Source organism: Pseudomonas sp. AG1028 (genome assembly GCF_007993955.1).
Classification (GTDB): domain Bacteria; phylum Pseudomonadota; class Gammaproteobacteria; order Pseudomonadales; family Pseudomonadaceae; genus Aquipseudomonas; species Aquipseudomonas straminea.
In genome coordinates, this window is record NZ_VIVP01000002.1 from 1 (window position 1) to 113147 (window position 113147).

Here is a 113147-nt window from a genome sequence, read left to right on the forward strand (position 1 = left end):
ACCGAGTACGGGCCTTCAGCGAGAGGCTGAGTCAGCTCGACGCTGTAGGTGCCACCCGCCAGAACCGGTGTGGTCACGGTAAAGGTGTTGGCACCTTGAGTGATGGTCAGCGTGACGGTGCTGCCCGCCGGCGCATCGGTAGTACCGACGATGGTCGGGGTGGTGTCGTTGGTGATGGCTGGAGCATCGACAGTGATCAGCGGAGCTGTGGTGTCGATAGCACCGGTGTCAGTGGCCGAGCCAGTGTTGCCGGCCGGATCAGTGACTTTTGCATCGACCGAGTACGGGCCTTCAGCAAGAGGCTGAGTCAGCTCGACGCTGTAGGTGCTGCCAGCCAGAACCGGTGTGGTGACGGTAAAGGTGTTGGCACCCTGAGTGATGGTCAGCGTCACGATGCTGCCGACCGGAGCATCGGTGGTGCCGACGATGGTCGGGGTGGTGTCGTTGGTGATGGCTGGAGCATCGACAGTGATCACGGGTGCAGTGGTGTCGACGCTATAAGGACGACTTGCCGTCGCAGTACCGACATTGCCCGCCGCGTCAGCACTGCTGATCGTTGCGCTGATACTGCTGAAACTGCCGAGGTCCGCGCTACTGACCGGAATGCTGAAACCGAGCGCTCCGTTGCCAAGTGCTATCACTGTCCCGCTGTAGAGGTTGCCACCCAGGTTTAGGGTAATCGAATCGCCAACTTTTGCCTCTCCGCCCACAGTGCCGGTGATGGTGACTGTTGCCGCGCCAAGCTCAGCGCTGTTGATCACGTCGTCGCCGGTGACCGGGTCGATGCCGATGGTCAAGACCGGAGGCGTTGTATCCGGTGTCGTCGTGCCCGTAGCGGCTGCGCCTGCCGTCGAGAAAATAGCGGGATCATTGTTTTCAATCAGATTGAAACCTGGCGTACCTAGACCGTTCGTCTGAAAGCCGATTGTCGGATCTACGCGCTGGGCTGTCTCACTGAGCATGACTGCGCTGTGACCGCCACCGGCAGCACCGCCGCCGCCACCTGCACCAGGGCCTGCCGCGGTGGGGTCAAGGTCGACAGTCGGGTCCATTCCCGCAGCCAGCGCCTGCTCGAATTCGCTGCCGGGCGCTTGGGTCGCGCTATCCGCCACTTCCTGGGTTTGTGGGTTACCCGCCTGCCATGAGGCGTTCGCACCGAGCTCTAGAGTCTCGCCATTCGCCATCTCCAGAGTCACGGAACCACCATCGGCCGTGGTGACCTGTTCTCCTGCGAAGATGCGATCTCCCTCAAATACCTGGCGCCGAATTCCGTCAACCGAGGTGACGAATACTTGGCCAATCAAGGACTTGATGACGGCGGCGAAATTACTCATAAACAGCTCCATGCGCGTGCGCGAGAGGTAAAACCTGTGAAATGTGTCTATACCGGTTTATAGCGGATGCTGCTGAAAATACGTCGTCATATAATTGGCGGAAATTTATTATTGCAAGCTAGCCGCCAGAGTATTGACCCTTCGGGTCCGATCATAAACAATCAGACTCGTTGATGTCACTTTGATATTTTCAGCTGTTTTGTCTTCCATGAGACTCTGAAGTTCAGGTGGCAATGATAGTCTTCGGCCGGTTGCTCAGCGACTTGATCTATACCGATAAAACATGTCGGCGTTTACAGGGAATTTACTGACCATGCGCTTCATTGCCACGCTTCCACTCGTCCTTGCCATTTCCGCCTCGGCTCAAGCGCAGACCTTGACCGAGGCGATGCAGAGTGCCCTGAGCGTGCACCCTGAAATCCAGTCCGGCATCAATGCACGGCTGGCGTCGGAAGAGGACATGAAAGCGGCGCGGGCGGGCTACCTGCCACGCGTCGACGTGCAGGCCGGTTATGGCCGTGAAGGTACGGAAAACAACAGCACTCGCGCGAGCAACGACCGCGGCTATCGCACACTCAACCGTTCGGAATCCAGCCTGAGCGTCCAGCAGATGCTGTTCGACGGTTTCGCGACTCGTAACGAGGTCGCGCGTCAACGCGCCACCGTCAACGCCCGCGCCTACGCACTGCTGGCCAACTCCGAACGCACCGCACTGGAAGTCGCCCAGGTCTACCTGGATGTACTGCAGCGCCAGGAGCTGGCGCGCCTGGCCGAAGAGAACCTGCGTAGCCACGAGCGTATCTACGATCAGATTTCCCTGCGCAGCGAACGCGGTGTGGGCCGTATGGCCGACCTGGATCAGGCCGAGGCGCGCCTGGCCCAGGCACGCAACAACCTGTTGACCGAGCAGACCAACCTAGCTGATGCCCAGGTTACCTTCCTGAGTGTGGTAGGCCGCGAGCCGGCCGACCTGAGCATGCCGGACAGCATGGGCGTACACCTGCCCGAGAGCCTTACGGCTGCCCGTGATGAACTGCTGGCCAACAACCCCAACATCAGTTCGGCCGAAGCTGACGTCAAGGCGACCGAGGCGCAGTACGCCGCGGCGAAGAGTACTTACTATCCACGTTTCGATGCAGAAGTGTCCACAGGCCTGAATAACAACGTCGATGGTGTGGAGGGTGAGAACAAGGAATGGCAGGCCATGCTGCGCATGCGCTACAACCTATACGCAGGTGGCAGCGACAGCGCCAACGTGCGCTCCAAGGCTTACCTGAGCAACCAGGCCATGGACATTCGCAACAACGCGTTGCGCGTGCTCAACGAAGAAGTCGGCCTGGCCTGGAATGCGCTGCAGAACGCCCGTGCGCAATTGCCGATCGCCCAGCAGTACGTCGACCACAGTTCACGTGTGCGTGATTCCTACCAGAAGCAGTTCGGCCTCGGCGAGCGCACCTTGCTGGATCTGCTGGACAGTGAAAACGAGTACTTCACTGCCGCCCGACGTCTGCAGGAAGTGCGCTTCACTGAGCTGTTCACCCATTACCGCATCAAGGCGACCACCGGCACGCTGCTCAAGAGCCAGGGAATCGCCGCGCCGATGGCCTCCGTGCCGCTGGATACCGTGAAGACTAATGTGCAACTGCCCAACATGAACTAGAGTTCGGTTTTTTAGGTAAGGGTAAATGTGCAGTGGCAGTAGAACCGGATCCATCCCAGCCCCGTAATGATCCACGTGACCGTTACGACGACCCTCTGCTGGATAGTTTGCTGTCGTTGTGCAGTCTGCATCAGAAGTCCGTCAGCCGAGCCATGCTCACCGCCGGGCTGCCGCTGCCCAAGCAGCGTCTGAGTGCCGAATTGCTGCCGCGGGCAGCCGCTCGCGCCGGTCTGCAAGGGCGCTGGCTGCGCCGCAATCTGGAAAAGATCCCCGAACTGGCTTTGCCTGCGCTATTGCTGTTACGTGATGGGCGCAGCGCCTTGTTGCTTGGCTGGGAGGCCGGTGGGCAGGCGCGCATCATGCCCAGCGAAACCGAAGGCGGCGAGGTGCGGGTTAGCATCGAGACCCTGGCCGAGGATTACAGCGGCCGGGTGTTCTTCGCCCAGCCCCAGCACAAATTCGATTTCACCCGCGGCGAACTGGTCCCCCGGGCCAGTTCCTGGTTCCGTGACACCCTCAAACGCTCGCGCTGGCTGTATGTCGATGCCGTCGCGGCGAGTCTGCTGATCAACCTGATCGGTCTGGTCACGCCGCTATTCGTGATGAACGTCTACGATCGCGTGGTCCCCAACCAGGCTGAGGCCACGCTCTGGGTGCTGGCCATCGGCATCAGCGGGGTGTTCATCTTCGATCTGCTGCTGAAAACATTGCGCGGTCTTTGCCTAGATCTGGCAGGCAAGAAGACCGACATGATCATTTCGGCCACCCTGTTCGAGCGCATCGTCGGCATGGCGATGAAGCATCGCCCGGCACGCGTTGGCAGCTTCGCCCAGAACATCCATGAGTTTCAGAGCCTGCGCGACTTCCTCGCCTCGCTGACGCTGGCCAGCGTCATCGACCTGCCGTTCACCATCCTGATTCTGGCGGTCATCGCCTACCTGGGCGGGCATCTGGTGTGGATTCCCATCCTGGCCTTCCCGCTGGTCGCGCTGATCGGCTGGGCGCTGCAGAAACCCCTGGCCAAGACCATGGAACGCAGCATGGCTCTGGCGTCCGAGCGCCAGTCCGGGCTGATCGAGAGCCTGGCTGGGTTGGATGCGGTCAAGGTCAACAATGCGGAAAGCGAGCGCCAGTACATCTGGGAGCAGACCATCGGCACCCTGGGCCGCTTCGAGCTCAAAGCACGCATGCTGTCGAGTCTGGCGATGAACTCGACGCTGCTGCTGCAGCAGCTCGCCGGTGTGGTGATCATCGTGCTGGGTGTGTACCAGATCATCGCCGGTAACCTGAGCATGGGCGGCCTGATTGCCTGTTATATGCTCAGCTCCCGGGCGCTGGGCCCGCTGGCGCAGGTATCCGGTTTGCTGATCCGCTATCAGCAGGCGCGTGTGACCCTGGATTCGGTCAACCAGATGATGGAGTTGCCCCAGGAACGCCAGGCCGACGAACGCCCGCTCAAGCGCCAGACGCTGCAGGGCGGTATCGAATTCCGTCAGCTGGACTTCCACTACCCGGACCAGCAGCAGGCAGCGCTGCAAAGTATCAACATGGTGATCCGCCCTGGCGAGAAGGTCGGCATCATCGGCCGTAGCGGCTCGGGCAAAAGCTCGTTGGCCAAGCTGATCGTCGGGCTCTATCAGGCCGACGCCGGCAGCCTCCTGGTCGACGGTATCGACGTGCGTCAGCTGGATGTCAGCGACGTACGCTACAACATCGGCTATGTGCCCCAGGATATTCAGCTGTTCGCCGGCACCCTGCGCGACAATCTGTTGTCGGGCGCGCGCTATGTCGAAGACGAACTGGTGCTGCAGGCCGCCGAGCTGGCCGGTGTGCACGAGTTCGCCCGGCTGCACCCCAATGGCTACGAACTGCAGGTGGGTGAGCGAGGCCAGAATCTGTCCGGCGGTCAGCGCCAGAACGTGGCCCTGGCCCGTGCGCTGTTGCTTGACCCTCCGATCCTGCTGCTCGACGAGCCCACCAGTGCGATGGACAACACCGGTGAGGAGCGCCTCAAGCAGCGCCTGGCTGCCATCAGCAAGAACAAGACGCTGTTGCTGGTTACCCACCGCGCTTCGATGTTGAGCCTGGTGGAACGCCTGGTTATCGTCGACCGGGGCCGGATCATTGCCGATGGCCCGAAAGAGAGCGTCATGGAGGCGTTGAAGAAGGGGCAGATCAGTGTCAGTTAAGGATTCCTTCCAGCGTTTCTATCGCGCTGCCGCCTCGTATTTCGGCCCCCGTGACGAAGTGGGCGACGAGCCGCTGCCCGAGGTGCGCAAGGCGCTCATCGAGGATGCGCCACGGGTCATGCGCCTCACGCTCTGGGGCATCATCGCCTTCGTAGTGTTCTGTCTGTTGTGGGCCAACTTCGCCGAGGTCGATGAAGTGACCCGCGGTGATGGCAAAGCCATTCCGTCCTCGCGGGTGCAGAAGATTCAGAATCTGGAAGGCGGTATCGTTTCCGAATTGTTCGTCAATGAAGGGCAGGTGGTCGAGGCGGGTACGCCATTGCTGCGCCTGGATGACACGCGCTTTGCGTCGAACGTGGGCGAGACCGAGGCTGATCGCCTGTCTCTGGCCATGCGTGTCGAACGCCTGAGCGCCGAGGTGGAAGGGCGCGAGCTTGCCATTCCCGAGGATATCGCTGCCAAAGCGCCGGGCCTGGCGCAAAGCGAACGGGCCTTGTTTCTCAGCCGTCAGCAGCAGCTGCAGGACGAAATTGCCGGGCTGCAGGAGCAGCTGACCCAGCGTCGCCAGGAAGTGCGTGAGTACGCATCCAAGCAGGGCCAGTTCCGCAATAGTCTGGAACTGCTGCGCCAGGAAATTCGCATGTCCGAGCCGCTGGTGGCCGAAGGCGCCGTATCGCCGGTCGAGGTGCTGCGCCTCAAGCGTGCCGAGGTGGAGGCCCGCGGTCAGCTGGAGGCCACCGGACTGGCCATCCCGCGTGCCGAGGCAGCGATCAAGGAAGTGGAGCGCAAGATCGACGAGACCCGCGGGCGCTTTCGCAGCGAGGCGCTGACTCAGTTGAATGAAGCGCGTACCGACCTAAGCAAGATCGAATCCACCGGTAAGGCGCTCGAAGATCGGGTCAACCGCACCATGGTCACTTCGCCGGTGCGCGGTATCGTCAAGCAACTGCTGGTCAATACCATCGGCGGGGTGATCCAGCCGGGTAGCGACATGGTGGAGATCGTACCCATCGATGACACCATTCTGGTCGAGGCGCGCATTCGTCCGCAGGACATCGCCTTCCTGCACCCGGGTCAGGAAGCGGTGGTCAAGTTCACCGCCTACGACTACACGATTTACGGCGGCCTGAAAGCCAAGCTTGAGCAGATCGGCGCCGACACCGTGACCGACGAAGAAGGCAACAGCTTCTATGTGATCAAGCTGCGCACCGAGAAAAGCCACCTCGGCACCGAGGAGCACCCGCTGCTGATCATTCCCGGGATGGTCACTTCGGTGGATATCATCACTGGCAAGAAGAGCGTGCTCAGTTACCTGCTCAAGCCGATCATTCGCGCTCGCGCCGAGGCGCTGCGCGAGCGCTGATCGGTCAGGCCAGATCAGCCAAGGGGTGATCGTCGAGCGTTGCGAAATGTGCGGCGATCACCTGATCCGGCACTTGGTTCACGTCCGGCCAATGCCAGTGCGGGGCGTGATCCTTGTCGATCAGCCGGGCACGCACGCCCTCGGCGAACTCCGGGTGGCGGCAGCAGCTAAGGCTCATGCCGTATTCCATCTGAAAAACCTGCGCCAATGACAGGTGCCGCGCGCGTCTGATCTGTTCCCACACCAAGTGACCGGTCAACGGGCTGCCGCCGAGCAGGGTCTTGGCCGCTTTGGCCAGCAGGGTGTCTTCGTCGTTCTCCAGGCTGGCCAGGGCCTGCCAGCTCAGCGGCAGGGTGGCCTGATCGAGCAACGCGTCGAGTCGCTCGCGGCGCGGCAACCACTGTGCAGCGGGTAGCTCGCCGCGGGCCTGCTGTTCCAGCGCCTTGAGCAGGCTGTGCAGTTGCAGATCCGGCTGGTCGCGCCAGTTCAGCTGTATCAGCCCGTCGATCAGCGCGTCCTGCTGGGTGTCGAGCAGGAAGCGATCGGCCAGGTTCAAATCCAGGGCATCACGGGCGTTCAACGGGCTGGCGGTCAGCCCGAAGAACAGCCCCAGCTTGCCCGGCAGGCGCGACAGGAAGTGGCTGCCGCCCACATCCGGAAACAGACCGATGCTGATCTCGGGCATGGCCAGGCGGCTGCTCTGCGTGACGATGCGAATTCCCGCGCCCTGCAGCAAGCCCATACCGCCGCCCAGCACGTGGCCATGGGCCCAGCAGATCAGCGGCTTGGGGTAAGTGTGCAGGTAGTGATCGAGGCGATATTCGCGGGCAAAGAAGCGCCCGGCAAGCCCGGGCGCTTCGCCGGGGCTGGCCAGACACTTCTTGGCCAGTTGCACCACATCGCCGCCGGCGCAGAACGCCTTGCTGCCGTTGCCGCGCAGCAGCACGCAGGCGACATCGGCGTCTTCAGCCCAGGCGCGCAGGCGATCCTGCAGGGCGTCGATCATCGGCAGCGACAGGGCATTGAGGCTCGCTGGCGCGTCCAGGCTGGCGATACCGATGCGATAGCCGTGCAGGCTGGCCCGTTCTTCAAAGGTGACATTCATGTGCAGTTCCAAAGGCAGGTGCCGGTAAGGATCACTGGTTGCGCCAGTGGGCCGTACGTTTTTCCAGGAAGGCGTTGACCCCTTCGCGCGTATCGGCGGCGTCGAACAGGTCGACGAAACGCTCGCGCTCTGCAGGCAGCCAGGTGGACGGGGTGCGTTCGCGGGCGCCCTGGATCAGCGGCTTGATGGCGCGTACTGCCACCGGGCTCTGGTTGGCGACCTTGGCGGCCAGTAGCAGCGCGTGGCCACGTGCTTCGCCGCTATCGACCACCTGCTCCACCAGGCCGATGCGCAGTGCGGTGTCGGCATCGACCCGTTCACCGCAGAGAATCATGCGCTTGGCCCAGCCTTCGCCGACCAGCCAGGGCAGGTTCTGGGTGCCACCGGCGCAGGGCAGCAGACCCACGCTGGCTTCCGGCAGGGCCATCAAGGCCTGGCGTTCGGCGATGCGGATGTCGCAGGCCAGGGCGCATTCCAGGCCGCCGCCCATGGCGTAGCCGTTGATGGCGGCGATGGATACACCGCGAAAGGCGCTGAGCCGCTCGAAGGCCTCGCCAAAGCGGCTGGCCATTTCCCGGGCGCGAGCCTTGTCGCCGTCGGCGAACAGTTTGAGATCCGCGCCGGCAGAGAAGAACTTGCCGCCCTGGCCGGTGATCACCAGGGCGTAGATGTCGTCGTCACGGTCCAGGTGGTCGATCAGCTGTTTGAGGCCGATCAGCGATTCCCGGTCCCAGGTGTTGGCCGGTGGATTGTTGATGGTGATCAGCGCGGTGTGCCCGTGCTTTTCCACGGTGAGCTTGTGGGTCAGATCGAAGATCCCGGGTTTGTAGGGTTCCAGTGCCGTACTCATGGGCTGTCCTCTTCAGCTGTGGTGTCTTTTACTGTAGCGCCAAAGGCTGCCCCGCGTTGCGCCGCTCGGCCTGCCAGGTGGCCAGGTCGGGCAGGGCGGTGCTGCCATCCAGGCGTTCGACGATCTCGAAATAATCCTGCTTGAGTGGGTCCTTGAGTACCTCGGCGCGCGGTTTCACCTTCACGGCGTAGACCGTCTGCAGATTCTGGTGATCGAAGCTGCGCCATTGCTGGCGATCCTTGAGCAGGGTGTAGCTGTGGCCTTCGAGCGCCTTGATCAGCGCTTCGCTGTCCAGGCTGTTAGCTCGTTTGGTCGCATCCGCCCATTGCTGGACGATGCTGTAGGCCGAGGCGGCGGAGCTGGAGGGGTACATGGCGTAGCGTTCGCTGTAGGTCTTGACGAAGGCCTTGCCGGCTTCCGAGTTTTCCAGTTCGGGCACGCGCCAAGTCCAGGGTTCGGTGCCGACCACGCCTTCCATCAGACCAGGACCGGCCTGTTCGATGATGCTCTGGGTCAGGTTGGGTGCGACGATCTGCATGCGCGAAGTGAGGCCCAGGTCCTTGGCGATGCGCATCGCCCGCACCAGGTCCTCACCGAACAGCACCAGGGCCAATACGTCGGCATCGCTGGCGGCGGCCTGGGTCAGGGCGTTGTGGTAGTCGGCCAGGCTTGCGCCGGGGAACGGTACCTTGAGGCCGGCGTGCTGGGCGGCGTCCTGGGTATTGGTGGTCTGGCGCAGCGAACTCTCGGTGGTATGGCCCCAGGTGTAGTCGGCCGTGACGTAGAAATAGCGTTTACCCGGCAACTGTTTGTTGAGGTACTGGCCCAGAACCTGGGCGCTCATCCACGCGTTGTTGCACTCGCGGAACATGTGCCGGTGGCCATCCTTGCCAGTGGTGTCGTTGGAGTAGGTGAGGGTGCCGAAGTACAGCAGGTCGAACTGCGCCGCACGCTTGCCAGCGGCGATGGCCACTGCGCTGGAGGCGCCGCCGAACAGCATGGCTGCACCTTCCTTGGCCAGCTTTTCGACGTTGTGCACTGCTTTGTCCGGCTTCGAGGCGTCGTCCAGGCTGGACAGGCGTAGGCTGCGGCCCAGCACGCCGCCCTGGGCGTTGATTTCATCGATGGCGAGCAGGGCGCCGCGCATCTGCGCCAGGCCTTCTTCCTTGTAGCTGCCGGTGCGCGGGTAGCTGAGGCCCAGGGTGATGGGATCGGCGGCTTGTACATAGGCGCTGGCGGCCGTGCACAGGGCGAGAAACGCGAAGATTCGCTTCATGGTGCAGTCCTTGTTTTTATTATTCGGTTGGCCGCTCCGTTTTACGCTTTTCTAAGCGGTTGGTGTGATTCACTTTTGGTCTAAGAAGGCGGCGCTGCCAACCATTTCGCATAATCCCCATCAGCCGCTGCCTTGACTTGATAGGGGCGCTTCTCTAGCGTGCCGACTTCACTGATTACCGGGAGCAGGCATGTCCGCCGCAGACAAGGTCAAGCTGGAGGCCAGCTGGAAGCAGGCGCTTCACGACGAGTTCGACAAGCCCTACATGATCGCCCTGGGCGATTTCCTGCGTCAGGAAAAGGCCGCCGGCAAGGAAATCTATCCGCCGGGTCCGCTGATCTTCAATGCCCTGGATTCCACGCCGCTGGATCAGGTCAAGGTCGTGATCATCGGTCAGGATCCTTACCACGGCCCCGGCCAGGCCCACGGCCTATGTTTCTCGGTGCAGCCGGGCGTGGCGACGCCGCCGTCGCTGGTGAATATCTATAAAGAACTCAAACGCGACCTGAATATCGACATTCCCGACCACGGTTACCTGCAGTCCTGGGCGGAGCAGGGCGTGCTGCTGCTCAACACCTCGCTCACCGTCGAGCGCGCCAACGCCGGCTCCCACGCCGCCAAGGGTTGGCAGCCGTTCACCGATCGGATCATCTCGGTGGTCAGCGAGCAACGCCCGCATCTGGTGTTCTTGCTGTGGGGCGCCCATGCGCAGAGCAAGGAGCGCCTGATCGACACCAGCAAGCACCTGGTGCTGCGCTCGCCGCACCCTTCGCCGCTGTCGGCGCATCGGGGCTTTATCGGCAACGGTCATTTCAGCCGCACCAACAAGTTCCTCGAGCAGAACGGGCTGCCGCCCATCGACTGGCGTCTACCACCAGTTCAGAGCTGATCAGCCGGTACAGATCTCTGCGGCCAGGTCGGTGCGTATAGAAGCCAGGCGCTGGTTTACCCGATCTCGCTGGCTGTCGTCGGCTGCAGCCAGCAGATCGCTGAGCAGTGTGGCCATGGCCTGGCGCGACTGTTCGTAGGCCTGGGTGGTCTGCTCGTCATGGCTGCCACGGCGGTTCTCCAGCACATCGCTCATGCGCTGAGCGAAATCCGGAGCGTTGCGGTCATCCAGCACGCGGCGAAACTCGCCCTGCCAGCGTGCGCGGTTCTCCATCCATAGCTGGTTCTGATCGCGGCGCTCGCTGGCCCACTGGGTGACGCGCGCCCGCTGCGCCTCGTTGAGGCTGCCGAACCAGGGTTTCAGGCGTTTTTCCAGACGTTCGGCGCGCTCGCGGATCTGGGTTTCCAGCGGCGGTTCGAGAAACTTCTGACGGTCTTCGTGATTGTCCTTTTCCATACGGGCGTAGAGCCGGTCGACCTGTTTGTGGCGCAGGTTGGCAAGCAGGGCGACGGTCGTCGGGGTGGTTTGCTGGACGATGGCGTTGAAGGCCTGCTCGGCCTCGAGCATCTGCGCTTCCAGTTGCCGGGCACTGGGCTCTGGCGTCTGGACCAGCTGCTCGGTGCGTTGCAGCCAGTCCACGTAGCGTGGCAATTCGCTGCTGCAGTGCCAGGCCAGGTGTTCCTGTAGTCTGGGCTTGAACCAGGCCTTCTGCTGCGAATCGAGATCCAGATACTGATTCACCCGCCAGGAAACCACCCAGTCCAGGTTGCGGTAGGCCATACCGGCCTTGCCGCAGGCGCTGAGCAACAGGCCGAGTGATAGCAGCAGACACAGGCTTTTCAGATAACCGGACATGTCGCCTCCTTTTGGTACGCGCGCCTGGGGAGAGTACGCCAGCCATATCGACCGCAGGTGCACGGACATATCCGCTAAAAAAAGCCCGACGCAGAGTCGGGCTTGAGAGCTCAGGGCAGTGGCGCGTGCCGTTGCCACAGGCGGAACAGAGGCTCGGCTAGAAACATCACCAGAAACAGGCGCAGCGCCTGCAACGCGGTGACCAGAGCCACCGATAACTGCAGGGCTTCTGCGGTCAGGCACAGTTCGGTGATGCCGCCGGGCATCATGCCTAGCATCAGCGAGACTGAGTCGATACCGCTCAGCCAGCCGATGGCCGAGCCGAGCCCGACCGTCGCCATCATGGCCAGCAAGGTAAATAGCACCACGCGTGCCAGAAAGCTTGGTGCGCTCCGAAAGAATGCCCGGTCGAAATGACAACCCAGGGCGCAGCCGATTAGCCATTGCCCGGCCTGGCCGAGCCAGCCGGGCATGCCGATATGCAGGTCGAAGGTCACGCTAGCCGCGGCGCACAGCGTCAACGGGCCAAGCATCCACGGGTTGGGTTGCCTGAGTCGCCGCCACAGCAGAGCCAGCAAGGCACCGGCTGGCAGTAAAATTGCCAGCCAGAACCAGTCCGCCGGCATCGACGGCGCGGGATCAACGGGCGGTAAACCCCAGGTGAACAACGCGGGAATCAGCAGGATAACCATCAGCAGCCGCACGCTGTGCGCGGCGGCGATGCGTGCCGGTTGGGCGCCGTGGCGCCTGGACAGATTGACCATCTCGCTGGCCCCGCCCGGCATGCTGGCGAAGAACGCGGTGGCGCGATCCACACCGGCGCGGCGCAGGCCGGCGATGCCGATGGCGCTGAGTGCCAGGGTGGCGAAGGCGCCGAACAGAATGATGGTCAGGTTGCCAAGCACCTGCTCGAGCACTTCGCTGGTGAAATGCAGGCCGATGCCAGCGGCCACCAGCCACTGGCCGACCTGACGGCCGCCAGGCATTTCCTGACTGAGCACGCCGCTGCAGCGCAGCAGGATGACTGCCAGCAGGGAGCCGATCACCCAAGGCAAAGGCCAGCCGATAAGGCTGGCCAGGTAACCACCCACTGCGCCAACCAGTGGCGTGAGCCACCAGTTGCGTAGGTGTTTGGGGTTGCCTTGCGGGTTGCCGCTATCAGGCATTGGCCGCTTCGGCTTTACGCAGGCTGCGCTTGCGCCAGGTGCGATAGAAGGGAAGGGCGATCATTGCCACGATCAAGGCCCAGACGCCCCAGGTGATCGGGCTAGAGAACAGGATGCTCAGCTCACCATTGGAGATCGACAGTGCGCGGCGCAGGTTCTGCTCCATCAGCCCACCGAGGATGAAGCCCAGCAGAATCGCCGACAACGGGAAGTCCATCTTACGCAGGATGTAACCCGCGACACCGATACCGATCATCAGGTACAGGTCGAACGCGGTGGCGTGCACGGCGTAGACGCCAATGGACGTGATGATGGCAATGGCCGGCACCAATGCCCAGTAAGGCACGGCGAGGATCTTGGTAAAGATCTTGATCATCGGCACGTTCATCACGATGAGCATGATGTTGGCCACGAACAGCGAGGCGATCAGGCCCCAGACGATATCTGGCTGGTCACGGAACAGCAGCGGGCCCGGGGTGATGTTGTACAGCGTCAGGGCGCCGAGCATCACTGCGGTGGTGCCGGAGCCGGGAACGCCGAGGGTCAGCATGGGCACCATGGAACCGCAGGCCGAGGCGCTGTTGGCAGTTTCCGGCGCAGCCAGGCCGCGCAGGTCACCTTCACCGAACTTGTTGTCCTTGGTGGCCAGGCGCTTTTCGCTCATGTACGCCACGGCGCTTGCCAGGGTCGCACCGGCGCCCGGCAGGATGCCGAGGCCGAAGCCGACCGCGCCGCTGCGCAGGTTGGTGGCCAGCACCGACAGGCCTTCCTTCAGGTTGAACAGCATGCGGCCTTTGGCTTCGATGGCCTTCTGGCCGTGGTGCGTACGCTCCAGCAACACCAGGATCTCGCTGACCGAGAACAGGCCGAGTACCAGCACGACGAACTGGATGCCGTCGGCCAGGCCCAGGCTGCCAAAGGTGAAGCGGTACACGCCACTGTTGGAGTCGATGCCGACACACGACAGGAACAAGCCAATACAGGCCGCGATGGCGGTCTTCATTGGTTTGTTGCCGGCCATGCCTGCCAGACAGACGATGGCGAACACCATCAGCACGAAGTATTCGGCCGGGCCGAAGGCCACCGCCCATTTGGCCAGTAGCGGAGCGAAGATCACCACACCACAGGTCGCCATCAGGCCGCCGACGAACGAGCTCCAGGCGGAGATCGACAGGGCCACACCGGCCTTGCCCTGACGGGCCAGCGGGTAGCCGTCCAGGGTGGTCATCACGGCCGAGGCTTCGCCCGGGATGTTCAGCAGAATCGACGAGATACGACCGCCGTATTCGCAGCCCAGGTAAACGGCGGCGAGCAGGATCAGCGCGGTTTCCGGCGGCAGGCCGAGGGCGAAGGCGATGGGGATCAGCAGCGCCACGCCGTTGATCGGGCCCAGGCCCGGCAGCAGGCCGACGATGGTGCCGATCAGGGTGCCGCACAGGGCGGTGAACAGGTTGTAGGGGCTCAGGGCAACGCCGAAGCCCTGACCCAGGTAGCTAAAAGTTTCCACGGATCAGATCTCCAGGGAGGACAGGATGCCAAGCGGCAACGGTACATCGAGGATTTTGTCGAACAGCACGTACAGACCGATGGCCAGCACAACGCCGGAAATCAAGCTGGCCAACCAGGTGCCTTCGTACAGTCGGGCCATGGCGATACCGAAGATCAGGCTGGCCGGCACGAAACCCAGAGGCTCGAACAGCGCGGCGTAGATGGTGAGGATCACCACGCAGCCGACCACCTTGCTGAGTACGTGACGGTCCAGCGGCGGCTCGTCGCTGTGCGAGGCGGTGCTCGGCTTCTTGATCAGCAGGTAGATGGCGCCCAGACCCATGAGGATCAGCAGCAGCATCGGGTAGGCACGCGGGCCCACTGGCTCATAGGAGAAGGGCGCGTGATAGCCCCAGGCAACGACGCCTAGCCCGACACAGGCGAGCAGCAGGACGACGCCGAAAATGCGTTGTGACATTGAGGAAGTCCTCATTCGAGCATGGCAAAAGGCAGCCCCTGGGCACTGCCCAGAGGATGACGGTTTACAGGAAATTGAGCGGGCGTTACTGCTGGATCAGGCCGAATTCCTGGGCCAGTTCCTTGTACTGCGCGACTTGCTTCTTGACGTAAGCGTCCAGCTCGTCACCGGTCATGGCGAACGGGTACAGCTCGCGGCTTTCACGCAGTTTGGCGAAGTCTTCGGAGGCCAGCAGTTGGTCGAAGGAGTTCTTCCACCAGGTGTAGGCTTCGTCGCTGACTTTCGGGCCAACGTAGAAACCGCGGATTACCGGCCATACCACGTCATAGCCCTGTTCCTTGGCGGTGGGGATTTCCGCTACGTTGGCACCTGGCAGACGCTCTTCGGAGAACACGGCGAGGATGCGCATGTCGCCGCTTTCGATGTGCGGAACGGAGTCGGAGATGTCGGTACTGGCGACCTGGATGTGGCCGCCGAGCAGTGCGGTAGCCAGCTCGCCGCCGCCTTCCATCGCCACGTAGCGCAGTTCGCGCGGATCGATACCGGCAGCGCGGGCGATCAGTGCGGTCTGCATCCAGTCCTGGCTGCCGACGGTGCCGCCGGAGCCGATCACCACTTTGCCCGGGTTTTCCTTGAGGGCCTTGACCAGGTCATCGAGGGTCTTGAACGGCGAATCCTTGCGTACTGCCAGGGCGCCGTAGCTGGTGCCGACGCCGGCCAGCCACTTCACGGCGTTCTCGTCGAAACGGCCGAATTTGCCCTGGGCGAGGTTGAGCAACGAGCCGCTGGAGAAGGCGGTGATGGTGCCGGCTTCGGACGGGCGCTGGGCGACTACCGCGTTATAGGCTACCGCACCAACGCCGCCAGGCATGTAGGTCACGCGCATCGGCGACTTGAGCAGCTTGCTTTCCACCAATGCGCTCTGCGCCAGTTTACAGGTCAGGTCGAAGCCGCCGCCGGGCGCTGCCGGCGCGATGCACTCGGGGCGGCGCGGCTCATCGGCAAGGGCCTGACCGGCCAACATCAGGCAGGAAGCGGTCAGCAAAAGGGTACGCATGGATGTCTTCATCGGGTCTTCTCCATTGGAGTCTTTATTGTTAACAGCGATGCACCTGCCATCGCAGGGGGCGATACGAGTGCGCTACGCACAGCGGCGCGAGCCCTCGGCTGATCGAGTCTAGGCGTCAGCTCGCAAGGCCGGCTTGCAAGCGGCTGCTTGCGGGCCAGACAAGGTCGCTGAGTGCCACGTACTTCAATTCGACGTTGCGTTCCCTGCGCCATTCGCCAGCGACATCCGTTACTGCAGTGCGAGCTCTGGGTATGCCGTGGTGGGTGTAGCGCAAGCTGGGAACGCCGAGCGCTTTGAAGTCGTAACGCGCCTGCCGCCAGCCCGTTGGAGGCTCGGCAAGATCGATGATCGGAGAAAGATTTGAGACGGCGCGGCTATCGTCGTGGGCTGCGCCAGGACCTGCTTCGCCGGGAGTCGGGCGCAGCAGGCGGGCGGGAGAAAGTTTATTGGCCTGGGGCGAGCTGAACGCGGGGCGTGAAGAAGGCTCGCTGGCGGTATTGGGATATCCAACAGCGGCCGGCTGTTCGGTGTGATCTTCAATCACGGCTGGATCAGATTCGGCTGTTGTCGCTGAAGCCTGTTCGGTATTTTTCTGGCCAGCATCAGGGCGAGCTTGAAGATGCAAGCTGCCTTCCCTGCTGTCATTGGCGGCGGGGCGGACGCTTTGCCGGGCGACGCGGCTGGCAGGAGCTATGCGTTCTTCCAGGCTGGTAACGGAATCTTCAGGAATGTTCGCCTGGGCGAGGGAGGCGAAAAGGGCAGCCGGCAGGGCGAGGCTCAAAAGGCTCGTACACGAGATGGCCTGGCGCGCGGCAATCGGCATGCGGATACTCCGTTGTTATTGTTGTAACGGCCGCATAGGTGTCGGTCGTTCTGAGGGTGGATCTAGCCACTCGTGCGGCGATCCTAAAAGCACAACCTTTCGCCAACCTTTCAGTGTTGAAAGTTGTTACGCAGGCTGGCCTGTACACGCCGTCACTGCCAAGTCTTCGCGCGAACGGTAAACTCTCGTCCCACAGGGCGGTCAAGTCCATGGTTGTTGTGGAGGTTGCAGTGCGAATTCTGCTGGTCGAGGATCATCCGCAATTGGCGGCGAGTGTCAGTCAGGCGCTCAAGAATGCTGGCTGGACAGTGGATCTTCTGCATGATGGCGTGGCTGCGGATCTCGCCCTCGGCAGCGAGGATTACGCCCTGGCGATTCTGGACGTAGGGCTGCCACGCATGGACGGTTTCGAGGTGCTCGCCCGTTTGCGCGCCCGCGGCAAGACCGTGCCGGTGCTGATGCTCACCGCCCGTGGCGAGGTGAAGGATCGGGTGCACGGGCTCAACCTGGGGGCCGACGATTATCTGGCCAAGCCCTTCGAACTCAGCGAGCTGGAGGCGCGGGTCAAGGCGCTGCTGCGCCGCAGTGTGCTGGGCGGCGAACAGCAGTTGCGCTGCGGCGATCTGGTCTATGACCTGGATACCCGGCGTTTCACGCTGCTCGACGAAAATCTCAATCTCACCTCCCGCGAGCAGGCGGTGCTCGAGGCGATGATCGCCCGCCCCGGCCGCGTGATGAGCAAGGAGCAACTGGCCTCCCAGGTGTTCGGGTTGGACGAGGAGGCGAGCGCCGACTCCATCGAAATCTACGTTCACCGGCTGCGCAAGAAGCTCGAGCGCGGCTCGGTGCGCATCGTCACTTTCCGCGGCCTGGGCTATCTCTTGGAAGCCACGAGTGGATAGCCCCGGCAGCCTGCGTGGCCGGCTGATCCGCCGGCTGGCGGTGCTGTTCACGGTCATTCTGCTGGTCAGCAGCGTAACGGCCTACTGGAGCGCGCGCCACGCCGCCGATACCGCCTACGACCGCACCCTGCTGGCCTCCGCACGCGCCATTTCCGATGGGCTCTACGCCGTCGAGGGAATGCTCAGCGCCAACGTGCCTTATATCGCTCTGGACACCTTCGCCTACGACAATGCCGGACGCATCTATTATCAGGTGCTGGGGCCCAAGGGTGAGCTGGTTTCCGGCTATGAAGATCTGCCTGCGGCTCCACCGAATACGCCGCGCACCAATGATTACCCAGCTTTGGCCAAGTTCTACGACGGTGAATACCGTGGCCAGGGCGTGCGCTTGGTGAGCTTTCTGCAGCCAGTCAGCGAGCCCGGTTACAGCGGAGTGGCCGAGATTCGTGTAGCGGAAACCCAGGGCGCGCGCGAGCGCATGACCCGCGAATTGCTGCTCGGCACGCTGTGGCGCATGGGCCTGCTGTCGCTGAGCGCGCTGTTGTTGGTCTGGCTGGCGGTGAGTGCCGGGCTGCAGCCGCTCGAAAGCCTGCGCCGAGCGGTGGCTGTGCGCAGCAGCGATGATCTGAGCCCGCTGCCAGATGCGGACATGCCCCGCGAGTTGCGGCCGCTGGTCAATGCTCTGAATCAGTTCAACGACCGCTTGCGCAGCCTGTTCGAACGTCAGTCGCAGTTCATCGCCGATGCGTCCCACGAGCTGCGTACGCCCCTGGCGGCGCTTAAGGCGCGAGTGGAGCTAGGGCTGCGTGACCAGGATCCGCGGATCTGGCACGCGACTCTGGAGGATGCCGCGCTCAATGCCGATCGCCTGACCCATCTGGCCAACCAGCTGCTATCACTGGCGCGGATTGAAAGCGGGGCACGGGCGATTGCCGAGGGTGGCGCGTTGCGTCTGGATCTCAGTCAGTTGGCTCGTGAACTGGGTATGGCACTGGCGCCCCTGGCCCATTCCCGAGGTGTCGCGCTCGCACTGGAAGCCGAGCAGCCGGTGTGGATTCGCGGCGAACCGACCTTGCTCAATGAGTTGCTCTGCAACCTGGTCGACAATGCCATGGCCTATACGGAAGTCGGCGGCAACGTGATCCTGCGGGTTCTGGAGTCCGGCGTGCTGGAGGTCGAAGACGACGGCCCGGGAATTCCCGAGGAAGACTGGGAACGGGTGTTCGAGCGTTTCTATCGGCGTCAGCCCCAAGGGCTGGGCGCAGGCCTGGGCTTGGCTATCGTCGGTGAGATATGCCGTGCGCACCGCGCGGACATCAGCCTGCACCAGGCCAGCCCCCATGGGCTTCTAGTGCGTGTGGTCTTTCCTGGCGAGCCGGACTGAAAAAACTGACGGGGCGAAGCAGGCTTCGCCCCGATTGAGCAATTACTGCAGCATGGTCATGGCAGCGTCCATGGCCGCCGACAGATCTTCATCGGCGTGGATGTCCAGATCCGGCTTGATACCGAGCTTGGCGAACGCCGGGATCTGGCTCCAGTCCAACTGCGTATAGGGGTGCGGCGTGCCAAGCATGCTCTGCAGCGTGGCCACCTGCACGATGTCGACGTAGTCTACCTTGCCGCTGTCGCGGCTGAAGTTCAGGTACTGACTGGGGATGCAGGCGATCATCTCCGGGAATTCCCAGGTGCGCAGGATCTTGTCGCCGATGATCGGGTGGATCTGCTCGATCACGTGGTTGAGGCTGATCGAGTCGGACAGCAACTCGCTGTGTTCTTCGGCGTAGGTGAGAATCGGCAGTACGCCGATCTGATGAACCAGGCCGGCAAGGGTGGCCTGGTCCGGCATCAGACGGGTGTAGTGGCGGCACAGCACGTGGCAGATGCCGGCGATCTCGGTGCTTTTGGTCCACACTTCGCGCATCTTGCGGTCGACCACATCGGTGGTCGCCTGGAACATCTGCTCCATGGCCAGGCCCGTAGCGAGGTTGCAGGTGTAGTTGATGCCCAGGCGGCCGATAGCCATTTGCAGGTCGGTGATTTCCCGGTTGGTGCGCAGCAGCGGGCTGTTGACCACCTTGATGATGCGGGCGGTCAGCGCGGCGTCGTTACCGATCACTTTGGTCATCTCGGGAATACCCACGTTGGGGTCTTCCGCTGCCTCGCGAACTTTCAGGGCGACCTCCGGCAGGGTGGGTAGCACCAGTTCATCGTTGTCGATGGCCCGGGTCAGATCCAGCAGAACTTTCTCGGCGAGTTTGCTCATGAAATTCTCGTTATTGGCAGAGTGATGACAGGCGAAGCGCAGTGTACGTCAGCGCTGGATCTCGCGGTTGCTGTCCAGCGTATACGGCAACTCGAGCAGCTCGAGCGGTAACCCTTCCAGGCTGCCCAGGTGGATATGGCCGTCGAGTGCGGCATCTTCCTGCAGCACTGCCAAGAGCTCGACACCCTCGGTGCTCTCGGCCGCCAGCACCACTTCGCCCACCGCGCTGCGGTGCACCGGCGAAAACAGTTCGCTGCCTGGCGCGGGCAGTTGATCACCGGTCATGCGCAGGCGATACAGGCGCCGCTTGAGCTTGCCCAGGTACTGCATGCGGGCAACGATTTCCTGGCCGGTGTAACAGCCCTTCTTGAAACTCACCCCCCCAACTGCCTGGAGGTTGATCATTTGCGGGATGAATAGCTCGCGGGTGCTACCGGTTACCTGGCCGATACCGGCGCGGATCTGCGCCAGCAGCCAGTCATTTAGGCTGGCTTCAGGAAGCGCTTCGCTCAGGCGTGAATGCAGGGCTTCGGCTTGCTCGGCTGGCGCCCACAGTTCGGCGCGGCCATCGCTGAGGCGAATGGCGATCAGCGTACCCGTACTGGCAACGCCGTCAGCCTCGGCTGCGAGTTCGAGCCCAAGGGCTTGCAGAGCAGCATCGGCGCCGCGCAGCCCGAAGCGAATCCAGGCAGCGCTTTCGTCGCCGAGCTTGGCCTTGGAGAACACCGCGTATTTCTGCAGCTCGGCGAGTTGCGGCTCGAGCAGTTCGCGGCTCATGGCCAGGAGAAAACCGTCGGCTACGCTAACGATACGAAAGCTCGACAGCATACGGCCCTTGGGTGTGCAGCGTGCGCCAAGACTGGAGCCGCTGGTGCCGAGGTAATTGATGTTGCAGGTGATCTGGCCCTGCAGGAACTTACCCGCATCGGGGCCGCGCACGGCAAGGATGCCTTCGTGGGTGAGCGGGCAAAAGAAAGCGCTGTCGGCCATGGTCAGGACAATCGTGGGTAAAGAATGAGGAGGCCATGATAAGAGCAGCGGCAAGCGTCTAGCTACAGGCAAAAAAGCGCCGCCGGTCAATTACCGCGGCGACGCTGATCCGCTCGGTTGCTGTTGGTATACTGCCGGCCTTTTTTCCGAGGAGCACTGCCATGGTCGACGCCGTTGAACTCAATCGCCTTTTCTGGCACAGCCGGCGCGGCATGCTGGAGCTGGACGTGTTGCTGGTGCCTTTCGTGCAGGAGGTTTATGCCACGCTCGACGAAGAGGACCGCGCCCGCTACCGCAAGCTGCTCGAGTGCGAGGATCAGGACATGTTTGGCTGGTTCATGCAGCGTGGCGAGCCCGAGGATGCCGATCTGCGCCACATCGTTCGCATGATTCTGGATCGTGTCCAGCCCAAGTAAACGCTTCGAATGTGACTGGCGGCCGTCGCGGCGGCTGCTGGAAATCTACCTGTGCGCCCAGGCCCTGGCGCTGCTGGCTTTGCTACTCGTCGAGATTCCCTTGTGGGCGCGCCTGCTCGCCGCACTCGCCTGTGCCGGCCATGCCGCCTGGGTGCTTCCCAGGCAGGTGCTGCTGACCCATCCGGCCGTGTTCAAGCGGTTGCGTCATGACAACGAGGGCTGGCAGTTGGCGGGGCGCGATGGGCAATGGCAACCAATTACCCTGCAGCCGGACAGTATGGCGCTGCCCTGGCTGGTCATCGTGCGTTATCGTCTGCCGGGCCACTGGTTTACCCGCAGCCTTTGTATTGCTGCCGACGCCATGCCGCAGGACATGCATCGACGCCTGCGGGTACGCCTGAAGTTCAGCCGTCAGCGTTGGCGGGTTGCAGAATAGTGTCCTGCGCGTCGGGCAGCAGGCCCGGGTAATCCAGGGTGTAGTGCAGCCCTCGCGATTCCTTGCGCGCCATGGCGGAGAGAATCATCAGCTCGGCCACCTGAGCCAGGTTGCGTAGCTCGATCAGGTCCCGGCTGACCTTATAGTTGCTGTAGAACTCGTCGATCTCGTCGAGCAGCAGGCGCACACGGTGCTGGGCGCGCTGCAGGCGTTTGGTGGTGCGCACGATCCCTACGTAATCCCACATGAAGCGCCGCAGCTCATCCCAGTTGTGGGCGATGATCACGTCCTCGTCCGAGTCGGTGACCTGGCTGGCGTCCCAGGAGGGTAGGTCGGCCGGCATCGCCACTTTGTCTAGGTTCGCGACGATGTCGGCAGCGGCCGAGCGGGCATACACGAAACATTCGAGCAGCGAGTTGCTGGCCATGCGATTGGCGCCATGCAGGCCTGTGAAGCTGGTTTCGCCGATGGCATAAAGGCCTTCCACGTCGCTGCGCCCGGCCTGATCGACCAGCACGCCGCCGCAGGTGTAATGAGCGGCAGGCACCACGGGGATGGGCTGGCAGGTGATGTCGATGCCGAACTCCAGGCAGCGCTGGTAGACGGTCGGGAAGTGGTTTCTGACGAAGTCCGCCGGCTTGTGGCTGATATCCAGGTAGACGCAGTCGATACCCAGGCGCTTCATCTCGTGGTCGATGGCGCGGGCCACGATGTCCCGTGGCGCCAGTTCCTCGCGGGGATCGAAGCGCGGCATGAAACGCTCGCCGTTGGGCAGGCGCAGCAGAGCGCCTTCGCCGCGCAGTGCCTCGGTAATCAGAAAGCTCTTGGCCTGCGGGTGATAAAGGCAGGTGGGGTGGAATTGGTTGAATTCCAGATTGCCGACCCGGCAGCCGGCGCGCCAGGCCATGGCGATGCCGTCGCCACAGGCGCCGTCGGGGTTGCTGGTATAGAGATAGACCTTGGCTGCGCCGCCAGTGGCGAGAATCACGAAACGCGCATGGTGGGTATCCACCTCGCCGCTGCGCCGGTTGAGCACGTAGGCGCCCAGGCAGCGACGGCCTTTGCGGCCCAGCTTGTGCTCGGTAATCAGGTCCACCGCGACTCGCTGTTCCAGCAGCGTGATATTGCCTCGCTCGCGGGTGCGTTCGAGCAGCGTATTGAAGATGGCTGCGCCGGTGGCGTCGGCGGCATGAATGATGCGCCGGTGGCTGTGGCCGCCCTCGCGGGTCAGGTGAAATTCGTAACCGCCGTCTTCGCGGTCATGTTCGTCATCACGAGTAAAGGGCACACCTTGCTCGATCAGCCACTCTATTGCTTCACGGCTATGCTCCACGGTAAAGCGTACAGCGTCTTCACGACACAGGCCGGCACCGGCGTTGAGGGTGTCATCGACATGGGAGTCAACGGTGTCGCTGTGATCCAGTACAGCGGCGACGCCACCTTGGGCCCAGTAGGTCGAGCCATTGGTCAGCTCGCCCTTGCTCAGCACGGCGATGTGCAGATTGTCGGGAAGTGTCAGCGCCAGGGTAAGGCCGGCGGCTCCGCTGCCGATAATTACAACATCGTGCTTAAAGTGTTGGCTCATTATTATGGGTTCCACTGGGTGGCGTGCAGCTGAAGGAGCGTTCCTCGACAGTCAGCTATTGCTTGTGCTGGTGGGTACTCCGACCGGCTACGCACATGCTGGCAACAGGGGCTTGCAGGACCACGGCTGGGGCTCGGCGGACTCTAGTATATAGAGGGAGCCAACGGCACAATAGCCGGCCCGGTAGGTAGCGCAGCGTGGAACGTGTATCGTGTCGGGATGGCGATATGCCTGCGTAGCTGGTCGCCGTAGCTGGTCGCCTTGTTGGAGCTGCATTTTCTCCGCTGAAACCGGTATGAACTTTGTCATGAGGCAGGGTTCTATAGCGGAGTCGCCCCGGAGAGGGAAATGTGTCTGGCGAGTAAGTGAGCGAAGCGATTGTGCGATTCGATTCCGCTCGTCAGGTGATCTAAAGACAATTCGCGCAGCAGGCAGTGCCCTGGTGCGTGGTTTCGTGCAAAACCAAAAATGTTTTGTGGGAAGCTTGTTCGTAGGGGAGAGAACTTTTGCATATGAGTCGAGTCTATTTCGGCAGATCGATCTTCTGGCAGGTGCAGACCTCCTACGGGCTCAACGAGGAGTATTCATGCTAACCCAGGAAGAAGATCAGCAGCTGGTCGAGCGCGTGCAGCGCGGTGACAAGCGAGCATTCGATCTGTTGGTGCTGAAGTATCAGCACAAGATTCTCGGGTTGATCGTGCGATTCGTGCACGACACCCATGAAGCTCAGGATGTCGCCCAGGAAGCTTTTGTAAAAGCTTATCGGGCACTTGGAAACTTTCGCGGCGACAGTGCGTTCTATACATGGCTGTACCGCATCGCCATCAACACGGCGAAGAATCATCTCGTTTCTCGTGGCCGCCGGCCGCCGGACAACGACGTAAGTGCAGAGGATGCCGAGTTCTATGATGGCGACCACGCCCTCAAGGATATCGAATCTCCCGAGCGTGCCCTGTTGAGGGATGAAATCGAAGCCACCGTGCATCGAAGCATCCAGCAACTGCCAGAAGATTTACGAACGGCGCTAACGTTACGTGAATTTGATGGTCTGAGTTATGAAGACATTGCGAGCGTCATGCAATGTCCAGTTGGTACCGTGCGTTCGCGAATCTTTCGGGCGCGTGAAGCCATCGACAAGTCCCTGCAACCCTTGTTGCAGGAAGCCTGAGACAGCGGCGACAGCCAAGAGAGGAACCGCTATGAGTCGTGAAGCCCTGCAGGAATCGCTGTCCGCGGTGATGGATAACGAAGCGGATGAACTTGAACTTCGGCGTGTGCTCGGTGCGAGCAACGATGCTGAACTGCGTGCCACCTGGTCGCGTTACCAGGTAGCTCGCGCCGCGATGCACAAGGACTTGCTCGTGCCGAAACTGGACATCGCTGCAGCCGTTTCTGCGGCCTTGGAAAACGATGAAACTCCAGTCGTTGCACAAGAAAAGGTCGTGCGTGGTCCGTGGCGTAGCCTAGGTCGCGTCGCAGTAGCTGCAACCGTGACGGTTGCCGTGCTGGCTGGCGTACGTTTCTACAATCAGGATGATGTTTCTGGTGCCCAGTTGGCGCAGCAGGATCAGCCTGCCATCGCACTGCCGCAAGCTCAGGGACCGGCCATTCTGGCAGGCTTCAAGACTTCGGATGAGCAGCCGGCCGTAGAAACCGTTTCTGCCGAAGGTGAAGGCTGGCACGAACAGCGTCTGCCTGAGTACTTGCGTCAGCATGGTCAGCAGTCTGCCCCAGGCGCTGCTGAGAACGCTCTGCCTTTCGCTCGGTCTGCGAGTGTAGAAGAGCGTTAAGATCTACGTGTATGCGCTGCATTCTCGTCACGTCCCTGGTGCTCAGCGGTATTTTGGCAACCCCTGCCATAGCCGCTGATGCGCAGGGATGGTTGCAGAGGCTGAGTCAGGCCGAAAGCAAGCAAAGCTTCCAAGGCACCTTCGTTTACGAACGCAACGGTAATTTTTCTACTCACAGTATCTGGCGTCAGGTCGAGCCGGGTGGTTCTGTGCGTGAGCGGTTGTTGCAGCTCGACGGCACGCCCCAGGAAATGCTTCGGATCAATGGTCAGGCGCAGTGCGTCAATGGGCCTATCGCTTCTGCGGTGGTCGATGAGCAAGCCTGGCCTGCCCATGGCCTTGATGCCAAACAGATAGAGCAATGGTACGAGCTGCGCCTCGATGGGGAGTCCCGTGTAGCGGGGCGTTCTGCCGTGGTTCTCGGTCTGGTTCCTCGTGATCAGCATCGCTATGGCGTTCAGCTGTACGTGGACAAGGAAACCGGTTTGCCGCTCAAGTCGCTGCTGGTCAATAACCGCGGCGAACTGCTCGAGCGTTTTCAGTTTACCCAGTTGGATACCGCCGATACGCAGCCAGCCTCCGTGCTGCAGCCATCCACCGATTGTTCGCCTGTGCGGGTCGTCAAGACGCGCACTCCGTCGGTGGAGTCCTGGCGTTCGGAGTGGTTGCCCCCAGGTTTCAGCCTCAGTGCCGTAACTCAGCAGCGCAGCCCTGTATCCAGCGATAGCGTCGATTGCCTGGTCTATGATGACGGCCTGGCGCGTTTTTCCGTCTTCCTCGAACCCCTGCATGATGCTGCTGTGGCAGATGCCCGCAATCAGCTGGGTCCTACCGTGGCGGTTTCGCGGCGCCTGACAACCGATGAGGGAGATGTCATGGTTACAGTGGTGGGCGAAATTCCGTTGGGGACCGCGGAGCGTATCGCCATGTCGATGCGAGCCGCAGACATGCATGCTGCTCGGTAGCAATCGACGAAACGAATCAAGGCCGATGTGCCACCCGTATGTTGTACCAATGGCCCCGCAGGGGCCTCGTTTGTTCTGGATGGGGAAGAAACTGCAATGTCGATGCCTAGCCTGAAAAAATACGCTGCCGCGTTGTTCGCGGTGTTTCTGATGGGGCAGTCGGTGGCGGCGCATGCGCAACTGCCGGACTTCACCCCCTTGGTCGAGGCGGCTTCACCTGCCGTGGTCAATATCAGCACGCGGCAGAAAGTGCCGAATGCCGTCGCCAGTAATGGCGGGCTTTCCGTTCCGGATCTGGAAGGTCTACCGCCGATGTTCCGCGAGTTCTTCGAGCGCAGCATTCCCCAGCAGCCGCGTGCGCCAGGTGGCGGTGGTCGGCAGCGTGAGGCGCAGTCGCTGGGCTCGGGCTTCATCATCTCCAAGGATGGCTACATCCTGACCAACAATCATGTGGTGGCCGATGCCGATGAAATCATCGTGCGTCTGTCCGACCGCAGCGAGCTGGAAGCCAAGCTGATCGGTACCGATCCGCGCAGCGATGTGGCGCTGCTCAAAGTCGAGGCCAATGACCTACCCACCGTTAAGCTGGGTAACTCCGACAACCTCAAGGTCGGTGAGTGGGTGCTGGCCATCGGTTCGCCGTTCGGCTTCGATCATTCGGTCACCGCCGGTATCGTCAGTGCCAAGGGCCGCAGCCTGCCGAACGAAAGCTACGTGCCGTTCATCCAGACTGACGTGGCGATCAACCCGGGTAATTCCGGTGGTCCGCTGTTCAACCTGGATGGCGAAGTGGTTGGCATCAACTCGCAGATCTTCACCCGTTCAGGTGGCTTCATGGGCCTGTCTTTCGCCATTCCTATGAGCGTGGCGATGGATGTGGCCGACCAGCTCAAGGCCAGCGGCAAGGTTAGCCGCGGCTGGCTGGGCGTGGTGATCCAGGAAGTGAACAAGGATCTGGCCGAGTCCTTCGGTCTCGACAAGCCGGCAGGTGCGCTGGTTGCTCAGGTGCTCGAAGATGGCCCGGCAGCCAAGGGTGGCCTGCAGGTGGGGGACGTGATCCTCAGTCTCGATGGCAAGCCAATCATCATGTCCGCCGACCTGCCGCATCTGGTTGGTGCCCTGAAGCCGGGCACCAAGGCCAATCTGGAAATCGTTCGCGAAGGTTCGCGCAAGACGCTGAAAGTGGCGGTCGGCACCATGCCTGCCGATGACGGCGACGAAGCCACCGACGACGCGGCGCCAAGTGCCGAGCGCAGCAGCAACCGCCTGGGTGTCAGTGTTGCCGAACTGACCGACGAGCAGAAAAAGGCCCTTGATCTGCGCGGTGGCGTGGTGATTCGTGAAGTTCAGGATGGTCCGGCGGCGCTGATTGGCCTGCGTCCGGGCGACGTGATCACTCACCTGAACAACCAGGCGATCAGCTCGGCGAAGAACTTCACCGAGGTGGCGCAATCGCTGCCGAAGAATCGTTCGGTGTCGATGCGCGTGCTGCGTCAGGGGCGTGCAAGCTTTATCACCTTCAAGCTGGCTGAGTAATAGCGTCAGTAAGTCAGGGTGAAGTAGGGCGACGAAAGTCGCCCTTTTTTATGCCTGCCTCACTGCCTTCCTATGAAGAGCTGCATGGGAAATCTCTGCCATTGCAGGCAGGTGAGCCGACCCGGCATTCAATTACTGCGCTCGTGCGCTTGTCCTGACGTGACGTGGGGGCAACCACTCGGGTAAACTTCGCGGCTATTTTCGGCAGGCATTCGCCTGCGCCCTTTTTCGAGTGTTGTCCTGTGAGTGACCTGAGTCATATCCGCAATTTTTCCATCATTGCCCACATTGACCACGGCAAGTCGACGCTGGCTGACCGTTTCATCCAGATGTGCGGCGGCCTGACCGCGCGCGAGATGGAGGCTCAGGTTCTCGATTCCATGGACCTGGAGCGTGAGCGCGGCATCACCATCAAGGCCCACAGCGTCACCCTGTATTACAAGGCGAAGGATGGCATTACCTACCAGCTGAACTTCATCGACACGCCCGGCCATGTCGACTTCACTTACGAGGTAAGCCGCTCGCTGGCCGCCTGTGAAGGCGCACTGCTGGTCGTCGATGCGGGGCAGGGCGTGGAAGCGCAGTCGGTCGCCAACTGCTACACCGCCATCGAGCAGGGCCTGGAAGTCATGCCCGTGCTGAACAAGATGGACCTGCCGCAGGCCGACCCCGATCGCGTCAAGGACGAGATCGAGAAGATCATCGGGATCGACGCCAGTGACGCCGTAGCCTGCAGCGCTAAGAGCGGCATGGGCGTGGATGAAGTGCTCGAGCGTCTGGTGCAGGCGATTCCGGCGCCGACCGGCGAGATCGAGGCGCCGCTGCAGGCGCTGATCATCGACTCCTGGTTCGACAACTACCTGGGCGTCGTGTCTCTGGTGCGCGTGCGTCATGGCCGGGTGAAAAAGGGCGACAAGATTCTGGTCAAGTCCACCGGCAAGGTGCACCTGGTCGACAGTGTGGGCGTGTTCAACCCCAAGCACACCGCCACGGCAGATCTGAAAGCCGGCGAAGTGGGCTTCATCATCGCGAGCATCAAGGACATTCACGGTGCGCCGGTGGGCGACACCCTGACCTTGAGCTCGACGCCCGACGTGGAGATGCTGCCGGGCTTCAAACGCATCCAGCCGCAGGTTTACGCAGGCCTGTTCCCGGTCAGCTCCGATGATTTCGAGGACTTCCGCGACGCCCTGCAGAAGCTGACCCTCAATGATTCGTCCCTGCAGTATCTGCCGGAAAGCTCCGACGCCCTCGGCTTTGGCTTCCGTTGCGGCTTCCTGGGCATGCTGCACATGGAAATCATCCAGGAGCGCCTCGAGCGCGAATACGACCTGGACCTGATTACCACGGCGCCGAGCGTTATTTTCGAGGTCGTGCTCAAGACCGGTGAAACCATTTACGTTGACAACCCGTCGAAGCTGCCGGATGTGTCCTCGGTCGAAGATTTCCGTGAGCCGATCGTACAAGCCACGATCCTGGTTCCGCAGGAACATCTGGGCAACGTCATCACTCTGTGCATCGAAAAGCGCGGCGTGCAGCGTGACATGCAGTTCCTAGGCACCCAGGTTCAGGTTCGCTACGACCTTCCGATGAACGAAGTGGTGCTCGACTTCTTCGACCGTCTGAAATCCACCAGCCGTGGCTATGCCTCGCTGGATTATCATTTCGACCGTTACCAGTCGGCCAATCTGGTCAAGCTGGACGTGTTGATCAACGGCGACAAGGTCGATGCGCTGGCACTGATCGTGCACCGTGACAACGCCCACTACAAAGGGCGTCAGTTGACCGAGAAGATGAAGGACCTGATTCCTCGGCAGATGTTCGACGTGGCGATCCAGGCAGCCATTGGCGGTCAGATCGTGGCGCGAACCACTGTCAAGGCATTGAGAAAGAACGTTCTGGCCAAGTGCTACGGCGGTGACGTGAGCCGTAAGCGCAAACTGCTGGAGAAGCAGAAGGCCGGTAAGAAGCGCATGAAGCAGGTGGGGAACGTGGAGATTCCACAGGAAGCCTTCCTTGCTGTACTCAAGTTGGATAGCTAGGGCCTATGTCATTCAATTTTCCGCTGTTGCTGGTCATTGCCGTCGCCGTGTGTGGCACCCTGGCCTTGTTCGACCTGGTATTCCTGGCGCCGCGGCGTCGTGCAGCGATTGCCAGCTACCAGGGCAAGGTCGAGCAAGTCGACGACGCAGTGGTCGAGAAGCTCAACAAGGAACCCTTGCTGGTCGAGTACGGCAAGTCGTTCTTTCCGGTGCTGGCCATCGTACTGGTGCTGCGCTCCTTTCTGGTTGAGCCGTTCCAGATTCCATCCGGCTCGATGATCCCGACTCTGGAAGTCGGCGATTTCATCCTGGTCAACAAGTTTGCCTACGGCATTCGCCTGCCGGTGCTGGACACCAAGGTGATTGAAGTCGGCGACCCGCAGCGCGGCGACGTCATGGTGTTCCGCTACCCGAGCGACCCCAACGTCAACTACATCAAGCGCGTCATCGGCCTGCCGGGTGATCACGTGCGCTACAGCAGTGACAAGCGCCTGTTCATCAATGACAAGCCGGTGGCCGAGCAACTGATTGGCGAAGAGCCGGGCAGCCTTGGCAGCGCCACGCTGTACAACGAGCGCCTGGGCGATGTGGAGCACCGCATCCGCAAGGAGATGACCCGCTACCGTGCCGAGCCCGGCAAGGAGTGGACCATTCCTGAAGGGCACTACTTCATGATGGGCGACAACCGCGACAACTCCAACGACAGCCGTTACTGGAACGACCCGAATATCCCCAAAGACGTACTGGGCATGGTTCCGGATCGCAACATCGTCGGCAAGGCGTTCGCCATCTGGATGAGCTGGCCGGATCCGAAGTTCAAGACCCTGCCGAACTTCTCCCGTGTCGGGCTCATTCACTGATCTGATGAAAATTTGCGGCGCCGTTCAATACGACGCCGCCAGCTATCTATAGTCTTGTCATGCGCGCGAAGCGCATCGGACTATCTGGATACTTTTGGGGATTAACATGAAATTCGCACGCTCGCAGCAGGGCTTGTCGATCGTCAGTTGGCTGGTGGTACTGGCTGTCGTGGCGTTTCTGGCTAGCACGGCGTTCAAGGTGGTACCGCATTACCTCGACTACATGTCGATGGAAAAGATCATCACCTCCGTGGAAACCGACCGCCTGCAGGAAGTCAGGACGGTGGGCGATTTCTACAGCCACGTCAGCCGTGGCATGACGGTCAACAGCATCCGCGACCTGAACATGCAGGATGCACTTAAGGTGACCCAGGATGGCAACGAGTTTCTTGCCCACCTCAAGTATGAAAAACGTGAGCACCTGATCGAGAACATCGATCTGGTGGTTAATTTCGATAAAGAATTTCGTGTGCGTATGCCGTGAGTGTTTCGTTGACCCGCCTCGAGCGCCAGCTCGGGCATAGCTTCAAGGACCAGGATCTGATGATCCTGGCCCTGACCCATCGCAGTTTTGCCGGACGCAACAATGAGCGTCTGGAGTTCCTCGGTGATGCCATCCTCAATTTCGTCGCTGGCGAGGCGCTCTACGAGCGCTTCCCCCAGGCCCGCGAAGGCCAGCTGTCGAGGCTGCGCGCGCGGCTGGTGAAGGGCGAGACCCTGGCCGTACTGGCGCGCGGTTTCGATCTTGGTGAGTACCTGCGCCTGGGCTCCGGTGAACTGAAAAGCGGAGGTTTTCGCCGCGACTCGATTCTGGCCGACGCCCTGGAAGCCCTGATCGGCGCCATCTACCTGGATGCCGGCATGGACGTCGCCCGCGAACGCGTGCTGGCCTGGCTGACCAACGAGCTGGACGGCCTGACCCTGGTCGACACCAACAAGGACCCCAAGACCCGTCTGCAGGAATTCCTGCAGTCGCGTGCTTGCGAGCTGCCGCGTTACGAGGTGGTCGATATCCAGGGCGAACCCCATTGTCGGACATTCGTGGTCGAATGTCAGGTCAATCTACTCAATGACAAGACCCTGGGCCAAGGCGCCAGCCGCCGGATCGCCGAACAGGTCGCGGCAACTGCCGCGCTGATCGCCCTGGGTGTGGAGAACGGCAATGACTGATTCGCCCGTAACGCGCTGTGGCTATGTCGCCATCGTTGGCCGGCCCAACGTGGGCAAGTCGACGCTGCTCAACCACATTCTCGGTCAGAAGCTGGCGATCACCTCGCGCAAGCCGCAGACCACTCGCCACAACATGCTCGGCATCAAGACCGAGGGTGACGTGCAGGCGATCTACGTCGATACGCCCGGCCTGCACAAGAATAACGACAAGGCGATCAACCGCTACATGAACAAGAACGCCTCGTCGGCCCTCAAGGATGTCGACGTGGTGATCTTCGTGGTTGATCGCACCCGCTGGACTGACGAGGACCAGATGGTGCTCGAGCGCGTCCAGTACGTCGAAGGCCCGGTGATTCTGGCGGTCAACAAGACCGATCGCCTGGAAGACAAGGCCGACCTGATGCCGCACCTGCAGTGGCTGGCGCAGCAGTTGCCCAATGCCGAGATCGTGCCGGTTTCGGCGCAGCAGGGGCACAACCTCGATGCCCTGGAAAAGCTGGTGGGCGAACGTCTACCCGAGGGCGTGCACTTCTTCCCGGAAGACCAGATCACCGACCGTTCCGGGCGTTTCTTCGCTGCCGAGCTGGTGCGCGAGAAGATCATGCGTCAGCTCGGTGCCGAGCTGCCGTACCAGATCACCGTGGAGATCGAGGAGTTCAAGCGCGAAGGGCGGATCATGCATATCCATGCACTGATCCTGGTCGAACGTGACGGTCAGAAAAAGATCATCATCGGCGAGAAGGGCGAGCGCCTCAAACGCATTGGCCAGGAAGCGCGCAAGGACATGGAGCCGATGTTCGACACCAAGGTCATGCTCAACCTGTGGGTCAAGGTGAAGAGTGGCTGGTCCGATGACGAGCGCGCCCTGCGTTCGCTCGGTTACGACGATATCTGACCCCGGCATCCGCCGCGCCGCGGCTGGCTCACTCAGCGAGTTTCTTCCCATGCTTGCGCCCAGCCAGCCCGCCTATGTCCTGCACAGCCGCGCGTACCTCGAGAGCAGCGCACTGGTCGACTTCCTGACCCCGCAAGGCCGTTTGCGCGCCGTGTTGCGTGGCGCGCGGGGAAAGGCTGGCAGCCTGGCGCGGCCGTTCATTCCCCTGGAGCTGGAAACCCGCGGCCGTGGCGAGCTTAAGAACGTCGGTCGCCTGGAAGCCGCTGGCATTCCCAACCTGCTCACCGGCGAGGCGCTGTTCAGCGGCCTGTACCTAAACGAGTTGCTGATTCGCGTGCTGCCCGCCGAAGACCCGCACCCGGTGATCTTCGAGCATTACGCCATGAGCATCCTGGCGCTGGCCCAGGGGCGGCCGCTGGAGCCGATCCTGCGCGCGTTCGAATGGCGGCTGCTCGATGAACTCGGCTATGGTTTCGCCCTCGACAGCGACGTACAGGGCAATGCCGTGGTCAGCGACGGCTTGTACCGGTTGGAGGCCGACAGCGGCTTCCTGCCCATCGGCCATTGGCAGCCCGGGGCCTTTCTCGGTAGCGAATTGCTGGCCATGGCCGATGCGGACTGGAGCACGCCCGGTGCCCTGGCCGCGGCCAAGCGCCTGATGCGCCAGGCACTCGCCCCCCATCTCGGCGGCCGACCTCTGGTCAGCCGCGAATTGTTCATGACGCTCAAGGAGCCGACTCGTGACTGAAGCCAACCGTGTTTTGCTGGGCGTGAATATCGATCACGTCGCCACGCTGCGCCAGGCGCGCGGTACCCGCTATCCCGATCCCGTAAAAGCTGCGCTGGACGCCGAAGAGGCGGGCGCCGATGGCATCACCGTGCACCTGCGTGAAGATCGCCGGCATATTCAGGAGCGCGACGTGCGCGTGCTCAAGGAAGTCATGCAGACGCGCATGAACTTCGAGATGGGCGTGACTGACTTCATGCTCGCCTTCGCCGAGGAGATCCGCCCCGAGCACGTGTGCCTGGTGCCGGAAACCCGCCAGGAACTGACCACCGAAGGTGGCCTGGACGTCGCCGGCCAGGAAGCGCGGATTGCCGCGGCAGTAACTCGCCTGGCGGCCGTTGGCAGTGAGGTTTCGCTGTTCATCGATGCTGACCCGCGGCAGATCGAGGCGAGCAAGCGCGTCGGCGCACCGGCCATCGAATTGCATACCGGGCGGTATGCCGATGCGCACACGCCGCAAGAAGCGGCTGCCGAGCTGCAACGTATCCGAGAAGGGGTCGCCCTGGGCGTGTCGCTGGGGCTGATCGTTAACGCCGGCCACGGTCTGCATTACCACAACGTCGAGCCGGTCGCGGCGATCCCCGGTATCAACGAGCTGAACATCGGCCATGCGCTGGTCAGCCACGCGCTGTTCGTCGGCTTCAAGGAAGCCGTGCGTGAAATGAAGCAGCTGATCCAGGGCGCAGCGCCGCGCTAAGCGGCGCTGCTTCCATCAGGGCTTGCGGGCGACCATCACGGCGCGGCGTGGCGCCGGCAGGCCTTCGACGGTGCGGTGGTGGTCGAGTGGGTCGAGGAATTCGGGCAGCGACTGGTAGCGCATCCACTCGGTGCTGCGCTGCTCTTCGACCGAGGTGACGCTGACGTCCACGCAGCGCACGTCAAGGAAGCCGGCGCGGCGCAGCCATAGCTCCAGCGCCGGCACCGACGGCAGGAACCACACATTGCGCATCTGCGCGTAGCGGTCTTCGGGGACCAGCACCTGCTGGGCGTCGCCTTCCACCACCAGGGTTTCCAGCACCAGTTCGCCACCCTTGCGCAGGCAGTCCTTGAGTTCGAGCAGGTGGTCGACGGGCGAGCGGCGGTGATAGAGCACGCCCATTGAAAACACCGTGTCGAAGCCCAGCAGCTTCGGTGGCAGCTCTTCGATACCCAGCGGCAGGTGCCAGGCGGGCAGATCCGGCAGGTAGTTCTTCATCGCCAGGAACTGGCAGAGGAACAGCCAGTTCGGGTCGATACCGACCACGCTGCGGGCGCCGGCGCCGAGCATGCGCCACATGTAGTAGCCATTGCCGCAGCCGACGTCGAGCACGCGTCTGCCTTCGAGACTCAGATGCGGGGCGACGCGCTGCCATTTCCAGTCCGAGCGCCATTCGGTGTCCACGTGCACGCCGAAGGTACGGAAGGGGCCTTTGCGCCAGGGAATCAGGCCGCGCAGGGCACTGTCCAGCGCGGCTCGGGTGGCGTCGTCACAGGGGCCATCGAGGCGGAAATCCTCTCGGAGGTCGATTTGCTCGGCACTCAGTGCCGGTAAGGCTTCGACCGCGGCGTACCAGCGCTGCAGGTCGCCGTGACCGATGGCCAGCTTGGCGTCGATCTGCGCGGGCAGGTCGGCGCTCCAGTCCTGCAGAGGTGTACCGGCCAGCTCGGCCTGCAGGGCGTCAAGATCCATGCGGCGCATCATGGCAGAGCCACCAGGGAGGCGAAGTTCAGGCACTGGAACCACGGCACCACCTTGCTGAAGCCAGCAGTGTGCAGGCGTTCGCGGTGCTGTTCGAGGCTGTCGGGCAGCATGACGTTTTCGATCGCGCTGCGCTTCTGGGCGATTTCCAGTTCGCTGTAGCCATTGGCTCGCTTGAAGGCGATGTGCAGGTCGGTGAGCAGAGCATGTTGTTGCTCGTCTTCGAAGCGCAGTTTCTCGGAGAGGATCAGCGCGCCACCGGGTAGCAGGGTATTGCGAATACGGCTCAGCAGCTCCAGGCGGTTTTCCGGGGCAATGAACTGTAGGGTGAAATTCATCGCCACCAGGGAGGCGGGCTGCCAGTCCATGGCGAGAATGTCGGCTTCGATGACGTCGACCGGCAGCAGCTCCTGGAACATGGCGTCCTGGGCGTGCAGGTACTCGCGGCAGCGCTCGACCATGGCGCTGGAGTTGTCCACGGCGATCACCCGGCAACCGTCCGCCTGTACGTGGCGGCGCAGCGCCTGGGTGACGGCGCCCAGTGAGCAGCCCAGGTCATAGAGCAGGCTGCCGGGCTGGGCGAACTGGCCCGCCAGCACGCCGATGTTCTCGACGATGGTCGGGTAGCCCGGCACCGAGCGCTTGATCATGTCGGGAAAGACCCGGGCCACGTCCTCGTTGAAGACGAAATCCGGCACCTGATCCAGTGGCTGGGCGAAGAGTTGGTCGGGCTGTCTGTTCACGGTCGGTCTGCATGGCGCTGGAAAGGCGCGCATTTTAGCCAAGTCCGGCGATTAGCCAAACCTCGCTGCAGGCCTGATGCGATGCTCGGCCTGCGTGGGTTTGTAGAAATGCTCGCTTAGCGCACGCGGATCTGGCAATCAAAGGTGTCGGCCGGCGCGGTGCTGGTGTCCCAGGGCTGGGCGTAGGTCAGCAGCAGCTGCGCCTCGCCGGGCTCGGTGGCCTGGAAGCGCCAGGTGGAGTGGCCGTCACCGCCGACCAGATCGGAGTCTTCTTCGCTGCTGTAAACCTCGGGCCCCAGGGCCTTGAGCACCGCGGCCGCGTCTTCTTGGACCGTCCAGCGATAGCCGGTGGTGGGGTTGCTCGGCAGGCTGAGGATCAGCTGCTGGCCCGCGTGCAGGACGATCGGGCACTGGCTCTGCTTCTGCACCTGCAGGGTTTTCGAGGGGCTGGCGCAGGCACCCAGCAGAACCAGGCCGGCGATAACGGGCAGACGATAGGCGTTGATCATGACGGGCTCCAGGCGCAAAAAACGACCGCCAGCATAACGGCAGAACGGCGAGGCTGTAACCCGTCGGCGGCCCGATTCAGTCGACGATGAACAGGCGAGCGCCGGTGCTCGTCGAGCTGCGGTGCGCCTCGGCGCCATCGGCGACCTGATAACTCATGCCAGGGGTCATCACGAAACGGCGGCCGTCTTCGAGTTCGGTATGCAGCTCACCCTCCAGGCAGAGCAGGATGTGGCCCTTCTTGCACCAGTGGTCGGCCAGGTAACCCGCCGTGTACTCGACCATGCGTACGCGCAGCGCGCCGAACTGGCAGGTACGCCAGTAGGCGGTGCCGGTTTCGCCAGCATGTTCGGTGGCTTCGATCTGGCTCCAGTCGGTGACGCCGAAGGGGATATCGCTGATGTTCATGGTGAAGCCCTGAGATGCTGTGGAAAGGATTACTGCCGGGCGACGCTGACGCCTTCGAGATTGGCGAACGAGGTGTCCTTGGCGGTGAGCAGGAAGTCGCGCATGAACGGCGCATCGAGCATGTCGGTGCGCACGCCGGCGTAGAGCGTGGCGAACAGGCCCTTTTCGCCCAGGCGCTTGGCGGTCACGTAACCGCGCGAGCTGTACTCGTGCAGCGCCCAGTTGGGCAGGCCGCAGACACCGCGACCGCTGGCCACCAGCTGCATCATCATCACCGTCAGCTCGGAGGTGCGTACTTGGGCCGGCTCGATGTCGGCGGGCTCCAGAAAGCGGGTGAAGATGTCCAGGCGATCACGCTCCACCGGGTAGGTGATCAGGGTTTCCTTGAGCAGGTCGTCAGGGCGGATGTAGGGGCGACTGGCGAGGGCGTGCTGGTTGGCCACCGCCAGCATGGCTTCGTAGGTGAACAGCGGCACATAGGTGATGCCGGACAGCTCTACAGGATCAGATGTCACCACCAGGTCCAGATCGCCACGGGCCAGAGCGGGCAGCGGCGCGAAGGAGAAGCCCGATGCCAGATCCAGCTCGACTTCCGGCCAGGCATCGCGGAACTGGTCGATGGTCGGCATCAGCCATTGAAAGCAGCTGTGGCACTCGATCGCCATGTGCAGGCGACCGGCCGTGCCGCCGGCAAGACGCGACAGATCGCGCTCGGCGCTGCGCAGCAGAGGCAGTACGGCGTCGCTCAGCTGCAGCAAGCGCAGCCCGGCGCTGGTGAAGCGCACCGGCTTGGTCTTGCGCACGAAAAGCTGCATGCCGAGGCGCTCCTCGAGTTCCTTGAACTGGTGCGACAGCGCCGACTGGGTCAGATGCAGGCGGTCAGCCGCTTCGACCAGGCTGTCGGTTTCCCGCAGGGCGTGGAGCGTCTTCAAATGGCGGATTTCGAGCATTGAGTTACCTGCAGGTGATTCAACTGCGCCTGAATTAAAATGAGCGCTGTTCATGAACGGCAGTGTCGCCTAGCGACTGGCCGCTGTCGAGTCGCGTCTCGATTTTCCGTTTGGCAGGTTTCATCAAACTGTCACCGTTTTATGGCAGCGAGCCGTACGCCATCACTGCAACACTTGCCTGCTATCCGGCTTATCGTTCGTGGAACTCATGATGCGCATCGTTATTTTTCTGGCTGCCTTGCTGGGCAGCTTGTCGTGCATGGCGGCTGATGTGTGCAAGGTCGGCACGGGTGTCGAACGCGTGTCCGTGGGCGACGTGAGTCTGGCCTACCAGAGCATCGGTCGTGACAGCGATCCGGCATTGCTGCTGGTCATGGGGCTGGGTGGGCAACTGATCCATTGGCCGGATGACGTGGTCGAGCAGCTGTGCGAGAAGGGTTTCCGGGTGATTCGCTTCGATAACCGGGATGTAGGCCTGAGCAGTTGGAATGCCAAGGCGCCCGAGGCCAATTTAGCGTATGAGGTGCTGCGCTACCGGCTTGGACTGTCGGTCGGCGCGCCCTATCGGCTGCGCGATATGGCCGGCGATGCCCTGGGTTTGATGGATGCGCTGGGAATTCGGGATTTCCATCTGCTGGGCGCGAGCATGGGCGGGATGATCGCCCAGCACATCGCCGACATGGCGCCGCAACGAGTGCGCAGCCTGACCCTGGTGATGACCAGCTCAGGCGCCCAAGGCTTGCCGGCACCCAGCCCGGCGCTGCTAAAGTTGCTGGCGCGCCGCGAGGCGCCGAGCCGAGAGGTGGCCCTGGAGCAACAGGCGGATTTGCTGGCCGCGTTGGGCAGTCCGGCTGTGGTGGATGACCGAGCGATGCTCTTGCATCAGGCTGAAGTAGCCTACGACCGCGCCTTCAATCCGGCAGGCGTAGAACGGCAATTGTTGGCGATTCTTGCCGAGAGCAGCCGGGTGGATTTGCTAAACCGGCTGCAGGTGCCGACGTTAGTGGTGCATGGCACCGCCGACCCGCTGCTACCGGTGATGCACGGCGTGCATGTTGCGGCGCATATTCGCGGCAGCGAGCTGCGGCTCATTCCCGGGCTCGCTCACCGCTTTCAGGAGCGCTTCAAGGCGCCGTTGCTTGCCGCGGTACTGCCACACCTTCAAGCGCATCGGCTGGACGCGCGACTGGTACAGCTGTAAGCAGGGCTGGCGCGGTGGGCGCCAGATAGGCTTCCAGGCGGGTGCGCTCGGCGGTCGTCAGGAACAGGCCCAGCTTGCTGCGGCGCCAGAGAATGTCGTCCACCTCGGTGGCCCATTCCTGCTCGCGCAGGTAATCCACCTCGCGGGCGTACAGGTCATGGCCGAAGTGTTCGCCCAGGCCGCTTTCGCTCTGCACGTTTTCCAGCAGCAGCCAGGTACGGCTGCCGTAGGTGATCGCCCAGCGCTTGGCCAGCTCGATGTTCAGCCAGCTGTGGCGAGCACGCAGCGCTTCGATAAGGTTCTCGCGGCTCTGCATATTCTCGCCGCCCGGCAGCGGCGCATCGGCGGTCCAGCGCGCCTTCATGTTCGGGAAGAACGGCGCCAGCTGCGCCATCGCCGACTCCGCCAGCTTGCGGTAGGTGGTCAGCTTGCCGCCGAACACCGAGAGCAGCGGCGGCTCGCTACCTTGGGCCGACAGCGACAGGGTGTAGTCGCGAGTGATGGCCGATGGCTCATCGGACTCGTCGTCGCACAGCGGACGCACGCCGGCGTAGCTGTGAATGATGTCGTCACGGCTCAGGGATTTGCGGAAGTGATCGTTGACCACCTTGAGCAGGTAGTCGGTTTCTTCGTCGCTGATGCTCACGGTGGCCGGGTCGCCCTGGTACTCGCGATCCGTGGTGCCGATCAGGGTAAAGCGATCCAGATAGGGGATGGCGAAGACGATGCGGCGGTCCTCGTTCTGCAGGATGAAGGCCTCCTTGCCGTCATACAGGCGCGGCACCACGAAATGGCTGCCCTGAATCAGGCGGATGCCATAGGGCGATTTCTGCTGCAGATCGTCACGGATGAAACGCGCTACCCAGGGACCGGCGGCATTGACCAGCGCCTTGGCGCGAATCGAGAAGCGGCTGCCATCGGCGCGCTCCAAGTCCACTTCCCAGGCGCCCTGGTTGCGGCGTGCGCTGACGCAACGCGTATGGGTGTGGATATGGGCACCGTTCTCGCGGGCGGCCATGGCGTTGAGCACCACCAGGCGGGCGTCGTCGACCCAGCAATCGGAGTACTCGAAGCCCTTGGTGATCTCGGGCTTCAGCGGGCTGTTGGCGCCAAAGCTGAGGCCACGCGAGCGCGGCAGCGCCTTGCGCTTGCCCAGGTTGTCGTAAAGAAACAGGCCAGCACGGATCATCCACGCCGGGCGCAGGTGCGGGCGGTGGGGCAGGATGAAACGCATCGGGCTAACGATGTGCGGTGCTTTGGCCAGCAGCACTTCGCGCTCGGCCAGGGCTTCGCGCACCAGGCGGAACTCGTGGTGCTCCAGGTAGCGCAGGCCACCGTGAATCAACTTGCTGCTCGCCGACGAGGTGTGGCGTGCGAGATCGTCCTTTTCGCAAAGGAATACCGAGAGGCCGCGACCTGCCGCATCACAGGCGATACCGGCGCCATTGATGCCGCCGCCCACGACGGCAATATCGTAAACCTCGGACAGCGGGCTGTTGGTCAGGCTGGATGTGGACATCGTCGGGGCCTCGTCTAGCGTTTGTATTTTCAAATCGAACATAAATGTTCATTTCCGAAAATATTAGCGCATGAATAGTTACGCATCCAGTGGTGTTCGATCAAAAAGAGCCAAGGAATGCGCTGGAATGAAAATTCACGAACATAATTACAGATGCCCGGCCGCCGAGAAGGTTCGCCCGATGTTCGAATAGGAATAAAAAATGACACGCACCCGAGCGAGGAATCGCTCAGGTGGTGGGAGGAGGGGTCAGACGACTTCGAGGCGGATCTTATGCTGATCCAGCAGTTGGCACAGGCCGGGAACCGGCTGTTCATCGGTGACCAGGCAATCGATCAGACTGATCGGGCCGAGGCGGATCATCGCGTTGCGGCCGAACTTGCTGGAGTCGGCGGCCAGAATCACCTTGCGGGCATTGGCGATGATCGCCTGGGAGACGCGCACTTCCTGGTAATCGAAATCCAGCAGGCTGCCGTCTTCATCGATGCCGCTGATGCCGACCAGGGCGAAGTCGACCTTGAACTGGTTGATGAAATCCACACTGGCCTGGCCCACCAGGCCGCCGTCGCGACGCACGTTGCCGCCGGTGAGCAGCACGTCGAAGTCATCCTTGGCGGCAAGCATCGAGGCGACGTTCAGGTTGTTGGTGATGATCTTCAGGTGGCTGTGGTTGAGCAGCGCCCGGGCGATGGCTTCGGTGGTGGTGCCAATGTTGATGAACAGCGAGGCGTGGTCGGGAATCTGCGCGGCTACCGCTTCACCGATGCGCTGTTTTTCCTGGCGCATCTGGTCGGCGCGCATCGCATAGGCGGTGTTCTCGACGCTGGAGTCGTAGGCGGCGCCGCCATGGTAGCGGCGCAGCAGGTTGGCATCCGCCAGCTGATTGATATCGCGGCGGATGGTTTGCGGAGTTACGACGAACTGGGTGGCCAGCTCCTCGATGCTGACATAGCCGCGTTCGCGGATCAGATCGAGGATTTGCTGCTGGCGAGGGGGCAGATTCATTGAATGTCCTTCGGGCCGCACGGAATTGCATCATGATGCCGCACGAACCTGCTCACTGCCAGTGACAGCCGTGGCTGTGGCTCACTTCTGTTCTTCGTGGGGCTGCCAGTCGCGGGTGCGATCGACGGCCTTTTTCCAGCCTTCGTAGAACTTCTCCTTGTCCGCGTCGGCCAGTTGCGGCTCGAACTCGCGCTCGATCACCGCCTTGCCGCGCAGCTCGTCCAGGCTGCTCCAGAAACCGGTGGCCAGACCCGCCAGGTACGCGGCGCCTTGGGCCGTGGTCTCGCGCATTTGTGGGCGCTCCACGTGGGTGCCGAGAATGTCGGCCTGGAACTGCATCAGGAAGTTGTTGGCCACCGCGCCACCGTCCACGCGTAAGGACTTGAGGCGCTCGCCGGAGTCCTGCTGCATGGCGTCGAGCACGTCGCGGGTCTGGTAGGCGATGGACTCCAAGGCAGCGCGGATGATGTGGTCGATCTTCACGCCACGAGTCAGGCCGAGCAGGCCGCCACGGGCGTAGGGGTCCCAGTAGGGAGCGCCTAGGCCGGTGAAGGCCGGGACCAGGTACACGCCGTTGCTGTCCTTGACCTTGCCGGCGAAGTACTCGGTGTCGTAGGCGTCGTTGACCACCTTCAGTTCATCACGCAGCCACTGGATGGTGGAGCCAGCGTTGAAGATCGCGCCTTCCAGCGCATAGGCCGGCTCGCCACGCGGGCCGCAGGCGATGGTGGTGAGCATGCCGTGCTGGGAGTGGACCGCCTTGTCGCCGGTGTTCATTAGCAGGAAGCAGCCGGTGCCGTAGGTATTCTTTGCCTGGCCGGGCTCGACGCACATCTGGCCGAACAGCGCGGCCTGTTGGTCGCCGGCGATACCGGCGATGGCGATGCCGCTCTTGGTATGGCCATAGACTTCGGACGAGGACTTGACCTCCGGCAGCATCTCGCGGGGGATATCCAGCACCTCCAGCATCTTGGCATCCCACTCGCGGGTGTGGATGTTGAACAGCAGGGTGCGCGAGGCGTTGGTGTAGTCGGTGACGTGCACCTTGCCACCGGTGAATTTCCAGATCAGCCAACTATCGATGGTACCGAACAGCAGTTCACCCTTGCGGGCGCGTTCGCGGCTGCCTTCGACGTGATCGAGAATCCACTTGAGCTTGGTGCCCGAGAAGTAGGGGTCGGTAACCAGGCCGGTGGTTTCCTTGATGTATGGCTCCAGGCCGTCGCGCTTGAGCTGCTGGCAGATCTCGGTGCTGCGTCGGCATTGCCAGACGACGGCGTTGTGGATCGGTCGGCCGGTATTCTTGTCCCACACCACGGTGGTTTCGCGCTGGTTGGTGATGCCGATGGCAGCCACCTGGTCATGGTGCAGCCCAGCCTGGGCCAGCGCTTCGACCATCACCGCGCTCTGGGTGGCGAAGATTTCCATGGGGTCGTGCTCGACCCAGCCGCTTTGCGGGTAGTGCTGGGTAAACTCGCGCTGGGCGATGCACACCACGTTGGCATCGCGATCAAAAATGATCGCGCGGGAGCTGGTAGTACCCTGGTCGAGGGCAATGATGTAGTTCTTGTCGGTCATGTCGATTGCCTTGAGGTGAGCGGAGGACAAAGTGGCATGCGTCTCCAGTGGATCCACACGCCGTTGAAATCAGGATGCTTTGACGTCGCGGGCGGTCGCACGTTCTGCCACGGGCGCCTCGACGGTGCTGGGCAGGTGACGGGCTACCAGGGTGCGGTATGCCAGGGCGCCGAGGCTGGCGCCCAGGATTGGCGCGAAGATCGGCACCAGGAAGTAGGGAATGTCACGGCCGCCGGTGAAGGCGATCTCGCCCCAGCCCATGAAGAAGGTCATCATTTTCGGGCCGAAGTCCCGGGCCGGGTTCATGGCGAAGCCGGTCAGCGGGCCCATGGAGCTGCCGATCACGGCGATCAGCAGGCCGATCAGCAGAGGCGCCATTGGGCCGCGTGGCAGACCGTTGTTGTCATCGGTCAGGGACATGATCAAGCCCATCAGGATGGCGGTGATTACTACTTCGACCATGAATGCCTGGCCGGTGGACAGTACCGGATTGGCGTAGGTGGAGAACACCGAGGCCAGTTCCAGGCTGGCCTGGGAGCCGCGCACCATCTGGTGGGTCTGCTCGTACTCGACGAACAGACCGCTGTACAGGGTGTAAACCAGCAGCGCACCGCAGAAGGCGCCGGCGATCTGGGAGACGATGTAGAAGGGCAGCTTGCGCTTTTCGAAACCTGCGAAGATGCACAGGGCGATACTCACCGCAGGGTTGAGGTGCGCACCGGACACGCCAGCCGTGAGATAGACGGCCATGCTGACGCCGACACCCCAGATGATGCTGATTTCCCACAGGCCGAAACTGGCGCCTGCGACCTTGAGGGCGGCAACGCAGCCGGTGCCGAAGAAGATCAGCAACGCCGTGCCCAGGAACTCGGCCATGCATTGGCCCGACAGCGTGGGTTGTTGTAGCGCAGTAGTCATGGGGAAGCCTCGTTTTTGTTGTTTTGAGGCGCTGGTGTCAGGTACGGCAACCCACTTTAGAACGGGGCTGCGTTTGCACCATTGCCATCGGAGTAAACGGAACTCTATGTGTTCGTAATCGAAAAAATTAGTTCTACTTTTCTCGTATTGTCAAAAAACGAACCACGCATGGCGGCTGATATTTTCGATATCAAACGCGTATACAGTTCAATAGGTCAGTTTCGCGAGGGATAGGTTCCGTTGTGAAACAAGTTTTGTCGCAGTCTGAAGATTGGCCCAGCGCTTGCCGGGCCGCGGCGCTAGAATCGCCGGGCCGTTCGCCCTTTCCTGCCATCCGGAGGCTTCATGACGCCTGCATTGAATCTCTTGAAGAAGGTTGGTGCCACCCACCGAATCCACAGTTATGAGCATGACCCCAAAGCCGCTTCCTACGGGCTGGAAGCCGCCGAGAAGCTAGACCTCGAGCCGGTGCGGGTGTTCAAGACATTGCTGGCGGCCAGCGAGAAGGGCGAATTACTGGTGGCCGTGGTGCCGGTGGTCGGCAGTCTAGACCTAAAGGCTCTGGCCCAAGCGGCCTGCGTGAAGAAGGTGGACATGGCGCCGGTCGATGCCGCGCAGCGTGCCACCGGGTATCTGGTCGGTGGCATTAGTCCTCTGGGCCAGAAGAAGCGTCTGCGTACCTTTATCGATAGCAGTGCGGGCAATTTTCCGACCATTTATGTGAGTGCCGGGCGACGTGGGTTGGAAGTCGAACTGAGCGCCGAGACGCTGGCCGAGCACACCCAGGCGCAGTTCGCCGATATCGGTCGCTGATATAAAAAATCTGTGACGTGTCCGGCAACCGTATGCCGGAATACCGCGCGCCAGGCTTGAAGCAGGCTCCAGAGGCTGGCACTGTCGGCTTCGCTTTCGCCTCACGGGCTGGGAGCGCAGCGGTGTACAAGGAATGGGGCGGCTATGGCGTCCCCGGCAGGAGGCTAGGCGAGCGGTGAAAGGTTTGGGTTGGATGGCGAAAGGCCTGTTGGTAGCGGCGTTGTTGAGCACCGTCAGCGTGCGGGCTGAAACCTTGATCATGGAGGCCGATGTCTGGTGTCCGGTCAATTGTGCGCCTGAGGCCGAGCGGCCGGGCATCTTCATCGAGCTGGCCACGCAGATCTTCGCCGAGGCTGGCATCCAGGTCGAATATCGCGTCACCAACTGGGCGCGCGCCGTGCAGGATGTGCGTAGCGGTCGTGCCAACGCTCTGGTCGGCGCCGGCGTACGCGACGCGCCGGATTTTCTGTTCGGCAAGCACTCGCCCGGCATTTCCCGTAACTGTTTCTACGCCCGGCCCGGTACCGGCTGGCGTTACACCGGGCTGGATTCGCTGGCCCAGGTTCGCCTGGGTGTGATCAACGGCTACAGCTATGGTCAGGAGCTCGACGACTATATAAGCCGTCATCAGCGTGACCAGGAACGCTTGCAGTTGGCGGCGGGCGAGCAGGCGCTGGCGCTGAACGTGCGCAAGGTCGAACTGGGGCGCCTGGATGCGTTGCTGGAAAATACCTGGATCATGGCCATGTACCAGGACCAGCACGGCAATCACGATGATCTGCTCGAAGTCGGCTGTCGGGTGCCTGACGTGCCGATCTACATCGCCTTTTCCCCCGTGCTGTCCTCCAGTGCCCGCTATCGCGATATCTTCGACGAAGGCGTGCGGCGTTATCGGCAAGACGGTCGCCTCGACGCCCTGCTGCAACGCTACGGCATCCATACCCAGCCCTGATCGCGCTGTTGCGCCGTATTGGCGTCGCGCTGTATCGCAGCCAGGCGGCGCGTTGCAGGCAAGCTGAGCCATCCGTCATCTTCAAGGAAAATCCCGATGTCCCTGCCGTTTCACCAGATCGACGCCTTCAGCGACAAGCCCTTTGCAGGCAACCCGGCGGTGGTCTATCGCCTTGACCGCTGGCTAGACGATGCGTTGATGCAGCAGATCGCCGCCGAGCACAACCTGGCCGAAACCGCCTTCGTGGTCAAAGAGGGCGGGGCCTGGCGTATCCGCTGGTTCACGCCGACCACCGAAGTGCCATTATGTGGGCACGCTACCCTGGCCTGCGCCCATGCCTTGTTCGAGTGCCATGGCGAGGCGGGCGAGCGGATCGATTTCAATTACGTGGATGGCAGCCTGTCGGTGCGCCGCGAGGGCGATCGTCTGGTGCTGGATTTCCCGTGCAATGCGCCGACGCCAATCGCCGAGCCCGAGGGTCTGGCGCAAATCCTCGGGCAGGCGCCCGTTGCCGTGCTGGATGCCCCGCAATTGCTGGTGGTGCTCGAGTCCGAAGCGGCCGTACGCGCCTGCAACCCCGACTTACGGGCGTTGGCGCAGCTGCCATGGCCGGCGGTGATCGTGACTGCGCGCGGTGAGGCGGTGGATTTCGTGTCGCGCAACTTCGCCCCTGCCGTGGGCATCGACGAGGATCCGGTTACCGGCTCGGCGCACTGCATCCTTACGCCGTACTGGACGCAGCAACTGGGCAAGCCTGAGCTGAGCGCCTACCAGGGCGGTAAGCGCGGCGGTTTTCTATGGTGTCGCCTGAAAGGGGAGCGGGCGGAGATCGCCGGTCATGCTCGGGTGGTGAGCAGCGGCGAGTTGTTTCTCTAGTCCGCTCGCTCCAGGATCGAAGGCGCTGCCACGCTGCCCGGAGCGGCAAAGGCCACTAGATGGTCGGCGGCGATGCGGATGCCCACCTGTTCGCCCGGCTGATGGTCGGCATGGCTGGGGAACAGGGCTTCCAGCTGGCTGCCGGTGGGCAACTGCAGGCGATACAGGGTGGCGGCGCCGAGAAAGCTCTTGCCAACGATCTTGGCCTTCTGCGCGCTTGCCGGGTCATGGACGATGTCGTCCGGGCGCAGCAGCACATCCACAGCGCTACCGACTGGCCAGGCGTAGGCGCGGTTGCCGCGGATCACGCCGAGTTCGGTCTGTACTTCATCGGGCGCCAGGAGTTGGCCGCGAATGAAGTAACCCTGACCGATAAAGCTGGCAACAAAGGGCGTCTGCGGTTCGTGGTAAAGATTGAACGGCGTGTCCCATTGCTCCAGATGCCCGGCCTTGAATACGCCCACCTGGTCGCTGACGGCAAAGGCTTCTTCCTGGTCGTGGGTGACCAGAATCGCGCTGGTGCCACGGGCCTTGAGAATGTCGCGCACCTCATGGCTGAGACGCCGGCGCAGCTCGCCGTCGAGGTTGGAGAACGGCTCGTCGAGCAATAGCAGTTGCGGGTTGGTAGCCAGGGCACGGGCCAGGGCGACGCGCTGCTGTTGCCCGCCAGACAACTCGTTCGGGTGGCGTTTGCTCAGGTGGTCGAGCTTGACCAGCTCCAGCAATTCGCGGGTCACCTGCTCGCAGTCGGCCTGCTTGCGAATGCCGAAGGACACGTTCTGCGCCACGCTCAGGTGCGGGAACAGGGCGTAGTCCTGAAACACCATGCCGATGCGGCGCTTCTCGGGCGCCAGGGTGAAACCAGGGCGGGAGATGACCTCGCCGGCCAGGGCGATTTCACCTTCGAGTACCGGCTCGAAGCCGGCGATGGCGCGCAGCGTGGTGGTCTTGCCACAGCCGGAAGGGCCGAGCAGGCAACCGATTTCCCCGGCGTTGAGGTGCAGGTTCAACTGCTGCACGATGCGCTGGTCACCGTAGCCGCAACCCAGATTGCGCAAGCTCAACAGCATCGGCTGGCTCATGCGTGGTGATACGCCGGTTCGACCAGGAATTCGAGCAGCGCTTTCTGCGCATGCAGGCGGTTCTCCGCTTGGTCCCAGGCGGCCGAGCGTGGATCGTCGAGCAGGTCGACGCTGATTTCCTCGCCACGGTGCGCTGGCAGGCAATGCAGGAACAGCACGTTCTCGTCGGCGGCGTCGAGCAGCGCGCGGTTCACCTGATAGGGCGCGAACAGCTTGTGGCGCTCGGCGATTTCTTCTTCCTGGCCCATGGAGGCCCACACGTCGGTGGTCACCAGGTGCGCGCCGGCGACTGCTTCGCGCGGGTCGCGGAAGATCTTCACCCGCTCACCGGCCTCGGCCAGCAGGGCGGCGCTCGGCTCATAACCTTCAGGGCAAGCGACATGCAATTTGAAGTCGAACTGCATGGCCGCTTCTATATAGGAGTTGCACATGTTGTTGCCGTCGCCGATCCAGGCAGCGGTCTTGCCGACGATGCTGCCGCGGTGTTCGAGGAAGGTCTGCATGTCGGCCAGCAGCTGGCAGGGGTGCAGATCGTCCGACAGGCCGTTGATCACCGGTACCCGGGAGTTGGCGGCGAACTCGGTCAGGGTGCTGTGGGCGAAGGTACGGATCATGATCGCATCGAGCATGCGCGACATGACAATGGCCGAATCGGCGACCGGTTCGCCACGGCCCAGCTGGGTGTCGCGTGGCGACAGGAAGATGGCCTGTCCGCCGAGCTGGATCATGCCGGCTTCGAACGATACGCGGGTACGGGTCGAGGCTTTCTCGAAGATCATGCCCAGCACGCGATTGCGCAGGGGTTCGAAGAGCACGCCGCTGTTGCGCAAGCCTTTCAGCTCCATGCCGCGTCGGATCAGGCCCACCAGTTCATCCGGTGTGCAGTCCTTCAGCGAGAGAAAGTGTCTTGCGCTCATCGTTAACTACCTTTTGACATACAGGGCGCAGGTTGTTTTTTCGAGGAAAAACGGGAGAACCTGCGGCTGGGGGCCGCACAGTGCGACGAAACGGGAAGCCGCCGATCTTATAAGTAAATGACGCCTAGGCGCAAATTTGCCCGGATTGCCAGATGTGACGCGCCTTTCCGGCTTTTATGCCGGCCTGATGCATGGCCCTGATGGCCCACGATTCACGGCGTCGAAGCTGCTGGCAGGACGTCGAGTCGGCGCCCATGATGGCCCTTCAACAACAAAGCGAGGCTGGCCATGACCACGACCCTCCATCACCGTGCGTGCCACCTGTGCGAAGCCATCTGTGGGCTGACGCTGGAAGTTGAGCAGGCTGCCGATGGGCAGCCCCAGGTGCGCTCCATCAAGGGCGACCGCGACGATCCGTTCAGCCGCGGCCATATCTGCCCCAAGGCCGTGGCCCTGCAGGATATCCAGAACGACCCGGACCGCCTGCGCCAGCCCATGCGCCGCAGCGGCGATCGTTGGGAGGCCATCAGCTGGCAGGAGGCCTTCGAGTTCGCGGCCAGCCGCCTGGCTGCCGTGCAGGCAGCCCATGGGCAGAACGCGGTGGCGGTCTATCAGGGCAACCCCAGCGTGCACAACTACGGGCTGATGACCCACAGCAACTACTACCTAGGCCTGCTGAAAACGCGCAACCGCTACTCCGCCACGTCGGTCGATCAGTTGCCCCATCACCTGACCTGTCACCTGATGTACGGCCACGGTTTTCTGATCCCCATTCCGGACATCGACCACACCGATTTCATGCTGATCCTGGGCGGCAATCCGTTGGCGTCCAATGGCAGCCTGATGACCGTGCCGGATGTGGAGAAGCGCCTCAAGGCCGTCCAGGCTCGTGGCGGCAAGCTGGTGGTGGTCGATCCGCGGCATACCGAAACCGCAGCCATCGCCGATCAGCACCTGTTCATTCGCCCTGGGCAGGATGCTGCCTTGTTGCTGGGCATGCTCAACACGCTGTTCGAAGAAAACCTGGGGCGGGCCAGTCATTTGCCAATCGCCGGGCTGGATGAGTTGCGCGGCGCGGTTGCCCCGTTCGACGCCGAGCGCATGGCCGCGCGCTGCGGCGTGCCGGCAGGAACGATCCGGCAACTGGCCCGTGACTTTGCCGCGGCCGAGCGCGCGGTTTGCTACGGGCGCATGGGCGTCTCGACCCAGGTGTTCGGCACGCTGTGCCAGTGGCTGGTGCAGGTGATCAACCTGGTGACCGGCAACCTGGACCGCGAGGGTGGGGCGCTGTGCACCGAGCCGGCGGTGGATCTGGTGGGTGCAACGTCCGGCGGGCACTTCAACCGCTGGCAGAGCCGCGTATCCGGCCTGCCAGAATATGGCGGCGAGCTGCCGGTCAGCGCCCTGGCAGAGGAGATGCTCACCGACGGTGACGGCCAAGTGCGGGCGCTGATCACCGTGGCGGGCAACCCGGTACTCTCCACGCCCAACGGTCGCCAGCTGGAGCGTGGGCTCGAAGGGCTGGATTTCATGCTCAGCGTGGATCTGTATATCAACGAAACCACCCGGTACGCCGACCTGATCCTACCGTCCACTGCGCCGCTGGAGCACGATCACTACGACACTACCTTCAACCTGTTCGCGGTGCGCAATGTCACCCGCTTCAATCAGGCGGTGTTGCCCAAGCCCGCTGGCGCACTGGATGACTGGGAGATCTTCGTCGGCCTGGCGCAGGCCTTTGCCGCGCAGACCGGCGCGACCCTCAAACCGACGCAGCCACCGACGCAGATGATCGACTTCGGCTTGCGCATGGGGCCGTACGGCGAGCGCTCGCCGCTCAACCTGTCGCTGCAGGCGCTGCTGGATCATCCCCATGGCCTGGATATCGGCCCGCTCAAGCCCAACCTGGCAGCGCGCCTGAAAACCGTAGATGGCAAGGTGCAAGTCGCGCCGGCGTTATTGCTGGACGACCTGCAGCGTTTTGCGGCGCAGCCGGCATTGGTCGATGGCCAACTGTTGTTGATCGGCCGCCGTCATGTACGCAGCAACAATTCATGGATGCACAACTATCACCGGCTGGTGAAAGGCAAGCCGCGCCATCAGTTGCTGATGAACCCCGAGGATCTGGCGCGACGCGGGCTCAGTGATGGCCAGCGGGTCAGTGTGCGTTCGCGGGTCGGTGCGCTGGAGGTCGAGGTACTCGGCAGCGCCGAGATGATGCCCGGGGTGGTCAGCCTGCCCCACGGCTGGGGCCATGGCCGCCCGGGCGTGCAGATGAGCATCGCCCAGGCGACACCGGGGGCGAGCGCCAACGACCTGACCGATGAGCGTCTGCTCGATGCGCTGTCCGGCAATGCCGCGCTCAATGGCGTTCCTGTGGAGGTGGTGGCGGCCTGATGGTGCGCGTTCAGCATGGCTGAGCATTGCGCTCGGCTTTTGGTTACAATGCGCGCACCGTATCGACTCACGAGTCGGATAGTCCAGTTCTGAGGTGCCTAATGGATATCATCGAAACCATCAAAGAGCAGATCGCCAACAACACCGTTCTGCTGTACATGAAAGGCTCGCCGAATGCGCCGCAGTGCGGTTTCTCCGCTCGCGCGTCCCAGGCGCTGATGGGCTGCGGCGAGAAGTTCGCCTATGTCGACATCCTGCAGAACCCGGAAATCCGCGCCAACCTGCCCAAGTACGCCAACTGGCCGACCTTCCCGCAACTGTGGGTAGCCGGTGAGCTGGTCGGCGGCAGCGACATCCTGCTGGAAATGTACGAGAAGGGTGAGCTGCAGACCCTGATCAAGGACGCCGTGCAGAAAGCCGGCGCCTGATCGACTGAAGATCGAGAATCCGCAGCCAGCGATGGCTGCGGATTTTTTTCGTCTGCAAAAAAGAGGCGCTGGCCGTTGCCGCGGTCGTCTGCAGGATTTTCCTGGGTATCGCTTCGCTCAACGCCAGGCTACGGAGGTAGCCCGTGGTTGAGCGAAGCGATACCCGGGGCGGTCGTGCGGATATTCCAGGTGCGAGAAGCTCGGTGAGCTACTCCGCCTGCACATCCAGCACGCGAATACAGCCTGGCTGCGGGTAATGCCAGTGCACATCCACATCCCACAACCGTACCCCGTAGCGGCGTTCCGGCGCAGGCTGCTGATAGGCCGGGCGCGGGTCCTGGGCCAAGCATTGCTCGATCAGTTCCACCAGCGGCTCGCCCAGGCGCAGGGCATGGTGCCGGGCGCTGGCCAGGGCGTCGTCCTGCCAGTGCACGGCGATCTGCGGCGGGGCATCGGCAGCGATCTGGTTATGGGCGCCTGGCACACCGTCGGCGTAGGGCACGTAGGGTTTGATGTCGAGCACCGGGGTGCCATCGAGCAGGTCGATGCCTGACAGCCACAGGCGATCCCTGTCGACCTTGTCCAACTTCACCACCGATTGACCGATGCCGTTGGGGCGGTGGGTCGCCCGGGTGGCGAACACGCCGATGGCGCGGTTGCCGCCAAGTCGCGGCGGGCGCACTTTCAGGCGCGGTTTGTCTTCCAGCGTCTGGTGAAACAGGAATAGCAGCCACACATGGCTGACCTGCTCCAGCCCCTGAACGGCGTCGCCGCTGTCGAATGGCGGGCACAGTTCCAGCACGCCACGTGCGGCGGGCGCCAGCTGCGGCTGGCGGGGGATGGCGAACTTCTCCTTGAAGCAGGAGCGCACGTAGCCGATGGGCGAAACCTGATGGTTCATGCTGCTCAGCCGCGCAGGCGCTGGGTCAGGCCCTTGAGGAAGTTGCGCAGGAACTGATCGCCGCAGGGGCGATAATTGCTGGTGCCGGCCTTGCGGAACAGCGCGCTCATTTCCGGCTTCGAGACCACGAAATCGACGCTACGCATGATGGCGTGGATGTCGTCTTCCTTGAGCTCGAAGGCCACGCGCAGTTTCTTCAGCACCTGATTGTTGCTCACCGGCAACTCCAAGGCGGGCGCCGGGCGGCTGTCGTCCTTGCCGCGCTTGAAGTACACCAGGCCATCGAGAGCGTGGGCCAGCAACTTGTCGCTGCACGGCTGGAAGCCCGGCTCGTCGTCCTTTTTCAGCACGGCGGTGATCTCATCCTCGGTCACCGTATGGCCGCCGAGCTCGACGATCTCGGCCAGTTGCTCGTCGCTGATGTCGAGCATGTAGCGCAGGCTGCGCAGTACATCGTTGTTGATCATGGGAATTCCTGAAGATGGGGCCGGCGCTTAGGCCGCCCTGTAAGAAAGGGAGAGGCGTGACGGCTCAGAAGCGTTCCTTGGCGCCCAGGTAGCGCCATTGGCCTGCTGGAACCTTGCCCATGGGCACGCCGCCGATGCGGATGCGCTTGAGGCCCAGCACCTTGAGGCCGACGCTGTTGCACATGAAAACCAATTGGCCGGGCAGCGGGTTCTTGAGGGCGAAGCGCAGGCGGGTTTCGTTCTGCCAACTGACCTTGCACGGCGCCAGGGGCGTGCCGTCGAACACCAGGCCGTGGTTGAGGCGCTTGAGGTCACGTTCCGACAGTTCGCCGCTGACCTCTACCACGTACTCCTGTTCGAGCTTGGCCAGGTCTTCGCGCAGCTTGCGCTCGGTGCGCCAGTCCTGGGTCAGCACATGCAGGCCGTCGGCGCCCGCCTGCAGGGGGATGCAGGGCGTCAGGCGGGCAAAGTGTCCTTTAAGGGTACGTTGCTCGGCGCGATCATCCGCCCAGCGGCTGTCCGGGCCGATCTCCTCGACGGCGCGCTCTGGAAGGCGTCCGCTGGGGACGTGCAGCAGCAGGGTAACCGGCGGCAGTGGTTCGGCAATGGCGTCCGGAAGCAGCGCGACGGTCTCATCGGTCACCTTGCGCTGCGGCTCTTCCACCACCTCGCCGTTGACCGTGACCCAGCCGCCCTCGATATAGAGTTCAGCCTCGCGGCGTGAGCAGCCGGTGAGTTCGATAAGGCGTTTGGAGAGGCGAAGGGGAGCGGTCATGGCGGAGCATCGTCAGCGAAGTGATGCCCATTGTACCGTCGCGGAGAGACTCATGCGCGATGCATAAAAAAGCCGGGCAGGGCGCCCGGCTTGCAGATGGGGTGATCAGAAGATCAGCGAGAAGATACCGATCACGACCAGCAGGCCGATCAGGAAGATGATGCCGATGGTGCTGCCCAGAAACTTCAGCATGGTGCGACTCCTGTTTAGTCCGTTCAGTATTGGGACTGGAGCGCGCCGGGCAACGTTCAGGGTAAATGTCCCGGCGGCTATCGGGCCGCCGGGGTTCAAGGGCATCAACCGCCCAGGTAGGCGTCTCGCACCTTCGGATCATTCAGTAGTTCATGCCCACTGCCCTGCATGACGATCCGGCCGTTCTCCAGCACGTAGCCGCGGTCGGCGAGCTTGAGCGCCTGGTTGGCGTTCTGCTCGACCAGGAACACCGTCACACCATCCTTGCGCAGTTGCTCGATGATGTCGAAGATCTGCTGGATGATGATCGGTGCCAGGCCAAGAGACGGCTCGTCGAGCAGCAGCAGCTTGGGCTTGCTCATCAGCGCACGGCCGATGGCGAGCATCTGCTGTTCGCCGCCGGACATGGTGCCGGCGCGCTGCACCAGGCGTTCCTTCAGGCGCGGGAACAGGTGCAGCACCTTGTCCAGCTGCTCCTGATTGTCCGCTTTACTGCCGAAGAAACCGCCCATGGCGAGGTTCTCCTCGACGGTCAGGCGGGCGAACACGCGGCGGCCTTCCGGCACCACGGCGATGCTCTTGCGCATGATCTGCGGGGTTTCCATGCCGACCAGCTCTTCACCCTGATAACGGATGCTGCCACTGGTGGCTTGCGGCGTGCCGCACAGGGTCATCAGCAGGGTTGATTTGCCGGCGCCGTTGGCCCCGATCAGGGTGACGATCTCACCCTGGCGCACTTCCACACTGACGCCGTGCAGCGCCTGGATCTTGCCGTAGAAGGTGGAAACGTTGTCGAAATACAGCATTACGCTTCCCCCAGGTAGGCTTTGATCACGTCCGGATTGTCGCGGATCTGCTGTGGCGTGCCGTCGGCCAGGGGTGTGCCCTGGTTGATCACGAAGATGTGGTCGGAAATGCTCATGACCAGCTTCATGTCGTGCTCGATCAGCAGCACGGTCACGTCATGCTCGTCACGCAGCACGCCGATCAGCGCTTTCAGGTCGTCGGTTTCCCGCGGGTTGAGGCCGGCGGCCGGCTCGTCGAGCATCAGAATGCTCGGCCGAGTCATCATGCACCGGGCGATTTCCAGGCGGCGCTGCTGGCCGTAGGCCAGGGTGCCGGCCGGACGGTTGGCGAATTCGGTCAGGTTGACCTGCTCCAGCCAATGCGCGGCGTAATCCATGGCCTCGCGTTCGCTGCGGCGAAATGCCGGGGTCTTGAACAGCCCGGAGAGGAAGTTGGTGTTGATGTGGCGATGCTGGGCGACCAGCAGGTTTTCCACCGCGGTCATTTCCTTGAACAGGCGAACGTTCTGGAATGTGCGTACCACACCTTTGCGGGCGATCTTGTGGCCCGGCAGGCCTTCGATCTGCTCGCCGTTGAGGCGGATGCTGCCCGAGGTCGGTTTGTAGAAACCGGTGAGGCAGTTGAACACGGTGGTCTTGCCGGCGCCGTTCGGGCCGATCATCGACACCACCTGTTTTTCATTGACCGAGAGGCTGACCCCGTTGACGGCCAGCAGGCCGCCAAAACGCATGGACAGGCCGCTCACTTCTAGAATCGGGCGGCTCATCGTTGTTTCAACTCCAGGTGTGGGCGCTGCATGGGCATGAGGCCCTGCGGACGCCAGATCATCATCACGATCATGGTCAGACCGAATATCAGCATGCGGTACTCGTTGAAGTCGCGCATTTCCTGCAGCAGGGTCATCACCACTGCGGCGAAGATGATGCCGAGCTGCGAGCCCATGCCGCCGAGCACGACGATGGCGAGGATCATCGCCGACTCGATGAAGGTGAACGACTCCGGCGTCACCAGACCCTGGCGGGCGGCGAAGAAGCTACCGGCGAAACCGGCGAAGCTGGCGCCGATGGTGAAGGCCGAGAGCTTGACCGTGGTCGGGTTCAGACCCAGGGCACGGCAGGCGATTTCGTCTTCGCGCAGCGCTTCCCAGGCGCGGCCGATCGGCATGCGCATCAGGCGGTTGATGACGAAGATGGCCAACAGCACCAGCAGCAGGGCGATCAGGTACAGGAAGATCACCTTGTAGGAGGAGTTGTAGGCGATGCCGAGGAAGTCATGCAGAGTCTGGCCGCCATCCGGCGCGCGGCGATCCAGCGACAGACCGAACAGTTCCGGCTTGGGAATCGAGCTGATGCCGTTCGGGCCGCCGGTGATGTCGGTGAGGTTACGCAGCATGATGCGGATGATTTCGCCGAAGCCCAGGGTCACGATGGCCAGGTAGTCACCCCGCAACCTGAGTACCGGGAAACCCAGCAGGCAGCCGAAGGTGGCGGCCATCAGACCGGCAATGGGCAGAGCCGTCCAGAAACCGAAGCCGGCGTACTCGGCGAGCAGCGCGTAGGTGTAGGCACCCACCGCGTAGAAGCCGACATAACCCAGATCGAGCAGGCCGGCGAGGCCGACCACGATGTTCAGGCCGATGCCCAGCATCACGTAGATGAGGATCAGCGTGGCGATGTCCACCGCAGCACGGGTGCCGAAGAACGGCCAGGCCAGGGCGACCACGAACAGTGCCAGCATGATCCATCGCTGCACGCTGGGCAGGGTCAGGGTGTCCTTGAGGTTCGACGGAATGCTCGGCAGCGCGCCCTTGAGCTTTTCGCCGCCCATCAGGCGGTCACGCAGCACCAGGTGCCAGACAAACAGCAGCGCAGCGGCGATGCCGATGGTCCACAGGGTTTTGGCGCTGGCGCCGCTGACCTGCAGGCTGATGCCGACGACGCTGAGCTTGAGGCCGAGGATCGGGTAAGAGATCAGCAGCAGCAGAATGCTGCTGAACAGGGCGGTCTTGAGGTTCTTGCTCATACTTTTTCAACCTCCGGACGGCCGAGGATGCCGGTCGGGCGGAACAGCAACACCAGGACCAGCAGGCTGAAGGCCACCACGTCCTTGTACTGATCGCCGAAGATGTCGGCGCCGAAGGCTTCGGCCACGCCGAGCACCAGGCCGCCAAGCACCGCGCCCGGAATGCTGCCGATACCACCGAGAACCGCAGCGGTAAACGCCTTGATGCCGGCCAAAAAGCCCAGGTGCGGGTTGATCACGCCGTATTGCATGCCCAGCAACACCGCCGCTACGGCCGCCAGGGCGGCGCCGATCACGAAGGTCAGGGCGATGATATTGTTGGTGTTGATGCCCAGCAGGTTGGCCATCTTCAGGTCCTCGGCGCAGGCGCGGCAGGCGCGGCCCAGGCGGGAGCGGGAGATGAACAGGGTCAGGCCGACCATGGTCAGGAAGGTGACCACGAAGATCAGCACCTGCATGTAGGAGATCACCACACCGTTCATGGCGCTTTCGCCGAACACGAAGTTGCCGGGCAGCGGGTTGGTGATGGCCTTGTCCTTGGAGTCCTGGGAAAGCATCACGGCGTTCTGCAGGAAGATCGACATGCCGATCGCCGAAATCAGCGGGATCAGGCGGTTGCCGCCGCGTAGCGGCCGATAGGCAACCCGTTCGATGCTGTAACCGAAAGCACTGGTGACGATGATGCTCGCCGCGAAGGCGCAGATCATGATCAGCGGCAGGCTGTCGAGGCCCATCATCGCCAGGAGGGTGATGGCGATGAAGGCGACGTAGGATCCGATCATGTAAACCTCGCCGTGGGCGAAGTTGATCATGCCGATGATGCCGTACACCATGGTGTAGCCAATGGCGATAAGGGCATAGGTACTGCCGACGGTCAGACCGTTGAGCAGCTGTTGCAGGTAGTGATAAAGATCAGGCATTGCCTAACTCCTGGGTTTGCGCGCACGACAGCGCTTGTGGCGCAGCGCGAAACCGGAATTCTTTCTAATAGACAAAGCCCACCGCAGCAGTGGGCTCTTGGTTCAGAAACTGTTCATGATCTGCTGCGCGTCGGCCCTGCTGCGTTAAGAACAGGTTCGGAATGCTCATGTACAAAAGTACACTCCGCTTCCTCGCCTGTTCTTGCCTTGCAGGACCTAGCTCGCTAGCTCATGAATCAGCTTCTTCGGCGGGGGGGCTTACTTGGCTTCGGACTTGGTGCCGTCCTGGTGCCATTCATAGACCACGAAGTTGAAGTTCTTCAGGTCGCCTTTCTCGTCGAAACCGAGGGTGCCGGTCGGGGTTTCGAAGGTGTTGGCGCGCAGGGCTGCGGCCACTTCGGCGGTGTCGGTGCTACCGGCTTTCTCGATGCCGCCGGCGATGACCTGAACGGCAGCGTAGGCCGGGAACACGAACGGACCGCTCGGGTCTTCGTTCTTGGCCTTGAAGGCCTCGACCAGCGCCTTGTTCTTCGGATCCTGGTCGAAGGATTGCGGCAGGGTGACCAGCAGGCCTTCGGAAGCCGGGCCGGCGATGGCCGAGATTTCCTTGTTGCCTACGCCTTCGGGGCCCATGAAGCGCACGTCCAGGCCTTTTTCCTTGGACTGACGCAGCAGCAGACCCAGTTCCGGGTGGTAGCCGCCGTAGTAGACGAAGTCGATGCCCTGCTGCTTGAGCTTGGCGATCAGCGAGGAGAAGTCCTTGTCGCCGGCGTTGATACCTTCGAACACGCCGACTTTCACGCCTTTGGATTCCAGGGTCTGCTTCACGGCGCTGGCGATGCCTTCACCGTACTGCTGCTTGTCGTGGATGACAGCGACGTTCTTCGGCTTGATGTGGTCAGCAATGAAGTTGCCTGCGGTCGGGCCCTGCAGGCTGTCCAGACCGATGGTGCGGAAGATCAACTCGTAGCCACGGGCGGTGATTTCCGGGCTGGTGGCAGCCGGGGTGATCATCAGGATGCCTTCGTCTTCGTAGATGTCCGAAGCCGGCTGAGTGGAGCTGGAGCACAGGTGACCAACGACGAACTTGGCGCCATCATTAACGATCTTGTTGGCTACGGCCACGGCCTGCTTGGGATCGCATGCGTCGTCATAGACCACGCCTTCAAGCTGGGCACCGTTCACACCGCCGGCCTTGTTGATCTGCTCGATGGCCATCTTGGCACCGACGAACTGCATTTCACCGTACTGCGCGACGGCACCGGTCACCGGGCCAGCCATGGCGATCTTGATGGTGTCGGCGGCGACCGAGTAGCTGGCGCAGCCAGCCAGGGCCATAGCGGCGAACAGCTTGGAAATCTGCTTAGTAGCGTTGTTCATAGTGCTCCACTCGTTGTGTTTTGTTGTAGTTCTGGTAGCCAAAGCAGCAGAACCGGAGTCGACTTCCGGCCATATCCCCGGCAACTGTACCGATACAGTGTAGAGCGCAGATTTGCGCCTTGGAAAGTCGGCAGTCGAAAGAGATCGGTAAGAATGTCGCGTAATTGCAAGAAATGTATAGAAAAACGGCTAGTTCCTGACCGCCGGGCGGTTGACAGTCCCTTGTCTGCCAGCCACTCGTCGTTATCATGGCGGCCGTCAAAAAACGGCCAGCGAAATACGGAACTGCCATGAACGAACAACCAAGCACCCTCTATGCCAAATTGCTCGGCGAAACCGCCCCCATCACCTGGCAGGAGCTGCAGCCGTTCTTTGCCCGCGGTTCGCTGCTCTGGGTCGACAGCGATCAGGACCTGATCGAGGTAGCCGAAGCGGTTGCCGAGAATCGCAAGGATGAGGTTGCTGTATGGCTAGATGCCGGGCGAATCGCGGTGTTGGACGATAGCCGTGCGCAAGATCTGCTCGCCCGCGATCCAGCATTGTGGGCCGTGGTCGTCGCACCCTGGGTACTGGTGCAGGAGCGCGCCGAAAAGAAGCGCTGAGTTCAAACGAGCGTATCAAGCCCTCTGTCATGGGTATTTGCAGTGCTCGGTGTGTGTCGAATATGCCCACTATTGGTGCTTGATGTGCACGTTTGTGGTGCGCGCTCAGGTTCGCATCATCATGCGCCGCGACGGTCTATGTTGAGGAGTCCGATGCCGATCGTGGTTTCGGTCGATCCTTCAGCGTAGGAGACAGCACATGTTCGAGCCTGGCCATTTTCATCGCAGTAACAGCGTGGCGACTGGTGACGTTCCGGTCTATGCCATCGACCTGCATTACGACATTCGCCAGGATGCGGCCGAGGGGCCGATGCTGCAGATGTCCATGAAGGGCGGGATCGACGGTACGGCATTCGAGGAGGCCTTCGAGCTGCACCGTGATACCGCCTTCAATTTCGCCAGTGTGGTCAGTCGCCTGGCCCACAGGCACGGGCTGCCCACCAGCGTGGTGCTGATCAGCCACGAGCACGAGGAATTCGATCAGATGTTCGAGGACATTCGTCACCGTCTCGATGCCCATAGTGGCGATCCGGTTGACCTTGATCACCTTGAAAAGGACGGCCTGTAGAGTCGTTATCACCGCTAGTGCCGTTTCCGAGACGGCCAGCCGAGGAGTCGTGCATGAAGCTATCCGCCAATCTGACGATGCTGTTTACCGAGCGGCCCCTTCTCGAACGCATCGTCGCTGCTGCAGCCGCGGGCTTTGACGGTGTGGAAATCCAGTTTCCCTATGAGTTGCCGGCGCTGCGCCTGAAGAACGAATTGGAGCGGGCAGGGCTGCCGCTGGTGCTGATGAATTTCCCGGGTGGTGATTTTCTTGACGGTGGGCCTGGTCTGGCGGCGGTGCCGGCGCGCCAGGCGGCGTTCGATGAGGCGCTTCAGGAGGCGCTGACCTACGCGGCGATGGTGCGGCCCAGCGTGGTCAATGTGCTGCCCGGGCGGCTGGCCGAAGGCGTTTCCCGCGAGCAGGCGCTAGAGACATTGGCCGGAAATATCCGCAAGGCGGCCGAGGCGTTCGGTTTACTGGGCATCGGTGTGGTCAGCGAGGCGATCAACCCCATCGACATGCCCGGCTTTCTGGTCAACACGCCGCAGCATCTGCAGGCGCTGCTGGCGGCCGTCGAGCACGATAGTTTCCGGGCGCAGCTGGATATCTACCATATGGCGCGGCAGGGCATTGATCCGGTGGTTGCGGTCGAGACACTGGCCGGTCGAATCGGTCATGTGCAATTCGCCGATTGTCCGGGGCGCGGTGCGCCAGGCAGTGGATCTATGGATTTCGTCGCTGTGCGCAATGCGCTTAAGAAGGCCGCTTACCGCGGCTGGCTAGGCGCCGAGTACCGCCCCGAAGGGGGCGATACCCGTGCCAGCCTGGGCTGGATGACCGCGTGGCGGTCAGTTGACCAGGGGTGAGGTCGTGCCGAGCGGCGCCACTTTGAGCGCCTGATTGTCATGCTTTGGCTGGGGCGGTGCGCTCTGCTTATAAGCATGGCGCCATAGCGGGTGCTGTTCGGCCTGCTGCCATAGCTGCGCGTGCAGACGGGCCATTAATACCGGGTCGCTGAGTAGCACCAGCTTGCGTTTGTCATCCAGCTTTTTCGGGCCCAGTTCCAGGGCTTCCTTCAACGCGCGTTGACGAGCGTGCTCAAGCAGCGGTGCCTGGCCGTGGCGGGCGGTGGCCATGGCGCAGGCCAGGGCGTTGGGAAAGGGCCGCAGCACCGCTTCGATAAAGCCGTTTTCCAGCGCGTGCTCGCGGTTGTGTCGCGTGTAGGCGTAGGTGGACAGCAGCTCCTGAGGCGGATTGGATTCCTCGGGGATCAGGAACAGCTTGGCCTTCTTGCTACCCAGGCCCAGGCTCAGGCGGCTGGAGAACACCGATACCGGGATTGCCAGCATCAGCGACACCACGATAGGCGACAGCCACCACAGGAAGTTCGGGTCCAGCCAGGCTACGCCTGCCGTCCAGAACGCGCCCAACAGCGCCTGCCAGCCATGGCGACGGGTGGCGTCACCCCAGGTGGTGATGCCGTTGTCGCGCTGTGGCGAATTCCAGGTGGCAGACCAACCCAGAAACGCAGCGGTGACGAACAGGGTGTGGAACAGCATGCGCACCGGCGCCAGCAGCACCGAGAAGAGCATTTCCAGGAGCATGCTCAGCGTTGCCTTGAAGGCGCCGCCGTAAGCCTTGGCGTCCTTGACCCAGATAAGAATCACGGCGAGCAGCTTGGGCAGGAACAGCAAGGTCAGGGTGGTGGAAAACAAGGTCACTGCCAGCTGTGGATTCCAGCGTGGCCACACCGGGAACAGCTGGCCGGGCACCAGGAAGTACTGCGGCTCCATCAGCGTGTGAATGGCCAGCAGAGCGGTGGAGAGCAGCAGGAACATGAACCACAGCGGCGCCGACAGATAGGACATCACGCCAGTGAGGAACACCGCGCGGTGTACCGGGTGCATGCCCTTGACCAGGAACAGGCGGAAGTTCATCAGGTTGCCGTGGCACCAGCGCCGATCGCGCTGCAGCTCGTCGATCAGGTTGGGCGGCAGTTCTTCATAGCTGCCCGGCAGATCGTAGGCGATCCATACACCCCAGCCGGCGCGGCGCATCAGCGACGCCTCGACGAAGTCGTGGGACATGATCGCGCCGGCGAATGAACCCTTGCCCGGCAAAGGTGCCAGGGCGCAGTGCTCGATGAACGGCTGCATGCGGATGATCGCGTTGTGGCCCCAGTAATGGGATTCACCCAGCTGCCAGTAGTGCAGGCCGGCGGTGAACAGCGGGCCGTAGGCGCGGGTGGCGAACTGTTGCAGGCGCGCGTACAGGGTGTTCATGCCGGCGGCCTTGGGCGAAGTCTGGATGATACCGGCCTGCGGGTTGGCTTCCATCAGGCGTACCAGCTTGGTCAGGCATTCGCCGCTCATTACGCTGTCGGCGTCGAGCACCACCATGTAGCGGTAATCGCCGCCCCAGCGACGGCAGAAGTCGTCGATGTTGCCGCTCTTGCGCTTAACGCGGCGGCGTCGGCGGCGATAGAAGATGTTGCCGAAGCCCTCGGTCTCCTGGCACAGCTCCAGCCAGGCGCGCTGTTCGGCCACGGCGATGTCGGCATCGCCGGTATCGCTGAGGATGAAGAAGTCGAACTGGGCGAGCTCGCCCGAGGCCTTCACCGACTCGTAGGTGGCGCGCAGGCCGGCGAATACCCGGGGCACGTCCTCGTTGCAAATCGGCATGATGATCGCGGTGCGCGCGGCGGCGTCTATCGGTTCGTCGCCGGCGCTGCTGCCGGAAATGCCGTAGCGGTCATAGCCGCGCATCAGTTCCCAGAAACCCATCAAGGCTGTCCAGAAACCGGCTGAAACCCAGCAGAACAACAGCGAGAACAGCGCCAGGATGCTGCCTTGCACCAGATAGGGCAGCACCTGGAAGAAGCTTTCCTGCCAGCCCTGATCCATCACTTCCTGCAGGTTGATCAGAGCCCAACCCTGGTAGGGCAGGATGCTGTTCATGTACCAGGTGGCGACGGCGGTCTGGCTCAGCATCAGAATCAGCAGCAGGTAGCGGCGCAAGGATCCGACCCGACGCCAGCGCGCCGGCTCAAGCTCGCGCTTGGGTGGGCGCGGCGGGTTGCTCTTGCCGAACAGCGCACGCAAACCGCGGGTCAGCACGTTGGTGCGCCACGGTTCGGGGGTCATCTTGGTGCGATTGAGCGGTGGGGCAGCGCGCAGGATTGGGCGCCCGGCTGCATCGAGAGAGAGCAGGCCTTCGGCTTCCAGGGGCCGGCCAGCGCCGAGTTCGATGCGGCGCGCGGCGGATCCGTGCACGGCCTCTTCGGCCTCTGCCGTCTGCACGCCGCCCAGGCGGCTGTGCAGTTCGGTGAAGTCGCTGCTGTCAGCCAGGGCTTCGCGCTCGGTGGCACTCAGAGGCAGGCTGTCCAGGTACTCGTCCAGGGCGGACTGCTCGGTGGTCTTCATTGCGGGGCAACCGTATTGGGCGGGAGTTGATAGCTCCAGGTTTCGCTGAGGGTCTTGTCACCCTCGACCAGAGCCGCGCGCATTTCTACCGCTTGCTTGGGATCCTTGACCTTGAAACGCACCGTCATGCGCCAGCCTTTGGTGGCTTTGTTGTATTGCAGGTGATTGTCCAACACTTCGGCGTTGTCGTTGATGCTGAAGTTGCTGGCGACTGCCGCGTCAGGTTTGAGGGCTTCCAGGGACGGGCCTTCGAAGTCCACCAGCAGGGCGACGCTGCCGTCGAGCTTGCGGGTCAGGTTGGGCTGCTTGACCTCGCCGGCGCTACGCATGGTCTGCTTGACCCAGGCCAGATCCGGGCCCAGCTGGGCGCGCTCGTCTTTGGTCCAGTGCATGCGGTAGTCGAACTCCATCGGCTCGCCTGGCTTGGGCTGCTCGTCAGGCGTCCAGAAGGCGACAATGTTGTCGTTGGTTTCATCCGGCGTGGGGATTTCCACCAGTTCGACCTTGCCCTTGCCCCATTCGCCCTTGGGTTCGATCCACACGCTTGGGCGTTCTTCGTAGTGGTCGTCCAGGTCTTCGTACTGGGCGAAGTCGCGGCCGCGTTGCAGCAGGCCGAAACCTTTCGGGTTCTCGACCTGGAAGGTGCTCACACCCAGGTTCTGCGGGTTGTTCAGCGGGCGCCAGATGTGCTCGTCGCTGCCGGTATGGATGGCCAGACCATTGGCATCATGCAGGGCCGGGCGGTAGTTGGCCTTGGCTGAGCGCTGGTTGCTGCCGTACAGGAACATGCTGGTCAGTGGCGCGACGCCGAGCTTGGTGACGTTCTCGCGCAGGAATACCTTGGATTTGACGTCGACGATGGCGTCCTTTCCCGGGCGCAGGATAAAGCGATAGGCGCCGGTGGCGCGTGGCGAGTCGAGCAGGGCGTACATCACCAGGTGCTTGTCGCCAGCTTTCGGGCGCTCGATCCAGAACTCGCGGAAATACGGAAATTCCTCGCCGCTGGGCAGCGCGGTGTCGATGGCCAGGCCGCGGGCCGAGGTGCCGTAGACCTGATCCTTGCCGACCACACGGTAGTAGCTGGCGCCGAGCACACTCATGATCTCGTCGAGCTTGTCCTTGTCGTTGATCGGGTACATGACGCGAAAGCCCGCGTAGCCCAGATCCTTGGTGGCGTCCTTGTCGACCTTCACGTCGCCGAAGTCGAAGCGCTCGGGGTCGTACTTGATTTCGTTGACGCTGGTGGCGGTCACTTCGTTGATCTTCACCGGGGTCTCGAAGTGCATGCCCTGGTGGTAGAAGCTCAGCTTGAAGGGCGTCTTGCTGCCGGCCCATTCGTACTTGTCTTCACGGGCCTTGATCTGCTGGTAGTCCTTGAAGGACAAGGTGCGCAGCTCATTGGGCAGGTTGCTGGCAGGTGCCGTGTAAGGTTTGTCCAGTAGCCCCTTGGCTTGGGAGGCCACATCATCGAGGGAGAAAGCCAGCACCTGGGCACTGAACAGCGAGGTGGTGCAGGCCAGGCACAGCGCAGCGGGAAGCATGCTGTGGCGGACAGATGCCTTGACGGTCTTGAGGATCACGGATCCCTCCCAGAAAACAAAAGAAAACAGCGGCGCGGTCGCCGAACATCTCCTTCCGACCGTCGGCGCTGCAGATGATTCCTAGGAATTTCCTTTCCTTCTGCTCAGTTTGTGCTACGTCGAACCGGCAACCACTTCAGTAGTCGTTTGCGGGTCGGTACCACGGCGTTTTCCTGAGCCCAGACGCAGAGTATCACTGTCAGCAGCAGGAACAGTGGGTAGAAGACGATGGACAGATGCTGCTCACCCGCGCGCACCGCGCACTCGGACCAGTTGGCGAAGCACTCACCGGAGGCTACACCCAGCAGCATTTCCGAGCGCGAGAACAGCGTGAAGGCCGGCACATGCAGCACGAACAGCGGCAGCGAGGCCGCGCCCAGGCGCTGGGACCAGCGTTGCACCGTGCTGCTAGTGGGCGAGGGCGCCAGGGCGCAGAGGTAGATCAGCATGATCTGCGCCGGCAGCAGCAGACCGTTGTGCAGCAGGTAGTACCAGAATTGTGGCCCCTCGATTAGCCAGGCAGTGCCGAGGAAGCAGCCCAGCACGAAAGCGATCATCAGCCCCACGCCGCCAGTGCCCGGTGTGCGCCCGGCGTCCTGCATGTCGCGAAACAATCCGTAGGCGAGGATGCCGGCAAGAAACTCGGGCAGGCGCACCAGCGGGTTGCGGTGCAGGATGCCGGTGAACGGCATGCCGTAGTCACCGTTGAGAATCACCAATAGCGGCGGGACTAGGTAGATCAGGGTGATCACGCCCAGCCACAACACCTTATGCTTGAGACGTGCCAGGCGCGGCGCCACGAAGGGGAAGGTGAGGTAGAAGAAGAACAGTGTGGAGATCGACCATAGCGGTGCGTTGAAGGTCAGGTAGAAGGGGTTCCAGGCCTGCAGCATCAGCAACTGCAACAGGCTGTTGAAGGCCAACTCGCCGTTGCTCATGAAGTGTTCAAGGCTGTCGAGGGCGATCTGGGTCCTGTCCTCGTTGGTGTCGTAGACCACGAAGCGGATACTGGCCTTGGTGTCGTCCGGCGGGATACCCAGGTGGCTGATGACGAAGATGACGGCGATGGTCAGCAGCAGCGAGAAGATATGCAGCGGATAGAGGTTGGCGAAGCGCCTGCTCCAGAAGCTCACCGCCGGCTCGCGCATCTGGCCGCGCTGGCAATACACGTGGGCGAGCAGAAAACCGGAAAGCACGAAAAAGGTACTGGTGGCGAAGAAGCCCGCGCCGCTGAGCTGCTTGATGATCGGCAACTGCTGTTCGGGGTAGTTGTGCAGGGTGTGAAAGACCACGATATACAGGCCGAGTATGAAGCGCAGCCATTCGAGCCCGATGAAATGTTCCTTGTCGCTGCGGGGCATCCCCGTTCTCCTTCTGTCGACCATCGCCCGGGCATGGCGTGATCTGCACAGGCCAGATGCTGCACAGCCTCACGGCGGCCGGGTCAGCTTCTGACAGCAGCATTCGGGTTTCGATCTATCGATTTGCCAGCAGGCCGGTAGCGGGAAGGGGCATCGGGACGGCGGGCACCTGGTCTGGCAGCCCGCCGCGGCAGTGGTCAGTCGAATAGCACCTTGGCCACATCGCTGAAACGCTTGGCGAAGTGCACGGTGATGCCCTGCTTGAGGTATTCCGGCAGCTCCTGATAGGAGCCACGGTTGGCCTCGGGCAGGATCAGCTCGTGGATCTTTTGGCGGCGCGCGGCGATGACCTTCTCGCGCACCCCGCCGATGGCCAGCACCTGGCCGGTCAGGGTCAGTTCGCCGGTCATCGCTACGCCTTTCTTCGGCGCCTGGTTGCGAGCCAGGGAGAGCAGGGCGCTGGCGATGGTGATGCCTGCGCTCGGACCGTCCTTGGGCGTGGCACCTTCGGGCACGTGCATATGCAAGAAAGCCTGGTCGAAGAAGGTCGGGTCGCCCTTGAAGGTTTTCAGGTGCGAGCTGACGTAGCTGTAGGCGATCTCCGCCGACTCCTTCATCACTTCGCCGAGCTGGCCGGTGAGCTTGAAGCCGCGGTTCAGTGTGTGGATGCGTGTCGCCTCGATCGGCAGCGTGGCGCCGCCCATGCTGGTCCAGGCCAGGCCGGTGATCACGCCGACACCGGAAAGCACCTGCTCGCTGCGAAACACCGGCATGCCCAAGTAGCCCTCCAGATCCTTGGCGGCGATCTTGACCTTGGTGTCGCGGTCGTCGAGCAGCTTGACCACCGCCTTGCGCACCAGCTTGCCGAGCTGTTTCTCCAGCTGGCGTACGCCGGCTTCGCGGGCATAGCCCTCGATCAGGGCGCGCAGGGCGCTGTCGCTGATCGACAGTTGCTTGGCCGGCACGCCGGCCTTGTCGAGCTGCTTGGGCCACAGGTGGCGCTTGGCGATGGCCAGTTTTTCCTCGGTGATGTAGCCGGACAGACGAATCACTTCCATGCGGTCGAGCAGCGGGCCGGGGATCGAGTCCAGGGTATTGGCGGTGCACACGAACAGCACCTTGGACAGGTCCAGGCGCAGATCCAGATAGTGGTCGAGGAATTCGACGTTCTGTTCCGGGTCGAGGGTTTCCAGCAGCGCCGAGGCTGGGTCGCCCTGAAAGCTGCTACCCATCTTGTCGATCTCGTCGAGCATGATCACCGGATTCATCACCTCGACTTCCTTGAGCGCCTGCACCAGCTTGCCGGGTAGGGCGCCGATATAGGTGCGGCGATGGCCCTTGATCTCAGCCTCGTCGCGCATGCCGCCGACCGAGAAACGGTAGAACGGCCGGTCCAGGGATTCGGCGATGGACTTGCCGATGCTGGTCTTGCCCACGCCGGGCGGGCCGACCAGCAGCACGATGGAACCGGCGATCTCCCCCTTGAAGGCGCCGACGGCAAGGAACTCGGTGATGCGCTGCTTGATGTCGTCCATGCCGGCGTGGTGATCGTCGAGTACCTTGCGGGCGTGCTTGAGGTCCAGCTTGTCCTTGCCGACCACGCCCCAGGGCACGCTGGTGGCCCAGTCCAGGTAATTACGGGTGACGGCGTACTCCGGCGAGCCGGTCTCCAGTACCGAGAGTTTGTTCATCTCCTCGTCGATGCGCTTGCGGGCCTGCTCGGGCAGGGTCTTGCCTTCCAGGCGCTGTGTGAACTGCTCGGCGTCGGCGCTGCGGTCATCCTTGGTGATGCCCAGTTCCTGCTGGATGATCTTCAGCTGTTCCTTGAGAAAGAACTCGCGCTGGTGCTCGCCCACCGAGCGGTTCACCTCGTCGGAGAGCTCGTTCTGCAGGCGGGCTACCTCGACTTCCTTGCGCAGCAGCGGCAGCACCTTTTCCATGCGCTTGAGGATCGGCACGGTGTCGAGCACTTCCTGCAGCACCTTCGATTGCGCGGTGGTCAGCGCAGCGGCGAAGTCGGTGAGCGGCGAAGGATCGTTGGGGCTGAAGCGGTTGAGGTAGTTCTTCAGCTCTTCGTTGTACAGCGGGTTGAGCGGCAGCAGCTCGCGGATCACGTTGATCAGCGCCATGGCGTAGGCCTTGACCTCGTCGCGCCCATCATTGGCGTTACGCGGGTATTCGACCTCGGCCAGGTACGGCGGGCGGTGATGCTTGAGCCAGCCACGAATGCGCACGCGGGTCAGGCCCTGGGCGACGAACTGCAGCTTGCCGTCGTCGTTGCTGACATGGTGCACACGCACCACGGTGCCGTGCTCGGGCATGCTGGACGTATCGAAATGGCGGGGATCGGTGACCGGCTTGTCGACGTAGAACAGGGCCAGGGTCTTGTGCTCGGTCTTGCTGACCAGTTCCAGGGTTTCCGCCCAGTGCTCCTCGTTGACGATCACCGGCAGCACCTGCGCCGGGAAGAAGGGGCGGTTGTGGATTGGAATCACATAGAGTTTGTCCGGCAGGTTCTGCCCGGGCAGCATCAGGCTGTGGCTGGTTTGCTCCGAAGCGATCTCGATATCGTGCGGGTCGTTCATGCGGCACCTGTCCATTGACGTTGAAGGTTAGATGGGGCACCGCCGGCTTTTTTCAACATTTATTAGTGACTGCGCCGTTTCGCTTGTCAGGCCTGGTTTGGCGCCTGCCGGGCCTCCTGTCGCCGCCCATACAGTTTTGCGTGGCAACGCGGTAGAGTGCGCGCGTTGCCCATCGAGTCGCGAATCATGCTCAACGCCCGCCTCATGCGCCTGGACGATCAGGCCCACGAACACACTCACGACCACCACCAGCTGGTGATGTCAGTGTCCGGGCGTGCCGAATTCGAGGTGGTTGGGCGCGGCGGCGAGGTGTGCCGCATGCGCGCCTGCCTGGTGCCGGGTGATGCTGACCACCAGTTCGCTGGTATTGGCGACAACCGCATGCTGATCGTCGACCTCAATGAGCAGGACATGTCCAGCGAGGACCTGCAGCTGCTAGGCCATCTGTTCGACACGCCGCGTTACCCGCAACTCGATGCCGACTTTCAGCATCTGCTCAGCTATGCCGGCTCTGAACTGGAGCGTTACGGCAGCGACCCGCTGCTGGCGCGCTCGCTGGGTGGCGTGTTGCTGCGCGCCCTGCACCTGAGGGTATTTGGCGAGCAGTCCGCGCGTGGCCATGGCTCGCTGGACGTGCAGCGGCTCGATGGTTATATCGCCGACAATCTGGCGCGGCGCATCAGCGTGGCCGAGCTGGCCCATGTCGCCTGCCTGAGCCCTAGCCACTTTCACGCCCAGTTCAAGGACAGCGTCGGCCTCACGCCCCATCAGTACCTGCTCAAGGCGCGCCTCGATCGCGCCACGCGCCTGTTGCGTGGCAGTGGCTTGCCACTTGTGCGCATCGCCGAGGAGTGCGGTTTCTCCAGCCAGAGCGCACTGACTACCGCCATGCGGCGTTACCTGGGGCTGACGCCCAAGCGTCTGCGCGGCAGCGAATAAAGCTCTGGATCAGCCTTTTCGGACTGTTTCGTTCGATAGTGGCTTTTTGCCTATTCGCGGCGTCATTAAAGCTCGAACTTCTTCAGCATCACGTCTAATCTTCCTGCAGACCTTCCTTAATCAGCGAAGAGGCGCTTATGTGGCCTCGCGGTAAGGCTGAGTAGCCCTTGACGAGCTCCCATGACTAGACGTTTCTTTATCGCTGTACACCTGTATCTGTTCGGCGCGCTGTGCACCGCGCAGGCTGCCAGCCTGCAAGGCGAAGTGGTGGACACCAAGGGCGCACCGCTGGCCGACGCCGTGGTGACGCTGCGTGGCGCTGCAGTTTCCAGCACGGCAGCCGCCGGCAAAGCGGTAATGGACCAACAGGATATGCGCTTCGTACCCAGCGTGCTGGCCGTGCGCAGCGGCACCGCGGTCACCTTTCCGAACCGCGACGACATTCGCCATCAGGTCTATTCGTTCTCGCCGGCCAAGCGCTTCGAGCTGCGCCTTTACCAGGGCACGCCGAGTGAGCCGGTGGTTTTCGACAAGCCCGGCCTGGTGGTGCTGGGCTGCAATATCCATGACTGGATGGTGGGCTACATCTACGTTACCGATGACCCCTGGTTCGCCGTCAGCGATGCCCAGGGCCGGGTTAGTTTCGACAACCTGCCGGCCGGCGAATATCAGGTCACCCTCTGGCACTCGGCGCTGCCCGACATGCTGCCCAAACAGGCCGAGGCCTTGAAAGTCGGCGATGGCGCCATGGCGCCGCGTTTCAGCCTGCCGGTCGATGCTGTCAGCGTCAGCGAACCACCGGGCGCACCGCCCAGCGCCTTTGGCGATGCCTTCAAGAAAGCTTTGGATCATGGTTCGCACTAGTTTCCAGGCGCGCATCGCCATCGTGCTGATCTTGCTACCGCTGGTGGTGATCGGCGCGCTGTATTTCGCCGTGCAGGCGGCCACCAATGCCTCGATCCGCACCCAGGCGCGTGAGCAGCTTGAAGTCGGTACCAGTGTATTCGGGCAGTTACTCGATACCCACGCCCGCCAGCTACGTGATGCGGTGCAGGTGTTGACCAGCGACTTCGGCTTCCGCGAGGCCGTGGCCAGTGGCGACGAGGCGACCATCCGCTCGGCGCTGTTCAATCATGGCGCGCGGATCAACGCCGGCGTGGTGATGATGTTCGACATGGACGGCAAGCTGACCGCTAGCACCTCGGCGCCGCCGTCCGTAGCCCAGACCGAGCAGATCAACCGGCAGTTGAACCGTCAGGGACAGAGTATTCTCATGCCCTTCGACGGACAGATCTATCTGCTGGTGCAAGCCACGATCAACGCGCCACTGCCCATCGCGCGCCTGGTGACCGGTTTTGCCATTGATGATCGCTTCGCCCACGAGCTCAATCAACTGACGCACCTGGAACTGAGCATCATCGGCAGCATGGACGGCCAGCCGGACGTGTTCGTGAGTACTCTGCAAGACCTGCACAAGATCACGTTCGATGGCGACAGCGGCGAGGTTATGCATGGTGATGAGCCCTTCCTGGTACAGCGTCTGGTGCTCGGTAGTGGTGACGGCTTTCGCGTGCAGGCACTGCTGCAACGTTCGCTCGAACAGGCCCGTGGCTCGGTGGTTGCGCTCAATAAGCAGATCCTGCTGATCGCCGTGGCTGCGTTGGTGGCGTCCCTGATGGGTGCATTGTTGCTGGCGCGTAGCCTTTCGCGGCCGATTCGCCACTTGGCTGGTGCCGCCGAGCGGGTCGGCCAGGGTGATTACGAGGTGCCGTTGGCGCTCGACCGCGGTGATGAGCTCGGCAGCCTGGCCAAGGCGTTCCAGAGCATGCAGCAGGGCATCGCCGAACGTGAGCGGCAACTGGCCCATAACGCCCTGCATGATCCGATGACCGGGCTGCCCAATCGCAACCTGGCGCTCGAGCGCTTGAGCAGCGCGATCATGGCTGATCGGCATATCGCCTTGCTGTATGTGGGTATCGGCAATTTCCGCACAGTCACGGAAAGCTGCGAGGCCGGCGGCGGTGATCGGGTCATGCAGCAGTTGGCCAACCGCCTGCAGATGGCATTGCGGCCGTCCGACAGCCTGGCGCGACTGCATGGCGACGAGTTCGTGCTATTGCTCGATGGTGCTGATGTCGACAGCGCGGTGGCTACTGCCGACCGCGTGCAGCAGTTGTCTATGAAGCCCTTTCGTATCGATAACGTGGATATCGCTCTGGATTGCCACATCGGCATTGCTGGCTACCCCAGCGACGGTGTGACGCCTGAAGAGTTACTGCGTCGTGCTGGTATCGCCATGCAGGACGCTGGTCAGCTGCCGGGGCGCATCCAGGTTTACGAAAGTGGTCGTGACGCTGTCCAGCAGCGTCAAGTACAACTGATCCGTGACTTGCGCCACGCCGCTCAGCGAGAGGAGCTGCTGCTGCACTACCAGCCCAAACTGGACGTGCGTAATCCCTCGCGTATCCAGGCCGAGGGCCTGCTGCGCTGGCAGCATCCGCAATTCGGCATGGTCTCGCCTGGGGAGTTCATCCCTATCGCCGAGCGCACCGGTAGCATTCAGATCTTGACTGCCTGGGTGATCGAAGAGGGTGTGCGTCAACTGCAGGAGTGGCGTCAGCGTGGGCTCATGGTGCAGTTGTCGTTGAACATTTCCACGGATGACCTGATCGATGCTGAGCTGCCCTCCCGAGTTGGCCAGCTGTTGGCGCATTATCGGGTTCCGGCCTCGCAACTGATCTTCGAAATTACCGAAAGCGGTGTGATGCTCAATCCAGCAGTAGCCTTGCAGGTTCTCCACGGGCTGCGCGAGAAAGGCATTGGTCTGTCGGTGGATGACTTCGGCACCGGCTACTCTTCTCTGGCACAGCTCAAGCGCATGCCAGTGCAGGAGTTGAAGATCGACCAGTCCTTTATTCGCGACCTGGACGATACCAGCGAAGACGCGGTGATCGTCCGTTCCACCATCGAGATGAGCCACAGCCTTGGCCTCAAGGTGGTGGCCGAAGGTGTCGAACTGCAGCGCAGCCTGGACCTGCTCGACCGTTGGCAGTGCGACAGTGTGCAGGGTTACCTGATCAGCCGTCCGCTGGCGCCGCAGGCCTTCGAGGCCTGGATGCAGCGTCCGTTAACTTCTCCCGTTTCTCTGGTGCATTGACCATGTGGCTATCGCAATTGATTGGCGCCCTTCTGGTGGGCATGTTCACCTCGGCTGCCTTGGCCGGCGAAGGTCGCCTGCTCGCCACCGGCGGCGCCAGCAGCATTGAAGGCCCTGCCGGCGGCGGCATCACGCCCTGGGCGGTATTGTCCGGCTATGGCGAGAAGGGCGAGTGGGGTGCCGACGTGTTTGCCACGCGGGTGGAAACCGGTGATTACCGTCTGGATGTGGCTGGCGTATCGGCGGCCTATGACAACCGCATCGAACTCTCCTACGCACGCCAGCGCTTTGACCTTGGCACGCTGGCCCGTGACCTGAGCCTGCCGGAAAACAGCCTTAGCCAGGATATCTTCGGCATCAAGGTGCGGTTGTTCGGCGACCTTATCTACGACCAGTTGCCACAGGTTTCCCTGGGTATTCAGCACAAGCGCCAGAAGGACTTCCTCATCCCCAGCCTGGTCGGCGCCAAGCGTGATGAAGACACCGAAGGCTACCTGACTGCCAGCCGGCTGATCCTCGGCGGCGCCTTCGGCTACAACCTGCTGCTCAACGGCGGTGTGCGCTACAGCCGGGCCAACGAGCTGGGCCTGCTAGGTTTCGGTGGCGACCGCCGCGACCGCCGCTCGGTGCTCAAGGAAGGTTCGGTGGCCGTGCTGCTCAACCGAGAATGGGCCGTGGGCGTCGAGTACCGGGAAAAGCCGGACAACCTCAGTTTCGCCGGCGAGAGCGACTGGGCCGACCTGTTCGTCGGCTACTTCCCCAGCAAGCACCTGGCCATCGTGCTGGCCTACGCGCGCCTCGGCGAGATCGCCACGCTGGATAACCAGAATGGCGCCTACCTGTCCGTGCAGGGGAGTTTCTGAGCATGCTGCGTTCATTCTGTGTTGCGCTACTGGCGCTGGTATTGATCGGCTGCGCGCAGCAGCCAGCCAAGGATGACAGCTTATATCGTGACCTGGGCGAGAAACCCGGCATCAACCGCATCGTCGAAGGCATGCTGCTCAATGTGGCGGGTGATCAGCGTATCGCGCCGTTCTTCGCCAAGGTGGATATCGTCGGGCTGCGTGACAAACTGGTCGACAAGTTCTGCGTGATTGCCGGCGGGCCTTGCGTCTATACCGGCGACTCTTTGGAGGAAAGCCACAAGGGCCAGAATCTGTCGCCCAGCCACTTCAATGCCTTGGTCGAGAACCTGCAGGCCTCGATGGACAGCCAGGGCGTGTCGACGCCGGTGCAGAACCGCCTGCTGGCCCGCCTGGCGGCCTTGCGTGGGCAGGTGATCGAAAAGTAGAGACCTCATGACGAAAAGGGGCGATGGGGGTAGAGTCGCCGGCTATCCCGAGCCTCTAGTTGTGAGCCGATCATGTCCGTTACCTGGCACTGCAAGCACCACACCGAACTGACCAAGACCGAGCTGTACGCCGTGCTGGCGCTGCGTACCCAGGTGTTCGTGGTCGAACAGAACTGTCCGTACCTGGAAGTCGATGGCCGCGATCTCGAAGGTGACACCTGTCACCTGCTGGGCTGGCGTGGCGATGAACTGGCGGCTTACCTGCGTCTGCTCGACCCGTCGCTCAACGACGGCGAAGTGATTATCGGCCGTGTCGTCACTGCACCCAGCGCCCGCGGCACCGGTCTCGGCCACATCATGATGGAACAGGCCCTGCTGGCCTGCGGGCTACGCTGGCCAGGCCTGCCCGTGTACATGTCCGCCCAGGCGCACCTGCAGGGCTACTACGGCCGCTACGGTTTCGTGGTGGCGACCGATGAATACCTGGAAGACGATATTCCCCATATCGGGATGCGCCGGGTGCTGTAAGCACTGTTACCCCAGTCACCTGTAGGAGCGTGCGGGCGCTCAGTCCATGGGCGCGATGCCTCATTCTCACCGGACTGAGTGCGCTAGGAAATCCCCACCAGTTTCTTCGATCTCGCAAAATCCACCGCTCGTAGGATGGGCGAAGCCCATCAAAACCCTAGGCAAACCACAGCTGCCGAGCGCTGCATCCCGCCTCAATGAAAATCCCGACTACGCACATCCAGCCCCACCAGCCAGTCGGTCAGGTCCACCAGCCGCCCCGCGATCACATGCCTTACCCCGTTGGCCGCTTCCAGATGCCCGTCGATCCGCATCAGCCGTGATTGCAGCAGCGTCTTGCGCTGGCGCTCGGCCAACTCCAGGCGCACCAGCACATTGATCATGCCGAACTCGTCCTCTAGGGTCACGAAGGTCACGCCGCTGGCGGTTTGCGGGCGCTGGCGGCCGATCACCAGGCCGGCCACGCTGACCATCCTGCCGGGCTCCACATGCTCCAGCTCACGGCGGCTGCGGCAGCGTGCGGCCCTGAGTTTGCCGCGCAAGAGCGACAGCGGATGTGGGCCGAGGGTGGTGCCGAGGGTCGCGTAGTCGGTCAGCAGGTTCTCGCCGACGCTGGGGCGCGGCAGGCTTATGGCGGCTTCCTGCTGGGTGGGTAGGCTGGCGAACAGCGGCAATTGCGGCTCCACCCCGGCGATGGCCCAGCGCGCCTGGTGGCGATGGCCGACCAGGGCCTGCAGAGCGCCCGCGTCGGCCAGGCGCGCGCGGGCGTTGTTATCCAGGTGGGCGCGCTGGCACAGATCGGCAATATCGCCGAATGCCGCCTGCTCGCGGGCGGCGGCGATGCGCAGCGCCGCATCCTCGCGAAACCCCTTGACCAGGCACAGGCCCAGGCGGATGGCCGGCTGCGGCTTGCCGATATCTTCCAGGGTGCATTCCCAGGCGCTGTAGCGCACGTCCACCGGGTGGATGCGCAAGCCATGGCGGCGTACGTCCTGCAGCACCTGGTCGGGGTTGTAGAAACCCATCGGCCAGCTGTTGATCAGCGCGCAGGCGAAGGCCGCCGGCTCGTGGCACTTGAGCCAGCAACTGGCGTAGGTGAGCAGGGCGAAGCTGGAAGCATGGGACTCGGGAAAGCCGTAGCTGCCGAAGCCCTTGATCTGCTCGAAGATGCGGTTGATGTATTCGATGGGGTAGTCCTTCTCGAGCATGCGCCTGGTCAGCCGCTCGCGGTGCGGCTCCAGGCCGCCATGACGCTTCCAGGCAGCCATGGCACGGCGCAGTTCATCTGCTTCGCCGGGTGAGTAATCGGCGGCGATGATCGCCAGCTCCATCACCTGCTCCTGAAACAGCGGCACACCCAGGGTGCGCTCGAACACCGGCTGCAATTCCTCGGAGGGGTAAGTGACCGCTTCTTCACCGGTGCGGCGGCGCAGGTAGGGGTGCACCATATCGCCCTGGATCGGCCCCGGCCGCACGATGGCGACCTGAATCACCAGGTCATAGAAGGTCTTCGGCCGCAGGCGTGGCAGCATGGCCATCTGCGCGCGGGATTCGATCTGGAACACCCCCAGGGTATCGGCGCGGCTGATCATCTCGTAGGTGGCTTTGTCCTCGGCCGGCAGGCTGGCCAGCGTCCAGCGTTTGTTGCGGTAGACGGCCAGCAGGTCGAAGCAGCGGCGCAGGGCGCTGAGCATGCCGAGGGCCAGCACGTCCACCTTGAGCAGGCCGACGGCGTCGAGATCGTCCTTGTCCCACTGGATCACGGTGCGCTCGGCCATGCTGGCGTTTTCCACCGGCACCAGGGTGTCGAGCGGCGTCTCGGAAATCACGAAGCCGCCGGGGTGCTGGGAGAGGTGGCGGGGAAAGCCGATCAGCTCGCCAGCCAGCACCAGCACTCGGTGCAGCACCTTGCTCTGCGGGTCGAAACCGGCCTCGCGCAGGCGTTCGGCATCGGGAATGCCGTCGCTCCAGCGGCCGCAGCAACCGGCCAGGGCGTTGATCTGATCGGGCGGCAAGCCCAGGGCCTTGGCCACGTCGCGAATCGCCCCGGCGCCGTGGTAGGTGCTGACCACCGCGGTCAGCGCCGCGCGCTCGCGGCCATAACGGCGGAACACGTACTGGATGACTTCCTCGCGGCGGTCGTGCTCGAAATCCACGTCGATGTCCGGCGGCTCGTTGCGCTCGCGGGACAGGAAACGCTCGAACAGCAGGCGGCTGCCCTTGGCCATCGGGTTCAGTTCGGTGATGCCCAGGGCGAAGCACACCGACGAGTTGGCCGCCGAGCCACGCCCCTGGCAGAGAATCGACTGCTCGCGGGCGAAGCGCACGATGTCGTGCACGGTCAGGAAGTAGCTCTCGTAGCTCAGCTCGCTGATCAGCGCCAGTTCCCTTTCGATCTGCGCCCGCGCCTTGTCGCTGATGCCATCGCCCCAGCGCCAGCGGATGCCGTCCTCGACCAGGTGGCGCAGCCAGGAGTTTGGGGTATGCCCGGCCGGCACCAGCTCGTGGGGATACTGATACTTGAGCTCATCGAGATCGAACTGGCAGCGCTCGGCTATCCGCAGGGTTTCGGCGAGCAGTTCGGATGGATACAGCTCGGCCAGTTCTTCACGGCGGCGCAGGTGGCGCTCGCCATTGGCGAACAGGTAGGCGCCGGCTTCGGCCACGGGCAGGTGGTGATGGATGGCGGTCATGCAATCCTGCAGGGCGCGGCGGCCACGGGCATGCATGTGCACGTCGCCACAGGCCACGGCAGGGATGCCCAGTTGCCGGGCCAGGCCGAGGCCATGTTGCAACAGCGCTGCATCGTCGGCGCCGCGGTGCAGCTCTAGGCCCAGCCACAGGCGCTCGGCAAAGCGCTCGCGCAGCCAGACGCCGGCCATGGCGTCGTCGTTCGCGCGTGGCAGCCAGATGGCCAGCAGTCCATCCGGCGCCTCGGGCAGGTCTTCGTCGAGCAGGATGTAGCGGCCCTTTTCCGCACGCCGTCGGGCACGGGTGATCAGCGCGCAGAGGCGCTGGTAACCAGCGAGGTTCTCGACCAGCACGATCAGCCGGGCACCGCTCTCCAGGCGCAGTTCGCTGCCGACGATCAGCTTCACACCATGCTCCTTGGCGGCCTGCCAGGCGCGCACGATGCCGGCCAGGGTGCATTCGTCGGTGATCGCTAGGGCGCGATAGCCGAGCAGCTTGGCACGTTCGAACAGTTCGGCGGCGCTGGAGGCACCGCGCTGGAAACTGAAGTTCGACAGGCAGTGCAGCTCGGCGTACTCGTGCAGGCTCATGCGAACCAGCCGTGCAGCCGCAGCGGGCCGTCTTCACCGACGCTGCGAAACGCCCAGCCGCGCTGGCCGCTGCGCGTTTCGATCAGGTAATAATCGCGACGCACGTCCTCGCCATCCCACCAGCCGGATTCGATCCGCTCGGGGCCGCTGAGAATATGCAGCGGCTCACGCAGCACTTGGGGCTCCGGCAGCAGCCAGCTGGGCCGGGCAGCGCTCGGGCTGGGCAATGCAACGTGGCTGGTAGCCGTGCGCCAGGCCTTTTCCGGGCGATGGTCGGCATGGGCGGCCAGGCCTTGCACGGCGTCGTCACCCAGGCGTGCGCGCAGGCGTTCACGCAGTTGCTCCCAGCCCAGGGTTTGTTGCGGTCGGTCCTCGAACAGCGCCTGGTGCTGTGGTACGAAGGTCGGCAGGTCGCGGGCCACCAGGCGTAGCGCCAGCACCGGTGACGGCAATTGCAGCTGCTCCAGGCGGCCGCGGGTGAATTCCAGCAGCATGCCCGCTTCTCGCTCGGCACTGAGCAGGCCGACGGGCAGCAGGCTGTCGTCACCGTCACGGTGCTCCAGGTGCAGCACGAAACGCTGCACGCCGCAGTCCCGGCCTGCCAGGTAGGCGGCCAGGTCCGCGGTCAGGCGCCGCAGCGGAAACAGCAGGGCCTGGGTCGATTCCACTTCGAAGTGCAGCTCCAGCCGGCTGTCGAACACATCCGGCGGGCGGTAGTACTCCAGCGCCAGCGGGCGCAGGCCCATCAGGGTATCCAGGCCGGCCAGCAGTTCAGGCGCAAAGCGCCGCGCCAGGCTGTCGCGGGGCAGCGCCTGCAACTGGCGCACCTGGCGCAGGCCCATGCGCGCTAGGGTCGTGGCCAGTTCTTCGGGCAGGCCGATGCGATCCAGGGGCATGGCCGCCAGCCGTTCGCGCAACGCCTGCTCGTCGGTGATGGCCAGACCATCGTGCAGGTTAGCGAGCATGCGCGCCGCGGCAGGGTGATGCGCCAGGGTGATGCGGTGGCGAAAGCCCAGCGCCGTCAGCTCCTCACGCAGGCGCGCCTCGAAACGCGGCCAGGGCCCGAACAGCGACAGGCTCGATTGCACCTCGAGCAGCAGGCAGCACGGATAGTGCAGGCTCACCTGGGAGCTGAAACCGTAGGCCCAGGCCGCCAGGAAGCTGCGCCAGCGCTCGATGTCGGCGGGGTCGTACTCGGTGCTGGTGAACGTGCAGTTCAGGGATTGCGCCGCCGTCAGCGTCAGCCCCGGGCGCAGGCCAAGCGCCCGCGCGGCCGGGTTGACAGCCTGCAGCACGCGCCGCTGGGGTGTGCCGCTCAGCAGCACCAGCGGCGCGTCGGCTTCTTCACGGCCACGCAGCACGCCGTCCATGGCCAGTTGCGGCAGCAGGATGCACGCCCAGCGCATATCAAAATCCCCAGCCGCTCAAGTGAAACGTGCGCGCCGGTGGTTGCCCACCTCGGCACTTGAGCACCCGTACCTGGGCGGGCTGCGCCTGGATGGTCAGGCGCAAGGCAGCCGGCGAAGGGTTGCGCGCTTCAAACAGCGGACGATAGGCGAAAGCCAGGGTCTGCCCGGTTTCAGCGGCAATCTGCAGGCGGCGCAGGGCACGGTCATCGGCCCGTTGCGGCCACAGCACCACCGCCCCACAACTGCCCGAACGCAGGCATTGCTCGGCCGCCCACAAGGCATCCCGGGCGCTCGCCTGGATCAGCGTCAGCTGCTTCATCTCCATCCCAGCCGCCAGCCAGGCGCCGGGGTAGGGCAAGTAAGGCGGCGCGACCAACACCACCCGCTCTCCGGCAGCGCTCAAGCGCGCCAATGTCGGCAGCACCAGGCGCAGCTCACCGATACCCGGTGCCTCGACGAGCAACTCGCTCAACGCCGCTTCCGGCCAGCCACCTCCTGGCAACGAGGCATCCAGCGCTGCGTTGCCAGTGGGCTGGTGGCCACTGGGCGCGACGATGCCCTGGCCACGCCAGATACGGCGCTCATTGAGCAGATTATCGATAGCGACGACGGAAGGCATGGCAGGCAAATGGCAAGAAAAATACTGTTTAAATGTACAGTATTTTGCTTTGCCAGCAAGGTCACATCCGCCGAGTGGATGACTCTGACAGCCGACAGTCTTGGTCCAGGCACAATGCTTCAGCGGTACAATCCGGCTGTAACCAGCATTGACAGGCGCGCCAATCGGCCCGCCCCAGCGCCGCCGCCATCGAGCAAATGAGCCAAGCATTTGATAGCACGTGAAAAAAATTACGCGATGGGCTTCGCCAAACGGATTTCTGCTGGTATTATGCGCGCCGCCTGGGAAGATGCCGGAGTGGCCGAACGGGACGGATTCGAAATCCGTTGTATCAGCGATGGTACCTAGGGTTCAAATCCCTATCTTCCCGCCATATAGATCGTCTAAGCCCCTGAAATTCATAGAGTTTCGGGGGCTTTTTCGTTTCAGACTGGGCAACTGTCGAAGAAGTGTCGAAACACCAGTTGAAAGAAACGCAAGCTTTGGGCTAACTGGCTCAGTTCGCGTTATGAGCGTTCATAAAGGATGGAGCCTTATGAAAGTCGGTCTTTTGATTGCGTTGGTCTTTTTAACGCTCGCAGTGGGTACTGGGGCTGTATTGCTTTGGTCTGGCTTTACATCGCTCAAGCGCGCCATGGATGCGGAGAACTGGCCGACTACCTTTGCTCAAGTTGAACGTGTGGAGTTGAAGGAGGAGACTGACTCTGAAAACTCACGAATGTATGCAGTTGAAGTCGAGTACACCTACCAAGTGGGTGGGCATACCTACAACGGCAACACGTTGAACCATGGTTACAGCGGCAGCAGTGGTTACGAGCAACATCGCAAACTCTTTGAAAAGATCCGGTCAGCCAAGACTTTGGAAGTCAGGTTCAATCCTGAAAAGCCACAAGAGTCCAGCATTGCCTACGGTTTGAGTCGTTCACACTACATCAGCCTTTCATTTTCTATTACGTGGTCGCTTGGCATCATCGGCTTCATCGCTATTTTCCTTGCGTTTCAGTCTAGTGATGATCGGTTGCTTTCAAGAATCAAAGTCATTGAGCAGGTCAGCACTTCCGGCACGCCTTAAGGATGATGGGACTTTGTACGGCTCTCCACGACTGAGGGCCTAGCGAGACAGCGTCTTGTAGATGGTCTGGTGCAAGACGCGCATAGCGCATGGTCATAGCCAACGATTGGTAGTCCAGGATTTTCTGCAGGGTCAGGATATTTCCACCGTTCATGACGAAGCGACTGGCAAACGTGTGATGCCGGACGTGGATAACTGCCTGCAACCAGGCGCAGTTAAGTCAGGTCGTGAAGGTCTTTCGTAGTAGCGGGAGTGATTTCAAACTCCGAGAATCGGACAGCAAGCCCACTGCGCTCCGGCGTACAAGCTGTAGGGCCAACCTGGTAAGTGCTGGCGACTGGGAAAGGTGCCAGCCGCAGAAGTGGCCAGAAGCGCCCGTCGCGGGAGGCTTGAATACGCATCGCGCCATTGGAAAGAGTGACTTGTATGTAGAAGTCCTCCAACTCCTTGAAAGGTTGTGAGACCGACCAATCCGATTTCCCATCAGTAACGACAGTGCTCAGAAACGCTTCCCCATCAGTGAACTCGACGCCCGTCTTTACCCAACGGTTTTCGTCGATACGCACCATCAGGCCGGCTTGGTCGTACAAGGAGCGAAATTCGCCCTGGATGCGTAGGGTCGCCGTGAATCCGTCGCCGGTAGCAATGCCCAGAAAATGTCCTGTGTCACGGGTAAACCCATAATGGGTCTCCCGCCAGAAGTCCGTGCTCTGATCCGTGGTTATCGTCAGGCTGTGCTCCGACACCTCAGAGGTGGCGGGCGCATTCAGCCATTGTCCACTTCTGAAATCGACATTCATTCGCAGGCTCCATGTTGAGATAGATGCGTTATTAAGGGCATCCGAGAGAATGATCAGCAAGGCGACTCATAGTTGCTTTTGTGTTCGCTGGCAAAGCAATCGATAAGACGGAACGGCTCATGCTGGCGGCCCGGGCAATCGCATCACTCCGTTAGCAAGGCGTCGCGCTTGAGCATCTAGTCAAATCGACCGCCAGAATGGGCAAGATCACACCTATAGAGACGATCATCAAACAGCTGCCCGTTGATGATGCAGGCATCAGGTTTTCGCTGCTCAAACACGAATCTGCACTTTTCGAGCATGCGGCAAGATGCGCTATTTCCTTCTGTTACCACCCCTTTGAGGGTATGAAGTCCTAATACGTTTCGAGCGAAATTCATCACTGTTTGCAGTGATTCAGAGCCGTACCCGTTCCCCTGATACCGTTCCAGCAACATATATCCAACTTCCGCGGTAGAGCTGTTCTCAGACTCAAGCTTCAGCCCCGTCACCCCGACAGGGTTGTTGGTATTAGATTCGAAGATGGCAAGACACAACCAGTGTTTAGAACCGGACGACCATTGCGGCAGTCGGGATTCAAATTTTTCACGGATTTGAGATTCGTTTGGAGTGGAACAGATGTACCGGATTACTTCGAGGTTAAGATGCAACTCAAGAAACAGCGGCCACTCACTTGGAGTTATCTGTCTCAGGTGTAGGCGTTTACTCGATAGCTCCACAGTTCTGCCTCTCAATTCGGAGCGATAGAAGGATTTTTACTCGCCAAGCGCTTGCGCTAGTAGGCGTCGGCAGAGTTTTTCATCGGGCCGCTTGGCATTGAACAAGGTTCGGAACACCAGCGGAGCGACCAGGCCATCCATGAGGGCGTCCAGACTTGGCGCAGCTTCCCCACGCGAATGAGCCCGTTCGAGCAATAGTTCGAGGCGCTCGCGGGTTGGCTCGGTGCAGCGTACCGCGCAACCTGGATCGGTAGATGCAAGGGCGTCCCTGAGCATCGCCTGCCCGGGTGTCGAAGCAAGGTCATCTACGTAAGACTCCAGCCAGCATTCGAGGTCGCCACGCAGACTGCCGGTATCGGCCGGAGGCTGATCAGGCCGTAGCTGGCGCAGATCGACGTCGGCCAGCAGGGTCGGTAGGTTGCCCCAGCGTCGATAGAGGGTAGAGGGAGTTACGCCGGCACGCGCAGCAATCTGGGGAACGGTCAGGGATTCACGCGGTTGTTCGTCCAGAAGAGCCAGAACGGCGTCATGAACGGCTTGCTGGACGCGGGCGCTACGCCCTCCGGGGCGGGTTTGCTTGGTATTCATATCGACAGGATACCTCTCGCTTAACGCAAAAGCATTGCTTTAATAATCAAAAGGGCTCAGGCTTTAAAGCTAAATATTTGCTTTAGGGTTTGGCCATGCCGTTCTCGATTTTTTCTTCTAACGCGCGCCTCACCCTGCTCGGTACGCTGCTATTCACATTCCTGGCTGCGTCGGCCGCACCAACGCCGCTTTACGCTAGTTATCAGCAAGCTTGGGGATTTTCCACCTTCTGGCTGACCTGGGTGTTTGCGGTCTATGCCTTTGCCTTGCTCGGCGCGCTACTGGTGGGTGGGCGGCTTTCTGATCATCTGGGGCGACGGCCCGTCATCCTCGGCGCACTGGCGCTGGAGGCAGTCTCCATGCTGATGTTCCATCAGGCCCAAGGCCTGACGGACCTGGTGATCGCTCGCACCTTGCAGGGCTTCGCCACTGGCGTTGCTACCAGTGCGCTGGGGGCTGCATTGCTCGACGCGGATCGTGAACGCGGCCCTTGGCTGAACAGCCTGGCGCCACTGCTGGGCATGGCCGGGGGAGCGCTGGGTTGCGGCTTGCTGGTTGAGTTCGCGCCGGCACCGTTGCAGCTGGTCTACCGGCTTTTCCTTCTGTTCTTCGTGATGCAGGGCCTGCTGCTGTTGCGCCTGCCTGACCTACTGTCTCGTCGTCCGGGATTGCTGGCCGCGCTGCGTCCGCAGCTGGCGGTGCCTCCTCAGGCACGCGCCGTGCTCTGGAGAGTATTGCCGTTGGAGCTGGCGGTTTGGGCCGTGGGTGGGTTCTATCTCTCATTGATGCCGGGCCTGATCAAAGCGGCCACTGGAACAAGCTCGATTCTGATCGGAGGCGGGGTAGTGGCCGGCCTGACGCTGAGCGGCGCTGCGAGCCTGCACGGGCTTCGCCTCTGGCCTGCTGGCCGTCTGCTGCGCCTGGGAGCCGGCACCTTGGTGGCTGGACCGGTATTGCTCTGGCTGGCGGTCGTCAGCGGTGAGCTGGGGCTCTTTGCAGTGGGGACTATTGTCACTGGGGTCGGCTTCGGCAGTGGTTTTCTCGGCGCTACCCGCAGCGTGCTGCCGCTGGCCGAACCGGCACAGCGTGCCGGCTTGCTGGCCGCCTTCTATGTGCTCAGCTATCTCGCGTTCTGCCTGCCGGCCCTCGCAGTCAGCGGCCTAGTGCCACGGCTTGGGCTGGACGGTGCAGCGCAGCTCTATCTGGCTGGCGTGATTGCGTTGGCGCTATTCGGTATGCGCACCAGCGCCGCGCGTCCTTGCGTCCAGCCTAGCTGAAGCCATGGGTCTGCATTTCGCAAGCCTCGTTCTACCCGCCAGCATTCAAAAGCGGGGTTGGGCCCACAGAGCCCGGGCTCCCAGATTCACTTCCCAATAAGACCCAGGCGCCGTAAAGTCGCGAGTTATTCCTATTCGCATTTCGGCTTGGGTAAAGGTCAATGTCCAGATCGGACACGGAAGTCGCTCACCATGATCATCTGCACGCCCTGTATCGTGACCACAGCAGTTGGCTACGTGGCTGGTTACGCAAGCGACTGAACAATTCGGCGGACGCCGCCGACCTTGCCCAGGATACGTTTATCCGGGTTCTGGTTGCGCGTACTGCCAGCTCTCTGCAGCAACCACGGCACTACCTGACAACCATCGCTCGTGGTCTGGTCATAGACCTCTATCGTCGGCGCAGCGTGGAGCAAGCCTACCTCGATGTATTGATGTCCAGGCCAGAGGTGCAGGCGCCGTCTGCAGAAACCCACGCAATGATTCTGGAAAGTCTTCTGGCCATCGATCGCATGCTCGATGGCCTAGGCCAGCGCACCCGGCAAATTTTCCTTGCTGTGCAGCTGGATGGGCTGACTTACGAAAAAGCTGCTGAGCGTTTTGACGTGTCGGTCACCACAGTGCGCAAGCACCTGGCGAAGGGTCTGATGCATTGCCTGCTGATGGATGAAGAATGAAACAGGCACTCGCCCAGGCAGTTGAATGGTATGTACGACTGCATGACAGCGCGGCCACGGAGGTCACTCATGCCGAGTGGCAGGTCTGGCTTCAGTCTGACCCAGTGCACGCCAAAGCCTGGGAGCGTGTCGAAATGCTGCGCCAGCGCTTGAGTTCGGCACCAGAAGGCTATGCCGCTACCACCCTCGAAACGGCGCGGCAGCAAAGGCGTGAAGCGTTGAAAACGCTTGCCGTGCTACTTGGCGTCGGCGTTACAGGGTGGGGAAGCTACCGGGCTTCACCATTGAGCGCGGACTACAGCACGAGTGTCGGGCAGCGTAAGAGGGCAACGTTGCCCGACGGTAGCTTGTTGGTACTCGATACCGACACCCGGGTGGACGTGCAATTCGACTCGCACAAGCGACTGATCGTCCTTCGCCAAGGCGCCATCCTCATCGAGACCGCAAAGGATATTCGCAGATTGAGCGTGCAGACCGCCGAGGGCGAAATCGAGGCACTGGGCACCCGATTCACGGTGCGGCAGAACGACAGGCTTACCCAGGTATCCGTCGAAGCCCACGCAGTGGCTGTACGGCCGCGATTGGCCTCTGGCCAGGCCATACGCACCGAGGCGGGGCAGGCGGTGAGCTTTACCGCCGCCAGCATCGGCCCATTGAGGGCGGCTAACGAGCAGGTCTCGGCGTGGACGCGCGGCATGCTGGTGGCCGTGGACTGGCGCCTGGACGATCTACTGGCCGAGCTATCCCGCTATCGCCATGGTTTTCTCGGCTGTTCACCGGATATTGCCGGGTTGCAGCTCTCGGGAACCTTCCTCCTTGATGACACCGAAGGTGTTCTAGCGAACCTGGAGGACTCGCTTCCCGTCCAGGTTCGCCGTCTCACTCGCTACTGGGTAAGGGTGGAAGCTCGGGCGGTGTAATCAGAGATTTTTTGCGCAGAGGGGTAACAGATTTTCATTCCTGTTTCGGCTCTACCTGCATGTGCGCATCAGACGCACACATTGCCAACGCTGACAGGAAAATCTCCATGCAAGTACGCACCACCTTTTTCACCAGCAGTGCCCGGCCGACCTCTCTTGCACTGTGCCTGGCCGGCTCGATACTCGCAGCTGCGCCGGCGTGGGCAACACCTTTGAACTACGACATTCCTGCCGGCAGCCTGCCGGCAGCCTGGCGGCAACGCTCAGCGAATTTGCCGCGGCGAGTGGGGTGATGATCACCTTCAGCTCGGAAGATACTGCTGGGTTGCGCTCGCCAGGACTGCAGGGCAGCTACGAGCTGGAGCAGGGCTTCGCACGGGTACTCCAGGGCAGCGGCTTGCGTGTGGTGCAAGCTGGCGAAAACAGGTTCGTGTTGGCCAGGGTGGAAAGTGGTGCAGCGACGGAGCTCGGCCCTATCAGCATCAATGCGGCTGGCCTGGGCACCACGACAGAAGGCACCGGCTCGTACACCACGGGTTCCACCAACAGCGCGACCAAGCTGGCGCTATCGCTACGCGAGACGCCACAAACCGTCAGCGTGATGACTCGCCAGCGTATCGAGGATCAGCAGCTGAATACGCTGAGCGATGTGCTCAAGCAGGCCCCAGGCCTTTCCGTGCAGAACATCGACAGTGAACGGGTGAACATCTATTCGCGTGGTTACTCCATCGACAGCTACCAGCTCGATGGCATTCCGACCACTCTGATCGTACAGACCAGCGCGAGCCCGCAGAGCATGATCGACACCTCGATCTATGACCGGGTCGAGATCGTCAGGGGCGCCACAGGGCTCATGACCGGCGCGGGCGATCCCTCTGGCAGCGTCAACCTGATCCGCAAACGGCCCACCTCGGATTTCCAGGGCTCGGTCAGCGCCGGTGCTGGTTCGTGGCAGACATACCGCACCCAGCTGGATGTATCAGGTCCGCTGACCGACGATGCGCGCTTGCGCGGGCGCACGGTCGTGGCCTATCAGCAGGGCAACAGCTTCATCGATCACTATCAGCAGGAAAAACAGACCTACTACGGCATTCTCGAGGCCGACCTTACTGACAGCACGCTGCTCACCGTGGGTTTCGACTACCAGAAGAACGACCCGCGTGGCGTGTCATTTGCCAGCTTCCCGCTGTTCTATAGCGACGGAGGGCAAACCGACTTCTCGCGCTCGACCAACGCCGGCGCCCGCTGGAGCTACCGCCAGCAGAACACGCTCAATACCTTCGCGACGCTCGAGCAGGGCCTGGCCAACGACTGGTCATTGAAGGTGGCCGTCAACAAGATGTACAGCACCCGGGAGTATTCCCTGGCATCGCTCAGCGGCGACACGCCGGATCGCGAGACAGGAGAAGGCGCCTACCTGTATGGAGGCGACGGCTACGGCTCCCAGCGTCAGCTTGGTATCGATGCCATGGCTCAGGGGCCGTTCCAGCTTTTGGGGCGCGAACATGAGTTGGTAGTCGGCTTGAGCGGGTCGGAATTTCGCGACTACAGCGATCCGGACGATGATGATCTGGAAATGCGGCCGGCCAACATCCATGACTGGAACAACGACACCGACCGTCCCATCTCGGTAGGCAAGCTGATGAACGACGATACGACTATCCGTCAGCACGCAGCCTATCTGGTGGCGCGCTTCAAGCCCACGGATGACCTGTCGCTGATTGCCGGTGCCCGTGTCGGCGACTACAGCTACAAGAAGAAGGCCATCTACAACCCACCGTACACACGCTCGTCCAACTCCGCCGAGACGCGTGAAAGTGGCTTCGTCACGCCTTATGCCGGGGTCGTCTATAACCTCAACGAGATTCACTCGGTCTACGCCAGCTATACCAAGATCTACAGACCACAGTCCATTCGGGACCAAGGCGGGAAAACCCTCGAGCCTCGCGAAGGTGACAACTACGAAATTGGCCTGAAAAGCGAGTTCATGGATGGCCGGGTCAATACCGCCGTAGCGCTTTACGAGATTCAGCAGGACAACCTCGGCGTAGCCACCGGCGAGACCGTCGTGGGCACGGTGCGTGAGTCGGCTTACCGCGCGGTAGCTGGCGCCAAGACCCGCGGTATCGACATGGAGATCCATGGCGAGGTACTGACCGACTGGAACGTCAGTGCGAGCTACAGCCACAGCGTCACCAAGGACGCCGAGCATGAGCGAATCAGAACCGAAGCGCCGGCCAATCTGGTCAAGCTCTGGACCACCTATCGGCTACCCGGTGAGCTACAGCAGTGGACCATCGGCGGAGGGATGAACTGGCAGAGCGGGGTGAGCCTGACCACCAGCGAGGGCAAGGCTATACAGGAGCAGTATGCGGTGTTCAATCTGATGGCGCGTTACGACATCACCAAGAACCTGAGCGCCTCTGCCAATCTGAACAACGTGTTCGACAAGCAGTACTTCAGCTCCCTGGCCCCGACCTTTTTTACCGGCTACTACGGTGAGCCTCGCAACGTGATGTTCACAACGAGATACGCTTTCTAGACGAGCTTCCATTGAAGGGCAGACCACCTACCCAGAATGCTCACTGCAAAACCGCCAGGCCAGAAAGGTATCGCAGGTCAGCGGCGGTAAGCCGTTTCGGCCCGCGAGTGTTTGGGGCATTACTGCTGGGCTCAGGCGGCCCCACTGATCCGGGAGTAGTTGGCTTTTCAGTACCGTAACTCCCGTTTCAGCCCAGACTGAGCAGCCTGATCTCGCGGATTTCGATCTGTTCCCAAACTCGCTCCAGCACGTACGGCTCATCTTCCAGCCATTGGTCAAAATCACTGCGTTGCTCGAAATCCAGGTGTACGTTGGAGCCAATCATCTTGCCTTCGTCGTTCAGCAGCACACCGCCACTCAGCACCTTGCCTTGCTCGGCCAGTGCTTTCAGGCGAGCAAGGTGGCGTTCACGGCATGCAAGCCTGCGCTCGAGCGCATCGGGGTAATCATGGGCGATCAATGCAAATGGCATGTCTGTTCCTTTCGGTGATGGGTAGCGCAGCGCCGCCCAAGGTGCAGCGCCACGAGTTGACTGTCAGCCGTGGGCGGCCAGAGGTTTGAGCGCCGGTTGTGGGGCGGCTTCTGCTGCGGGGCGTGACACCATCGCGGCAATGGCGGCGATCAGCGCCATGCCACCCATGAAGTAGCCCACCGGTAACCAGTCGGAACCACCGCCCAGCAGCGCATAGCACAGGCTCGGCGAGAACCCCGCGATGATGAAGCTGAGCTGGGTTGCGAGGCCCACGCCGGTATAGCGCACGCGAATGGTGAACATCTCGGCGTAGAACGATGGCCAGAGTGCGTTCGGTGCGCTGTAGATGATGCCCTTGAGCACTACGGTCGCAAAGATGATCAGGGCGATATTGCCGGTGGTGATCGACCACAGGAACAGGAACACCCCCGCACAGCAACCCAGGGAGCCGAGCACGAAGATGCGCTTCTTGCCAATGTGATCAGCCAGCATCCCGAACAGCGGCTGACAGATCAGCGCCGCTACCTGGCTGGCGGCAATCGCCGAGAGCATCGAGGCGCGGTCGACGTTCTGGTTGTTGGCTGCCCACGACAGCCCGAAGATCATCACCAGCGACGAAACCGAGCAGATCAGCGCACAGCAGAACACCACGATGAACGCGCGCCACTCCTTGCTGAACATTTCCACAACCGGCGCCTGGGCGACTTCGGCTTTCTTGGCCGCGAACTCCGGACTTTCATCCACACCGGCGCGGATGATCAGAGTCACGATCACCATCAGGGCGCTGAGCAGGAACGGAATACGCCAGCCCCAGGACAGCAACTGCTCTTCGCTGAGCATCGACAGCGGAATGAACACCGAGGTCGCCAGAATAGAGCCCATCGACGCCCCATTGATCAGCCAGCTTGTGTAGAACGCCTTCTTCGTACCAGGCGCATGCTCCATGGTCAGCAGGCTGGCACCGACCTGTTCACCGCCAGCAGACAGGCCCTGCAGCAGCCGGCAGGCGACCAGCAAGCCCGGCGCCCAGGCACCGATGGTGGCGTAGGTCGGCAGCAGGCCGATGATGGTGGTGGCCAGGCCCATCATCAGCAGAGTCATCATCAACACCTTCTTGCGGCCGATGCGGTCGCCCAGGTGCCCGAACAGCAAGGCGCCGACAGGCCGGGCGATATAGCCGACCCCGAAGGTGGCCAGCGCTGCTAGCGTGCCCGCCATCGGGTCGGTGGACGGGAAGAACAGCGTGCTGAATACCAGCGCTGCTGCCGAGCCATAGATGAAGAAATCGTAGTACTCGACGACGCTGCCGAGGAAGCTGCCAAAGGCAGCCTTGCGCGCCATGCGCCGGTCTTTTGTAGCGGAGATAGTCATGGGGCAACCTTTATTGTCTTTGTGATGGTTGGGGAGCGGGTAGGGCGGTTAGCCACTGCCGAATGGCGCCAACTGGCTGCCACCGCACACGTGAATCACCTCGGCAGTGATGAATGCAGCGTCGCTGGAGGCCAGAAACGCCGTGGTGTTGGCGATGTCTTCCGGCGTCGTCAGGCGTTTGAGTGGGGTGCTGTTGATCGAGCCTGCGGCCATCCGCTCGAAGCTCTCGGCGTCACGGCCGTCCAGGGTGAACGCCGAAGGCAGCAACCCCGGCGCGATGGCATTGACGGTGACCTGGTAAGGCGCCAGTTCACGGGCCATGGAGCGGGTCAGGCCAACCAGCCCGGCCTTGCAGGCGACGTAGGCGGGCGGGCCACCTGCGACCCAGCAGCGCGACACCATGTTGATCACCCGGCCGCTGCCCTGGGCCTGCCAGTACGGGGCTACCTTCTGGCACAGTAAGGCCGGGCCACGCAGGTTCACGGTCATCATGTGATCCCACTTGGCCGGGTCAAAATCGAGGATCGAGCCGCGATGATTGACCGCCGCGTTGTTGACGACCACATCGATGCGCCCGAACTCGGCGCCAGCCTGCTCGACCATGGCGTCGATGGAGCCCTTGTCGCCCATGTCGGCATAGACGGCGATGATGCGTTGCTCGGGCTGGCACTCAAGTGAGTCGACCAGTTGCTGAGCTGCCTCGAGATTGATGTCGGCGGCAACGATATGCAAGCCGTCACGGCAGAGGCGCGCGCAAATCGCCCGGCCAAGCTCGCCAGCGGCGCCGGTGACCAGCGCGACCCGGCGGTTAGTTGGTGTGTTCATGGGCGGTATGTCTCGTGGCAGTGTGCGAATCGGGCTTGATGCCGAGCCCCAGGTAATGGCGAATCAGGTCGCGGTTGCGCGACAGCTTGTGCAGATCGCCGTATTTCGTGGAGAAGTCCTCGATCGATATCCAGTCGGCAAAACCGCTATCGGCGAGGGTTTTCAGCATCGACGCGAGCGGCAGCACGCCCTCGTCCGGCGGGCACCAATCCCATTGCCAGCCAAGGCCTGGGCCGATGGGGCTGTAGGACACGTTCTTGATCTGCGCGTGGGCGAGGTGTCGGCCCATCAGGTCGAGGGACAGCTGTACGTCTTCGCGCCCTTCGATGGCGAGGTTGCCGATGTCATAGATGATGCCCAGGCTGCTGGCCGGGTAGTGCTCGACCACGCGCATGGCCAGCGAAGGGCTCGAACAGATGGTGCGTTGATGCACTTCGAGCACCAGTTGCACGCCCAGCGCTTCGGCGCGCGGCAGGATCTGATCGAGAAACCGGCGCATCCGGCCGTAGGCCTCGGCGTAGCGCTCGCTCGCATAGTTGGGTGCCCAGAGGCGCAGGCGTGCCTGACCGGCAAGGGCTGCCAGGTCGATCAACCGCTCGGCGTGGTCGAGATCGCCAACGGCCAGGTAGGGGCTGAGCCCGAAGATCTGTAGGCCGAGGGATTGGCAATGCGCCTGAATGCGACTGATCGCCGATTCAGTCGGGGCGATGGTGCAACGGTTGTTCTGGCGGGCGTCCCAGGGGTGCGTTGGATCGAGGTGGCCGATATCGGCGACTCGCCATTCGACGCCCTGGTAACCAAGGCGGGCGAGTTCATCTACCAAGGCCTCGGGGCACAGGCTCGGTAGCGAAGCGCTGGAAGCCCCGAGTCGTGGAATGGGCTGGCTCATTGGAATCCTGATTTAGTGTTATTGGATCTATCAGGAATGCTAAGTGAAACCTCAGGTTGATTAAATTGATAAAAAATCAGCCTGAAATTAACTTGTGGGTTGATTAACTCGGGCCGCCTCCATGAGCCAATCCACCATCAGCCTTCGTCACCTGCGGGTATTTCTCGCTGTAGTCAGCTCCGGCAGCCTCGCCACGGCGGCCAAGCTCTTGCACATCACCCTCTCCGCCGTCTCCAAGAGCCTCAAGGAGCTGGAGCACGAGCTGGGCGTTCAGTTGGTGATTCGTGGCCGCAAGGGCATGCAACTCACCCAGGCGGGAGAGACCTTCCACAAGCACGCTGCGCAGACCCTGGCCAGTTTCAACCAGGCCATGGATCAGGCGCAGGTTGCCGACCATGCGCCGGAGCTGTTGCGTATCGGCGCTTTGCCGACGGCCGCGGGATACATGCTGGCGCCAGTAATCGCTCAAATGCGTGAGCGTTATCCGCAGGTACGGGTACAGGTGTTATCCGGTGTGTACGAATATCTGGTGGGCAAGTTGCGCACCCGCGATATCGACCTGATCGTCGGCCGGCTGATTGGTCGTGACATGCTCGGCGTGATGTTCGAAGCGCTTTATGAAGAAGACCTGCTGATGGTGGTACGCCACGATCACCCGCTCGCGGGATTGGAGCGCCTGCATCTCGAAGACCTGCGCCCCTACGTGTTGATCGCCTCACCACAGGGCACACTGGTGCGCACCAGCGTTGACAACTTTCTGCTCTCGCAAAATGCCGGCGAAGGCTTGCAAATTTTCGAGTCGCTTAGCGAAACCTTTTCTCGCGTGTATGTGCAGGACCATAACGCCGTATGGTTCGTACAACGCGGCGTGGTCGACCTGGATTTGCGCTTGGGGATCGTCAGGGCGCTGCCGTTCTCCAGCCCGCTATTACGCGCTCCAGTCGGCCTGACGACCCCGACGGATCGCCCCGTTTCCAGAGCGGCGGAGCATTTCTGCCAACTTCTACGCAGCTGGGCTAGCGAGGCCTAGGCGTGGACCGCTTCAATTTTTCAGAAGCCTGTTTATGCACATATGGCGAATGATTCGGCTCTGGTTACTGTTGCTCGGACGGCAGTCCTACGGACTGTAGCTCTTGATCAAAGATTTAGGCATTTGAGGTAAGGAGCACTAATACGCGCGATCAGCGTTAGCTGCTTCTTTTGACTGCCCGCGTTGGCTTGTTTGGCGAGTGGTGATCTTCAAGTTCGTTGAATAGCCAGTCCTGGAAGCTGCGTATCTTTGGAAGCTCCGCGTATGACTTAAGGACATTAAAGGTATAACCCTGGACTCTGGGGCCTTCAAGCCCGAAGGGCGCTACCAGGCGCCCTGTCTCGAGTTCGCGTTGCACGAGCAGCAAGCTCTCCAGACATATACCCTGGCCATCCACTGCGGCGCTGATCGCCATGAATGAACGATCAAAGCGTGGCCCGCGGGATATGTCGAGGGTCACCTTGCGATGCTGGCGCATCCAATCGCGCCAGCTCACTAGGCAGACCTCGCTGTGTATCAGCATGTGATGGCGCAGATCTTCTGGTACACGAATCTGCTGTTCACCATTGGCCAGCGATGGTGCGCAAAGCGGCACGATGGTCTCGGCCGGAAAGGGCAGCACCATGGTGCCGGCTGGTTGCAGGCGTTTCATGCCATAGCGGATATCGATATCCACACCCTGAGTCAGGAGATCGGCAGGGGCTGGATACGAAGCATTCAGCCGCACGTCGATATCCGGTTCAAGGGCGCTGAACCGGGCCAGGCGCGGCATCAACCATTGAGTCGCGAAACTCGGTGTGGAGTGCACGGTGAGGATGTCGCTTTTGGCCGTGCGCCCTAGTTCGCGGGTGGCGATGTCGATCCTGGCAAAGGCCGCCGAAACCTCTTCCGCATACACACGGCCGGCATCGGTCAGCACCACTGCGCGGTGAACGCGGTGGAACAGGCGCACACCAAACTGCTCTTCCAAAAGTTTTATCTGATGGCTGATCGCCGAGGGTGTAACGAACAGTTCTTCTGCGGCGAGTGCGAAGGACGACAGCCTCGCTGCCGCTTCGAACGCCTGAATTGCCTTGAGAGAGGTTCGGCTTTGCATCGCGCTTTCACATGAGTTCAGTTCATCTATATGGCTTGATTATTCGTTTGAGCGCAAAAAATCAAGCGAATAGCCTTGAACTCACTGGTTGAGCGGCCTTCTAGGACGTTCGGCAGTTAGGAGATTTGCTTCTCCGACCGAGACGATCAGGCACCGGTAGCTTCAAACGCCGGGCCGTATTAAGGAGAACCGCGTGCAGAACAATAATTCTTCCGTCCACGCCAAGGTTGCCGAGGGCGCCTATCGCATCCGCCGCTTCGCGCTGCAGATGGGTGAGGTCCAAGGCCAAGGTTACGTCGGTCAGGCGCTTGGTTACGCCGACGTGCTGGCGACCGCTTACTGCCATGCGCTGAACCTGCGCCCCGAAGACCCCACCTGGGAAGGTCGCGACCGCTTCCTATTGTCCCACGGCCATTACGCCATCGCCTTCTACGCGGCGTTGATCGAGGCGAAGGTCATCCCCGAAGAAGAACTGGAAACCTACGGCAGCGATGACAGCCGCCTGCCCATGTCGGGCATGGCGACCTACACGCCAGGCATGGAAATGTCGGGTGGCTCGCTCGGCCAGGGCCTGCCGATTGCCGTGGGCATGGCGCTCGGCCTGCGCCTGAAGGGCAACCCGGCGTTCGTCTACAACTCGATGTCCGATGGCGAACTGGACGAAGGTTCGACCTGGGAAGCCGCGATGAGCGCGGCTCACCATGGCCTGGGTAATCTGATCTGCCTGGTGGACATCAACAACCAGCAAGCGGATGGCCCTTCGACCAAGGTGCTGGGCTTCGAGCCGCTCGCTGACAAGTGGGCGGCGTTCGGCTGGCACGTACAGCGTGTCGACGGCAACGACCTCGCCGCGGTCATCGAGGCCTTCGACACCGCGCGCAACCTCACCGAAGCCAAGCCTCGCGTGATCCTCTGCGACACCCTGATGGGCAAGGGCGTGCCATTCCTCGAAACCCGCGAGAAGAACCACTTCATTCGTGTCGACCAGGCCGAGTGGCAGCAGGCCCTCGATATTCTCGACCAAGCCCAGGGAGTCGCCCGATGAGCACCACCGCCAAGAAACCCCGCCTGACCACCTCGGCGATGATTGCCTCGATTGCCTCCGAAGGGCAGCGCGTACAGTCGGCCCCGTTCGGCAAGGCCCTGGTCGAGTTGGCCGCCAACCGCCCGGAGATCGTTGGCCTGACTGCCGACCTGGCCAAGTACACCGACCTGCACCTGTTCGGTCAGGCTTACCCGGATCGCTTCTTCCAGATGGGCATGGCCGAGCAACTGCTGATGGCCGCCGCCGGCGGCATGGCCAAGGAAGGCTTCGTGCCGTTCGCCACCACCTACGCGGTGTTCGGCACCCGCCGCGCCTATGACTTCGTGCACCAGGTGATCGCCGAGGAAAACCTCAACGTCAAACTGTGCTGCGCGCTGCCCGGCCTCACCACCGGCTACGGCCCCAGCCACCAGGCCACCGAGGACATCGCGCTGATGCGTGGCATCCCCGGCATGACCATCGTCGACCCCTGCGATGCGCTCGACACCGAACAGGCCGTGGCGCAGATCGCCGATCACAATGGCCCGGTTTACATGCGTCTGCTGCGTGGCAACGTGCCGCTGGTGCTCGACGAATACGGCTACAGCTTCGAACTGGGCAAGGCCAAGATGCTGCGCGACGGCCGTGATGTGCTGGTGATCTCGTCCGGGATTCTGACCATGCGCGCACTGGAAGTGGCCAAGGCATTGGAGGCGGACAAGGTCGACGTCGGTGTGCTGCACGTGCCGACCATCAAGCCGTTGGATGTCACGACCATCCTGCTTGAAGCCGGCCGCGCCGGCCGTCTGGTGGTCGTGGCCGAGAACCACAGCTCGATTGGCGGCCTTGGTGAAGCCGTCGCGACCGCGCTGTTGACCGCTGGTGTGACCCCGCAATTTCGTCAGATCGCACTACCCGATGCCTTCCTCGACGCCGGCGCGCTGCCGACCCTGCACGACCGCTACGGGATTTCCACCGAGGCGATGTCGGCCACCATCAAGGGCTGGCTCGGCTGAACGCGGCGTCACGCTGACCCACATTTCCACGCGCCGCTTGCCGGCGCTACTGCAAGGATCTTTTGCATGAATAACGCTCTTCTTCTCGCTGGCAAGGTCGCCATGATCTCGGGCGCGGCCTCGGCGCGCGGTATCGGCCTGGCCACCGCTCGCCTGTTCGCCAGCCACGGCGCCAAGGTGGCGATTCTCGATCTGGATGAAGGGGCTGCCATCGAGGCCGCTGCCGCCATCGGCCCCGAGCACCGTGGCTACGCCTGCAACGTGGCGGACAAGGACGCCTGCCTCAAGGCCACCGAGCGCGCCATCGCCGACTTCGGCCAGATCGATGTGCTGATCAACAACGCCGGCATCACTCAGCCGGTGAAGACCCTGGAGATCGACCCGGTGAGCTGGGATCGCATCCTCGACGTCAACCTGCGCGGCGTGCTCTACCTGTCCCAGGCGGTCATCCCGCATATGCAGGCGCAGGGCGGTGGCGCGATTGCCTGTATGTCCTCGGTATCGGCCCAGCGTGGCGGCGGTATTCTCGGCGGCCCGCATTACTCGGCGGCCAAAGCCGGTGTGCTGGGCCTGGCCAAGGCCATGGCGCGCGAGTTCGGCCCGAGCAACATTCGCGTCAACTGCGTGACGCCCGGCCTGATCCAGACCGATATCAGCGCCGGCAAGCTCAGCGATCAGCAGAAGGCCGAGATCGCCGCCAGCATCCCGCTCAACCGCCTGGGCAACGCCGAGGAAGTGGCCGGTGCCTACCTGTTCCTCGCCTCGAACCTGTCGGCCTACATCACCGGTGCCGTGATCGACGTCAACGGAGGCATGCTCATCCACGGCTGAGGATTACGCCGGTTGTTTACGTGCAGGCCAAAAGAGGGCCTGCACGAGTAATGTGCAGTACTTAATACAGACAATATCAATAAGAAAAGTAGGGTTAAGCTCATGAAGAAGACACTGATCGCAATCGCGGCGACCTTCGCACTGGCTACTGCCTCCACCAGCTGGTCTCAGCAAGTGCTGCGCCTTTCCCATAACGCTGCGCCGGGTAACCCGAAGGCGGTGGCCTCGCAGAAATTCGCCGAACTGGTTGCCGAGAAGACCGAGGGCCGTGTCAAGGTCGAGGTTGGCGGCAGCGCGCAATTCGGCGACGACGTCGAGTCCCTGACCAACATGCGCCTGGGCTCGCTGGCCTTCAGCACCAACTCCCAGGGCAGTACCGCCGGCGTGGTGCCGGAGTTCAACGTGGTCGGCCTGCCGTTCCTGTTCCGCGATCTCGAGCATGCCTACCAGGTGGTCGACGGCCCGGTCGGTGCCAAGCTCGACGAGGCCGCCAACAAGAAAGGGCTGGTGGTATTGGCGCTGTGGGACAACGGCATCCGCCACACCAGCAACAACAAGCGCCCCATCGTCAAACCCGAAGATCTGCAGGGCATCAAGGTGCGTACCCCGCCTGACACCATGACTCTGGACATCTTCAAGGCGCTGGGTGCCAACCCGGGCCCGCTGGCCTTCTCCGAGCTGTACATCGCACTGCAGCAGGGCGTCTTCGACGGTCAGGAGAACCCGCTGATGAACGTCTACTCGTCCAAGTTGTACGAGGTGCAGAAGTACATCTCGCTGACCGGGCACAAATACGAAACCACGCCACTGCTGGCCAGCAAGATGATTTGGGCGGGCTTGTCCAAAGCCGATCAGGCGGCGATCAAGGAAGCTGCGGTGGAAGCCGGCAAGCTCAATCGTGAGATGTCGCTGGCGGCGGATACAGAGCTGCGCAGCAAGCTCACCGAGGCCGGCGTGCAGATCAACGAGATCGACCAGGCCGCATTCGCTGCCAAGACCAAGTCGGTCTACGACAAGTGGTCGAAGCAGTACCCCGAGCTCGTAGAGCTAATCGTCTCGGAAGCGAGCAAGTAAGCATGGCCGCGCATATTTCTTCCAGCGCTGCGGCGCCTGGAGGCGTCATCGCCGTGGCTGCGAAATGGATCGACACGCTCATCGTGGCCATCAGTACAGTGGTCGCACTCACCGCCATGGTCGTCATGTTCCTGTCCCTGATGGCCGAGGTGGTGGCGCGCTACATCACCAACCAGAGCATGGGCTGGCCCACCGAGATCCCCAACCTGCTGTTCCCGTGGCTGATCATGGGCGGCATCGTCCTGGCTGCCCAACGCGGCCAGCACATCGCCGTTACCGCATTGCACAGCATGATCGGGCGCGTCGGCAACCGGGTACTGGTGGCCGGGCATCAGGTGCTGATTGCCGTGGCCTTCCTTTACCTGACGTGGGTCGGGCTCGACGTCGTCGAGATCACTGGCAGTGAAATCTACCCAATGACCGGCATCACGGCGAAATGGGCCTACCTGTCGCTGATCGTCGGCTTCGTCGGGCTGGGCCTCACCGCGTTGACCACGCTCGTTCACCTGCTGCGGGCAAGCGACCCGCTTGCCGTGCGTACCCATCAGATCGAGGAGGGTGTATGACCTTAATGATGCTCCTGGTCTTTGGTGTCCTGATGGCACTGGCTCTACCGGTTGGCTACGCGCTGATTATCAGCGCAGGCCTGGCGGCGGTGACCATCGGTGAAATGCCCAGCGTGGCCGCGGTGGTGAAGATCTTCCAACCGACGCAGAGCTTCCCGCTGCTGGCGATCCCGTTCTTCATGCTCTCGGGCAGCCTGATGATGGGCGGCACGCTGGGCAAGCGCCTGATCCACTTCGCCACCCTGCTGGTCGGTCGTTTTCACGGTGGTCTGGGCCAGGTGACGGTGGTCGGCTCCACGGTGTTCGGCGGCGTCTCGGGTTCGGCTGTGGCGGAAGCCTCGGCGCTCGGCTCGATGCTGATCCCCTGGCAGAAGCGCGAAGGCTATCCGGGCGCGTTTGCCGCGGCGGCCACGGCCTCGTCGGCGACCATCGCCTGCCTGATTCCGCCGTCGATCCCGCTGATCCTGTTCGCCACGGTATCCAACCAGTCGATTGCCTCGCTGTTTCTCGCCGGCATCCTGCCTGGCCTGATGCTGGCCGCTGGCTTCATGATCGTCTGCTACCTGTCGGGCCGTCTGCGCGGCTTCAAGCGCCTGACCGATGAGGTCACGCTCAAGGGCGTGCTGCGTGCGACCCTGGCAGCCGCTCCGGCGCTGGGGATGCCGGCGTTCATCGTGATCCTGCTGCGCACTGGTATCGCCACGCCGACCGAAGTCAGCGCGCTGGCGGTGTTCTACGGTCTGCTGGTGAGCACGCTGGTGTATCGCGACCTGACCTTGCGCCGCATCTACGATGCGCTGGTGCATACCGCCGTGACGACGGGCGTGGTGATGCTGGTGATCGCCGCTTCCAACTTGGTGGGCTACGTGCTGACCGTCGAAGCGATCCCGACCGCAGTGGCCGAATGGACGGCGCAAACCCTGCAGTCGCCATGGATGGTCATCCTGATGCTGAACCTGATCATGCTGACGGTGGGGATGTTCCTCGACCTGCCAGCGGCGATCCTGCTGCTCGGCCCGACCCTGGTGGCCATCGGCAACGCCATCGGCCTGGATCCGATCCAGCTCGGCATCATGATGGCGGTGAACCTGAGCATGGGTCTCTTCACTCCGCCGGTCGGCACCACGTTGTTCATCGCAGCGGCAATCTCGCGTGAGCGGGTGGGCGCGGTAGTGCGTGAGCTATGGCCCTTCTACCTGGTGGCGTTCACGGTGCTCGGGCTGATCTCCTTCGTGCCAGCCTTCACCCTCTACTGATTGGCATGGCCCCTGCGTGAGCAGGGGCCATGCCAGGCAAGGAATCTCCATGACCACAATTGCATTTGCCGGGCTTGGCTCGATGGGCTTGCCCATGGCCAAGAACCTGCTCGCCGCCGGCCATCGCGTGCGCGGTATCGATCTCAACCCTGTGGCGCTTGCCACGCTCGCTCAGGCCGGTGCGCAGCCGGCTGCGGACGCAGCCTCTGCCGCCAAAGATGCCGATGTGCTGGTCCTGATGGTGGTCAATGCCGCCCAGGCTGAGCAGGTGCTGTTCGACAATGGCGCATTGGAGGCACTGGCTGAGAATGGCATCGTCTGCCTGATGGCCACCTGTCCACCCACTGCGGTCGAGCGCATCGCCGCGCGCGTCACCGTGACTGGGCGCCGCTTCGTCGACGCTCCGGTGTCGGGCGGCACTGCAGGCGCCATCGCCGGTTCGCTGACCATTATGGCCGCCTGCGAATACGCCACCTTCGAGGCACTGCAGCCGGTGTTCGAAGGCATCGGTCAACGCCTCTTCCATGTCGGCGAGCGTGCTGGCCAGGGCGCTACGGTCAAAGCCGTCAACCAGTTGCTGTGTGGTGTGCATATTGCCGTGGTCGCCGAAGCCTTTGCGCTGGCGGCGAAAGTCGGTGTCGATCTGCCGGTGTTGCTGGAAATCATGGGCGGCTCGGCGGCGTCGAGCTGGATGCTCAAGGATCGCGGCCCGCGCATGCTCCAGGCTGAGCCCGAGGTCAGCAGTGCGGTGGACATCTTCGTCAAGGATCTGGGCATCGTCCTCGAAGCCGGGCGCGACGCGCAGGCCGCGTTGCCGATTGCTGCGGTAGCTCACCAACTGTTCCTCGCCACCTCCGGGCGCGGCGAGGGCCGGGCTGACGACAGCCAGGTGATCCGCAGCTACTACGCCCTCAACGGTACGCCAACGCAGGGCTGAGTCGCCCAGCACCACCCACTCGCCAGCGACTAAGGTTGCCCGATGCTCGTGCAGATCGTGAGCATCGTCTTCCCCGTGTGCGCGGTCATTGCGGTTGGCTGCCTGTATGGCCGCAAGCATCGCCCTGACATGCTCGCGACCAATCAGGTCAACATGGGCATCTTCGTGCCCACGTTGATCTTCTCCGTGCTGGCGAGCAAATCCGTCGACCTGGCCGAGGTGCAGATGATTGCCCTCGGCGGCCTGGTCATCGTGCTCGGTTCCGGCTTGCTCGGCTGGCCCATCGCCCGCCGGCTGGGTTATGCACCGAAAACCCTGCTGCCGCCGATGATGTTCAAGAACGCCGGCAACATGGGGCTGCTGCTACTGCTATTCGCCCTGGGCGTGCTCCTGAACACCGCCCCCGTATTGGCACGTTCGGCGCCGTAGCGACGCCGCTGACCTGTATGCTGATTGCCAGCGGTGCTCAACTTCATGTTCGCCGAGCGCTATGCCCAAGAGCCCGAAAAGGTGGCGTCGATCATGATAATGGGCCATCTGGCCGCGCTGTTTTCCCTCTCGCTGGCGTTGGCTTTGCACGTGTGGCGTGAAGATAGAGTTGATGCATTTAACTCTGAACCTGAGGCGCAGTGATGAGGGCTGACACGGGCGAGATTCCTGCTTAGCTGTATCTGCAAAACCCATCCTGACGTGGCGCAGCCAAAACAGGCAGCACTAAATCGGCGAAGAAAATACCACTACTCCAGCACCACCAAACTCGCGTTATTTACGTTTAATTTATGCATCTCGGCCTTAGCGCAATAGAGACTTTACAGCCATAGATCCAACAATCTCCTCGTCGCCGTTACGGCATCGCAGGCATGGATCATGACTGAATTTCTGTTCGTTTTTGGCTTGGCCATCGCGCTGGCTTGGCCACTGGGTCGCTACCTGGCGGCCGTTATGCGCGGTGCGCCGATGCGCGGGGATCGGCTGTTTACGTGGGTGGAGCGGCCGCTGTATCGGCTGCTCGGCGTAAGCCCGGCTCAGGGTATGGGCTGGAGGACTTACGCCGGCGCCTTTCTGCTCAGCAACCTGGTGCTTGGCCTGCTGGTATGGCTGATGCTGATGACCCAGCAGTGGCTGCCGCTCAACCCCAATGCGGCGCCCAATATGCGTTGGGATCTGGCGCTGCATACCGCGGTTTCATTTCTGACCAACACCAACCAGCAGCACTACTCCGGGCAGGCGCAGCTTTCCTACCTGTCGCAAATGACCGCCATCGTGGGCCTGCAGGTGATCACGCCGATGATGGGCCTGGCACTGGTGGTGGCGACGCTGCGTGGCCTGTTCGGCGGGCGCCGGCAGGTGGGCAGGGATGAGGCTGCCGATGTCGGCAACTTCTGGGCAGACCTCATCCGCCCGACGGTGCGGCTGTTCCTGCCGCTGTGCCTGGTGCTTTCGGTATTGCTGACCTGGCAGGGAGTGCCTGCCACCCTGGATGGCGGGCCGCTGGCGAAACCGCTGGATGGCGCCGCGCAGATGAGCGAGCAGAAGATCCCGCTCGGCCCGGTCGCCGCCATGGTCGCGGCCAAGCAGCTGGGCACCAACGGTGGTGGCTGGTACGGCCCCAACAGCGCCGCGCCACTGGAGAACCCAACGCCACTGAGCAATCTGCTGGAGACGCTGGCCATCATCCTGCTGCCGATGAGCGTGGTGTTCATGGTCGGCAGCCTGACCGGCCGAGCCAAGCTCACCGCGCTGATCTTCGGCTGCATGCTGAGCATGTCGCTGATGTCGGCCGGCGTCGCGCTGTGGTCCGAAGGGCACTCGGCGAGCAGCAGTGACAGCGCCTTGATGGAAGGCAAGGAGGTGCGCTTCGGCGCCGACGCCTCGGCGCTCTGGGCCGCGGTGACCACCCAGACCAGCAACGGCTCGGTGAACGCCATGCATGACTCCCTGGCGCCGCTGACCGGCATGGTGGCCATCGCCAACATGCTGGTGAACGCGATCTGGGGCGGCATTGGCTGTGGCCTGCAGCAGTTTCTCGTGTACCTGCTGCTGAGCGTGTTCCTCGCCGGTTTGATGACCGGCCGTACGCCGGAGCTGTTTGGCCGCAAGATCGAGGCGCCGGAAGTGAAGTGCCTGGCCGTGCTGATACTGCTGCAGCCGCTGGTGGTTCTGGGTTTCACCGCGCTCACGCTGCTGCTGCCGGATCTGGCCGGCACCTCCAACCCCGGTGCCCACGCCATCAGTCAGGTGCTCTACGAGTACACCTCGGCCTTCGCCAATAACGGTTCGGGTTTCGAGGGGCTTGGCGATGCCACCTACTGGTGGAACCTGACCTGCGTGGTGGCGCTTATCCTGGGTCGCTACCCGGCGCTGATCCTGCCGCTGATCATCGCCGCGATGCTGGCGCGCAAGCGGGTGACCCCGGAAGGGCCGGGCACCCTGCAGATTGAGACGCCGACCTTCGCGCTCACGCTGATGGCCATCATCGCCATCCTCACCCTGCTGCAATTCATGCCCGTGCTGGTGCTGGGGCCTGTGGCCGACCACCTGCAGTTCATCATCCGTTGAGGCTGATTTCCATGACTCAGATAACCCAACATTCTGCTGTGGTCAAACGTCCGGCGCTGCTCGACAGCGCCGGCGTGAAGAGCGCCACTCTGGCTGCCTTCGCCAAGCTCGCGCCGAATAACGCCTTCAGGAACCCGGTGATGGCCGTGGTCTGGCTCGGCACGCTGCTCTGCGCGGTGCTGACCCTGCTGGGCAAGAGCACGCCCGCCATCGGCTGGAACGTCACCTTGCTGTTGCTGGTCACGGTGCTGTTCGCCAACTTCGCCGAGGCGGTGGCCGAGGCCCGCGGGCGCGGCCAGGCCGATTCGCTGCGCAAGGCGCGCAAGGATCTGGTCGCCCGTCGCCTGAAAAGCCTGAGCGAGCGCGATGAGCCGCAGCGCATCGCCGCCAGCGAACTGCGCCCGGGCGATCTGGTGATCGTGGCGCAGGGCGAGATCATTCCCGCCGATGGCGAGATCATCGAGGGGCTGGCGAGCATCAACGAGTCGGCGGTCACCGGTGAATCCGCGCCGGTGCTGCGCGAGGCCGGCACCGACCGCTCCGGGGTGATCGGCGGCACCAAGGTGCTGTCCGACCAGATCATCGTCGAGGTCACCGCCCAGCCGGGCGACAGCTTCCTGGACCGCATGATCGCCCTGGTCGAAGGTGCCAACCGGCAGAAGACGCCCAATGAAATCGCCCTGGGCCTGCTGCTGACCACCATGACCCTGACCTTTCTTATCGTGGTCATCACGCTGCCCGCCATCGCCGCCTTCGTCGGCATCCAGATCGATCCGCTGCTGCTGATCGCGCTGCTGGTGTGCCTGATCCCGACCACCATCGGTGGCCTGCTGCCGGCCATCGGCATCGCCGGCATGAACCGCGCGCTGTCCGCCAACCTGCTGGCCAAGTCGGGCAAGGCCGTGGAGGTCGCCGGTGACGTCGACGTGCTGCTGCTCGACAAGACCGGCACCATCACCCACGGCGACCGCCAGGCCACGCAGTTCCATGTGCTGCCAGGCATGCAGCTCGGCCGCCTGCAGGAAGCCGCGCTGCTGTCGTCCCTTGCCGACCCAACGCCGGAAGGCAAATCCATTGTCAAGCTGGCGCGGCAAAACGGCGTCAATGCCGAGGCGCCGAAGGACGCCACCTTCATTCCCTTCAGTGCCCAGAGTCGCCTGTCCGGCCTCGATATGAGCGACGGTCAGGTGATTCGCAAGGGTGCCATCGATGCCATTCGCCGCCATGTGCTGGCGATGTCCGGTTCGGTACCACCGCAACTGCAGGAACTGGTCGATCAGGTCGCCCGTAAGGGCGCCACGCCGCTGGTGGTATCCGATGGCCGCCTGGTGCTGGGCGTGATCGAGCTCAGCGACGTGGTCAAGCACGGCATCCAGGAGAAGTTCGCCAAGCTGCGCGCCATGGGCATCCGCACCGTGATGATCACCGGCGACAACCCGCTGACCGCCGCGGCCATCGCTGCCGAGGCGGGCGTCGACGACTACGTCGCCGAAGCGCGGCCGGAAGACAAGCTGGCGCGCATTCGCCAGGAGCAGGAGCGCGGTCACCTGGTGGCGATGGTCGGCGACGGCACCAACGACGCGCCGGCGCTGGCCCAGGCGGACGTCGGCCTGGCGATGAACTCCGGCACCCAGGCCGCCAAGGAGGCGGGCAACATGGTCGATCTGGATTCAGATCCGGCCAAGCTGCTGGCCGTGGTGGAGGTGGGCAAGCAGCAACTGATCACCCGCGGTGCGCTGACCACCTTCTCGCTGGCCAACGACGTGTCCAAGTACTTCGCCATCCTGCCGGCGCTGTTCGCCGGGGCGATTCCGGCCCTGGCCGGGCTCAACCTGATGCAGCTCTCCAGCCCGACCAATGCGGTGCTGTCGGCGCTGATCTTCAACGCGCTGATCATCCCGCTGCTGATTCCACTGGCCATGCGCGGTGTGCGCGTGCGCGCTGCCAATGCCACGGCGCTGCTGCGTCGCAACATGCTGATCTACGGCATCGGCGGGGTGGTGCTGCCGTTTCCGGCCATCAAGCTGATCGACATGCTGCTGTCGGCAACCATCGGCGTTTAGACGACTACATTGGGTGAACGATATGACCAACCACGTTAATGCGTCCCAGAGCAATCTGCTGCGTCCCGCCTGCGTCCTGGCGCTGATCAGCCTGCTGGGCTTCGGCCTGAGCTATTCGCTGCTCGCCACCGGCATTGGCAACGGCCTGTTTCCCGAGCAGGCGAACGGCAACCTCATCGAGCGCAACGGTACCGTCATCGGTTCCGAATGGGTGGCGCAGCCCTTCACCAGCCCCGGCTATTTCCAGGCGCGACCCTCGGCCGCCAGCTATGATCCGATGGCCATGGCCGGCAGCAACCAGGCGCGCACCAACCCGGCGCTGCACCAACGCATCGACGAGCAGCGAGCCGCGGTTGCCAGCCAGGAGGGCGTCGAGCCTGCTGCCGTACCGGGCGATCTGCTCACCCAGTCCGGCGGCGGCCTCGACCCGCACATCAGCCCCGAGGCGGCGCAGATTCAGGTCGTCCGCGTGGCGCGCGAGCGCGGCATGTCGCCAGGCGAGGTGCAGACGCTGGTCGGCGCCTACACCGAGGGCCGGCAATGGGGGCTGTTCGGTGAACCCAGGGTCAACGTGCTGCTGCTCAACCTGGCCCTCGACGAAGCCCACAACAGGTAGCAGCCATGCAGGAAAACCGTGAAGCGCGCGCCGATGCCCTGGCCGGCGAACTGCGCCGCCAGGACAGCGGCCACCTGACCCTGTTTCTCGGCGCCGCGCCCGGCGTGGGCAAGACCTACGCCATGCTGTCCCGCGCCCGGGAGCTGCGCCAGCAAGGTGTCGACCTGGTGATTGGCGTGGTGGAAACCCACGGCCGCAGCGAAACGGCTGCATTGATCGACGGCCACGAGCTGATCCCGCGCCGGCAGGTCGACTACCAGGGCCACCGGCTGGACGAGATGGACCTGGACGCCATCGTGCAACGCCGCCCGCGCATCGTCCTGGTCGACGAACTGGCCCATCGCAATGCGCCCGGCAGCCGCCACGAACGGCGCTGGCAGGACGTGCTGGAGCTGCTGGACAGGGGCATCGACGTCTACAGCACGGTGAACATCCAGCATCTGGAAAGCCTCAACGACATCGTGCACCGCATCACCGGCATTCGGGTCAGCGAGACGGTGCCCGATGCGGTGCTTGATCGGCTGCGCGACATCCGCCTGGTCGACCTGCCGCCGGGCGAGCTGATCGAGCGCCTGCACCAGGGCAAGATCTACCTGCCGGACATGGCCGAACAGGCGCTGCAGCGTTTCTTCTCGGCACCCAACCTGGCGGCGCTTCGCGAGCTGGCCATGCAGACGGCGGCCGACCATATCGAAGACCACCTGCGCGAAGCCCACACGGCCCAGGGCATCAGCGCTCTGGCGCTGCGCCGGCGGGTGTTGATCGCCATCGACGGCAGCGGCAATTCTGAATACCTGGTGCGTGCCGGCCGGCGGCTTGCCGAGCTGCGCGACGCGCCCTGGAGCGTGGTCACCGTGCAGCGTGCAGGTGGCATCGACACGGCCAGGCAGGCCGAACTCGACCGCGCCTTCGCCCTGGCGCGTAACCTGGGCGCCGATACCCAGGTGCTGCATGGCAACGCGATCGCCGACACGCTGCTCGACCATGCCGCCCATGACGGGGTGTCCACCCTGGTGGTCGGGCGCAGCCGCGAGCGGCCTATCGCCCGCATGTTCAACCGCACACTGACCCAGCGCCTGCTGCAGCATGGCGCCCATTATGAGCTGGTGATCCTCAGTTCCCCGCATGCGCGCGCCCAGGCGCGGGCCCGCTGGCGGTCAGGCGCGCCGGTACGCTGGTTGTCCTGTCGCGATGCGCTGTACGCCAGCCTTTGCGCCTCGGTGGCGACGGGCTTCGCGGGGCTGGCGGAGCAGTGGGTCGGCCTCACGGACCTGTCGATGATCTTTATCGTCGCGGTGGTCGTGGTGGCGGCGCGCACGCGCATGTCTGCGGCGATTCTGGCGGCCATTCTGTGTTTTCTGGCCTACAACTTCTTCTTCATCGAGCCGCGCTACACGCTGATCATCGCCGCGCCCTGGGGCATCACCACGGTGGTGCTGTTCCTGCTCGCCGCGCTGGTGGCCGGGCGGCTCGCCTCGCAACTGCGCATGCAGGTGCTGACCTTGCGCGCTGCCAACAACCAGGCCTCGGTGCTGCAGCACCTGGGCCGCCAGCTCAGCGCTGCCGCCGATCTGGAGCAGGTGCTGCAGGCCGGGCGCAACACCCTGGAGCGCGCATTCGGGGCGACCGTCATGCTGCAGGTCGGCGCCAGCCAGAGCTACTCGCCCGGCGTGCAGCTCGCCCAGCTGGACAGGGCCGCCGCCGATTGGGCTTTGAGCCACGGGCAGCCGGCTGGCCGGCATACGCAAACCCTGGCCGGCGCCGCCTGGTGGTTCCTGCCGCTGTTGGGTAACGATCAGGCAATCGGCGTCATCGGTTTGCAGGAGAACACCGAGCAACGGCAGCTGAGCACCGAAAACCGCCGCCTCGCCGAAGCGATCTGCACGGACATCGCCCAGGCGGCGCTGCGCACCACGCTGGTCGCCGAGCTTGAGGCGGCGCGGGTTAACAATGAAACCGAACGCCTGCGCTCGGCGCTGCTCTCATCGGTGTCCCACGATCTGCGCTCGCCGCTGGCCGCCATGATGGGTTCGGCCGGCAGCCTGATCAGCTATTCGGCGGCGATGAACGAGGAGGATCGCCTCAGCCTGTTACAGACGATCCAGCAGGAGGGCGAGCGCCTCGACCGTTACATCCAGAACCTGCTGGACATGACGCGCCTGGGCCACGAGGGCCTGACCCTGCAGCGCAGCTGGATCGGCGTCGACGAACTGGTCGGCTCGGCGACCGGTCGGCTGCGCCGCTATCGCCCGCAGGTCCTGGTCGACCTGCAGCTGGACGCCGACTTACCGCCGCTGTGGGTGCACCCGGCGCTGGTCGAGCAGAGCCTGTTCAATGTGTTGGAAAACGCCGCCAAGTTCTCGCCCGCAGGCCAAAGCATCCGGGTGTTCGCCCGGCAGGTCGACAGCCACCTGCAGCTGGACGTGCAGGACCGCGGCCCGGGCATCGCCGAGGAGGAGCGTGGGCGCATCTTCGATATGTTCTACAGCATCGAGCGCGGCGACTGCGGCAAGCAGGGAACCGGCCTGGGGCTGACCATCGCCCAGGGCATGATCGGTGCTCACGGCGGCAGCGTTAGCGCGTTTGCCGGTGAAGGCGGGCAGGGCACGCTGATCCGCCTGAGCATCCCGCTGCTAGCACCGGACGAATCACGGGAGGCACCCGATGAGCGTGAATGAAGCGGCTTCCACCTGCGCGCGCATCCTGATCATCGACGATGAGCCGCAGATCAGGCGCCTGCTCGACATCAGCCTGCGCGCCCAGGGTTATGAGGTGCAGCAGGCCGAGGACGGCAGCCGCGGCCTGCTCAGCCTGGCGCAGAAGGGCGCCGACCTGGTGCTGCTGGATATCGGCTTGCCGGACCTGGATGGCCACCAGGTGCTCAAACAGCTGCGCGAGTGGAGCAGGGTGCCGGTGATCATGCTCACCGTGCGCGGCGCCGAAACGGAAAAGGTCGCGGCTCTCGACGCAGGCGCCAACGATTACGTGACCAAGCCCTTCGGCACCCAGGAGCTGATGGCGCGCATCCGCGTGTTGCTGCGCCAGCACGGCAGCGAGCGCAATGAACCTTTTATCTACGACGACGGCGACCTGCATATCGATCTCGCCCGCCGTGAGGTGCTGCTGCGTGGCGAGCGCCTGCAACTGGCGCGCAAGGAGTACGCGCTGCTGGCGTTGCTGGTGAAGAACAGCGGGCGCGTGGTGACCCAGCCGCAGATCCTGCGGGAAATCTGGGGCAAGACCCACGACGACGACCTGCACTACGTGCGGGTGCTGGTGGGCAAGCTGCGTCAGCGCCTGGGCGACAATGCCGCCTCACCGCGCTGGCTGGCCACCGAGCCGGGAGTTGGCTTGCGGTTCGTGGCGGCAGATGGGTGACGGCGGGTAGCTCCGCTGCCGTCCGTCGAGGTGGTTGCACTTCGTCTATCCGGCGTCTCACCAACCTTTAAGCGCAGGCGTTCTGCGCAAACACGGGAGATCCGCCATGACAGTCGAACAGAAAAACGGCCCGGCCGAACCTTACCAGGGCCCGTCCGCCGACAGCCCGACCCAGGGCCACGGCGCGAAGAAGGAGCAGGAGGCGGTCAACTCGGAGGCCGAGCGGGAAGTCGATGCTGATCAGCGCGAAAGCGGGCAGGGCGACAAAAGCGCCGATTGATTAGTGTCGTGACTTAAAGCCCAGGCACGTCGCCGGGCTTAGTTCTGTCGCCAATAATGAGTGGCGGCTTGCCAACACCAAACAGCGACAACCAACCAGATCACCACGATCAGGGCGCCTGCGATCATGCTCCTTGGCCGTGGTGTTCGATTGCGCTCATGCTCGGCCGCCTGCTGACGGCATTCTTCGAGCACGTTCGCCGGCATCAGGCGCATCACCAGCCAGATGCCCAGCGGCAGCAGAATCACATCGTCCAGAAAACCGAGAACCGGAATGAAGTCGGGGATCAGGTCGATAGGGCTCAGGGCATACGCCACCACGACGATGGCCAGCCCCTTGGCAAGCGCCGGCGTCTGGGGATGCCTGCAACTTAACCACAGCACCATGACTTGCCGTTTGAGGGCCTTGGCCCAATCCTTGATGCGCCGCAGCATCTTGTTCGTCTCATTTTCGTTTCGGTGGTCGGGGTGCTGGTGACCTCTCAGCAGAGCCCGGCGGGCGTGCATTGTACAAACTTGGTCGTTCAGGTTTCGCCTGCCGCTGCTACGCCAAAGCCGTCATCGTGCTCTGGTGACCCTGTTGGCTTGAGCCGGCAATGCGTCACGGCGGCACAAGAGTTCGGCATGCAGAAACAAGACGGGGCGGGTTCGGTGGGTTATTGCTAGGGCCTGACCACTTCAGGATTCTGGACAGTGAAAACCTTTCTAGTTGCCGTGCTCGTTTGTTGCGCCGTAAACGCTCACGCGCAGACGCTGAAAATCTACAACTGGGCCGGTTACATCGACCCGGCGGTGGTGGAGGGTTTCCAGCGCGAGACGGGTGTCACGGTCGACTACCAGACCTATACCTTGGCCCAGGATTTGTCCGCCGCTCTGGATGCCGGCGCCGATTTCGACCTGGTGGTGCCCTCGCACTTTCAACTGCAGCGGCTGATCGAGCAGAACCAGCTGCAGGCGCTGGAACCGAGCAAGTTGAGCCGGTACGGCAATCTGGATCCCAAGCTGATGGCGTCCCTGGCCGGCCTTTCGGGGGCCGGCCGTTATGTGGTGCCGTACCAGTGGTCGACGGTCGGGCTGGTCATTGATGCGGCCCGCGTCGAGCAACAGCTAGGCAAGCCAGCACCGGCCAGCTGGCAGCTGTTGTTCGATGGCCAGTACGTCGCTCAGCTGAAGGGCTGCGGGATCGGCTGGGTCGATGCGCCGCAAGAGATGTTTTCGTTATGGATGAATTTCCAGGGCAAGCGCCTGCTCGACGCATCACCAAGGCGGCTGGCCGAGGTGGGCGCGCAGATGCTGCAGCAGTCCGCCGCCGCGGGCACGCTCGACAATAACACCTACATCGAGCAGTTGGCCGCGGGGCAGCTGTGTGTGTCGGTGGCCTGGAGCGGTCACGCTCTGCAGGCGGCAGCTCGCCGTTCGACCTTGAAGTTTCTGGTGCCGCAAGAGGGCGGACTGTTGACCGTCGACAGTTGGGCCATTCCCAAAAGTGCCAAGCAACCGGAGCTGGCCTACCGCTTCATCGACTACATGCTCGATGCGCGTAACGCCCACCTGAACAGCGAGGCGACGCATTTCTATGCGCCATTGCGCAGCGATCTGCCGGAAATGGCCGAGCTGGCCAAGCAGTCCGCCGAGCTGGTGCCGCCGCCTGGCGAGCGCCGTCGCCTGTACTTTCTCGAACCACTCAGCGCGCAGCAGACGCAGGTGATCAACCAGCAGTGGCAAGCGATCAGGCAGCAATATCAACAGCAGCAACGCCCATAAAGCGAACGGGGTAGTCGTCATGTTTTTCCGTGGCCGTGAACGTAAATTCGCTGAGGAGCTGAGTCGGCAACTGGCCGACCTGTGTGCCGGGCAGCCAACATCCTCCGTGCAAAGCACCCTGCAGGATTACCCACCGCTTGGCGCTGCGCTCGAGCGGGTGGCGAAGGTGCTACGCAGTGGCCGCGACGAGGTCGCCGTGCTGCAGCAGCGAATCCAGGCGCTGACGGCGCAGCGGGATCAGGCGTTGTTGCGTGAGCAGCAGGCGCTCGATGAGCTGCATCAGCAGCAGTTCGATGTGCAGAGCGCGCAGCAGCAGCTCGAACAGCAGGCGCAGGCCTTGAGCGCGTGCCAGCTCGAGGCGCGCGTCTGGGAGGTTGCCCAATCGACGCTGACTGAGGGGTATTGGGACTTCTCGATAGCCAACGGCAGGCTCGATGACCCGGCCAGCATGCTGCGCCTGTCCAGCCAGTTTCGGGTGCTGGTCGGCTACAACTACGCCGAACTGCCGGATGGCATGGAGAGCCAATCGAGTCTTGTTCATCCCGACTACCTGAACGCGATGGCGAGCATCTTCGAGCGGGAGATCGTCGACCCGGCGGGCAGCGGCGAGTACGTGATTGAGTACCTGATGCGCCACAAGGTGCGTGGCTATATCTGGTTTCGCGAGCGTGGTCGGGCGGTGCGCGACGAGCAGGGGCGGCTGTATCGGGCGATCGGTGCGGTGCGCGACATCTCCGATGAGCGCAGCGCCCGCGCCGCCCATGAGCAGATGCTCAAGCACAACGAAGAGACGTATGGGCAGATCGCCCAGGTTGTCAGCGTCATCAAGGGCATCGCCGAGCAGACCAACCTGCTGGCCTTGAATGCGGCCATCGAAGCCGCCCGCGCCGGCGAAGTAGGTCGCGGCTTCTCGGTGGTCGCCGATGAGGTGAAGAAGCTGGCGCAGAGCACACGCCAGGCGACCCACGAAATCCAGGCGATGCTCGGCGGCGCCAAGGCGCGGGCGCAAAGCGTCGAACTGCAGGGCAAGGGCTAGGATCAGTATCGGCGCGGCAGGCTCACCGATTCGATGAGTGTGCCCGCTGGACTCTTGATGATTCGCAATATGGCAATGCCGCCTCTGTCAGGCATCGAGTTGTACTGCTCTCGGCTTATGCAGAGGTGCAGCCCAAACGCCTGATGATTCTCGGTCTTGATCTGGTAATCGCAGGTGCGATACCTGCCATATTCCTTTTCCCTGGCCTTGATCGCCTCGGTGATGACCATCTCCGTGCCGAATAGCGACGTGTAGATTCTCGGGATCACGATGTACACGTGGAGAAGGGCATACAAGTAAAACACCAGGGGAAGCAGCCAGAGTACCCATTTTTCCTTCCTGCTTTCTGGTCGCTTGGCGAGCACCCAAGAGCCGCTTTTGAACTTGCTGTAGAAAATCGCGAAAACAACGCCTGTAAGCACTGCCGTTACTATCACCGAGGGCCAATACAACTCTGGATTTGGCACGAAATCGTGGTAGACGATGAAGTACAGCGTTCCTGTTATCGCGGGGAGTGCTGCCAGTAATACG

106 protein-coding genes, 1 tRNA gene and 3 pseudogenes (1 of these 110 running past the window's edge) are annotated in these 113147 nt (G+C 62.6%); 59 read left to right on the top strand and 51 right to left on the bottom strand.

Annotation, left to right across the window (positions count from 1 at the left end; translation table 11 throughout):
* On the bottom strand, positions 1-1334 hold a 1334-nt coding region (locus FB481_RS02975), incomplete at its 3' end, for a retention module-containing protein (protein WP_178109824.1).
* A gap of 307 nt (positions 1335-1641) precedes the next feature.
* Between FB481_RS02975 and FB481_RS02980 the strand changes: the two genes are divergently transcribed.
* From FB481_RS02980 to FB481_RS02990, 3 genes are read left to right on the top strand one after another with little or no spacing between them, the layout of a single operon-like run.
* Positions 1642-2994: a TolC family outer membrane protein gene (locus FB481_RS02980; protein ID WP_093502544.1), complete on the top strand. Its 1353-nt coding sequence runs from the start codon at positions 1642-1644 to the stop codon at positions 2992-2994.
* A 32-nt stretch (positions 2995-3026) separates the two neighbouring features.
* Entirely contained in the window at positions 3027-5183 is a 2157-nt protein-coding gene (locus FB481_RS02985) for a type I secretion system permease/ATPase (protein ID WP_093502478.1), read from the top strand.
* Positions 5184-5241: 58 nt separating this feature from the next.
* Positions 5242-6546, top strand: a complete 1305-nt coding sequence (locus tag FB481_RS02990) for an HlyD family type I secretion periplasmic adaptor subunit (protein ID WP_093502542.1) — start codon at positions 5242-5244, stop codon at positions 6544-6546.
* A gap of 4 nt (positions 6547-6550) precedes the next feature.
* On the opposite strand, the gene FB481_RS02995 is transcribed toward FB481_RS02990, so the two are convergent.
* The 3 genes from FB481_RS02995 to FB481_RS03005 are packed head-to-tail and all read right to left on the bottom strand — an operon-like array spanning position 6551 to position 9777.
* A complete protein-coding gene (locus FB481_RS02995; RefSeq protein ID WP_093502476.1) occupies positions 6551-7651 on the bottom strand; it encodes an enoyl-CoA hydratase/isomerase family protein in 1101 nt (366 codons plus the stop codon).
* A 31-nt stretch (positions 7652-7682) separates the two neighbouring features.
* Complete coding sequence (locus FB481_RS03000) at positions 7683-8501, bottom strand: enoyl-CoA hydratase (RefSeq protein ID WP_093502474.1); 819 nt, start codon at positions 8499-8501, stop codon at positions 7683-7685.
* 28 nt (positions 8502-8529) lie between these two features.
* Positions 8530-9777, bottom strand: a complete 1248-nt coding sequence (locus FB481_RS03005; RefSeq protein ID WP_147175044.1) for an ABC transporter substrate-binding protein — start codon at positions 9775-9777, stop codon at positions 8530-8532.
* Positions 9778-9967: 190 nt separating this feature from the next.
* Here FB481_RS03005 and ung point away from each other — a divergent pair, with 190 nt between their 5' ends.
* Complete coding sequence (gene ung, locus FB481_RS03010) at positions 9968-10666, top strand: uracil-DNA glycosylase (RefSeq protein WP_093502470.1); 699 nt, start codon at positions 9968-9970, stop codon at positions 10664-10666.
* Here the strand turns inward: ung and FB481_RS03015 are convergent, their stop codons facing one another.
* The 6 genes from FB481_RS03015 to FB481_RS03040 all read right to left on the bottom strand — a co-directional run bounded on the left by FB481_RS03015 (position 10667) and on the right by FB481_RS03040 (position 16545).
* On the bottom strand, positions 10667-11521 hold the full coding sequence (locus FB481_RS03015; RefSeq protein WP_147175045.1) for a DUF6279 family lipoprotein: 855 nt from the start codon (positions 11519-11521) through the stop codon (positions 10667-10669).
* Between the two features lie 110 nt (positions 11522-11631).
* The gene (locus tag FB481_RS03020; protein ID WP_147175046.1) at positions 11632-12687 is read right to left on the bottom strand and encodes an AbrB family transcriptional regulator; all 1056 of its coding nucleotides are present in this window, start codon (positions 12685-12687) and stop codon (positions 11632-11634) included.
* Positions 12680-14194, bottom strand: a complete 1515-nt coding sequence (locus FB481_RS03025; RefSeq protein ID WP_093502464.1) for a tripartite tricarboxylate transporter permease — start codon at positions 14192-14194, stop codon at positions 12680-12682. Before FB481_RS03025 ends, FB481_RS03020 begins: the two co-directional genes overlap by 8 nt.
* 3 nt (positions 14195-14197) lie before the next feature.
* Positions 14198-14653, bottom strand: coding sequence for a tripartite tricarboxylate transporter TctB family protein (locus FB481_RS03030; protein WP_093502462.1), 456 nt, complete (start codon positions 14651-14653; stop codon positions 14198-14200).
* Between the two features lie 85 nt (positions 14654-14738).
* Positions 14739-15722: a tripartite tricarboxylate transporter substrate binding protein gene (locus FB481_RS03035; RefSeq protein ID WP_093502461.1), complete on the bottom strand. Its 984-nt coding sequence runs from the start codon at positions 15720-15722 to the stop codon at positions 14739-14741.
* A gap of 115 nt (positions 15723-15837) precedes the next feature.
* Positions 15838-16545 carry an OprD family porin gene (locus FB481_RS03040; protein WP_147175047.1) on the bottom strand — a complete coding sequence of 236 codons (708 nt, stop codon included), beginning with the start codon at positions 16543-16545 and terminating at the stop codon, positions 15838-15840.
* Positions 16546-16775: 230 nt separating this feature from the next.
* Here FB481_RS03040 and FB481_RS03045 point away from each other — a divergent pair, with 230 nt between their 5' ends.
* Together FB481_RS03045 and FB481_RS03050 are read left to right on the top strand one after the other, a co-directional pair.
* Positions 16776-17447 carry a response regulator gene (locus FB481_RS03045; RefSeq protein ID WP_093502458.1) on the top strand — a complete coding sequence of 224 codons (672 nt, stop codon included), beginning with the start codon at positions 16776-16778 and terminating at the stop codon, positions 17445-17447.
* Positions 17440-18831 carry a sensor histidine kinase gene (locus FB481_RS03050; RefSeq protein WP_093502456.1) on the top strand — a complete coding sequence of 464 codons (1392 nt, stop codon included), beginning with the start codon at positions 17440-17442 and terminating at the stop codon, positions 18829-18831. Before FB481_RS03045 ends, FB481_RS03050 begins: the two co-directional genes overlap by 8 nt.
* Positions 18832-18873: 42 nt before the next feature.
* Here the strand turns inward: FB481_RS03050 and FB481_RS03055 are convergent, their stop codons facing one another.
* Together FB481_RS03055 and FB481_RS03060 are read right to left on the bottom strand one after the other, a co-directional pair.
* Complete coding sequence (locus FB481_RS03055; protein ID WP_093502454.1) at positions 18874-19710, bottom strand: HDOD domain-containing protein; 837 nt, start codon at positions 19708-19710, stop codon at positions 18874-18876.
* 48 nt (positions 19711-19758) lie between these two features.
* Positions 19759-20700: a folate-binding protein YgfZ gene (locus tag FB481_RS03060; RefSeq protein WP_093502451.1), complete on the bottom strand. Its 942-nt coding sequence runs from the start codon at positions 20698-20700 to the stop codon at positions 19759-19761.
* Between the two features lie 161 nt (positions 20701-20861).
* Between FB481_RS03060 and FB481_RS03065 the strand changes: the two genes are divergently transcribed.
* Positions 20862-21116 (top strand): succinate dehydrogenase assembly factor 2, encoded by a 255-nt coding sequence (locus FB481_RS03065; RefSeq protein ID WP_013792334.1) that lies wholly within the window; start codon positions 20862-20864, stop codon positions 21114-21116.
* Positions 21100-21552 carry a protein YgfX gene (locus tag FB481_RS03070; protein ID WP_147175048.1) on the top strand — a complete coding sequence of 151 codons (453 nt, stop codon included), beginning with the start codon at positions 21100-21102 and terminating at the stop codon, positions 21550-21552. The genes FB481_RS03065 and FB481_RS03070 overlap by 17 nt, the downstream gene beginning before the upstream one ends.
* On the opposite strand, the gene nadB is transcribed toward FB481_RS03070, so the two are convergent.
* On the bottom strand, positions 21521-23137 hold the full coding sequence (nadB, locus tag FB481_RS03075) for an L-aspartate oxidase (RefSeq protein ID WP_093502447.1): 1617 nt from the start codon (positions 23135-23137) through the stop codon (positions 21521-21523). The two genes, FB481_RS03070 and nadB, sit on opposite strands and share 32 nt — an antisense overlap.
* Before the next feature lie 586 nt (positions 23138-23723).
* On the opposite strand from nadB, the gene rpoE reads away from it, so the two are divergent.
* The 11 genes from rpoE to pdxJ all read left to right on the top strand — a co-directional run bounded on the left by rpoE (position 23724) and on the right by pdxJ (position 33879).
* Entirely contained in the window at positions 23724-24305 is a 582-nt protein-coding gene (gene rpoE / locus FB481_RS03080) for an RNA polymerase sigma factor RpoE (RefSeq protein WP_013792331.1), read from the top strand.
* A 31-nt stretch (positions 24306-24336) separates the two neighbouring features.
* A complete protein-coding gene (locus FB481_RS03085) occupies positions 24337-24927 on the top strand; it encodes a sigma-E factor negative regulatory protein (RefSeq protein ID WP_093502445.1) in 591 nt (196 codons plus the stop codon).
* Between the two features lie 11 nt (positions 24928-24938).
* Positions 24939-25892 (top strand): MucB/RseB C-terminal domain-containing protein, encoded by a 954-nt coding sequence (locus FB481_RS03090; RefSeq protein WP_147175049.1) that lies wholly within the window; start codon positions 24939-24941, stop codon positions 25890-25892.
* A 150-nt stretch (positions 25893-26042) separates the two neighbouring features.
* A complete protein-coding gene (locus FB481_RS03095) occupies positions 26043-27428 on the top strand; it encodes a DegQ family serine endoprotease (protein WP_372239536.1) in 1386 nt (461 codons plus the stop codon).
* Positions 27429-27670: 242 nt separating this feature from the next.
* A complete protein-coding gene (gene lepA / locus FB481_RS03100) occupies positions 27671-29470 on the top strand; it encodes a translation elongation factor 4 (RefSeq protein WP_013792327.1) in 1800 nt (599 codons plus the stop codon).
* 5 nt (positions 29471-29475) lie between these two features.
* The gene (gene lepB, locus FB481_RS03105; RefSeq protein ID WP_093502441.1) at positions 29476-30330 is read left to right on the top strand and encodes a signal peptidase I; all 855 of its coding nucleotides are present in this window, start codon (positions 29476-29478) and stop codon (positions 30328-30330) included.
* A 106-nt stretch (positions 30331-30436) separates the two neighbouring features.
* Positions 30437-30814: a DUF4845 domain-containing protein gene (locus FB481_RS03110; protein WP_013792325.1), complete on the top strand. Its 378-nt coding sequence runs from the start codon at positions 30437-30439 to the stop codon at positions 30812-30814.
* A complete protein-coding gene (rnc, locus tag FB481_RS03115; RefSeq protein ID WP_013792324.1) occupies positions 30811-31500 on the top strand; it encodes a ribonuclease III in 690 nt (229 codons plus the stop codon). Before FB481_RS03110 ends, rnc begins: the two co-directional genes overlap by 4 nt.
* On the top strand, positions 31493-32395 hold the full coding sequence (gene era / locus FB481_RS03120; protein WP_147175050.1) for a GTPase Era: 903 nt from the start codon (positions 31493-31495) through the stop codon (positions 32393-32395). The genes rnc and era overlap by 8 nt, the downstream gene beginning before the upstream one ends.
* Before the next feature lie 49 nt (positions 32396-32444).
* Positions 32445-33143 (top strand): DNA repair protein RecO, encoded by a 699-nt coding sequence (gene recO / locus FB481_RS03125; RefSeq protein ID WP_147175051.1) that lies wholly within the window; start codon positions 32445-32447, stop codon positions 33141-33143.
* Complete coding sequence (gene pdxJ / locus FB481_RS03130) at positions 33136-33879, top strand: pyridoxine 5'-phosphate synthase (RefSeq protein WP_147175052.1); 744 nt, start codon at positions 33136-33138, stop codon at positions 33877-33879. The genes recO and pdxJ overlap by 8 nt, the downstream gene beginning before the upstream one ends.
* Before the next feature lie 15 nt (positions 33880-33894).
* Here pdxJ and cmoB read toward each other — a convergent pair whose 3' ends face one another.
* The 5 genes from cmoB to metR all read right to left on the bottom strand — a co-directional run bounded on the left by cmoB (position 33895) and on the right by metR (position 37468).
* Positions 33895-34863 (bottom strand): tRNA 5-methoxyuridine(34)/uridine 5-oxyacetic acid(34) synthase CmoB, encoded by a 969-nt coding sequence (cmoB, locus tag FB481_RS03135; RefSeq protein ID WP_093502432.1) that lies wholly within the window; start codon positions 34861-34863, stop codon positions 33895-33897.
* Entirely contained in the window at positions 34860-35636 is a 777-nt protein-coding gene (gene cmoA, locus FB481_RS03140) for a carboxy-S-adenosyl-L-methionine synthase CmoA (protein WP_167363109.1), read from the bottom strand. The genes cmoB and cmoA overlap by 4 nt, the downstream gene beginning before the upstream one ends.
* A gap of 83 nt (positions 35637-35719) precedes the next feature.
* Positions 35720-36112 carry a protease inhibitor I42 family protein gene (locus FB481_RS03145; protein ID WP_093502428.1) on the bottom strand — a complete coding sequence of 131 codons (393 nt, stop codon included), beginning with the start codon at positions 36110-36112 and terminating at the stop codon, positions 35720-35722.
* Between the two features lie 76 nt (positions 36113-36188).
* Complete coding sequence (locus tag FB481_RS03150) at positions 36189-36518, bottom strand: DHCW motif cupin fold protein (RefSeq protein ID WP_093502426.1); 330 nt, start codon at positions 36516-36518, stop codon at positions 36189-36191.
* A gap of 29 nt (positions 36519-36547) precedes the next feature.
* Positions 36548-37468 carry a transcriptional regulator MetR gene (gene metR / locus FB481_RS03155; RefSeq protein ID WP_147175053.1) on the bottom strand — a complete coding sequence of 307 codons (921 nt, stop codon included), beginning with the start codon at positions 37466-37468 and terminating at the stop codon, positions 36548-36550.
* Between the two features lie 211 nt (positions 37469-37679).
* Between metR and FB481_RS03160 the strand changes: the two genes are divergently transcribed.
* Complete coding sequence (locus FB481_RS03160; protein ID WP_147175054.1) at positions 37680-38669, top strand: alpha/beta fold hydrolase; 990 nt, start codon at positions 37680-37682, stop codon at positions 38667-38669.
* Here the strand turns inward: FB481_RS03160 and glpD are convergent.
* The 4 genes from glpD to FB481_RS03180 all read right to left on the bottom strand — a co-directional run bounded on the left by glpD (position 38593) and on the right by FB481_RS03180 (position 43689).
* Positions 38593-40188: a glycerol-3-phosphate dehydrogenase gene (gene glpD / locus FB481_RS03165; RefSeq protein WP_147175055.1), complete on the bottom strand. Its 1596-nt coding sequence runs from the start codon at positions 40186-40188 to the stop codon at positions 38593-38595. The genes FB481_RS03160 and glpD overlap by 77 nt on opposite strands.
* Positions 40189-40437: 249 nt before the next feature.
* The gene (locus FB481_RS03170; protein WP_027909947.1) at positions 40438-41193 is read right to left on the bottom strand and encodes a DeoR/GlpR family transcriptional regulator; all 756 of its coding nucleotides are present in this window, start codon (positions 41191-41193) and stop codon (positions 40438-40440) included.
* Between the two features lie 81 nt (positions 41194-41274).
* On the bottom strand, positions 41275-42771 hold the full coding sequence (glpK, locus tag FB481_RS03175) for a glycerol kinase GlpK (protein WP_093502417.1): 1497 nt from the start codon (positions 42769-42771) through the stop codon (positions 41275-41277).
* A gap of 69 nt (positions 42772-42840) precedes the next feature.
* Positions 42841-43689, bottom strand: a complete 849-nt coding sequence (locus FB481_RS03180) for an MIP/aquaporin family protein (RefSeq protein ID WP_147175056.1) — start codon at positions 43687-43689, stop codon at positions 42841-42843.
* 345 nt (positions 43690-44034) lie between these two features.
* Between FB481_RS03180 and ybaK the strand changes: the two genes are divergently transcribed.
* From ybaK to FB481_RS03195, 3 genes are all read left to right on the top strand, one after another.
* Positions 44035-44502: a Cys-tRNA(Pro) deacylase gene (gene ybaK / locus FB481_RS03185; protein WP_147175057.1), complete on the top strand. Its 468-nt coding sequence runs from the start codon at positions 44035-44037 to the stop codon at positions 44500-44502.
* Positions 44503-44695: 193 nt separating this feature from the next.
* Entirely contained in the window at positions 44696-45454 is a 759-nt protein-coding gene (locus FB481_RS03190; RefSeq protein WP_256662698.1) for an ABC transporter substrate-binding protein, read from the top strand.
* 96 nt (positions 45455-45550) lie between these two features.
* Positions 45551-46330: a PhzF family phenazine biosynthesis protein gene (locus FB481_RS03195; RefSeq protein WP_147175059.1), complete on the top strand. Its 780-nt coding sequence runs from the start codon at positions 45551-45553 to the stop codon at positions 46328-46330.
* Here FB481_RS03195 and FB481_RS03200 read toward each other — a convergent pair.
* Together FB481_RS03200 and argF are read right to left on the bottom strand one after the other, a co-directional pair.
* Positions 46327-47412: an ABC transporter ATP-binding protein gene (locus FB481_RS03200; RefSeq protein ID WP_093502407.1), complete on the bottom strand. Its 1086-nt coding sequence runs from the start codon at positions 47410-47412 to the stop codon at positions 46327-46329. The two genes, FB481_RS03195 and FB481_RS03200, sit on opposite strands and share 4 nt — an antisense overlap.
* A complete protein-coding gene (argF, locus tag FB481_RS03205; RefSeq protein ID WP_093502405.1) occupies positions 47409-48329 on the bottom strand; it encodes an ornithine carbamoyltransferase in 921 nt (306 codons plus the stop codon). Before argF ends, FB481_RS03200 begins: the two co-directional genes overlap by 4 nt.
* Positions 48330-48617: 288 nt before the next feature.
* On the opposite strand from argF, the gene FB481_RS03210 reads away from it, so the two are divergent.
* On the top strand, positions 48618-50726 hold the full coding sequence (locus FB481_RS03210) for a molybdopterin oxidoreductase family protein (RefSeq protein WP_147175060.1): 2109 nt from the start codon (positions 48618-48620) through the stop codon (positions 50724-50726).
* A gap of 101 nt (positions 50727-50827) precedes the next feature.
* Positions 50828-51154: a Grx4 family monothiol glutaredoxin gene (grxD, locus tag FB481_RS03215; protein ID WP_070886621.1), complete on the top strand. Its 327-nt coding sequence runs from the start codon at positions 50828-50830 to the stop codon at positions 51152-51154.
* Between the two features lie 208 nt (positions 51155-51362).
* On the opposite strand, the gene tsaA is transcribed toward grxD, so the two are convergent.
* From tsaA to FB481_RS03260, 9 genes are all read right to left on the bottom strand, one after another.
* Positions 51363-52055, bottom strand: coding sequence for a tRNA (N6-threonylcarbamoyladenosine(37)-N6)-methyltransferase TrmO (tsaA, locus tag FB481_RS03220; RefSeq protein ID WP_147175061.1), 693 nt, complete (start codon positions 52053-52055; stop codon positions 51363-51365).
* 5 nt (positions 52056-52060) lie between these two features.
* Positions 52061-52522, bottom strand: coding sequence for a DUF1456 family protein (locus tag FB481_RS03225; RefSeq protein WP_013792302.1), 462 nt, complete (start codon positions 52520-52522; stop codon positions 52061-52063).
* 64 nt (positions 52523-52586) lie between these two features.
* The gene (locus tag FB481_RS03230) at positions 52587-53297 is read right to left on the bottom strand and encodes an rRNA pseudouridine synthase (RefSeq protein WP_147175062.1); all 711 of its coding nucleotides are present in this window, start codon (positions 53295-53297) and stop codon (positions 52587-52589) included.
* Between the two features lie 105 nt (positions 53298-53402).
* Complete coding sequence (locus FB481_RS23145) at positions 53403-53594, bottom strand: hypothetical protein (protein WP_178109826.1); 192 nt, start codon at positions 53592-53594, stop codon at positions 53403-53405.
* Entirely contained in the window at positions 53594-54295 is a 702-nt protein-coding gene (locus FB481_RS03240) for an ABC transporter ATP-binding protein (protein ID WP_147175063.1), read from the bottom strand. The genes FB481_RS23145 and FB481_RS03240 overlap by 1 nt, the downstream gene beginning before the upstream one ends.
* Positions 54295-55062, bottom strand: a complete 768-nt coding sequence (gene livG / locus FB481_RS03245) for a high-affinity branched-chain amino acid ABC transporter ATP-binding protein LivG (RefSeq protein WP_013792298.1) — start codon at positions 55060-55062, stop codon at positions 54295-54297. Before livG ends, FB481_RS03240 begins: the two co-directional genes overlap by 1 nt.
* Positions 55059-56318, bottom strand: coding sequence for a high-affinity branched-chain amino acid ABC transporter permease LivM (locus FB481_RS03250; protein ID WP_013792297.1), 1260 nt, complete (start codon positions 56316-56318; stop codon positions 55059-55061). Before FB481_RS03250 ends, livG begins: the two co-directional genes overlap by 4 nt.
* Positions 56315-57238, bottom strand: coding sequence for a high-affinity branched-chain amino acid ABC transporter permease LivH (gene livH, locus FB481_RS03255; protein WP_013792296.1), 924 nt, complete (start codon positions 57236-57238; stop codon positions 56315-56317). Before livH ends, FB481_RS03250 begins: the two co-directional genes overlap by 4 nt.
* A 258-nt stretch (positions 57239-57496) precedes the next feature.
* Positions 57497-58618, bottom strand: a complete 1122-nt coding sequence (locus FB481_RS03260; RefSeq protein WP_013792295.1) for a branched-chain amino acid ABC transporter substrate-binding protein — start codon at positions 58616-58618, stop codon at positions 57497-57499.
* A gap of 290 nt (positions 58619-58908) precedes the next feature.
* Between FB481_RS03260 and FB481_RS03265 the strand changes: the two genes are divergently transcribed.
* The 3 genes from FB481_RS03265 (at position 58909) to FB481_RS03275 (ending at position 60633) form a co-directional block, all read left to right on the top strand.
* Complete coding sequence (locus FB481_RS03265) at positions 58909-59220, top strand: DUF2288 domain-containing protein (protein WP_147175064.1); 312 nt, start codon at positions 58909-58911, stop codon at positions 59218-59220.
* A gap of 199 nt (positions 59221-59419) precedes the next feature.
* Positions 59420-59788, top strand: coding sequence for a DUF5064 family protein (locus FB481_RS03270; RefSeq protein ID WP_147175065.1), 369 nt, complete (start codon positions 59420-59422; stop codon positions 59786-59788).
* 53 nt (positions 59789-59841) lie between these two features.
* Complete coding sequence (locus tag FB481_RS03275; RefSeq protein ID WP_147175066.1) at positions 59842-60633, top strand: hydroxypyruvate isomerase family protein; 792 nt, start codon at positions 59842-59844, stop codon at positions 60631-60633.
* Here FB481_RS03275 and mdoH read toward each other — a convergent pair.
* The 4 genes from mdoH to lon form a co-directional block, all read right to left on the bottom strand.
* Positions 60616-63189 carry a glucans biosynthesis glucosyltransferase MdoH gene (mdoH, locus tag FB481_RS03280; RefSeq protein ID WP_147175067.1) on the bottom strand — a complete coding sequence of 858 codons (2574 nt, stop codon included), beginning with the start codon at positions 63187-63189 and terminating at the stop codon, positions 60616-60618. The two genes, FB481_RS03275 and mdoH, sit on opposite strands and share 18 nt — an antisense overlap.
* Positions 63186-64730 (bottom strand): glucan biosynthesis protein G, encoded by a 1545-nt coding sequence (locus FB481_RS03285; protein ID WP_143103570.1) that lies wholly within the window; start codon positions 64728-64730, stop codon positions 63186-63188. Before FB481_RS03285 ends, mdoH begins: the two co-directional genes overlap by 4 nt.
* 143 nt (positions 64731-64873) lie before the next feature.
* A complete protein-coding gene (locus FB481_RS03290) occupies positions 64874-66130 on the bottom strand; it encodes an acyltransferase (protein WP_147175068.1) in 1257 nt (418 codons plus the stop codon).
* 197 nt (positions 66131-66327) lie between these two features.
* The gene (lon, locus tag FB481_RS03295; RefSeq protein ID WP_147175069.1) at positions 66328-68715 is read right to left on the bottom strand and encodes an endopeptidase La; all 2388 of its coding nucleotides are present in this window, start codon (positions 68713-68715) and stop codon (positions 66328-66330) included.
* A 186-nt stretch (positions 68716-68901) separates the two neighbouring features.
* Here lon and FB481_RS03300 point away from each other — a divergent pair, with 186 nt between their 5' ends.
* From FB481_RS03300 to FB481_RS03325, 6 genes are all read left to right on the top strand, one after another.
* Positions 68902-69654: an AraC family transcriptional regulator gene (locus FB481_RS03300; RefSeq protein ID WP_147175070.1), complete on the top strand. Its 753-nt coding sequence runs from the start codon at positions 68902-68904 to the stop codon at positions 69652-69654.
* A 180-nt stretch (positions 69655-69834) separates the two neighbouring features.
* A complete protein-coding gene (locus tag FB481_RS03305) occupies positions 69835-70518 on the top strand; it encodes a methylamine utilization protein (protein ID WP_147175071.1) in 684 nt (227 codons plus the stop codon).
* The gene (locus FB481_RS03310) at positions 70502-72811 is read left to right on the top strand and encodes an EAL domain-containing protein (protein WP_178109837.1); all 2310 of its coding nucleotides are present in this window, start codon (positions 70502-70504) and stop codon (positions 72809-72811) included. Before FB481_RS03305 ends, FB481_RS03310 begins: the two co-directional genes overlap by 17 nt.
* Positions 72808-73674: a DUF3034 family protein gene (locus FB481_RS03315; RefSeq protein WP_372239528.1), complete on the top strand. Its 867-nt coding sequence runs from the start codon at positions 72808-72810 to the stop codon at positions 73672-73674. The genes FB481_RS03310 and FB481_RS03315 overlap by 4 nt, the downstream gene beginning before the upstream one ends.
* Before the next feature lie 2 nt (positions 73675-73676).
* Positions 73677-74102, top strand: a complete 426-nt coding sequence (locus FB481_RS03320) for a group 1 truncated hemoglobin (protein WP_093502365.1) — start codon at positions 73677-73679, stop codon at positions 74100-74102.
* A gap of 72 nt (positions 74103-74174) precedes the next feature.
* On the top strand, positions 74175-74630 hold the full coding sequence (locus FB481_RS03325; RefSeq protein ID WP_093502363.1) for a GNAT family N-acetyltransferase: 456 nt from the start codon (positions 74175-74177) through the stop codon (positions 74628-74630).
* A 194-nt stretch (positions 74631-74824) separates the two neighbouring features.
* Here FB481_RS03325 and FB481_RS03330 read toward each other — a convergent pair whose 3' ends face one another.
* From FB481_RS03330 to imuA, 3 genes are read right to left on the bottom strand one after another with little or no spacing between them, the layout of a single operon-like run.
* Positions 74825-77911 (bottom strand): error-prone DNA polymerase, encoded by a 3087-nt coding sequence (locus FB481_RS03330; protein ID WP_147175074.1) that lies wholly within the window; start codon positions 77909-77911, stop codon positions 74825-74827.
* Positions 77908-79317: a DNA polymerase Y family protein gene (locus tag FB481_RS03335; protein ID WP_147175075.1), complete on the bottom strand. Its 1410-nt coding sequence runs from the start codon at positions 79315-79317 to the stop codon at positions 77908-77910. The genes FB481_RS03330 and FB481_RS03335 overlap by 4 nt, the downstream gene beginning before the upstream one ends.
* 1 nt (position 79318) lies before the next feature.
* Complete coding sequence (gene imuA, locus FB481_RS03340) at positions 79319-79939, bottom strand: translesion DNA synthesis-associated protein ImuA (protein WP_147175076.1); 621 nt, start codon at positions 79937-79939, stop codon at positions 79319-79321.
* Positions 79940-80222: 283 nt separating this feature from the next.
* Between imuA and FB481_RS03345 the strand changes: the two genes are divergently transcribed.
* A tRNA-Ser gene (locus FB481_RS03345) sits at positions 80223-80312 on the top strand.
* Positions 80313-80474: 162 nt separating this feature from the next.
* Positions 80475-81011 carry a DUF3592 domain-containing protein gene (locus FB481_RS03350; protein ID WP_178109827.1) on the top strand — a complete coding sequence of 179 codons (537 nt, stop codon included), beginning with the start codon at positions 80475-80477 and terminating at the stop codon, positions 81009-81011.
* Here the strand turns inward: FB481_RS03350 and FB481_RS23300 are convergent.
* The 4 genes and pseudogenes from FB481_RS23300 to FB481_RS03370 form a co-directional block, all read right to left on the bottom strand.
* Positions 80989-81201 (bottom strand): annotated as a pseudogene (locus FB481_RS23300) (hypothetical protein); the annotation flags it as partial. The gene FB481_RS03350 and the pseudogene FB481_RS23300 overlap by 23 nt on opposite strands.
* A 25-nt stretch (positions 81202-81226) precedes the next feature.
* On the bottom strand, positions 81227-81811 hold the full coding sequence (locus tag FB481_RS03360) for a DUF1349 domain-containing protein (protein ID WP_147175078.1): 585 nt from the start codon (positions 81809-81811) through the stop codon (positions 81227-81229).
* 176 nt (positions 81812-81987) lie between these two features.
* On the bottom strand, positions 81988-82530 hold the full coding sequence (locus FB481_RS03365) for a GNAT family N-acetyltransferase (RefSeq protein ID WP_093502350.1): 543 nt from the start codon (positions 82528-82530) through the stop codon (positions 81988-81990).
* Positions 82531-82566: 36 nt separating this feature from the next.
* Positions 82567-83118 (bottom strand): TetR/AcrR family transcriptional regulator, encoded by a 552-nt coding sequence (locus FB481_RS03370; protein WP_093502347.1) that lies wholly within the window; start codon positions 83116-83118, stop codon positions 82567-82569.
* Positions 83119-83213: 95 nt separating this feature from the next.
* Here FB481_RS03370 and FB481_RS03375 point away from each other — a divergent pair, with 95 nt between their 5' ends.
* The 4 genes from FB481_RS03375 to FB481_RS03390 all read left to right on the top strand — a co-directional run bounded on the left by FB481_RS03375 (position 83214) and on the right by FB481_RS03390 (position 88534).
* A complete protein-coding gene (locus FB481_RS03375; RefSeq protein ID WP_093502344.1) occupies positions 83214-84395 on the top strand; it encodes an MFS transporter in 1182 nt (393 codons plus the stop codon).
* A gap of 161 nt (positions 84396-84556) precedes the next feature.
* Positions 84557-85072 carry a sigma-70 family RNA polymerase sigma factor gene (locus FB481_RS03380; protein WP_147175079.1) on the top strand — a complete coding sequence of 172 codons (516 nt, stop codon included), beginning with the start codon at positions 84557-84559 and terminating at the stop codon, positions 85070-85072.
* Complete coding sequence (locus FB481_RS03385; RefSeq protein ID WP_147175080.1) at positions 85069-85992, top strand: FecR domain-containing protein; 924 nt, start codon at positions 85069-85071, stop codon at positions 85990-85992. Before FB481_RS03380 ends, FB481_RS03385 begins: the two co-directional genes overlap by 4 nt.
* A 292-nt stretch (positions 85993-86284) precedes the next feature.
* The gene (locus tag FB481_RS03390; protein WP_256662699.1) at positions 86285-88534 is read left to right on the top strand and encodes a TonB-dependent receptor; all 2250 of its coding nucleotides are present in this window, start codon (positions 86285-86287) and stop codon (positions 88532-88534) included.
* A gap of 187 nt (positions 88535-88721) precedes the next feature.
* Here the strand turns inward: FB481_RS03390 and FB481_RS03395 are convergent, their stop codons facing one another.
* From FB481_RS03395 to FB481_RS03410, 4 genes are all read right to left on the bottom strand, one after another.
* Positions 88722-89006 carry a YciI family protein gene (locus FB481_RS03395; protein WP_093502336.1) on the bottom strand — a complete coding sequence of 95 codons (285 nt, stop codon included), beginning with the start codon at positions 89004-89006 and terminating at the stop codon, positions 88722-88724.
* 63 nt (positions 89007-89069) lie between these two features.
* Positions 89070-90377, bottom strand: coding sequence for an MFS transporter (locus FB481_RS03400; RefSeq protein WP_027905268.1), 1308 nt, complete (start codon positions 90375-90377; stop codon positions 89070-89072).
* Between the two features lie 48 nt (positions 90378-90425).
* Positions 90426-91202: an SDR family NAD(P)-dependent oxidoreductase gene (locus tag FB481_RS03405; protein WP_093502335.1), complete on the bottom strand. Its 777-nt coding sequence runs from the start codon at positions 91200-91202 to the stop codon at positions 90426-90428.
* Positions 91186-92091, bottom strand: coding sequence for a sugar phosphate isomerase/epimerase (locus FB481_RS03410; RefSeq protein WP_147175081.1), 906 nt, complete (start codon positions 92089-92091; stop codon positions 91186-91188). Before FB481_RS03410 ends, FB481_RS03405 begins: the two co-directional genes overlap by 17 nt.
* Positions 92092-92212: 121 nt before the next feature.
* Between FB481_RS03410 and FB481_RS03415 the strand changes: the two genes are divergently transcribed.
* On the top strand, positions 92213-93121 hold the full coding sequence (locus FB481_RS03415; RefSeq protein WP_147175082.1) for a LysR substrate-binding domain-containing protein: 909 nt from the start codon (positions 92213-92215) through the stop codon (positions 93119-93121).
* Positions 93122-93278: 157 nt separating this feature from the next.
* Here the strand turns inward: FB481_RS03415 and gcvA are convergent, their stop codons facing one another.
* Positions 93279-94217, bottom strand: a complete 939-nt coding sequence (gcvA, locus tag FB481_RS03420; RefSeq protein ID WP_147175083.1) for a transcriptional regulator GcvA — start codon at positions 94215-94217, stop codon at positions 93279-93281.
* Between the two features lie 193 nt (positions 94218-94410).
* Here gcvA and FB481_RS03425 point away from each other — a divergent pair, with 193 nt between their 5' ends.
* From FB481_RS03425 to FB481_RS23150, 15 genes are all read left to right on the top strand, one after another.
* Entirely contained in the window at positions 94411-95262 is an 852-nt protein-coding gene (locus FB481_RS03425; RefSeq protein ID WP_093502327.1) for a transketolase, read from the top strand.
* Entirely contained in the window at positions 95259-96257 is a 999-nt protein-coding gene (locus FB481_RS03430; protein WP_093502325.1) for a transketolase family protein, read from the top strand. Before FB481_RS03425 ends, FB481_RS03430 begins: the two co-directional genes overlap by 4 nt.
* Positions 96258-96323: 66 nt before the next feature.
* Positions 96324-97088 (top strand): SDR family NAD(P)-dependent oxidoreductase, encoded by a 765-nt coding sequence (locus FB481_RS03435; RefSeq protein WP_093502323.1) that lies wholly within the window; start codon positions 96324-96326, stop codon positions 97086-97088.
* A 102-nt stretch (positions 97089-97190) separates the two neighbouring features.
* The gene (locus tag FB481_RS03440; RefSeq protein ID WP_093502321.1) at positions 97191-98162 is read left to right on the top strand and encodes a TRAP transporter substrate-binding protein; all 972 of its coding nucleotides are present in this window, start codon (positions 97191-97193) and stop codon (positions 98160-98162) included.
* 2 nt (positions 98163-98164) lie between these two features.
* Positions 98165-98728, top strand: coding sequence for a TRAP transporter small permease (locus FB481_RS03445; RefSeq protein WP_093502319.1), 564 nt, complete (start codon positions 98165-98167; stop codon positions 98726-98728).
* 8 nt (positions 98729-98736) lie between these two features.
* Positions 98737-99984, top strand: coding sequence for a TRAP transporter large permease (locus FB481_RS03450; RefSeq protein ID WP_256662708.1), 1248 nt, complete (start codon positions 98737-98739; stop codon positions 99982-99984).
* Between the two features lie 49 nt (positions 99985-100033).
* Complete coding sequence (locus FB481_RS03455; RefSeq protein ID WP_147175084.1) at positions 100034-100921, top strand: NAD(P)-dependent oxidoreductase; 888 nt, start codon at positions 100034-100036, stop codon at positions 100919-100921.
* A gap of 42 nt (positions 100922-100963) precedes the next feature.
* Positions 100964-101350, top strand: coding sequence for a hypothetical protein (locus tag FB481_RS03460; RefSeq protein WP_244154130.1), 387 nt, complete (start codon positions 100964-100966; stop codon positions 101348-101350).
* A 45-nt stretch (positions 101351-101395) separates the two neighbouring features.
* Positions 101396-101554, top strand: a complete 159-nt coding sequence (locus tag FB481_RS23305; protein ID WP_244154129.1) for a hypothetical protein — start codon at positions 101396-101398, stop codon at positions 101552-101554.
* A 234-nt stretch (positions 101555-101788) separates the two neighbouring features.
* Positions 101789-103480, top strand: coding sequence for a potassium-transporting ATPase subunit KdpA (gene kdpA / locus FB481_RS03465; protein WP_147175085.1), 1692 nt, complete (start codon positions 101789-101791; stop codon positions 103478-103480).
* Between the two features lie 11 nt (positions 103481-103491).
* The gene (gene kdpB, locus FB481_RS03470) at positions 103492-105543 is read left to right on the top strand and encodes a potassium-transporting ATPase subunit KdpB (protein ID WP_147175086.1); all 2052 of its coding nucleotides are present in this window, start codon (positions 103492-103494) and stop codon (positions 105541-105543) included.
* 22 nt (positions 105544-105565) lie between these two features.
* Positions 105566-106159, top strand: a complete 594-nt coding sequence (gene kdpC / locus FB481_RS03475) for a potassium-transporting ATPase subunit KdpC (protein ID WP_093502309.1) — start codon at positions 105566-105568, stop codon at positions 106157-106159.
* A gap of 5 nt (positions 106160-106164) precedes the next feature.
* Positions 106165-108837 (top strand): sensor histidine kinase KdpD, encoded by a 2673-nt coding sequence (locus FB481_RS03480; protein WP_147175087.1) that lies wholly within the window; start codon positions 106165-106167, stop codon positions 108835-108837.
* Positions 108824-109537 carry a response regulator gene (locus tag FB481_RS03485; protein WP_147175088.1) on the top strand — a complete coding sequence of 238 codons (714 nt, stop codon included), beginning with the start codon at positions 108824-108826 and terminating at the stop codon, positions 109535-109537. The genes FB481_RS03480 and FB481_RS03485 overlap by 14 nt, the downstream gene beginning before the upstream one ends.
* Before the next feature lie 106 nt (positions 109538-109643).
* The gene (locus FB481_RS23150) at positions 109644-109817 is read left to right on the top strand and encodes a hypothetical protein (RefSeq protein ID WP_167363107.1); all 174 of its coding nucleotides are present in this window, start codon (positions 109644-109646) and stop codon (positions 109815-109817) included.
* Between the two features lie 38 nt (positions 109818-109855).
* Here FB481_RS23150 and FB481_RS03490 read toward each other — a convergent pair whose 3' ends face one another.
* Positions 109856-110251, bottom strand: coding sequence for a YkvA family protein (locus FB481_RS03490; protein ID WP_178109828.1), 396 nt, complete (start codon positions 110249-110251; stop codon positions 109856-109858).
* Positions 110252-110509: 258 nt separating this feature from the next.
* Here FB481_RS03490 and FB481_RS03495 point away from each other — a divergent pair, with 258 nt between their 5' ends.
* The 3 genes and pseudogenes from FB481_RS03495 to FB481_RS23465 all read left to right on the top strand — a co-directional run.
* The gene (locus FB481_RS03495; RefSeq protein WP_178109829.1) at positions 110510-111580 is read left to right on the top strand and encodes an extracellular solute-binding protein; all 1071 of its coding nucleotides are present in this window, start codon (positions 110510-110512) and stop codon (positions 111578-111580) included.
* A 448-nt stretch (positions 111581-112028) separates the two neighbouring features.
* Positions 112029-112289: pseudogene (locus tag FB481_RS23310) on the top strand (PAS domain-containing protein); the annotation flags it as partial.
* 90 nt (positions 112290-112379) lie between these two features.
* A pseudogene (locus FB481_RS23465) lies at positions 112380-112533 on the top strand (methyl-accepting chemotaxis protein); the annotation flags it as partial.
* Between the two features lie 85 nt (positions 112534-112618).
* Here FB481_RS23465 and FB481_RS03505 read toward each other — a convergent pair.
* On the bottom strand, positions 112619-113147 hold the 3' portion of the coding sequence (locus FB481_RS03505) for a hypothetical protein (RefSeq protein WP_147175092.1). It continues 35 nt past the right edge of the window; 529 of the gene's 564 nt are visible here — the last part of the coding sequence; the start codon falls outside the window, past its right edge; it ends in the stop codon at positions 112619-112621.

Coding starts and splice junctions, on each gene's coding strand:
- imuA (WP_147175076.1), bottom strand. CDS start 79,939: ATGCCTTCCGTCGTCGCTATCGATAATCTGCTCAATGAGCGCCGTATC.
- FB481_RS03240 (WP_147175063.1), bottom strand. CDS start 54,295: ATGCTGTATTTCGACAACGTTTCCACCTTCTACGGCAAGATCCAGGCG.
- FB481_RS03360 (WP_147175078.1), bottom strand. CDS start 81,811: ATGAATGTCGATTTCAGAAGTGGACAATGGCTGAATGCGCCCGCCACC.
- FB481_RS03230 (WP_147175062.1), bottom strand. CDS start 53,297: ATGACCGCTCCCCTTCGCCTCTCCAAACGCCTTATCGAACTCACCGGC.
- FB481_RS03300 (WP_147175070.1), top strand. CDS start 68,902: ATGCTCAACGCCCGCCTCATGCGCCTGGACGATCAGGCCCACGAACAC.
- livG (WP_013792298.1), bottom strand. CDS start 55,062: ATGAGCCGCCCGATTCTAGAAGTGAGCGGCCTGTCCATGCGTTTTGGC.
- argF (WP_093502405.1), bottom strand. CDS start 48,329: ATGAGCGCAAGACACTTTCTCTCGCTGAAGGACTGCACACCGGATGAA.
- FB481_RS03390 (WP_256662699.1), top strand. CDS start 86,285: ATGATCACCTTCAGCTCGGAAGATACTGCTGGGTTGCGCTCGCCAGGA.
- FB481_RS03195 (WP_147175059.1), top strand. CDS start 45,551: ATGTCCCTGCCGTTTCACCAGATCGACGCCTTCAGCGACAAGCCCTTT.
- FB481_RS03200 (WP_093502407.1), bottom strand. CDS start 47,412: ATGAGCCAGCCGATGCTGTTGAGCTTGCGCAATCTGGGTTGCGGCTAC.
- cmoA (WP_167363109.1), bottom strand. CDS start 35,636: ATGCGCGCCTTTCCAGCGCCATGCAGACCGACCGTGAACAGACAGCCC.
- nadB (WP_093502447.1), bottom strand. CDS start 23,137: ATGAGCCAACACTTTAAGCACGATGTTGTAATTATCGGCAGCGGAGCC.
- FB481_RS03160 (WP_147175054.1), top strand. CDS start 37,680: ATGCGCATCGTTATTTTTCTGGCTGCCTTGCTGGGCAGCTTGTCGTGC.
- glpD (WP_147175055.1), bottom strand. CDS start 40,188: ATGTCCACATCCAGCCTGACCAACAGCCCGCTGTCCGAGGTTTACGAT.
- FB481_RS03330 (WP_147175074.1), bottom strand. CDS start 77,911: ATGAGCCTGCACGAGTACGCCGAGCTGCACTGCCTGTCGAACTTCAGT.
- FB481_RS03005 (WP_147175044.1), bottom strand. CDS start 9,777: ATGAAGCGAATCTTCGCGTTTCTCGCCCTGTGCACGGCCGCCAGCGCC.
- cmoB (WP_093502432.1), bottom strand. CDS start 34,863: ATGATGCGCCGCATGGATCTTGACGCCCTGCAGGCCGAGCTGGCCGGT.
- kdpC (WP_093502309.1), top strand. CDS start 105,566: ATGACCAACCACGTTAATGCGTCCCAGAGCAATCTGCTGCGTCCCGCC.
- ung (WP_093502470.1), top strand. CDS start 9,968: ATGTCCGCCGCAGACAAGGTCAAGCTGGAGGCCAGCTGGAAGCAGGCG.
- FB481_RS03260 (WP_013792295.1), bottom strand. CDS start 58,618: ATGAACAACGCTACTAAGCAGATTTCCAAGCTGTTCGCCGCTATGGCC.
- FB481_RS03225 (WP_013792302.1), bottom strand. CDS start 52,522: ATGATCAACAACGATGTACTGCGCAGCCTGCGCTACATGCTCGACATC.
- FB481_RS03305 (WP_147175071.1), top strand. CDS start 69,835: ATGACTAGACGTTTCTTTATCGCTGTACACCTGTATCTGTTCGGCGCG.
- lepB (WP_093502441.1), top strand. CDS start 29,476: ATGTCATTCAATTTTCCGCTGTTGCTGGTCATTGCCGTCGCCGTGTGT.
- FB481_RS03450 (WP_256662708.1), top strand. CDS start 98,737: ATGCTCCTGGTCTTTGGTGTCCTGATGGCACTGGCTCTACCGGTTGGC.
- FB481_RS03485 (WP_147175088.1), top strand. CDS start 108,824: ATGAGCGTGAATGAAGCGGCTTCCACCTGCGCGCGCATCCTGATCATC.
- FB481_RS03020 (WP_147175046.1), bottom strand. CDS start 12,687: ATGCCTGATAGCGGCAACCCGCAAGGCAACCCCAAACACCTACGCAAC.
- FB481_RS03275 (WP_147175066.1), top strand. CDS start 59,842: ATGAAGCTATCCGCCAATCTGACGATGCTGTTTACCGAGCGGCCCCTT.
- FB481_RS03480 (WP_147175087.1), top strand. CDS start 106,165: ATGCAGGAAAACCGTGAAGCGCGCGCCGATGCCCTGGCCGGCGAACTG.
- FB481_RS03060 (WP_093502451.1), bottom strand. CDS start 20,700: ATGGCCGACAGCGCTTTCTTTTGCCCGCTCACCCACGAAGGCATCCTT.
- FB481_RS03055 (WP_093502454.1), bottom strand. CDS start 19,710: ATGAGCAAACTCGCCGAGAAAGTTCTGCTGGATCTGACCCGGGCCATC.
- FB481_RS03490 (WP_178109828.1), bottom strand. CDS start 110,251: ATGCTGCGGCGCATCAAGGATTGGGCCAAGGCCCTCAAACGGCAAGTC.
- FB481_RS03285 (WP_143103570.1), bottom strand. CDS start 64,730: ATGCTTCCCGCTGCGCTGTGCCTGGCCTGCACCACCTCGCTGTTCAGT.
- FB481_RS03030 (WP_093502462.1), bottom strand. CDS start 14,653: ATGTCACAACGCATTTTCGGCGTCGTCCTGCTGCTCGCCTGTGTCGGG.
- FB481_RS03445 (WP_093502319.1), top strand. CDS start 98,165: ATGGCCGCGCATATTTCTTCCAGCGCTGCGGCGCCTGGAGGCGTCATC.
- FB481_RS03380 (WP_147175079.1), top strand. CDS start 84,557: ATGTCCAGATCGGACACGGAAGTCGCTCACCATGATCATCTGCACGCC.
- FB481_RS03405 (WP_093502335.1), bottom strand. CDS start 91,202: ATGAACACACCAACTAACCGCCGGGTCGCGCTGGTCACCGGCGCCGCT.
- FB481_RS03090 (WP_147175049.1), top strand. CDS start 24,939: ATGCGCTGCATTCTCGTCACGTCCCTGGTGCTCAGCGGTATTTTGGCA.
- glpK (WP_093502417.1), bottom strand. CDS start 42,771: ATGACCGACAAGAACTACATCATTGCCCTCGACCAGGGTACTACCAGC.
- FB481_RS03370 (WP_093502347.1), bottom strand. CDS start 83,118: ATGAATACCAAGCAAACCCGCCCCGGAGGGCGTAGCGCCCGCGTCCAG.
- FB481_RS03035 (WP_093502461.1), bottom strand. CDS start 15,722: ATGAAGACATCCATGCGTACCCTTTTGCTGACCGCTTCCTGCCTGATG.
- FB481_RS03385 (WP_147175080.1), top strand. CDS start 85,069: ATGAAACAGGCACTCGCCCAGGCAGTTGAATGGTATGTACGACTGCAT.
- ybaK (WP_147175057.1), top strand. CDS start 44,035: ATGACGCCTGCATTGAATCTCTTGAAGAAGGTTGGTGCCACCCACCGA.
- FB481_RS03440 (WP_093502321.1), top strand. CDS start 97,191: ATGAAGAAGACACTGATCGCAATCGCGGCGACCTTCGCACTGGCTACT.
- FB481_RS23145 (WP_178109826.1), bottom strand. CDS start 53,594: ATGCCCTTGAACCCCGGCGGCCCGATAGCCGCCGGGACATTTACCCTG.
- FB481_RS03435 (WP_093502323.1), top strand. CDS start 96,324: ATGAATAACGCTCTTCTTCTCGCTGGCAAGGTCGCCATGATCTCGGGC.
- FB481_RS03110 (WP_013792325.1), top strand. CDS start 30,437: ATGAAATTCGCACGCTCGCAGCAGGGCTTGTCGATCGTCAGTTGGCTG.
- FB481_RS03000 (WP_093502474.1), bottom strand. CDS start 8,501: ATGAGTACGGCACTGGAACCCTACAAACCCGGGATCTTCGATCTGACC.
- kdpA (WP_147175085.1), top strand. CDS start 101,789: ATGACTGAATTTCTGTTCGTTTTTGGCTTGGCCATCGCGCTGGCTTGG.
- FB481_RS03270 (WP_147175065.1), top strand. CDS start 59,420: ATGTTCGAGCCTGGCCATTTTCATCGCAGTAACAGCGTGGCGACTGGT.
- lon (WP_147175069.1), bottom strand. CDS start 68,715: ATGAACGACCCGCACGATATCGAGATCGCTTCGGAGCAAACCAGCCAC.
- FB481_RS03415 (WP_147175082.1), top strand. CDS start 92,213: ATGAGCCAATCCACCATCAGCCTTCGTCACCTGCGGGTATTTCTCGCT.
- FB481_RS03015 (WP_147175045.1), bottom strand. CDS start 11,521: ATGTCCGGTTATCTGAAAAGCCTGTGTCTGCTGCTATCACTCGGCCTG.
- FB481_RS03395 (WP_093502336.1), bottom strand. CDS start 89,006: ATGCCATTTGCATTGATCGCCCATGATTACCCCGATGCGCTCGAGCGC.
- FB481_RS03065 (WP_013792334.1), top strand. CDS start 20,862: ATGGTCGACGCCGTTGAACTCAATCGCCTTTTCTGGCACAGCCGGCGC.
- FB481_RS03085 (WP_093502445.1), top strand. CDS start 24,337: ATGAGTCGTGAAGCCCTGCAGGAATCGCTGTCCGCGGTGATGGATAAC.
- FB481_RS02995 (WP_093502476.1), bottom strand. CDS start 7,651: ATGAATGTCACCTTTGAAGAACGGGCCAGCCTGCACGGCTATCGCATC.
- FB481_RS23305 (WP_244154129.1), top strand. CDS start 101,396: ATGTTCGCCGAGCGCTATGCCCAAGAGCCCGAAAAGGTGGCGTCGATC.
- FB481_RS03095 (WP_372239536.1), top strand. CDS start 26,043: ATGGGGCAGTCGGTGGCGGCGCATGCGCAACTGCCGGACTTCACCCCC.
- FB481_RS03455 (WP_147175084.1), top strand. CDS start 100,034: ATGACCACAATTGCATTTGCCGGGCTTGGCTCGATGGGCTTGCCCATG.
- metR (WP_147175053.1), bottom strand. CDS start 37,468: ATGCTCGAAATCCGCCATTTGAAGACGCTCCACGCCCTGCGGGAAACC.
- FB481_RS03040 (WP_147175047.1), bottom strand. CDS start 16,545: ATGCCGATTGCCGCGCGCCAGGCCATCTCGTGTACGAGCCTTTTGAGC.
- FB481_RS03400 (WP_027905268.1), bottom strand. CDS start 90,377: ATGACTATCTCCGCTACAAAAGACCGGCGCATGGCGCGCAAGGCTGCC.
- FB481_RS03410 (WP_147175081.1), bottom strand. CDS start 92,091: ATGAGCCAGCCCATTCCACGACTCGGGGCTTCCAGCGCTTCGCTACCG.
- FB481_RS03210 (WP_147175060.1), top strand. CDS start 48,618: ATGACCACGACCCTCCATCACCGTGCGTGCCACCTGTGCGAAGCCATC.
- FB481_RS23150 (WP_167363107.1), top strand. CDS start 109,644: ATGACAGTCGAACAGAAAAACGGCCCGGCCGAACCTTACCAGGGCCCG.
- kdpB (WP_147175086.1), top strand. CDS start 103,492: ATGACTCAGATAACCCAACATTCTGCTGTGGTCAAACGTCCGGCGCTG.
- FB481_RS03320 (WP_093502365.1), top strand. CDS start 73,677: ATGCTGCGTTCATTCTGTGTTGCGCTACTGGCGCTGGTATTGATCGGC.
- FB481_RS03180 (WP_147175056.1), bottom strand. CDS start 43,689: ATGACTACTGCGCTACAACAACCCACGCTGTCGGGCCAATGCATGGCC.
- FB481_RS03150 (WP_093502426.1), bottom strand. CDS start 36,518: ATGAACATCAGCGATATCCCCTTCGGCGTCACCGACTGGAGCCAGATC.
- FB481_RS03430 (WP_093502325.1), top strand. CDS start 95,259: ATGAGCACCACCGCCAAGAAACCCCGCCTGACCACCTCGGCGATGATT.
- livH (WP_013792296.1), bottom strand. CDS start 57,238: ATGCCTGATCTTTATCACTACCTGCAACAGCTGCTCAACGGTCTGACC.
- FB481_RS03335 (WP_147175075.1), bottom strand. CDS start 79,317: ATGCGCTGGGCGTGCATCCTGCTGCCGCAACTGGCCATGGACGGCGTG.
- FB481_RS03350 (WP_178109827.1), top strand. CDS start 80,475: ATGAAAGTCGGTCTTTTGATTGCGTTGGTCTTTTTAACGCTCGCAGTG.
- FB481_RS03145 (WP_093502428.1), bottom strand. CDS start 36,112: ATGATCAACGCCTATCGTCTGCCCGTTATCGCCGGCCTGGTTCTGCTG.
- FB481_RS03170 (WP_027909947.1), bottom strand. CDS start 41,193: ATGAATCTGCCCCCTCGCCAGCAGCAAATCCTCGATCTGATCCGCGAA.
- era (WP_147175050.1), top strand. CDS start 31,493: ATGACTGATTCGCCCGTAACGCGCTGTGGCTATGTCGCCATCGTTGGC.
- FB481_RS03265 (WP_147175064.1), top strand. CDS start 58,909: ATGAACGAACAACCAAGCACCCTCTATGCCAAATTGCTCGGCGAAACC.
- recO (WP_147175051.1), top strand. CDS start 32,445: ATGCTTGCGCCCAGCCAGCCCGCCTATGTCCTGCACAGCCGCGCGTAC.
- FB481_RS03290 (WP_147175068.1), bottom strand. CDS start 66,130: ATGCCCCGCAGCGACAAGGAACATTTCATCGGGCTCGAATGGCTGCGC.
- rpoE (WP_013792331.1), top strand. CDS start 23,724: ATGCTAACCCAGGAAGAAGATCAGCAGCTGGTCGAGCGCGTGCAGCGC.
- FB481_RS03250 (WP_013792297.1), bottom strand. CDS start 56,318: ATGAGCAAGAACCTCAAGACCGCCCTGTTCAGCAGCATTCTGCTGCTG.
- gcvA (WP_147175083.1), bottom strand. CDS start 94,217: ATGCAAAGCCGAACCTCTCTCAAGGCAATTCAGGCGTTCGAAGCGGCA.
- FB481_RS03375 (WP_093502344.1), top strand. CDS start 83,214: ATGCCGTTCTCGATTTTTTCTTCTAACGCGCGCCTCACCCTGCTCGGT.
- FB481_RS03190 (WP_256662698.1), top strand. CDS start 44,696: ATGGCGAAAGGCCTGTTGGTAGCGGCGTTGTTGAGCACCGTCAGCGTG.
- tsaA (WP_147175061.1), bottom strand. CDS start 52,055: ATGAACCATCAGGTTTCGCCCATCGGCTACGTGCGCTCCTGCTTCAAG.
- FB481_RS03460 (WP_244154130.1), top strand. CDS start 100,964: ATGCTCGTGCAGATCGTGAGCATCGTCTTCCCCGTGTGCGCGGTCATT.
- mdoH (WP_147175067.1), bottom strand. CDS start 63,189: ATGAAGACCACCGAGCAGTCCGCCCTGGACGAGTACCTGGACAGCCTG.
- FB481_RS03325 (WP_093502363.1), top strand. CDS start 74,175: ATGTCCGTTACCTGGCACTGCAAGCACCACACCGAACTGACCAAGACC.
- grxD (WP_070886621.1), top strand. CDS start 50,828: ATGGATATCATCGAAACCATCAAAGAGCAGATCGCCAACAACACCGTT.